The organism is Pseudomonas sp. RW407, from assembly GCF_003176655.1.
In the GTDB taxonomy this organism is placed as follows: domain Bacteria; phylum Pseudomonadota; class Gammaproteobacteria; order Pseudomonadales; family Pseudomonadaceae; genus Pseudomonas; species Pseudomonas delhiensis.
Window position 1 is genome coordinate 129,901 of record NZ_QGSL01000029.1, and the last position, 112,593, is coordinate 242,493.

The window sequence follows — 112,593 nt, forward strand, 5'->3', positions numbered from 1 at the left end:
GCCTACCGCGACGGCGTGCTGCAGGACATCGCCCGCAGTTCCGCCTACGCCCAGCGCCTGCGCGGGCCGCTGCTGGTGGTGCCCTACGTGCGCCAGGTGCTGGAGTGGGAGCGCGACGAGCGCAGCGGCACCCGCGTGCAGGTGCAGCGGGAGAAGCGCGGGCGCCTGTACTTCCTGCCGGAGACCTTCCTGGTCGACGGCCAGATGAGCACCGAGCTGCGCCACCGCGGCATCTACGAGGCGCGCCTGTACCACCTGGAAAGCCGCGTCAGCGGCAGTTTCGTGGTGCCGGCGCGCTACGGCGTGCGCGACGACCTGGGCAGCTACCGCTTCGAGCAGCCGTTCCTGGCGGTGGGCATCAGCGACGTGCGCGGCATCCAGAACGCGCTCAAGCTGAGCCTCGACGGCCGCACCCTGGACTTCGCTCCCGGTAGCCGCTCGCAGCGCCTGGGCGAGGGCGTGCACGCGCCCCTGCCGTTGGACGCCAGCGCCGCCGAACAGCGCTTCGACTACGCCTTCGAACTGGCCCTGCTGGGCAGCTCGCGGCTGGACATCACCCCGGTGGGCCGCGACAGCCAGGTCAACCTCAAGGCCGACTGGCCGCACCCCAGCTTCGGCGGCGAGTTCCTGCCGGTGGAGCGCAGCATCGGCGCCGACGGCTTCAGCGCGCGCTGGCGTACCAGCTTCTTCGCCAGCAGCATGGAGGAGGCGCTGCAGAACTGCTTCGCCGGCAAGGGCTGCGACACCTTCGACTCGCGCGGTTTCGGCGTCAGCCTGGTGGACCCGGTCGACCAGTACCTCAAGGCCGACCGCGCGCTGAAGTACGCGCTGCTGTTCATCGGCCTGACCTTCGCTGGTTTCTTCCTCTTCGAGGTGCTCAAGGGCCTGGCCCTGCACCCGGTGCAGTACGCCCTGGTGGGCCTGGCCCTGGCGCTGTTCTACCTGCTGTTGCTGTCGCTGGCCGAGCACGTCGGCTTCGAGCGTGCCTACCTGGCCTCCGCCGGCGCCTGCGTGGCATTGATCGGCTTCTACCTGTGCACGGTGCTGCGCAGCGTGGTGCGCGGCTGCGCCTTCGGCGCCGGCCTGGGGCTGCTCTACGCCATGCTCTATGGCCTGCTGCGGGCCGAGGACTATGCGCTGCTGATGGGCTCGCTGCTGTTGTTCGCGGTGCTCGCCGGGGTGATGGCGCTGACCCGCCGGCTGGACTGGTACGGCGTCGGCCGGCGCGCGGAGCCACAGTTCTCCCTGGACGAAGTGAGCCACGAAGGCTGAAGGAGGCCGCCATGCAGCTGCTGATCGCTGTACTGCCGGGAGCGCGCCGGTGAGCGCCTGGGGCGGGGTGCGCGAGGAGCGCCGGGCCGGCCGGCGCCTGGCCCGGCGGATCGCCGGCCTGGTGTTGCGGGTGCGCGGGGAAGGGTTCGCGAGCAAGCTCGCTCCTGCGAAGAGCGGGGGGCGCGCCCAGCCTGGCCCTGCTGCCCGCGGCGAATAACGCGTCAGCGTTATCCGCCGTGCCGATCCGTCAGGCCGGCTGGGTGGCCTGCAGGGAGGGGCGCCTGGCGGCCTCGGCGTACCAGGCCGCCAGCTTCGGGTAGCGTTCGCGCCAGGCCCAGTCGGGGCGGCGGAAGTCGAAGTAGCCCAGGGCGCAGGCCAGGCCGATGGCGACGATGTCGAAGCGCTCGTTCAGCGTCGCGAAGGCCTCGTTCTCGAAGTGCTCCAGGGCACGCTCGATCTTCTGCTGCTGGCCCTGCAGCCAGTCGTCCCAGCGCTTCTGCTCGGGGCGCACGAAGGTTTCGTAGCGGCTCAGCACGGCGGCGTCCATGACGGCGTCGGCCAGCGCGGCGAGGGTCAGGCGCTGCCAGCGCTGCGGGCCTTCGCGGGGGACCAGCGGTTCGCCGGTGTGCTGCTGGTCGAGGTATTCGGCTATCACCCGGCTGTCGTACAGGGCCTGGCCGTCGGCCAGGCGCAGGCAGGGGATCTTGCCCGCCGGGTTGCAGGCGTTGACGCCGGCGTCCGGGCTCACCGGGCTGAGGCTGGCGGCCTGCAGGCGCACCTTGTCGAGCTGGCCGGTCTCGTGCAGCAGCACCATGACCTTGCGCACGAAGGGCGAGGCGGGGGCGTGGAACAGGGTGAGGGTGGGGCTCATGGCATCTCCTGGTTATTCGCGGATGACCAGCAGCCTATCGCTGCCGGCGTCGGCGCCCCAGACCTCGCCGGGGCGGCCGCTGAGCTGGCTGACCCGGGCCTCGGCCTGGTCGCTGGGGTAGGCGGTGAATTTCTCGCTCTGCGGGTCGAAGCGCAGCACGGCGTCGCCGCCCGGGTCGCTGAGCCACACGCGGTCCATGGCATCGACGTAGAGCGCGCCGGGCTGTGGGTGGTCGCCGGGCAGGCGCCAGCTCTTCCACTTGCCGTCGCTGGGGTCGAAGCGGCCGAGCCGGCCGCTGCCGGCCTCGCTGACCCACAGCCGGCCGATGGAGTCGGCGCCCAGTTGCTGCGGTCGCCCGCCCGCTTCGGGCAGCGGGAAGCGGGTGACGGCCTGGCCGAGGGGGTCGATGCGGTTGATGCTGTCGTCGTCGGCGGAGGCGTACCAGACCTGGCCGTCGGGCGTCACCGCCAGGCCCTGGGCGCTCTTGCCGCCGGGCGTGGCCCAGACCTCGAGCTTGCGCGTGGCGGGGTCGATGCGGCCGTAGAAACCCTTCCCGCCGGTGAACCAGATGTCGTGGTCGTCATCGTAGGCCAGGCTGTCCAGGCCGGCGTCGGCGGCCTCCTTGGGCAGCGGCACCACCTCGCTGCCGAGGCGCTCCGGGTCGACGCGCACCAGGGCGTTGAGGCCGCTGTCGGCGATCCAGGCCTCGCCGTCCGGGCCGGCCAGCACGGCGCGCGGCTGCGAGCCCTTGCCCAGGCTGACCTGCTCGTCCTGGCCGCTCTGCGGGTCGAAGCGGCCCAGCGAGCCATTGCCCCCGGCGACGTACCACAGCCGGCCGTCGTCGAGCATGGCCACGGCCTGGGGCGCGCTGCCTTTGCTCAGGGGGTAGTACTGCGGATCGGCGGCGTGGGCGGTGCAGCTCAGCAGGAGGCCGAGCAGGGCGGGCAGGAGTCGCGGGCTTTGCGGCATGGGGGTGCTCCCGGGCGTGGCCGTTGGAAGGCGCACTGTAGCGCGCCACGCGCCGGGAGGCGAACGGCGCGCGGGGAACGCGCCGTGGGGAGGGCGGCCGCCATGGCGGCCGGAGGTCAGAACTTGTAGTCGAGGCTGGCGACCACGTTGCGACGGTCACCGTAGTAGCAGTAGAAGCCGTCGCAGGTGGAGATGTATTCCTTGTCGAAGACGTTGTTGGCGTTCACCGCCACGCTCAGGCCCTTGAGGTTGCTGTCCAGGCGACCGAGGTCGTAGCGCACCGCGGCGTCGTACAGGGTGTAGGAGCCGGTGTGGCCGTCCGACTTGTCGCGCACGTAGCCCATGCTGCCGATGGCGATGTTGTCGGTCTCGCCCACGTAGCGGGTGCCGAAGCCGACGCCGAAGCCGTCGAGCAGCCCCTGGTGCCAGGTGTAGTCGGCCCACAGCGAGGCCTGGTTCTCCGGGGTCAGCGGCAGCGGGCGGTTCTTGTCCAGCGGGTTGGCGACCTTGGTCATCTTGCTGTTGGAGTAGGTGTAGGCGGCGGTGATCTTGAGGTTCTCGGTGACGTCGCCGACCGCCTCCAGCTCGAAGCCGCGGACCTGCGCCTCACCCACCGGGCTGCTGCGGCCCAGGGAATCGGAGAGCACGATGTTCTGGCGGGTCAGGTCGTAGACGGCGGCGCTGAGCAGCAGGTTGCTGCCGGTCGGCTGGTATTTCACGCCCACTTCGTACTGCTTGCCGGTGCTCGGCTCGAAGGCGGCGCCGTTGTTGCCGCCGGCCTCGGTCTGGAACGACTCGGCGTAGGACACGTAGGGCGCCAGGCCGTTCTCGAACACGTAGCTGAGCGCCGCGTTGCCGCTGAACTGGCTGTCGCGGCGGGTGTCGGTGGCGCCGCCGGCGTTGTAGAACTTCGAGCCGGTATGGGCCCAGTCCTGGCGGCCGCCGAGGGTCAGGCGCCAGTTGTCCAGGGCCATCTGGTCCTGGGCGTAGAGGCCGGTGTCGCGCATCTTCTGGTCGTAGTCGTTGTACGCGGTGTAGCTGACGTTGCTGAAGTCCTGGCCGTAGACCGGGTGGATGATGTTGCTGCTCGGCGCGCTGCCGTACAGCCACTGGTAGTTGGTGTTGGCGCGCTGGTGGTCCAGGCCCAGCAGCAGGGTGTGCTTGACCGGGCCGGTGGCGAAGTCGGCCTGGAAGTTGTTGTCGATGGCGAACTGGCTGATGTCTTCGTTGACCACGTTGGCGCCGCGCGCCAGGGTGCCGTCGTCGCTCACCGCGGTGGCCCAGCCGCCGGCGGTGATGCCCTGGAACGACAGGTCGCTCTTGGTGTAGCGCAGGTTCTGGCGGAACTGCCAGACGTCGTTGATGCGGTGCTCGAAGGCATAGCCCAGGGCGTAGTAGGTCTTGTCGTAGAATTCCCAGTCCGGGTCGCCCAGGTTCTCGTGGAATTTCACCTTGCCCGCCGGGGTCGACAGCTTGGTGCCCTGCAGCGGCAGGAACTGGCTGGTGATGCCGGTATCGTCGCGGTTGAACTGCGAGAGGAAGGTCAGGCGGGTGTCGTCGCTGAAGTTCCAGGTGACGCTCGGCGCGATGTTGTAGCGCTTGCTGTCGACATGCTCGACCTGGGTGTTGCTGTCGCGGACCACGCCGCTGACGCGGTAGAGCATCTGGCCCTGGTCGTCGATCTTGCCGGTGCTGTCGAAGGCAATCTGCTTGTGCTCGTAGCTGCCGACCTGCAGCTGTACTTCATGGCTGCTTTCCTCCTGCGGGCGGCGGCTGACCATGTCCAGCAGGCCGCCGGGCGGGGTCTGGCCGTACAGCGAGGAAGCCGGGCCGCGCAGCAGGGCGACGCGCTCCAGGTCCCAGGTCTCCAGCTTGGGCATGGTGTAGGAGCCCTTGGGCAGGGGCAGGCCGTCGAGGAACTGGGTGGGCTCGAAGCCGCGCACCTTCAGCCATTCGGCGCGGGTGTCGCTGCCGTAGCTGCTGGCGATCACGCCGGGCATGTAGCGCACCGCGTCGTCGAGGTTCTGCACGTTGCGGTCCTGCATCTGTTCGCGGGTGGCCACGGAGATCGACTTGGGCGTCTCGAGGATCGAACTGTCGGTCTTGGTGCCGGCGCGGGTGCGGGTGGCGAGGTAGCCGACGGCCGGGCCGTCCGGGTCTTCCTGCACGGCGCTCACGGTGGTGGCGCCCATGGCCAGGGTGTCCTTGGGCAGCGGGCGCACGCTGTAGCTGCCGGAGGCGTTCTCCACCAGTTCCAGGCCGGTGCCTTCCAGCGCCTGGCGCAGGGCGCCGAGGCCGTCGTAGCGGCCTTGCACGGCATGGGCGTTGCGGCCGCTGGCCAGGGCCGGGTCGAGGCTCAGGCTGATCCCGGCTTCCGCGGCGATGCGGTTGAGGGTGCTGGCCAGCGGAGCGGCGGGCAGCTGGTAGTCGCGTACGGCGTCGGCGGCGACGGAAGCCAGCGGGCTGGCGAGGAGGATGGCGGCGGCCAGCAGGTGCGGGCGGAAGGCCATGGTGGGGGACGGCATCGGGGATTCACTCCTGGGTGTGAATATGTTTCGTTCGCCTGATTGCCGGACGACAATCGGAAAGTGATAGGGCTGTGCGAAAAAAATTTCGTGGGGCCTATTTCCAGTCCGATACAGCGTGATCAAGGGGCGTTCGGCTATCGCGGACAAGGTCGTCTCAGGTTTGCGCCGAACTTCCCGTTCATGCCGGACAGCCCCCTCTCCCTTCAGGGAGAGGGTTGGGGAGAGGGAGCGGAGTAAATCCGAAGCACCGTTGTCCCCGGTAAATGCCATTCGCGAGCAAGCTCGCTCCTACGAAGAGCGTTTTTACGAAGAGCATTTCGCGCGGCCGGCAGGCTCAGCCGCGCGGCACCACCTTCACCCACCAGTCGCCGTGCCGCTCGACGCGCACCGGCAGGCTCGGCGGCAGCGAATCCAGGGCCAGGTCGGTGTCGCGCAGGGAGAAGCTGCCGCTGATGCGCATGTCGGCCAGCGCCGGGTCCAGGCCGAGGTAGCCGCTGCGGTACTGGCCGAGTTTCTCCAGCAGGTCGGCCAGGCGCAGGTTGTCGGCCACCAGCATGCCGTGGGTCCAGGCGTCGGCGGTGGCGCTGTTGGCTTCCAGCGGCCCCAGGCCGTCGGCGCGCACCAGCACGTGGCGCCCCTGGGGGATGACGGTCTCGTCGCGGCCCCGTTCGGGTCTGGCCGCCACCGCGGACTGCAGCACGCTGAGCAGGGTACCGTCGGCCCGGCGCTCCACCAGGAAGCGGGTGCCCAGGGCGCGCAGGCGGCCGTCGCGGGTCTCGACGATGAACGGGCGGCTGTCGCCGTGGGCGGTCTGCACCATGATTTCGCCGTCGAGCAGGACGATGCGCCGCTCGCTGGCGTCGAAGCGGATGTCCAGGGCGGTGCGGCTGTCCAGTTGCACCAGGGTGTCGTCGGGCAGGCGCAGTTCGCGCAGCTCGCCGGTGCCGGTGACCACGTCGGCCAGGGCGTAGCGCAGCGGCAGGTAGCGGTTGCCCACGCCCAGGGCCAGCACCCCGGCCAGCAGCAGCGACAGGCCGGTGCCGGCCAGCCGCCGCAGCTTGCGCCGCGACTCGCCCGGCGCCCGCAGCAGGGCGCTGCGCGCCGCGGGGGCGGCGGCCGCGCCCAGGTTGTGGTCGAGCATGCCCAACTGGTGCCAGGCGCGGGCGTGTTCGCTGTGGGCGGCGTGCCAGTGGGCGAAGGCGGCTTCGTCTTCGGCACGGGCCTCGCCGGAGCCCAGGCGCAGCTGCCAGGCGATGGCCTCGTCGAGGATGCGGACGGAGACCGGGCCCTTCATGTCGGCTCGCCGTACAGGGCGATGTAGCACTGGCGCAGGCCCTGGGCGATGTACTGGCGCACCCTGGGTACCGACACGCCCAGGCGCTCGGCGATCTCGGCGTGGCCCAGGCCATCCAGGCGGTTGAGCAGGAAGGCGCTGCGCGCGCGGCTGGACAGCTTGCCCAGCAGGCGGTCGATCTCGCGCAGGTCGGCGAGGATGAGGAACTGGGTTTCCACCGAGGGCTGCTCGGCCTCGGGCAGCTGCAGCAGTTCGTCGAGGTAGGCCTGCTCCAGCGCCTGGCGGCGCCAGTGGTCCACCAGCAGGCCCTTGGCCACGGTCACCAGGAAGGCCCGCGGCTCACGCAGACTGGGCAGCTCGCGGCGGCCGAGGATGCGCACGAAGGTGTCCTGGCCGAGGTCCTCGGCGCGCTGCGGACAGCCGACGCTGCGATTGAGCCAGGCGAGCAGCCAGTCGCGATGGTCGCGGTAGAGCGCGCCTACGAATTCGCCATTGCCAGTCTGGACTGCCGACACCTTTGCTCCCCCACCCCGATTCGGAATGAACGACAAAACGATAACTATTCGCAAATGATCGCAAAGTGCAACCAGCCTGCGCAATCGGCGCCTGTCGGTTTTCGGGAAAAAGGCGGGCCAGAAATGAAAAAACCGCCCCGAAGGGCGGTTTTTCAGCTCACGCTGGCGCGAATCAGAGGCCGTTTTTCGCCTTGCTCTTCACCTTGAACTCGCGACGACGGCGGTGCAGCACCGGCTCGGTGTAGCCGTTGGGCTGCTTGGTGCCTTCGACCACCAGTTCCAGCGCGGCCTGGAAGGCCACGTTGTCGTCGAAGTTCGGCGCCATCGGGCGGTACAGCGGGTCGTTGGCGTTCTGCCGGTCGACCACCGCAGCCATGCGCTTCAGGCTCTCGACCACCTGCTCCTCGGTGATCACGCCGTGGCGCAGCCAGTTGGCCAGCAGCTGGCTGGAGATGCGCAGGGTGGCGCGGTCTTCCATCAGGCCGACGTCATTGATGTCCGGCACCTTGGAGCAGCCGACGCCCTGGTCGATCCAGCGCACCACGTAGCCGAGGATGCCCTGGGCGTTGTTGTCGATCTCGTTCTTGATCTCCTCCGCGCTCCAGTTGGTGTTCGGCGCCAGCGGAATGCTCAGGATGTCGTCGACCGAGGCCGGTGCGCGCTTGGCCAGTTCGGCCTGGCGGGCGAACACGTCGACCTTGTGGTAGTGCAGCGCGTGCAGGGTGGCCGCGGTGGGCGAGGGCACCCAGGCGGTGTTGGCGCCGGCCAGCGGGTGGGCGATCTTCTGCTCGAGCATGGCGGCCATCAGGTCCGGCATGGCCCACATGCCCTTGCCGATCTGCGCCTTGCCCTGCAGGCCGGTGGCCAGGCCGACGTCGACGTTGTTGTTCTCGTAGGCGCCGATCCACTTCTCGGTCTTCATGGCGCCCTTGCGCACCACGGCGCCGGCTTCCATGGAGGTGTGGATCTCGTCACCGGTCCGGTCGAGGAAGCCGGTGTTGATGAACACCACGCGCTCGCGGGCTTCCTTGATGCAGGCCTTGAGGTTGATGGTGGTGCGGCGCTCCTCGTCCATGATGCCGACCTTCAGGGTGTTGCGCGGCAGGCCGAGGACGTCCTCGACGCGGCTGAACAGCTCGCTGGTGAAGGCGACTTCTTCCGGGCCGTGCATCTTCGGCTTGACGATGTATACCGAGCCGGTGCGGGTGTTCTTGCGGCTGGTGTTGCCGTTGAGGTTGTGGATGGCGATCAGGCTGGTGAACAGGCCGTCCTGGATGCCTTCGGGAACCTCGTTGCCGTTCTTGTCGAGGATGGCATCGTTGGTCATCAGGTGACCGACGTTGCGCACGAACAGCAGGGAGCGGCCGTGCAGGGTCAGCGCCGAGCCGTCGGCCTTGGTGTACACGCGGTCCGGGTTCATGGTGCGGGTGAAGGTGCTGCCGCCCTTGCTGACTTCTTCTGCCAGGTCGCCCTTCATCAGGCCCAGCCAGTTGCGGTAGATGATCACCTTGTCGTCGGCGTCGACCGCGGCGACCGAGTCTTCGCAGTCCATGATGGTGGTCAGCGCGGACTCCATCAGCACGTCTTTCACGCCGGCTGCGTCGGTCTGGCCGATCGGGCTGGTGGGGTCGATCTGGATTTCGAAGTGCAGGCCGTTGTGCTTGAGCAGCACGGCTTGCGGCTTGGCCGCTTCGCCCTGGAAGGCGATGAACTGGGCGGCGTTCTTCAGGCCGGTCTGGCTGCCGTTCTTCAGGGTGACCACCAGGGCGCCGTTGTTCACGGTGTAGGCGGTGGCGTCGACGTGGCTACCGCCTTCCAGCGGCGCGGCCTCGTCGAGGAAGGCGCGGGCGAAGGCGATGACCTTGTCGCCGCGGACCTTGTTGTAGCCCTTGCCCTTCTCGGCGCCGTTCTCTTCGCTGATGGCGTCGGTGCCGTAGAGCGCGTCGTACAGCGAGCCCCAGCGGGCGTTGGAGGCATTCAGGGCGAAGCGTGCGTTCATCACCGGCACCACCAGCTGCGGGCCGGCCATGTGGGCGATTTCTTCGTCGACGTTCTGGGTGCTGGCCTGGAAGTCTTCGGCTTCGGGCAGCAGGTAGCCGATTTCCTGCAGGAAGGCCTTGTAGGCCGCGGCGTCATGGGCCTGGCCGGCGCGAGCCTGGTGCCAGCCATCGATCTTGGCCTGCAGCTCGTCGCGCTTGGCGAGCAGGGCCTTGTTCTTCGGGGCCAGGTCGTTGACCACGGCCTCCACGCCTGCCCAGAACTTGCCGGCGTCTACGCCGGTACCGGGGATGGCTTCGTCGTTGACGAAGTCGAACAGGACTTTGGCGACCTGCAGGCCACCGACTTGAACGCGTTCAGTCATTGCTTGCCTCACTCTGCTCAGGACCAGCTCGGAACCCAGGCAAGACGCCTTGTAGTCCGAGCCGCGGAATACTACATGATGCCGTGGGAAAAATCAGTGGGCTTGCGTCGCGGTTAGACCAAAGAACGCATCTCAGTCACGTAGCAGCAACAATGTTCGCAAAAAACTGGTGAATTGTTCCAGATAAATCTGAAAACAGTACACGATTTATTCGGCGAGGAACCTGCGACGCCCCGTCGCAGCTGGCTCCGCGCCGCGGCCTATACTCAGGCTTCACCCTCGGAGGATCACCATGCCCATCGCCCGCGCCACCCTTGCCGACCTCGACGAGCTGGTCCCGCTGTTCGCCGGCTACCTGGATTTCTACGAAGTGCCGGCGCCCCCGGCGGACGTCCGCGGGTTCCTCGCCCAGCGCCTGGAGCGCGGCGAATCGGTGATCTACCTGGCGCGCAGCATCGACGGCGTGGGCCTGGGCTTCGTCCAGTTGTACCCCTTCTTCGCCTCCCTTGCACTCCGCCCGGCCTGGCTGCTCAGCGACCTCTACGTACTGCCGGCGGCCCGCCGCGACGGCCATGGCGAGGCGCTGATGAACGCCGCCCGCGCCCACGCCGAGGCCAGCGGCGCCTGCGGCCTGCAGCTGGAAACGGCGAAGGACAACCGCAATGCCCAGGGCCTCTACGAGCGCCTGGGCTACCAGCGTGACGAACGTTTCTACACCTACTGGCTGGACCTGGGCGAGGCCCGGGGCTGACGCATCGACGCAGGAGGCTGCCATGAACCATCTCGTGCTCACCATCATCGCCCAGGACCAGCCGGGGCTGGTGGAACGCATCGCCCAATGCATCGCCGGCCACGGCGGCAACTGGCTGGAAAGCCGCATGTCGCGCATGGCCGGGCAGTTCGCCGGCATCCTGCGGGTGGCGGTGCCGGCCGAAGGCTACGACGAACTGGTGGAAGGCCTGCAGGAGTTGGGCGACCACGGCATCCGCGTGCTGCTGGCCGACAGCGGCATCGAGCCTTCCTGCAACTGGAAGCCGATCCACCTCGACCTGGTGGGCAACGACCGCCCGGGCATCGTCCGCGACATCACCCGCCTGCTGGCCGAACACGGCGTCAACCTGGAGCGGCTGACCACCGAGGTGCTGCCGGCGCCCATGAGCGGCGAGCCGCTGTTCCACGCCGACGCGGTGCTGGCGGTGCCGCTGACGCTGCCGCTGGAGCAGTTGCAGCAGCACCTGGAGGCCCTGGCCGACGACCTCATGGTGGACCTGAATTTCCACAAGGAGGACTGAGGTGCGGAAAAACACCGGCGGCCTGTGTATAAGTCTGTTGAGGAAATGTGCGTTGAACGCTGGAAGGCCCGCATGGCGGCGTTTCAGGCGCAGTGCTTCGCTGTGAACAGGTCGCCACGGGTTGCCCACAATCACCGTGGGTTGTCCTGTTGGTTGGCTGTGGATGGATGGCTGTACGTCAGGCTGTGCGTGACCTCTGGCGGTTCGCTCAGAAAATGATCCGTGCCCGGGGCGGCCGCCGGGGTGGGCGGCTTATCCACGTCTTTGCACAAAAACCGTGGGTCGCGCTGTGGGCAACTGCTGTATGCCTGGCTACAGGCTGCGTGGATGCTGGTTTCGCGAGGAGTGCTCAAAAAAGCGCCAGGCCCGTCGTGGTCCTGCACAGAAACCCGGGAAAGCCCTGTGGAAAACCCTTGGGTAGATCGTCGGCGGCCTTTGGCCACGTGCCCTGCAGGCATTTGTACGCGTTCTGAGCAGCCATCGCTGTCGTTGCCACGGCGCTTCGGTCCGGCTGCGGCATTGCGGGGTTATCCCCGCCAGCGCTGGATGAAACTGTGGAAAAGTTCCGGATGCCTGGCTGCAGGCCCCGCCGGACGGGGCCTGCAAGCTATCGCTCAGGAAATGATCAGGCGCGCCGCAGGCGGTACCAGATGTCCACGCTGTACACCACCAGCGCCGCCCAGATGCAGCCGAAGGCGACCAGGCGCGTCGGGTTGAGGTGCTCGCCGAACAGCAGGACGGCCTGCAGCAGCACCAGGGTCGGCGCGATGTACTGCAGGAAGCCCAGGGTCGCGTAGGGCAGGTGGCGGGCGGCGGCGTTGAAGCACACCAGCGGCACCAGGGTGACGGGGCCGGCGGCGGCCAGCCAGAGCGCCTGCGGGCTGCTCCAGAAGTCCAGGTGGGCGCTGGGGCCGTCGGCGAACAGCAGCAGCCAGACCAGGGCCAGCGGCAGCAGCATCCAGGTTTCCACCACCAGGCCGGGCAGGGCGTCCACCGGCGCCTGCTTGCGGATCAGCCCGTAGAAGCCGAAGGTCAGCGCCAGCGCCAGCGACACCCAGGGCAGGCTGCCCAGTTGCCAGACCTGCTGGGCCACGCCGAGGGCGGCCAGGCCCACGGCCACCCATTGCAGCGGGCGCAGGCGCTCGCGCAGCACCACCAGGCCGAGCAGCACGTTGATCAGCGGGTTGATGTAGTAGCCCAGGCTGGCCTCGAGCATGTGCCCGTTGTTCACCGCCCAGACGTAGACCAGCCAGTTGCTGGCGATCAGCACCCCGCTGGCGCCGAGCACGGCCAGGCGCCGCGGGTTGTCGCGCAGCTCGCGCCACCAGCCGGGGTGCTTCCACACCAGCAGCAGCGCGGCGCCGAACAGCGCCGACCAGATGGCCCGGTGGGTGATGATTTCCAGGGCGGGAATGCGTTCCAGCAGCTTGAAGTAGACCGGGAAGAGTCCCCAGATGACATAGGCGGTCAGGCCCAGGGCATAGCCCCGGCGGGGATTGGCGGTGGCCATCGGACGTCCTTGCGGCAGTAGAGAAGAGTGGCCGCGCCATTCTAGGTGGCGCGGCCGATGTTGTCTGTGTGTTCAGTTTCCGTTGCCGGACGGCGCGGAAAAAGCTGTGGTTTTATAGGAGCCAGCAGGCATTCCCCTGTAGGAGCGCGCCCTGCGCGCGAATCGCGGGCAGGGTCCGCTCCTACAGGTTGACGCCGTCAGAACAACCGCAACGGCTCCTCGTCCAGCGCCGCCATCTGCTCGCGCAGCACCAGCACCTGCTCGCCCCAGTAGCGCTCGCTGCCGAACCAGGGGAAGCTCGGCGGGAACGCCGGGTCGTCCCAGCGCCGTGCCAGCCAGGCGCTGTAGTGCATCAGGCGCAGGGTGCGCAGGCCCTCGATCAGCGGCAGCTGGCGCGGGTCGAAGTCGTGGAACTCCTGGTAGCCGTCGATCAGCTCCGAGAGTTGCAGCAGGCGCTCCTGGCGCTCGCCGGCGAGCATCATCCACAGGTCCTGAACCGCCGGGCCCATGCGGCAATCGTCCAGGTCGACCATGTGGTAGGCCTCGTCGCGGCACAGCAGGTTGCCCGGGTGCAGGTCGCCGTGCAGGCGGATGGAGGTATAGCGGTTGTCGACGAACAGGGCGTCCAGGCGCTTGAGCAGGTCGCGGGCCACCGACTCGTAGGCCGGCAGCAGGCTCTTGGGTACGAAGTTGCCTTCCAGCAGGGTGGCCAGGGACTGGTGGCCGAAGTTATCCACGGTCAGCTGCTCGCGGTGCTCGAAGGGGCGCGTGGCGCCTACCGCGTGCAGGCGGCCGAGCAACTGGCCCAGGCGGTACAGCTCGTCGAGGTTGCCCGGCTCCGGGGCGCGGCCGCCACGGCGGGGGAACAGGGCGAAGCGGAAGCCGGCGAACTCGAACAGGCTTTCGCCGTCGCGCACCAGCGGCGCCACCACCGGCACCTCGCATTCGGCCAGCTCGGCGGAGAAGGCGTGCTCCTCGCGGATAGCCGCATCGCTCCAGCGCCCGGGGCGGTAGAACTTGGCGATCAGCGGCTGCTCGTCCTCGATGCCCACCTGGTAGACGCGGTTCTCGTAGCTGTTGAGCGCCAGCACCCGCGCGTCGCTGAGGTAGCCCAGGCTTTCCACCGCGTCGAGGACCAGGTCGGGCGTGAGGGCGGAGAAGGGATGGGACATGGCGGCGATCCAGGACTGTGAACAGGCCCCTAGTCTACGCACACCGCCGTGGGATTGCTGGCTCCTGCGCCATTACGCCTGGGGGACTCTTCGCAGGATGGGTCGAGCTTGCGAAAACGATGGGTATCGCTTCGCTCAACGCCATCCTACGTGGGTGTCGTCAGTTGCTGCAGGCGCCGAAGTGGAAGCCGGCCTTGGCCAGCGCCTCGGGGTGCGCCTTCAGGTAGCTGAAGAAGCGTTCCGCCAGCACGTGCCGCGGGCCTTCCACCAGCACCAGGTAATACTGCGCCTGCGGGGCGCAGGCATAGGGTCGCGGCGCTTCGCCGCGGCCCTGGGCATGCAGCGCCTGCACGCCGTGGGCGCCGTCGTCGGCGAAGAACAGGTCGAAGGGCATGCCCTGGCCGATGTCGCGGGCCAGCTCGGCGCTGTCGCCCTCGATCAGCAGGACCTTGTTGCCGGTCTGCAACTGGTACTGGTCGGCCAGCGCCTCCAGGGCCGCCATCGGCTGGTGGCCGCTGGCCACGCGCAGGACGTCGGGGGTGGCCTGGCCGATCGATGGCAACAGGGCGCTGCACATCAGCAGCAGGGGGATCAGGAAGCGGCGCATGGGCGGGGGCTCAGGGCAGTGGGATGGCCTATTGGAACCCCACCGCCGGCGCCGGCCGTTGACTCAAGGCAGGCTTCGTTCAGACCGGCGTGCCGAGGATCACCTGCGCCGGGGAGAACTGCGTGCGCACCCGGCTGCCGGGGGCCAGGCGGAGGATGTCGATGCGTTCCTGGTCCACCAGGGCGCAGAGCATCTGCCCGCCGGGCAGCTGGATGCGCACCTCGCTGGGGCCGTCGCCGGCCTCGCGGATGTCCTCGACCCGCCCCTCCAGGGCGTTGAGCCCGGCCGGGCACTCGATCTGCGGCAGGTCGACGTAGAGCCAGCCGGCCTTCATCAGCGCGATCACCGGCAGGCCTTCGCGCAGTTCCAGCTTCTCGGTGCTTTCGCGGGTGATGCGCGCGTGGATGCGCGCGCCGCCGGGCAGGTCGATGCCGACCAGGTCGTTCAGCCCCGCCGGCTCGATGCTGCAGACGCGCCCGTGCAACTGGTTGCGCGCGCTGGTGCGCAGCATCAGGCGGCCGATCAGCTCCAGGTCCTCGCCGTCTTCCTCGATGGTTTCGAGCATGCGCTCGCGCAGCTCCTCCAGGCGCTGGTACAGCGCCAGCAGGCGCTCGCCGGCCGGCGTCAGGCGCGCGCCGCCGCCGCCCTTGCCGCCGACGCTGCGTTCCACCAGCGGGCGTTCGGCCAGGTTGTTCAGCTCGTCCACCGCATCCCAGGCGGTCTTGTAGCTCATGCCGGCGGCCTTGGCGGCCTGGGTGATGGAGCCCAGCGCGGCGATCTGCGCGAGCAGGGCGATGCGTTGCGGGCGGCGGGTGACGTGCTGGGTGAGGAGGCTGAGGCTGGTCATCGTTTTCGTTGTTGTGTTCGCGATAGGGCGAGGCTGGTAGCTGCGCCGGCAAAAGGCAAGGGGAATCCGTCGGATGCCCGCCGCGGGTTCAGCCCGGCTTCGGCGTGCGGGCCAGGCAGTAGACGTCCACCCGCTCTGCGCCGGCACGTCGCAGCAGCTGCGCCAGGGCCGTGGCGGTGGCGCCGGTGGTCAGCACGTCGTCCACCAGCGCCAGGTGCAGGCCGCGCAGGGCCGTAGCGTCGTCCAGGGCGAAGGCCTGGCGCAGGTTGCGCCGTCGCTCGGCCTTGTCCAGGCCCTGCTGCGCCGGAGTGTCGCGCACCCGGCGCAGCGGCTGGCGCCAGGGCAGGCCGAGCTCCGCGGCCAGGTTGCGGGCCAGCAGCTCGGCCTGGTTGAAGCCGCGCCGGCGCTGCCGGCGCGGGGCCAGGGGCACCGGCAGGAGCAGGTCGGGCAGCGGCAGGCCCTCGGCGAAGGCATGCCGCAGGTGGCGCCCCAGCAACTGGCCCAGCAGCCGCCCCAGGGGCCGGTCGGCCTGGTGCTTGAAGCGGGTGATGGCGCCGTCCACCGGGAAGGCGTAGCGCCAGGGCGCCAGCACCTGTTCGAAGGGCGGCGGCCGGCGCAGGCATTCGCCGCAGGTCAGGCCGTGTTCCGGCAGCGGCAGGGCGCAGGTGCCGCAGTGGCCGCCCAGCCAGGGCAGGTCGGCATCGCAGCCGGCGCACAGCGGCAGGCCGGTATCGGCAGGGCCGCCGCAGAACAGGCAGTCCAGGGGTGGCGCGAGGAGGGCGCGCAGGCGGGCGAACGTGAGCAGGGTGGCGTCCTCCGGGTGATGCCCCGGCGGACGCTCAGTGGATCAGCCAGCTCATCACGATGAGGCCGAGCACGGTGAGCAGGATGCCGCCGAAGAACGAGCGCCGGACGAAGGCGCGGATGCCACTGTAGAGCAGCAACAGGCCGAGGAAGAGTAGGACGAAGCTGAAGATCGACACGTCCATTCCGATGGCCCGGGCCAGGCCGTGGAGGAACTGGTCCATGGCCGCCCAGATGCTGCCCAGCAGGCCGGAGAGGAGGTCGACGACGAAGCGGATCGCCTTGCCGAGTGTCTGGCCGAGCCAGTCGAAAACGCCTTCTGTTTCCATGTCCGTATCGTTTTCCCAGTGTTCCGCCCATTGGAGTGGCGCGAGGGCCGCCGGGTTCAGCGCCGTGTGCTGCTCAGTTGCGGCGCCAGGAAGGACTGCCGGAAGTATTCGCGGAACGCCTTCATCGCCGGGGTGAACTCGCGGTCGCGGTGCCAGGCCAGGCCGACGCTCATCGAGGGCACCGCGTCGACCAGCGTGAGCGTCTCGATGCGTTTGCCCTCCAGTGACCAGGGACGGTAGACGAGGTCGGAAAGGATGGCCACGCCGGAACCGTTGGCGACCATGCTGCGCACCGCCTCCACCGAGCTTGTGCGCAGGATCACCCGCGGCTGCTGGCCGCTGTGCTGCCAGTAGCGCATGGAGGATTCGCCCGCCTCGTCGACGGTCAGCATGATGTACGGCTCGCCGGCCACCTCGGCCAGGCCCACGGCCGTGCGTTCGGCCAGCGGGTGGCGTATCGGCAGCCAGAGGCGGCGGGTGGAGCTGAACAGCGTCTCCGCGGTGATCTGCGGCTCGGTGAGGTTGCCGGTGAGCACCACGGCCATGTCGTAGCGTCCTTCGATCAGGCCGCGCTCGATGTCCACCCGTTCCTGCTCGTGCAGGTGCAGCCTCAGGTCCGGGTACCACTGCGACAGGCGCTGCAGGTGGTGCGGCAGGAAGTAGCCCATCACGGTGTAGCTGGCCGCCACGTTCAGGCTGCCGCTGAGGTGGGTGTCCGGCAGCGGGCTGTTCAGCGCGTCCTCGACGCTGCGCAGGATGGAATAGGCGTGGTTGAGGAAATGCCGGCCGTTGTCGGTGAGGGTCATGCCCTGGGCCGTGCGGGTGAACAGCGCGGCGCCCAGCAGGCCCTCCAGTTCCTGGATGGCGCTGGTCACGGCCGATTGCGAGATGTGCAGGTTCAGCGCCGCCTGGGAGATCTGCCCGACCTCGGCGGTGGCCACGAAGTAGCGTACCTGGCGCAGGGTGAAAGCCATGGGGCGGTGCTCCGGTAGGTATCTGTTTTTCAGAATCTACTGTATCGGATAATAAATCTACCCAATGACACCCCTGCGACTTAAGGTCACCCCAACGACCTTCACAACAACGCATACAGGGGCCGGGCGGCGATGCAGACAGTCGATCTCAATTCCGACATGGGCGAGGGCTTCGGCCCCTGGACCATCGGCGATGGCGTGGACGCGGCGATCATGCCGCTGATCAGCAGCGCCAACATCGCCACCGGTTTCCACGCCGGCGACCCGAGCATCATGCGCCGCACCGTCGAGCTGGCCCTGGAACATGGCGTGGGCATAGGCGCGCACCCCGGGTTTCGCGACCTGGTCGGGTTCGGCCGGCGGCACATCAACGCGCCGGCCGCCGAACTGGTCAACGACATGCTCTACCAGCTCGGCGCGCTGCGTGAGTTCGCCCGCCTGCAGGGGGCGAGCCTGCAGCACATCAAGCCCCATGGCGCGCTCTACATGCACCTGGCCCGCGACGAGGCGGCGGCCCGCGAGTTCGTCGCCACCCTGCAGCGCCTCGACCCGCAGCTGGCGCTGTTCTGCATGGACGGCTCGGCCACCTGGCGCGCCGCGCAGGAACTGGGCCAGCCGGTGGTGCGCGAGTTCTACGCCGACCGCGACTACGACCGCAGCGGCTCCATCGTCTTCATCCGCCGGGTGCGCGCACTTGATCCCCAGGAGGTGGCCGCCAAGGTGCTGCGCGCCTGCCAGGAGGGCCGGGTGCGCACGGTGGAGGGCGAGGACATCGCCATCGCCTTCGACTCCATCTGCATCCACAGCGACACCCCCGGCGCCCTGGCGCTGGTCGAGGCGACACGCGCCGCCCTGCTGGGCGCCGGCATCCGCATCGAGGCGCCGCGCTGAGCGCCGCCCCGCCTGGCGGGGCCTTCCATCACTGCATCTGCCATCCATACATTCGAACAATGAGGAACAGTCATGGCCGAACATACCGTGCAGTCGCCCTTGCCGGGCACCTTCTACCGCAAGCCGAGCCCGGATGCGCCCAACTACGCCGAAGCCGGCCAGCGCGTCGAGCCGGGCAGCGTGATCGGCCTGGTGGAAGTGATGAAGCAGTTCTCCGAGGTGCAGGCCGAATGCGCCGGCACCCTGCGCGCCTTCCTGGTGGAGGATGGCGAGCCGATCGAGCCGGGCCAGGCCCTGGCGACCATCGACGGCGACGCGTGAGGGCCCGGCCATGCTGAAGAAACTGCTGGTGGCCAACCGCGGCGAGATCGCCGTGCGCATCATCCGCGCGGCGCGGGCCCTGGGCATCCCCACGGTCGCGGCGTGCAGCGAGGCGGACGCCGACTCGCTGGCCGCGCGCCAGGCCGACGAGGTGCGCATCATCGGCCCGGCCCGCGCCGACCGCAGCTACCTGAACGCCGAGGCGCTGTTGCAGGCCGCGCGCGACAGCGGGGCGGACTCGATCCACCCCGGCTACGGCTTCCTTTCCGAGAACGCCGACTTCGCCGAGGCGGTCAACGCCGCCGGGCTGGTCTTCGTCGGCCCCGATGCGCGGACCATCCGCCGCATGGGCGACAAGGCCGAGGCGCGGCGCACGGCCATGGCCGCCGGGGTGCCGGTGGTACCGGGCTCGCCGGGCGAACTGGAGGACGTCGAGGCCGCGCTGCGCTGTGCCGAAACGGTCGGCTACCCGCTGTTGGTCAAGGCTTCGGCCGGTGGCGGCGGGCGCGGCATCCGCATCGCCCACGACGCCGAGGAGCTGCGCCGCGAATTCCCCATCGCCCAGCGCGAGGCCCAGGCGGCCTTCGGTTCCGGCGCGGTGTACCTGGAGCGTTTCATCCGCCAGGCGCGGCACATCGAGGTGCAGATCCTCGGCGACGGCCAGCGCGCGGTGCACCTGTTCGAGCGTGAGTGCTCGCTGCAGCGGCGCCGGCAGAAGGTCTTCGAGGAGGCGCCCTCGGCGGCATTGAGCGAGGCCCAGCGCGAGGCGCTCTGCGCCAGCGCCGTGCGCCTGGCGCAGAGCCTCGGCTACCGCGGCGCCGGCACCCTGGAATACCTGTTCGATTCGCACAGCGGCGAGTTCTTCTTCATCGAGATGAACACCCGCATCCAGGTCGAGCACCCGGTCAGCGAGATGGTCACCGGCATCGACCTGGTCCAGGCCATGCTGCGCATCGCCGGCGGCGAGCCGCTGGCGCTGCGCCAGGAAGACATCCGCCTGCGCGGCGCGGCGCTGGAAATGCGCATCAACGCCGAGGATCCGGCGCGCAACTTCTTCCCCTGCCCGGGCACGGTCGAGGGCCTCGGCTGGCCCCAGGGCGACGGCGTGCGGGTGGACAGCCACCTGTATCCCGGGTACCGCGTACCGCCTTACTACGACTCGCTGCTGGCGAAGATCATCGTCCACGGCAAGGACCGCGAGGAAGCCTTCGCCCGTGCGCAAAAGGCCCTGGACGAGACCGAGCTGAGCGGCATGGCCACCACCCTGTCGCTGCACCGCTGGCTGCTGGCGGAGCCGCGCGTGCGCGCCGCGCAGTTCGACACCGGCACCCTGGAAACCTGGCTGGCCGAGCGCGCCGCCGCCCTGGAGGTGTGACATGCACGAGCAGATCCGCTACAGCTTCGGCGGCGACGAGCACCTGTTCGCCGAGGTCGCCGAATCCATGTCGCTGGAGGCCTTCTTCCGCGGCATGGCCATCACCCGGGCGATCGAGCGCCAGGCCATCCCCGGCGTGCTCGACGTGTGCCTGGCCAACGCCTCCTTCCAGGTCCGCTTCGACCCCGACCAGGTGGCCCCGCAGGCGCTGCTGGAGCAGGTGCGCGAGCTGGAGGCCCATGCCACCACCGAGCGCAGCATCCGCACGCGGATCATCGAGATCCCGGTGCTGTACAACGACCCCTGGACCCATGAGACGCTGATGCGCTTCCGCGACCGCCACCAGGACCCGGACTCCACCGACCTGGAATACGCGGCGCGGATCAACGGCTACCAGGACGCCCAGGCGTTCATCGAGGCGCACAGCGGCACGCCCTGGTTCGTCTCCATGGTCGGCTTCGTCGCCGGCCTGCCGTTCATGTACCAGATGGTCGAGCGCGAGCGGCAGCTGCAGGTGCCCAAGTACCTGCGCCCGCGTACCGATACGCCGAGGCTGACCCTCGGCCACGGCGGCTGCTTTGGCTGCATCTACTCGGTGCGCGGCGCCGGCGGCTACCAGATGTTCGGCGTCACCCCGGCGCCGATCTACGACCCGCAGCAGCGCCTGGGCTACCTGCAGGATTCCATGGTGTTCTTCCGCGCCGGCGACATCGTCCAGTTCCGCCCCATCGACCGCGAGGCGTACGACCGCGCCCTGGCCGAGGTGGAGGCGGGCAGCTTCGCGCTGCGCATCCGCCCGGTCGAGTTCGACCTCGACGCTTTCCTCGCCGACCCGCAAGGCTGCAAGCAACGACTGCAGGAGGTGCTCCATGTCGCTTAAGGTGCTCAAGCCCGGCCTCGCCACCTCGGTGCAGGACGCCGGCCGCGAAGGCTACTACCACCTGGGCATCCCGCCCTCCGGCGCGCTCGACCAATACGCCCTGCGCGCGGCCAACCTGCTGGTGGGCAACCCGGCCACCGCCGCGGCGCTGGAGTGCACGCTGCTCGGGCCGCAGCTGGAATTCCAGCGCGATGCCCTGGTGGCGGTCTGCGGCGCGGCCATGACGCCACGCCTGGACGGCGCCCAGATGCCACTGGACTGCGCCTTCCGCGTGCGCGCCGGGCAGGTGCTGGGCTTCGACTTCATCAAGGCCGGCGCCCGTGGCTACATCGCCATCGACGGCGGCATCGAGGTGCCCGAGGTGCTGGGCAGCCGCTCCACCTATGGCCTGGGCAGCATCGGCGGCTTCTCCGGGCGGCGCCTGCAGGCCGGCGACGAGCTGCCCCTGGGCGCCCCCGCTGGTGCCGGTCGCGAGGGCCTGGCGCTGCCGCGCTCGCTGCAGATCGAGGTCGGCGGCGAGATCAGCCTGCGGGTGGTGCCGGGGCTCTACCACCATCGCCTGACGGCACAGGCCGCCGAGCAGTTCTTCGCCGATACCTGGACCGTCGGCTCCGAGGCCGACCGTACCGGCTTCCGCTTCAAGGGCGGCACGCCGCTGGCCTTCGAGCCACGCGAGCAGCCGTTCGGCGCCGGTTCCGACCCGTCGAACATCGTCGACGCCTGCTACCCGATCGGCTCCATCCAGGTGCCCGGCGGCCTGGAGCCCATCGTCCTGCACCGCGACGCGGTATCCGGCGGCGGCTACGCGATGATCGGCACGGTGATCAGCGCCGACCTCGACCGCATGGCCCAGCTGCAGCCCAACCAGAAGGCCCGTTTCGTCGCCATCTCCCTGGAGGAAGCACTGGTGGCGCGGCGTCGCTACAAGCAGCAGGTCGAAAACCTGTACCGCTTCTTCCTGGCCTAGCTGACCGCCACGGTGGCGTACCCCGCGGCTTCCGCGCCGGGCGCCGCCGTGGCTCAGGGTTGATCAATTAGTAGTCACTTGTCGACTTGTGACTTCATCTTGGTTGACAGCGACCAAGGCTTACATATCATGCCTCCAAAGCCTGAACCGCCGCGCCAGCCGTGGTGGTCGAGAACAACGAGGCGTCAGCCCGCGTCCGAAGGAATTCCCCATGAGTGCATCCGCATCCGTCGTCACCCGCCACGACTGGACCCTCGCCGAAGTGAAGGCGCTCTTCGAGCAGCCCTTCAACGACCTCCTGTTCCAGGCGCAGACGGTGCACCGCGCGCACTTCGACCCGAACCGCGTGCAGGTCTCGACCCTGCTGTCGATCAAGACCGGCGCCTGCCCGGAAGACTGCAAGTACTGCCCGCAGTCCGGCCACTACAACACCGGCCTGGACAAGCAGAAGCTGATGGAAGTGCAGAAGGTGCTGGAAGCGGCCGCCGAGGCCAAGGCCATCGGCTCCACCCGCTTCTGCATGGGCGCGGCCTGGAAGCACCCCTCGGCCAAGGACATGCCCTACGTGCTGGAAATGGTGAAGGGCGTGAAGCGCCTCGGCCTGGAAACCTGCATGACCCTCGGCAAGCTGACCCAGGAGCAGACCCAGGCCCTGGCCGAGGCCGGGCTGGACTACTACAACCACAACCTCGACACCTCGCCGGAGTTCTACGGCAACATCATCACCACCCGCACCTACGGCGAGCGCCTGCAGACCCTGGCCTACGTGCGCGAGGCGGGGATGAAGATCTGCTCCGGCGGCATCCTCGGCATGGGCGAGTCGGTGGCCGACCGCGCCGGCCTGCTGATCCAACTGGCCAACCTGCCCGAGCACCCGGAGTCGGTGCCGATCAACATGCTGGTGAAAGTGAAGGGCACCCCGCTGGCGGAAGAGAAGGACGTCGACCCCTTCGACTTCATCCGCACCCTGGCCGTGGCCCGGATCATGATGCCCAAGTCCCACGTGCGCCTGTCCGCCGGCCGCGAGCAGATGAACGAGCAGATGCAGGCCCTGGCCTTCATGGCCGGCGCCAACTCGATCTTCTACGGCGAGAAGCTGCTGACCACCACCAACCCGCAGGCCGACAAGGACATGCAGCTGTTCGCCCGCCTGGGCATCAAGCCCGAGGCGCGCGAGGAGCACGCCGACGAGGTGCACCAGGCCGCCATCGAGCAGGCCCTGGTCGAGCAGCGCGATTCGCAGCTGTTCTACGACGCGGCAGTCTGAGAGCGGCTGCAGGCTACAGGCGGCAGGCCACAGCGAGAGCGTCATGGCCGGCTGTGGTTTAGCCTGAAGCCTATAGCCTGCCGCCTGGAGCCTGCTTTATGTCCTTCGATCTCACCGCCCGCCTGGCCCAGCGCCAGGCGGACGATCTCTACCGCCAGCGGCCGTTGCTGGAGTCGCCGCAGGGCCCGCTGGTGCGGGTCGACGGCCGGCCGATGCTGGCCTTCTGTTCCAATGACTACCTGGGCCTGGCCAACCACCCCGAGGTGATCGCCGCGCTGCGTGCCGGCGCCGAGCGCTGGGGGGTGGGCGGTGGCGCCTCGCACCTGGTCAACGGCCACTGCGGGCCGCACCACGAGCTGGAGCTGGCCCTGGCCGAATTCACCGGGCGGCCGCGGGCGCTGCTGTTCTCCACCGGCTACATGGCCAACCTGGGCGCGGTGACCGCGCTGCTGGGCAAGGGCGACACCGTGCTGGAAGACCGCCTCAACCACGCATCGCTGCTGGACGCCGGGCTGCTCAGCGGCGCGCGCTTCTCGCGCTACCTGCACAACGACGCAGCCAGCCTGGCCACGCGCCTGGGCAAGGCCGAGGGCAACACCCTGGTGGTCACCGATGGCGTGTTCAGCATGGACGGCGACCTCGCCGAGCTGCCGGCCCTGTGCGCCGAGGCCAGGCGCCACGGCGCCTGGGTGATGGTCGACGACGCCCATGGCTTCGGCCCGCTGGGCGCCGGCGGTGGCGGCATCGTCGAGCACTTCGGCCTGGGCCTGGATGACGTGCCGGTTCTGGTCGGCACCCTGGGCAAGGCCTTCGGCACCGCCGGCGCCTTCGTCGCCGGCAGCGAGGAGCTGGTGGAGACGCTGATCCAGTTCGCCCGCCCGTACATCTACACCACCAGCCAGCCGCCGGCGCTGGCCTGCGCCACGCTGAAGAGCCTGGAGCTGCTGCGCAGCGAGAACTGGCGCCGCGAGCACCTGGGCCAGCTGGTCGCACGCTTCCGCCGCGGCGCCGAGGCCATCGGCCTGACGCTGATGGACAGCTTCACGCCGATCCAGCCGATCCTCATCGGCGGCAGCCGCCAGGCCATGGCGCTGTCGGCGGCGCTGCGCGACCACGGCATCCTGGTCGGCGCCATCCGCCCGCCGACCGTGCCGGCCGGCAGTGCGCGGCTGCGAGTGACCTTCAGCGCCAGCCACAGCGAGGAGCAGGTCGACCGCCTGCTCGAAGCCCTGGAGCAGAGCTGGCGCCAGGTCTCCAGCAGCCTGCTGGCGGAACTCGACGCCGAGGAGGGCGAGGATGCGTGACCAACTGATTCTGCTGCCCGGCTGGGGCCTGGGCTGCGCGCCCCTGGAGCCGCTGCGCGACGCCCTGCTGGAGCAGGCGCCGCACCTGCACGTGGCCATCGAGCCGCTGCCGCGCGAAGCCGACCCGGCGCTATGGCTGGACGAGCTGGACGACGAACTGCCCGAAGGCAGCTGGCTGGCCGGCTGGTCGCTGGGCGGCATGCTCGCCGCCGAGCTGGCCGCGCGCCGCGGCCAGGCCTGCCGGGGCCTGATCACCCTGGCCGCCAACGCCAGCTTCCGCCAACTGGACGACTGGCCGCAGGCCATGCCCAACAGCGTCTTCGAGGATTTCTTCGAGGCCTTCCTGCTGGAGCCGGAACTGACGCGCAAGCGCTTCACCCTGCTGGCCAGCCAGGGCGCCCGCGACGCCCGCACCCTGGCGCGGCAGCTGCAGGTGGCGCTGCCGGCGCTGGAGGCCGGGGCGCTGAGCGCCGGCCTGCAACTGCTGGGGCGCCTGGACACCCGCGCGGCGCTGGAGCGCTACGACGGCCCGCAACTGCACCTGTTCGCCGGCAACGACGCCCTGGTCCCGGCCGGCGCCGCCGACGCCCTGCTGGCGTGGTTGCCGGACGTGGAAGTGAACACCATAGCCGGCGCCAGCCACGGCCTGCCGCTGGAGCGCCCGGACGAGGTGGCCGCGGCCATCCTGACTTTCATCCACGAGGGCGACGATGTCTGATCCCCTGGGCGGCGCGCTGCCGGACAAGCGCCAGGTCGCCGCTTCCTTCTCCCGCGCGGCCGCCACCTACGACGCCGTGGCCGAACTGCAGCGCGGCGTCGGCGAAGGCCTGCTGGCGCGGCTGCCGGCCGACCTGGCGGTGCGCCGCTGGCTCGACCTGGGCTGCGGCACCGGCCACTTCAGCCGGGCCCTGGCCCGGCGCTTCGGCGAGGCCGAAGGGCTGGCCGTGGACATCGCCGAAGGCATGCTGCGCCACGCCCGCGAGCACGGCGGCGCGCAGCAGTTCATCGGTGGCGACGCCGAGCGCCTGCCGCTGCGCGGCGAGTGCTGCGACCTGCTGTTCTCCAGCCTGGCCATCCAGTGGTGCGCCGACCTGCCGGCGGTGCTCGGCGAGGCGCGCCGGGTGCTGCGCGAGGGCGGCGTGTTCGCCTTCAGCAGCCTGTGCGTCGGCACCCTGGGCGAGCTGCGCGCCAGCTGGCAGGCGGTGGACGGCTTCGTTCACGTCAACCGCTTCCGCGCCTTCGCCGACTACCAGGCGCAGTGCGCGGCGAGCGGGCTGGAAGTGCTGCAGCTGGCCACCGAGGACCGCGTGCTGCACTTCCCCGACCTGCGCAGCCTGACCCACGAACTCAAGGCCCTGGGTGCCCACAACCTCAACCCCGGCCGCCCCGACGGCCTGACCGGGCGGGCCAGGGTGCGGGCGCTGATCGAGGCCTACGAACGCTTCCGCCAGCCCGGGGGGCTGCCGGCGACCTACAGGGTGGTCTACGCCATCCTGCGCAAACCGATTTCCTCGTAGGAGGGGACTCCGTCCCCGATAGCCGAATCGCGGACGGAGCCCGCTCCTACACGGACAGCCTCTTGAGGAACCCCATGCCCCACGCCTACTTCATTACCGGCACCGACACCGAAATCGGCAAGACCACCATCGCCGCCGGCCTGCTGCACGCCGCGCGCATGGCCGGCATGTCCACCGCCGCCGCCAAACCGGTGGCCTCCGGCTGCGAGCGCCGCCCCGAGGGCCTGCGCAATGGCGACGCCCTGGCCCTGCTGGGCGAGTGCAGCCTGCCGCTGGCCTACGAGGAGGTGAACCCCTTCGCCTTCGAGCCGGCCATCGCCCCGCACCTGGCGGCGCGCGAGGTCGGCGTGGCGCTGAACGTCGACACCCTGGCCGGGCCGGTGCGCCACGTGCTGGCACGCGGCGCCGACTTCACCCTGGTGGAAGGCGCCGGCGGCTGGCGCGTGCCCCTGGCCGGCGAAGAGAGCCTGTCGGACCTGGCCATCCTCCTCGACCTGCCGGTGATCCTGGTGGTGGGCGTGCGCCTGGGCTGCATCAACCACGCGGTGCTCAGCGCCGAGGCCATCCTGCGCGACGGCCTGCCGCTGGCCGGCTGGGTGGCCAACATCGTCGACCCACAGACCTCGCGCCTGGAAGAGAACCTGGCGACCCTCGCCGAACGCCTGCCGGCGCCCTGCATCGGCCGCGTGCCGCGCCTGGCCGCGCCCACGCCGTTCGCCGTGGCCGGGCACCTGGACCTGGGGATCCTCGATCTTCCGGACTGATGGCCTTTGAATATCACCGACGATCCTGTTTGAATAGGCGGCAGGTTCCACCGAGGAAGATCGACCATGGAAATCTCCGGTAACGCATTCAGTACCGGTCTGCAGGGGCTGCAGCGCGGCCTGCAGCAGGTCGACCGCGCCGCCGCCCAGGTGGCCGCGCAGCCCGTGGCCCAGGACGACATCGCCCGCCCCGTGGTGGACATGGAAATGAGCAAGTACGCCGCCCTGGCGTCCAGCCGCGTCCTGCAGACCGCCGACGAAACCCTCGGGACGCTGATCGACATCAGCGTCTGACGCCTTTCCTCCCTTCAGAATTTCCTTTCAGCATCTTCGGGCCGTCACCTGTTGGCGGCCCGTGGCTGGGCTTTACTTGTGCCTATCGATACCCGCGAACGCAGCGCTCTGGCCCGTGCCCTCGCGCGTGACCGGGCGGTCGGCTTGCGCGCTTGACAAGGGTAGGGCGTAAACGTATGTTTCAAACGCCTGTTTGAGAGTCGAGGCGCACGGCGCATCGGCTGGGCGGCCGGGAACGCTCCCGCACAGCGACCGCAAGCATCGGTCGCCCATTAACCAGAACCCTTCGTAGAGGTTTACCGCTATGCCTGATTACAAGGCCCCCTTGCGTGATATCCGTTTCGTTCGCGACGAGCTGCTGGGCTACGAAGCGCACTACCAGAACCTGCCGGGCGCCCAGGACGCCACGCCGGACATGGTCAATGCCATCCTCGAAGAGGGTGCCAAGTTCTGCGAACAGGTGATCGCCCCGCTGAACCGCGTCGGCGACCAGGAAGGCTGCACCTGGAGCCCCGAGGGCGTGAAGACCCCCACCGGCTTCAAGGAGGCCTACCAGCAATTCGTCGAGGGCGGCTGGCCGAGCCTGGCCCATGACGTCGAGCACGGCGGCCAGGGCCTGCCGGAATCCCTGGGCATGGCCATCAGCGAGATGGTCGGCCAGGCCAACTGGTCCTGGGGCATGTACCCGGGCCTGTCCCACGGCGCCATGAACACCCTGCACGCCCACGGCACCCCGGAACAGCAGGCCACCTACCTGACCAAGCTGGTGTCCGGCGAGTGGACCGGCACCATGTGCCTGACCGAGCCGCACTGCGGCACCGACCTGGGCATGCTGCGCACCAAGGCCGAGCCCCAGGCCGACGGCACCTACAAGGTCACCGGCACCAAGATCTTCATCTCCGCCGGCGAACACGACATGGCCGACAACATCGTCCACATCGTGCTGGCCCGCCTGCCCGACGCCCCCCAGGGCACCAAGGGCATCTCGCTGTTCATCGTGCCGAAGTTCCTGCCCAACGCCGAAGGCGGCGTAGGCGAGCGCAATGCCGTGTCCTGTGGCTCCATCGAGCACAAGATGGGCATCCACGGCAACGCCACTTGCGTGATGAACTTCGACGCCGCCACCGGCTTCCTGATCGGCCCGCCGAACAAGGGCCTGAACTGCATGTTCACCTTCATGAACACCGCCCGCCTGGGTACCGCGCTGCAAGGCCTGGCCCACGCCGAGATCGGTTTCCAGGGTGGCATCGCCTACGCTCGCGAGCGTCTGCAGATGCGTTCGCTGACCGGCCCGAAAGCCCCGGAAAAGGCCGCCGACCCGATCATCGTGCACCCGGACGTGCGCCGCATGCTGCTGACCGCCAAGGCTTTCGCCGAAGGCAACCGCGCCATGCTGTACTTCGCCGCCAAGCAGGTGGACATCGTCCAGCGCAGCCAGGACGAAGAAGAGAAGAAAGCCGCTGACGCGATGCTGGCCTTCCTCACCCCGATCGCCAAGGCGTTCATGACCGAAGTCGGCTTCGAGTCGGCCAACCACGGCGTGCAGATCTATGGCGGCCACGGCTTCATCGCCGAGCACGGCATGGAACAGAACGTCCGCGACAGCCGCATCTCCATGCTGTACGAAGGCACCACCGGCGTTCAGGCGCTGGACCTGCTGGGCCGCAAGGTACTGATGACCCAGGGCGAGGCGCTCAAGGGCTTCACCAAGATCGTGCACAAGTTCTGCCAGGCCAACGAAGGCAACGACGCCGTCAAGGAATTCGTCGCGCCGCTGGCCGCGCTGAACAAGGAGTGGGGCGAACTGACCATGAAGGTCGGCATGGCCGCCATGAAGGACCGCGAGGAAGTCGGCGCCGCTTCGGTGGACTACCTGATGTTCTCCGGCTACGCCTGCCTGGCCTACTTCTGGGCCGACATGGCGCGCCTGGCCGCCGAGAAACTGGCCGCCGGCACCGGCGAGGAGGCCTTCTACAAGGCCAAGCTGCAAACCGCGCGCTTCTACTTCCAGCGCATCCTGCCGCGTACCCGCACCCACGTCGCCACCATGCTGTCCGGCGCCGGCAACCTGATGGACATGGCCGAGGAAGACTTCTCCCTCGGTTACTGATAGCGCCGCTGGCACCAGCCCGCCCCTTGGCGGGCTGTCCACGGAGGCACCCGACACCCTGCGAGCCAAGCGCCCGCAGGGTGTTTTCATTTCCGAGCCTGCTCCACTCGCGATCGTGGCCCGGCTTGATCGCTATACCAATATGGGTATAGATTCGTTCGGCCGTTCATGGGAAAGCCGAGCCATCAGTGAAGTCGTTGATCTGGATGGGCAGCAGCAAGAAGGACCTTCTGGACATGCCCGAGGATGTCCAGGATGTATTCGGCTTCGCCCTGCACCAGGCCCAGGAGGGCGGCAAGCATCCCCAGGCCAAGCCGATGAAGGGCTTCTCGGGCGTTGGAGTGCTGGAAGTCGTCGAGGATTACGACGGCGACACCTATCGAGCGGTCTACACGGTGAAACTTGCAGCAGCGGTCTATGCTCTGCACTGCTTCCAGAAGAAATCGACCAGAGGCATAGAGACTCCGCAGCACGACATAGCGCTGATCAAGAAAAGGCTGAAAGACGCGGAAGCCCATGCGAAGAGCGTAGAAAATGATTGAGTTCGAAGAAGGTAGCGGCAACGTCTATGCCGACCTCGGCAGGGACGATGCCGGCGAGATGCAGGTCAAGGCCAGGCTGGCATCCAAGATCGGCAGCATCATCAAGGCTCGCCACCTGACACAGACCCAGGCCGCGGAAATCCTCGGGCTTCCCCAGCCCAAGGTTTCCGACATGTTGCGTGGGAAGTTCAGAGGCATCAGCGAGGCCAAGATGATCGACTGCCTGGCCCGGCTCGGACGTGACGTCCAGATCGTGGTCAAGGCCGCGCCCCGTTCACGCCGTGAGGGGCGCGTGGAAGTGGTCTTCGCCTGATCGGCTCTCCCGTGCAGGAAGCCCGCCCTGATGGCGGGCTTTTTTGTGCCCGTGCAGGCCGCGAGTACCGCGTTGCAGCGTATGGCCGGGGCCGTCGCGGGGTGGTGCGGCCGGCCCGAGGCCGGGCCCGGTTATGGCCGCGCATTCATCGCGCGCAGAGTGATTGCCGCCGCTTTCCGGCGCACAGTAGGTTCAGGGTCTATCCGCGCCGTTCCGGCGCCGAACCGACTGGAGAACTGCCATGCCCGAGTACAAGGCACCCCTGCGCGACGTGCGTTTCCTGATCGACGAAGTCTTCGACTTCGCCGGCCGCTACCAGGCCCTGGGCGCGACCGATGCCAGCCCGGACATGGTCGCCGCGATCCTCGAGGAAGGGGCCAGGTTCTGCGAGCAGGTGCTGGCGCCGCTGAACCGTTCCGGCGACGAGGAGGGCTGCCACTTCGACAACGGCGTGGTGACCACGCCCAAGGGTTTCAAGGAAGCCTTCGCGCAGTACGTCGAGGGTGGCTGGAACGGCGTGTCGTCCGACCCCGAGTACGGCGGCCAGGGCCTGCCGCCGTCCCTCGGCCTGCTGGTCAGCGAGATGATCGGCGCGGCCAACTGCTCCTGGGGCATGTACCCGGGCCTGACCAAGGGCGCCATGGCCGCCATCCAGGCCCACGGCAGCGCCGAGCAGAAGCAGGCCTACCTGCCGCGCATGACCGCCGGCACCTGGACCGGCACCATGTGCCTGACCGAGCCGCACTGCGGCACGGACCTCGGCATCATCAAGACCCGCGCCGTGCCCAACGCCGATGGCAGCTACGCCATCAGCGGCACCAAGATCTTCATCTCCGCCGGCGAGCACGACATGAGCGAGAACATCATCCACCTGGTGCTGGCCAAGCTGCCCGACGCCCCGGCCGGCACCAAGGGCATCTCGCTGTTCATCGTGCCCAAGTTCAGCCTCGACGCCAACGGCGAGGCCGGCGCGCGCAACGCGGTGAGCTGCGGCTCCATCGAGCACAAGATGGGCATCAAGGCCTCGGCCACCTGCGTGATGAACTTCGACGGCGCCACCGGCTACCTGATCGGCGAGGCCAACAAGGGCCTGGCCTGCATGTTCACCATGATGAACCACGCGCGCCTGGGCACCGGGATGCAGGGCCTGTGCCTCGGCGAGACCAGCTACCAGGGCGCCGTGAAGTACGCCAGCGAGCGCCTGCAGATGCGCGCCCTGACCGGGCCCAAGGCGCCGGACAAGCCGGCCGACCCGATCATCGTGCACCCGGACGTGCGGCGCATGCTGCTGACCATGAAGGCCTTCAACGAGGGCAACCGCTCCCTGGCCTACTTCACCGCGCAACTGCTGGACATCGAGCACCTTTCCGAAAGCGCCGAGGAACGCGAGCAGGCGGCCAACCTGCTGGCCTTCCTCACCCCGATCTGCAAGGCCTTCATGACCGAAACCGGACTGGAGGTCACCAACCACGGCATGCAGGTGTTCGGCGGCCACGGCTTCATCCGCGAGTGGGGCATGGAGCAGCTTGTCCGGGATTGTCGCATCGCCCCGATCTACGAAGGCACCAACGGCATCCAGGCGCTGGACCTGCTTGGGCGCAAGGTGCTCGGCAGCCAGGGCAAGCTGCTGCTGGGCTTCACCAGGCTGGTCCACCAGCTGTGCCAGGCCAATGCCGAGCACCCGCAGCTGAAGGCCCAGGTAGCGCAGCTGGCGGCGCTGAACAAGCAGTGGGGCGAACTGACGCAGAAGGTCGGCATGGCCGCCATGAAGAACCCCGACGAAGTCGGCGCGGCGGCGGTGGACTACCTGATGTTCTCCGGCTACGTCACCCTCGGCTACTTCTGGCTGCAAATGGCCCTGGTGGCCCGGAGCAAGCTGGAGCAAGGCAGCAGCGAAGCCGGTTTCTACCAGGCCAAGCTGGCCACCGCGGACTTCTACTTCGCCCGCCTGCTGCCGCGCGCGGCCGCGCACAAGGCGGCGGTGGAGGCCGGCGGCGAAAGCCTGATGCGCCTGTCCGCCGAGCAGTTCGCCCTCTGATGCGCCAACCGCGGCCCCGGTCGCCCCTCGTGGCGGCCGGGGCCGCTGGCTGTCCGGTGGGCGCATATGGTGTGACCGATGATTAACAATTCGTTCACAATATGACGCTATGGCTCTGGAGAGTTGTCGGGGTAAACTCCGCCGGCGTACCCTTGCGTACGTCCTATCCTGAATACCGCTGGCTGCTTGTTCAGCCGTTGTTTCGCTCGAGGATTCCTACATGGCTGACTACAAAGCACCGCTGCGCGACATGCAATTCGTCCTCCACGAAGTCTTCGAGGTGGGCAAGCTCTGGGCCGAGCTGCCGGGTCTGGCCGAGACGGTGGACGTCGACACCGCCAACGCCATCCTCGAGGAAGCCGGCAAGGTCACCGCGGGCGTGATCGCCCCGCTGAACCGCAGCGGCGACGAAGAAGGCTGCAGCTGGAGCGCCGAGGGCGTGAAGACCCCGGCCGGCTTCCCCGAGGCCTACCGCACCTACGCCGAAGGCGGCTGGGTGGGCGTGGGCGGCGCGCCGGAATTCGGCGGCATGGGCATGCCCAAGGTCATCGGTGCGCAGGTCGAGGAGATGGTCAATGCGGCCAACCTGTCCTTCGGCCTCTATCCGATGCTGACCGCCGGCGCCTGCCTGTCGCTGCTCAACCACGCCAGCGAAGAACTCAAGGGCAAGTACCTGCCGAACATGTACGCCGGTACCTGGGCCGGTTCCATGTGCCTGACCGAGCCCCACGCCGGCACCGACCTGGGCATCATCCGCACCAAGGCCGAGCCCCAGGCCGACGGCAGCTACAAGGTCAGCGGCACCAAGATCTTCATCACCGGCGGCGAGCACGACCTGGCCGAGAACATCATCCACCTGGTGCTGGCCAAGTTGCCCGACGCGCCGGCCGGCTCCAAGGGCATCTCGCTGTTCCTGGTGCCCAAGGTGCTGGTCAACGAGGACGGCTCGCTCGGTGAGCGCAACGCCGTGAGCTGCGGCTCCATCGAGCACAAGATGGGCATCAAGGCCTCGGCCACCTGCGTGATGAACTTCGACGGCGCCACCGGCTGGATCGTCGATGCGCCGAACAAGGGCCTGGCGGCCATGTTCACCATGATGAACTACGAGCGCCTGGGCGTCGGCATCCAGGGCCTGGCGACCGGCGAGCGCTCCTACCAGAGCGCCGTGGAATACGCCCGCGAGCGCATCCAGAGCCGCGCGCCCACCGGCCCGGTGGCCAAGGACAAGGCGGCCGACCCGATCATCGTGCACCCGGACGTGCGCCGCATGCTGCTGACCATGAAGGCGCTGAACGAGGGCGGCCGCGCCTTCTCCAGCTACGTCGCCATGCAGCTGGACACCGCCAAGTACAGCGAAGAGCCCACCGTGCGCAAGCGCGCCGAGGACCTGGTCGCCCTGCTGACCCCGGTGGCCAAGGCCTTCCTCACCGACATGGGCCTGGAAACCACCGTCCACGGCCAGCAGGTGTTCGGCGGCCATGGCTTCATCCGCGAGTGGGGCCAGGAGCAGCTTGTCCGGGATTGTCGCATCACCCAGATCTACGAAGGCACCAACGGCATCCAGGCGCTGGACCTGATGGGCCGCAAGATCGTCGGTAGCGGTGGCGCCTTCGCCAAGCACTTCACCGACGAGATCAAAGCCTTCACCGCCTCGGCCGGCGCCGAGCTGGCCGAGTTCACCGGCCCGCTGAACGCTGCCGTGCAGAACCTCGAAGAGCTGACCGCCTGGGTGCTGGACCGCGCCAAGGCCAGCCCCAACGAGATCGGTGCCGCCTCGGTGGAATACCTCCAGGTGTTCGGCTACACCGCCTACGCCTACATGTGGGCGCTGATGGCTCGCGCCGCGCAGGGCAAGGAAGGGCAGGACGACTTCTACGCCAGCAAGCTGGGCACCGCGCGTTTCTACTTCGCCCGTCTGCTGCCGCGCATCCACTCGCTGAGCGCCTCGGTGAAGGCCGGCAGCGAGTCGCTGTACCTGCTCGACGCCGCGCAGTTCTAAGCCGCGCAGGCAGGCAGGGCCCCGCTTCGGCGGGGCCTTGTCGTTTCAGCGGGGCAACGCTTTGTAAGCCTAGGCTTACACGTCGTGGTGTCATTTGGCGTCTATCGACGACGAGGGCTGGCGAGTAATCTTGTTTCCAGTCAGGACACTGCGCAGGAAGCGCCGACGACAAAACGGAAAGATAGGGATTCCACCATGGACGGTGGCCAGCATGGACGTCAGGATATCGGTCTGCAAAACCCCGCTCGCAAGGCGGGGTTTTTCTTTGCCTGCGGTTTTTCCCCGCCTAGCCGACTGTAGGAGCGGGCCCTGCCCGCGATTCGCGCGCAGGGCCCGCTCCTACAAGGGGAATGGCGTGGGTGGGGCGGCGTAGGAGCGGATCTCATCCGCGATCCGCGCCGGGACGCCCGGCTATCGCGGAGAAGCTCCGCTCCTACGAAGAGCATCTTGGCGCGGGGCCCTACGAAAAACCCTGCACCGCGCCTTCCAGCAGCGAGCGCAGCAGCTCCACCGTGCTGTGCTGGCGCTGCGCGTCGCGGTACACCAGGCCTACGCTCAGCGGGATGCGCGGCTCGCTCAACGGCTTCCACAGCAGGTCGCGGTTGCTGTGCAGCTGTCGCGCGCGGCCCGGCAGCACCGTGGCGAAGCGGCTGTGGGGCAGGCTGTCGAGGATGCCGCTCATGTGGTTCAGCTCGGCCTGCACCCGTGGCCGGCGGCCGATGGCGGCCAGTTGCTCCTGCCAGATCTGCCGGGCGCGGAATTCCTCGCCCAGCAGCAGCATCGGCAGTTCCGCGGCCTGGGCCAGGGACACCTTCTTGAACTCGCGCAACGGGTGGTCGGCGGGGATCACCAACTGCAGCTCGTCCGGGTACAGCTCCACGCCATGCAGCGCCGGCTGGCGCGGCGGCAGGAAGCCGATGCCGATGTCCAGCTGCCCGGCCAGCAGCCGGCGCTCGATCTCCACCCCGGACAGCTCGTAGATGCGCACCTGCAGGTGCGGCTGCGCGGCGTGCAGGCGTTCCACCAGGTAGGGCACCAGGCTGGCGTTCACCGTCTGCAGCACGCCGATGGCCAGGCTGCGCGCGGCCTGCCCGCGGAAGCCGCGCAGGGCCTCGTGGGCGCGCTCCAGGCCTTCGAGCAGGGGCACGGCATGGTTGTACAGGGTGTGCGCCGCCGCCGTCGGCACCAGGCGCTTGCCGATGCGCTGGAACAGGGCCACGTCCAGGCTCCGCTCCAGCTGGCGGATCTGCTGTGACAGCGCCGGTTGCGACAGGGCCAGGCGCTCGGCGGCACGGCCGACGTGGCCTTCCTCGTAGAGCGCGACGAAATAGCGGAGCTGGCGGAAATCCATAAGCGCGGCTTATCAACGAAACTGGAAAATCGAAATGGATAGGTACCTATCCGAGGCTCTAGTCTAGTGCCTGTCCGCTGCTGCAGACGGGTAGACAAAGGTGGAAGGCATCGTCATCCAGGGTGTTTTCATAGGCAAAGTCGAAGAGTGCTGGGGCGGCCTGGTCAGCGCCATCGACAAGCTGGAAACCCGCGAGGAAGTCTGGCTCGGCAGCGAAGGCCTGCCCGGCGACGAACAGGCCGACCTGCGCCACCACGGCGGCCTCGACCGTGCGCTGCACCACTACCCGGCCGAGCACTACCGCCACTGGCGCAAGCAGCATCCGCAGCAGCGCTGGCAGCAACCGGCCTTTGGCGAGAACCTGTCGACCTTCGGTGTGAACGAGGCCGACGTGTGCATCGGCGACCTGTTCCGCTGGGGCGATGCGCTGATCGAGGTCAGCCAGCCGCGCTCGCCATGCTACCGCCTGGGGCGCCGCTGGAACCTCCCGGAACTGCCGCTGGAGCTGCAGCAGCAGGGCCGCTGCGGCTGGTTCTACCGGGTGCGTCGCGCCGGCATGGTCAGCGCCGCCGCGCCGCTGGAGCTGGTGCAGCGGCACTACCCGCAGCTGAGCGTGGCCAGCCTGTTGCGCTGGTACTTCGGCGAACCGCTGGAGCCGTGCGGCCTGCGCCAGATGATGGCGTGCGACGCGCTCTCGCTGCGCTGGCGTAAGACCGCCGCGCAACGCCTGGCCAGTGGCGTGGTGGAAGACTGGACGGCCCGCCTGCAGGGCCCCGAATGCCTGGGCAGCGGCCCCGCCTGACGCGGCGGCTGCCCACAACCTGCCTCGCGCCCGCCCCCGGACGTCGTTTTGGTCCATCGGGGCGGCTTTTATTCCCGGCCGGGGCGTTGCGCCCCGAGGCCGAAGGCGGCCTGTCGGCCGCATCGCGGATGAATCCGCTCCTACGCTGCATCAGCCATGGCGTACCCCATGTAGGAGCGCGCCCTGCGCGCGAATCGCGGGCAGGGCTCCTACATCCTCAGGCGAACACACACCGTAGGATGGGTTGAGCGAAGGCTCAACCCATCCTACGAAAGAAACCTGGCGCGGCCGTATGCTATCAGCATGCTCCCGTAGGAGCGGACTCCGTCCGCGATAAAGGCGTTACAGTTCGATCTCGCCCCCCGCCAGTGCGCACAGCTCGGTGAAGTCGACGATCTCCGTCTCCCGCCCGTTGACCCGCAGCAGGCCGTTCTTCTGCAGGCGGGTGAAGCTGCGCGACACGGTTTCCACCGCCAGCCCCAGGTAGTCGCCGATTTCGTGGCGCGACATGCTCAGGCGAAAACGCAGGGCCGAGAAGCCGCGCTCGCGGAAGTGCGCCGAGATGTTCAGCAGGAAGGCGGCGATCCGCGAGTCGGCGTTGAGCCGCGAGAGCAGCAGCTTCATCTGCTGGTCCTCGCGGATCTTGCGGCTCATCATCAGCAGCAACTGGTGCGACAGCCCGGGAATCTGCTGCGACAGCTCCTCCAACTGGTCGAAGGGAATCTCGCTGCACAGGGTGCTTTCCAGGGCGATGGCCGACACCGGGTAGCGGCCCTCGTCCATGCCGGAGAAACCGAAGATCTCGTTGGCGTAGTAGAAGCCGGTGATCTTCTCCAGGCCCTGCTCGTTGGTGGTCACCGTCTTCAGCGAGCCCGAACGCACCAGGTAGACGTTGTGGAAGGTGTCGCCCTGGCGGAACAGGTGGTCGCCCTTGTGCAGCAGGTGGCCGGGCTTGATGATGGCCTCCAGCTCGAGAATCTTGTCGTCGCTGAGCGTGGGCGGCGCCAGACGGCAGTTCTTGCAGTACGGTTGCGGCTTCAGCATCTGATTCATCCGGTTATCCCCTGTACACCAGCGCTAACCGCGTCCGGCGGCCTTCTAAGAACATAGCAACAGATGGGCATCTGTCATCCGCGTGGACGGATCGGCCCCGCTGTGGATGGGCTTGTGAGGCAGATGGGCACGGGGCGGGCCGATGCCAAGGCGCCGGCGGTTTTTCCCGGGATTGCATTGCCGCAGGTCAGGTCGAATTCGCGCCGGGCTGGCTTCGTGAAATTCGTTGTGTTAGTTTTCATGAAAAACAAGCATGACAATTTCACGAGGTCGCCATGTTCCTGCAATCCAGCCAGCCCGTCGGCACCTACTACGCCGCCGCCAACCCGGAGTTGCTGCAGCCCCGCGCGCAGCTGACGGATGCGCTGGAGGTCGAGGTGCTGGTGATCGGCGCCGGCTTCAGCGGCCTGCATACCGCGCTGCAGCTGGCCGAGGGCGGCCGCCAGGTCTGCGTGATCGAGGCCAGCCGCATCGCCTGGGCGGCTTCCGGGCGCAACGGCGGCCAGGCGCTGCCGGGCTGGTCCAGCGACCTCAGGCCGATCGAGGCCGACCTCGGCCATGAAGGCGCCCTGCGCCTGTGGCAGGGCATGCTCTGGGCCGCGCGCGAGATGCGCGACCTGCCGCAGCGCCACGGCTTCGACTGCGACTACCGCGTCGGCCACCTGTGGACCGCCGTGCTGCCGCGCCGCGTCGGCATGCTCGAGGAATGGCAGGGCGAGGCCGCGCGCCGCTGGGGCTACGAGGGCCTGCAGATGGTTCCCCGCGCCGAGCTGCCGCAGTGGATCGCCAGCGAACGCTACCTGGCCGGCCTGTATGACCCGAATTCCGCGCACCTCAACCCGCTGAAGCTGGCCTACGGCCTGGCCGGCGCGCTGGAGAGGGCCGGCGGGCGCATCTTCGAGCAGACCCGCGCGCTGCGCTACAGCGAGCAGGGCAACGGCTACGTCGTCGAGACGGAGCACGGCAGCATCCGCTGCGCCGCCCTGGTGCTGGCCTGCAACGCCTACATCGACGGCCTGGACAAGGAAGTCTCCGCGCGCATCCTGCCGGTGGGCACCTTCCAGGTCGCCACCGCGCCGCTGGGCGCGGAGCTGGCGCATTCGCTGCTGCCGCAGAACTGCTGTGTCACCGACAACCAGTTCGTCCTCGACTACTTCCGCCTGACCCCCGACCACCGCCTGCTGTTCGGCGGCGGCTGCACCTACCTGGGCGGCATGCCCGCGGACATCCGCGCGGCCACCCGGCCCTACGTCGAGCGGGTGTTCCCGCAACTGCGCGGGGTGGAGCTGGAATACGCCTGGGGCGGGCACATCGACTGCAGCATGCGGCGCACCCCGGACGTCGGCCGCCGCGGCGACCTCTACTGGCTGCAGGGCTATTCCGGGCACGGCGTGCTGCCCAGCCTGGCCGCCGCCCGCGCGGTCAGCCAGGCCATGCTGGGGTATGGCGAGGAGCTCGACCTGTACCAGCGCCTGAGCAATCCCGGCTTCCCCGGCGGCCAACGCTTCGCCGCGCCACTGGAAGCCGTCGGCAAAGCCTGGTATCGCTTGCGGGACTTCTTCTGAACAGAGCCGGGCAGCGCCTATGCAAGAACACCAGAACGAACACCTCGCGACCCTGATCCGCGACCTGCGCAAGCACAAGAACCTGACCCTCGGCGCCCTGGCCGAGCGCATCGGCCGCTCGGTGGGCTTCCTCTCCCAGGTCGAGCGTGGCCTGTCGCGCCCGACCGTGGCCGACCTCACCGCCATCAGCGAAGCCCTCGGCGTGCCGACCACCTACTTCTACGCCGAGGGGCCTGCCCGCGAGCTGGCCTGGGTGACGCGCCCGGCCGACCGCCGCACGCTGTACTACGCCGGCGGCATCACCGACATCCTCGCCTCGCCGAACATGTCCGGCGGCTTCTCCATGCTCGACAGCATCCTCGCCCCCGGCGCCACCAGCGGCGAGGACCACCTCAACGACAGCTCCGAGCAGGGCGGCTTCGTGCTGGAGGGCGAACTGACCCTCTGGTACCAGGACGAGACCGTCACCCTTTACCCCAACGACAGCTTCCAGCTGCCGCCGCACGCGAAATTCCGCTACGGCAACCTGACAGACAAACCAACGAGGGTGCTCTGGATCTTCACCTGAAGGCATCCGGCTGCGCCTGACACACAGGCACCAAGAAGATGAACCGCCAAACCTTCCCCGACCTGCTCAGCGAAGTACGCGCCTTCCGCGCCCAGAACCCGGACGTGCGCTACGTCGACCTGATCTGCCTGGACATCCCCGGGCACTTCTACGGCAAGCGCTACCCGGTGGACATGCTGGAGAAAGTCGCTGCCGGCTCGCCCCTGAAGCTGCCGCAGAACTGCGTGCTGCTGGGCGTGCAGGGCGGCCTGCACCCGATCGGCGACTACTGCTTCAACGACGGCGACCCGGACGCGCCGCGCCGGCTGATCCCCGGCAGCCTCAAGCCGGTGCGCTGGGAGAACCAGCCGCTGGGGCAGATGATCATCAGCTCCGACGGCACCGAGGCGCCCATCGAGTTCGAGCCGCGGGAAGTGCTGGCGCGCGTGCTCAAGCGCCTGGAAGGCAAGGGCATCCGCCCGGTGGTGGCCTTCGAGCTGGAGTTCTACCTGTTCGACAAGAAGCTCAGGGACGGCCTGCCGCAGTACCCGCGCGACCCGCTGTGCGAGGACGAGGACGACCAGCCGAACATGCACATCGAGCGCCTGTCGCGCTTCTCCGACGTGCTCCACGAGATAGTCGAAGCCTCGCGCGAGCAGGGCGTGGACGCCAACGTGATCACCGCCGAGATCGGCCCCGGCCAGTTCGAGATCAACTTCGCCCACTGCGAGGACGGCCTGCACGCCGCCGACCAGGCCGCGCTCTTCACCCGCGCCACCCGCGGCGTGGCGCTCAAGCATGGGCACCGCGCCAGCTTCATGAGCAAGCCCTACCTGCACGCGCCGGGCAGCGGCATGCACGTGCACGTCAGCCTGTACGACCGTGACGGCCGCAACCTGCTCGACGGCGACGAACAGCGCCCGCTGCGCCACGCCGTGGCCGGCTGCCTGGAGCTGCTGCCGCATTGCATGCCGATCTTCGCCGCCAACCACAACGCCTACCGCCGCTACGGCTCGCGGGTGAACGCTGCCAGCAAGGCCAGCTGGGGCTTCGAGGACCGCGATGCGTGCATCCGCATCCCCGAGTCCGATGGCAGGAACCTGCGCATCGAGCATCGCCTCGCCGGGGCCGACGCCAACCCCTACCTGGTGCTGGCGGCCATCCTCACCGGCATGGAGTACGGTCTGGAAGCGGGCAAGGAGCCCATCGCCCCGCTGAACGAAGACCGCGACAGCGGCATCGACTTCCCCCGCGACATGCTCGGCGCGGTGGCGGCCATGGAGAACCATCCGGCGGTGAAGGAAGGGCTCGGCAGCGAGTTCGTCTTCGTCTACTGCGAGAACAAGCGCCACGATCACCTGGAGTTCATGGACGAGGTGAGTGCGCGGGAGTACCGCTGGTTCCTGTGAAGGGAAAGCGGCGGCGCGGGTAGCGCTGCCGCGGCGTCCACCGTTTGGGTGGACGCGTGGCCTGCAGGGCCGCAGTGGGAAGCCGCGCTACCGGGCGGGTAGCCCCCTCGGCGAGGGCGGTAGCGCGGTTCGCGCCGCAAGGGCGCGGGTATCGCAGGCGGCGCCCGGGTAGGGCGCCGCTTTCCCGTCAGCCGATGGTCATCAGGCTGGCGTTGCCGCCGGCGGCCGCGGTGTTCACGCTCAGGGCGTGCTCCACCAGCAGGCGTTCCAGCGGTACATCGGTTTCACCCTTGCCCAGGCCGTGCACGCCGACGATCGCGCCCTTGCGCTTGGCGGCCTGCTCGCACACCTCGCGCAACTGGTCGGAATCGCCGTGGTGCAGGATGGCGTCGAAGGCGGTTTCGGCGGCGGTCCAGTCGTTGACCAGCTCGATGCGCTTCTGCACTTCCTTGGGCAGGCTGTCACGCAGCTCGCGCTGGGTCGCCGGCCATACCGCCAGGCTGCCCACCGCCAGGGTGGCGGCCAACTGCACCAGCAGGTCGGCGCGTTCCTCGGCGAGGTTCAGCACGCGCTCGCGGGGCAGCAGGGTGTAGGTGTTGCGCTCGCCGGTGGGGCCGGTCAGCACGTGGCAGGCGTAGCTCTGCGCCAGGCTGGCGAACTCGTCCGCCACCTTCGCCAGTTCCGGCTCCTGCCTGGCCGCCCAGTCGCGCAGCGCCTGCAGGGCCTTCTCGCGGTCGGCCGGGCGGGCCAGGGCCTGCACGTTGTCGCCGGCCAGTTGGTTGGCCACCGCGTCGCGCGGGCGGGTCGACAGCAGGCGGTACAGGTACAGCGGGCCGCCGGCCTTCGGGCCGGTGCCGGACAGGCCTTCGCCGCCGAAGGGCTGCACGCCGACCACCGCGCCGACGATGTTGCGGTTCACGTACAGGTTGCCGACGTGGGCGCTGCCCACCACCTGGGTGATGGTCTCGTCGATGCGGGTGTGCACGCCGAGGGTCAGGCCGTAGCCGGAGGCGTTGATCTGCGCCAGCAACTGGTCCAGGTCGGAGCGCTCGTAGCGCACCAGGTGCAGCACCGGGCCGAAGATCTCGCGCTTGAGCTCGTCGAAGCTGTCCAGTTCGATCAGCGTCGGCACCACGAAGGTGCCGCGCTTGAGCACGTCGCCATTCACCCGGGCGGCCTGGAAGACCTTGCGGCCCTTGTCGCGCATGGCCTGGATGTGGCGGTCGATGTTGCCCTTGGCCTCGGCGTCGATCACCGGGCCGATGTCCACGTTCAGGTGTTCCGGCGAGCCGAGGGTGTATTCGGCCATGGCGCCCTTGAGCATCTGCACCACGCGGTCGGCCACGTCGGCCTGCACGCACAGCACACGCAGGGCCGAGCAGCGCTGGCCGGCGCTGTCGAAGGCGGAGTTGATCACGTCCACCACCACCTGCTCGGCCAGGGCCGAGGAGTCGACGATCATCGCGTTCATCCCGCCGGTCTCGGCGATCAGCGGAATGGCGCGGCCCTGGGCGTCCAGGCGGCCGGCGATGTTGCGCTGGAGGATGCCGGCCACCTCGGTGGAACCGGTGAACATCACGCCGCGCACGCGCTCGTCGCCCACCAGGCGGGCACCCACGGTCTCGCCGCGGCCCGGCAGCAGCTGCAGCACGCCGGCCGGCACGCCTGCTTCGAGCAGGATGCGCACGGCCTGGGCGGCGATCAGCGGGGTCTGCTCGGCCGGCTTGGCCAGCACGGTGTTGCCGGCGGCCAGGGCGGCGGCCACCTGGCCGCTGAAGATCGCCAGCGGGAAGTTCCACGGGCTGATGCACACCACCGGGCCCAGCGGGCGGTGGCTGTCGTTGGCGAAGGCGCGGGCCTGGGCCGCGTAGTAGCGCAGGAAGTCCACCGCCTCGCGCACCTCGGCGATGGCGTTGGCGAAGGTCTTGCCGGACTCGCGCACCAGCAGGCCCATCAACTGCTGCATCTCGCCTTCCATCTGGTCGGCGGCGCGCTCCAGCACGGCGGCGCGTTCTTCCGGCAGGGTCGATTGCCAGATCGGGCCGCTGGCCTGGGCGCAGAGCAGGGCGTTGTTGACATCGGCCTCGCTGGCTTCGTGCACCTGGCCAACCAGGTCGCGGTGGTCGGCGGGGTTGCGCAGCGCCTCGGCAGCGGCCGGGGCCGGGGCGTCGCCGCCGAGCACCGGCTGGGCGACGTAGGCCTGGTTGGTGCTGGTCAGCAGCGCCGAGGACAGCGAGCCCAGGCGGTGTTCGTTGGCCAGGTCCAGGCCGGCGGAGTTGGCCCGGCCTTCGCCGTAGAGGTCACGCGGCAGCGGGATGCGCGGGTGCGGCAGGCCGAGGGTGCCTTCCTGGGCGGCCATCTGCTCGACTTGCTGCACCGGGTCCAGCACCAGGTCCTGCAGCGAGATGCTGTGGTCGGCGATGCGGTTCACGAAGCTGGTGTTGGCGCCGTTCTCCAGCAGGCGGCGCACCAGGTAGGCCAGCAGCGTCTCGTGGCTGCCGACCGGGGCGTAGATGCGGCACGGGCGGTTGAACTTGCCGTCGGCGACCTTGCCCACCACCTGCTCGTACAGCGGCTCGCCCATGCCGTGCAGGCACTGGAACTCGTACTGGCCGGGGTAGTAGTTCTGCCCGGCGATCTGGTAGATGGCCGACAGCGAGTGGGCGTTGTGGGTGGCGAACTGCGGGTAGATGGCTTCCGGCACCGCCAGCAGCTTGCGCGCGCAGGCGATGTAGGAAACGTCGGTGTAGGGCTTGCGGGTGTAGACCGGGTAGCCCTCCAGGCCGTTGACCTGGGCCAGCTTGATCTCGCTGTCCCAGTAGGCGCCCTTCACCAGGCGGATCATCAGGCGGTGGCGGCTGCGCTTGGCCAGGTCGATGACGTAGTCGATCACGTACGGGCAGCGCTTCTGGTAGGCCTGGATGACGAAGCCAATGCCGTTCCAGCCGCTCAGCGATGGCTCGAAGCACAAGCGCTCGAGCAGGTCGAGGGAGATTTCCAGGCGGTCGGCTTCCTCGGCGTCGATGTTGATGCCGATGTCGTACTGCTTGGCCATCTGCGTCAGGCCCAGCAGGGTCGGGTACAGCTCTTCCATCACCCGCTCGTACTGCGCGCGGCTGTAGCGCGGGTGCAGCGCCGACAGCTTGATGGAGATGCCCGGGCCTTCGTAGATGCCGCGGCCGTGGGAGGCCTTGCCGATGGCGTGGATGGCCTGCTCGTAGGAGGCCAGGTAGCGCTTGGCGTCCTCATCGGTGAGTGCGGCTTCGCCGAGCATGTCGTAGGAATAGCGGAAGCCGCGGCTTTCCATGTTCGCGGCGTTGGCCAGGGCTTCGCCGATGGTCTCGCCGGTGACGAACTGCTCGCCCATCAGGCGCATGGCCATGTCCACGCCCTTGCGGATCAGCGGCTCGCCGCTCTTGCCGATGATGCGGTTGAGCGAGGAGGTCATGCCCGCCTCGGTGTGGGTGGACACCAGCTTGCCGGTGATCAGCAGGCCCCAGGAGGCCGCGTTGACGAACATCGACGGGCTCTGGCCCAGGTGCTGGCTCCAGTTGCCGTTGCTGATCTTGTCGCGGATCAGCGCGTCACGGGTGGCCTTGTCCGGGATGCGCAGCAGCGCCTCGGCCAGGCACATCAGCGCCACGCCTTCCTGGGACGACAGCGAGAACTCCTGCAGCAGGCCCTGCACCAGGCCCTGGCGGCCACCGGCGCTCTTCTGGTTGCGGAGCTTCTCGGCGATGCCCAGGGCCATCTTGTTGGCGGCCTCGGCCTTGTCCTGGGGCAGGCGGGCCTGCTCCAGCAGCATCGGCAGCGCCTCGGTCTCGGGGCGGCGGTAGGCGGAGGTGATGGCGGCGCGCAGCACCGACTGCGGCAGGATGCTCTCGGCGAAGTCCAGGAACACCTGCAGGCCTTGCTCGTTCAGCGCCTCCAGCGATTCCCCGCCGGCCGCGGCGGCCAGGCCGGAATGCTGGGCGGGGGAGAGACCACCCTCGATCTGCTCCAGGTAGTTGAAGATCGCCTGCTTGATGATCCAGTGCGGTGTGCGCTCGATGGCCTGGGCGGCTTGCTTGAGGCGTTCACGGGTGGCGTCGTCGAGCTTCACGCCAAGGGTGGTGGTGGCCATGGTTGTACCTGTTATTGAAAGTGGGCACGGCGGAAATGTGGCGAGAATTTAAACGTCGGACGAAAAAGGTGCAACCGGGTGCAACCTATCATTGGTCGAAGCCGACGGACTGTGTAGAAAGGTGACCATGCCGACGGGTGCGGCGTATACCCGGCGATCGCTGCAAGAAGCGGACCTTGCCGGCCATCGGGTGAGTGGAGGGGCGCCCGAGGGGCGCTTGAGCGGGGTTGCACCTTTTCGGCACGCACTGGCCGAAGCCTGCACACAACTATGGCCCGCCGGGGGCACCCGGTCCAGCCGATGGCGCAAAAGGATGGAACGCCAGCCAGGCCGCCGTGGTCGATGCAGGTGTCAGTGAATACCGCTACAAGGAGCAATAGCCATGGACCTGATCCGCATCCTCATCGCCATCATCCTCCCGCCCCTGGGCGTGTTCCTCCAGGTCGGTTTCGGCGGGGCGTTCTGGCTGAACATCCTGCTGACGCTGCTGGGCTACATCCCGGGCATCGTGCATGCGGTTTACATCATCGCGAAGCGGTGAAGGCGGGGGCTCGGTCAAGGCTTAGGCGCTAGAGTGAGGCCCGGCAGCCCTCTCCCTAACCCTCTCCCTGAAGGGAGAGGGGACCGTTGGGCAGATGCGGGCGTTTTGGAGTTAGCCGGTTAGCCAGGTAGGTTCCGGCTGAAGCTATCATTTCTCTCGGCACGGACAAGCCCCCTCTCCCTTCAGGGAGAGGGCTGGGGAGAGGGAACCCAAGTTAAAAACCGCACCTGACCCAACCTTGACCCCCGTAGGATGGCGTTGAGCGCAGCGATACCCATCACCATGAATACCGCCCCCAACCCTACGACTCCCGCCGCACCTCCCGCTCCATCAACTCCACCGCATCCCCAAACCGCACCCACAACATCCCCTGCCAATCCAGCACGCTCAGTTGCTGCCCCTGCATCCGCTTCACCCGCCGCCGCGGCAAATCCGGATCACCCTGCCGCGCATCCCGCAGCGCCGGCACCACCTCATTGCTCAACCATTGCCGCAAGCCCCGGTTCTCCGGGTGATAGAAATGCACCATCAGCAGCGCATAAACGCCGCTCTCGCTGACCAGCCACTCACGCGTCACCTCTCCGCCAGCCGCCTGCAGGCACTCGAACCGCTGCTGGTCGGCATCCAGTTTGTGGATAACCCGCGTGGACACATGGCTGTTGGTCAGCCGCGCCAGGTCCCGCCCGACGAACCACGCCTGGTTCTCGATCAGTACCGCCCTCAGGGGCCGGCGATGGCGCAGGAAAACGGAAGGGACGAGAACGGAATCGGAAGTAGAAGAAAGGGTCATGCTGTCGCTCCTTGCTGCATCGAAGAAGCCGCCACCCAGGCAATCCGGAGAAGGGAGGCGGACCGTGCAAGGGTGGAAAACCGGATAACGAGTAAGCCGGCCGGGCAAACGCCCGCCTCGCACGGTCCGCCACAGCGTACAGGGCACTACCGGCACGTCGTGCCTACTTCGCCCTGAGAGAGTGGACCGCTCGTTAATCAGGTTTCCACACCTGGCCACGTCTGATCCGTGGCAGAGCGAAAGCTACGCAGCCGTCTTGTAGGACGGCAACGCCAATTCCGAGTAGGGAATTTCCCTGTTTCCGGCGATCGCCAACCTACACACATATCCGCAAAGCCGCGCGTCCTTGAATTGCCGGGCGGCATCAGGCCGGCAATTCGAAACTCATGATGTGTATGGTGTGTAGATAGTTCAGCGCTTGGTGTGTAGGCTACACACCAAGGCTGTGCGGAGGGACGATGCGCAGTCGAGAAATAATGGAGTTGATTCGTACGGATGGCTGGTACCTGGTCGAGGTGAAAGGCAGTCACCACCAATTCAGGCACTTCACCAAGAAGGGCCGGGTAACGGTTCCCCACCCCAGGAGCAACCTGCCGATAGGAACCGTGAACAGCATCCTGCGACAGGCTGGCCTTCGATGATCCACCCGCCTGCGAAAGAGGAGAGCATCGCCATGAAATTCCCCGTGGTCCTGCACAAGGACGCCGATTCGGATTACGGCGTGACCGTACCCGACGTACCCGGCTGCTTCTCCGCCGGCACCACCGTCAGCCAGGCATTGGAAAACGTCCAGGAAGCCCTGGCCCTGCACTTCGAGGGCCTGGTAGCCGATGGCGAGGAACTGCCGCAAGCGCAGGAAGTGGACGTCCACATGGCCAACCCCGACTATGCCGGCGGTGTCTGGGCGGTGGTCGACTTCGACGTCACCCCCTACCTGGGCAAGGCCGTGCGATTCAACGCCACCCTGCCGGAAAACCTGCTGCAACGCATCGACGAGCGGGTGAAGCGCGACCACCGCTACGCCTCCCGCTCCGGCTTCCTGGCTACCGCCGCGCTGCGGGAACTGTCGTCGAGCTGAGCCGGCGCTGCTCAATCACGCGACTTCTGCGGGGAGCGGGGCGCATGGCAGGTCTTCCTGGGCGGTGAGCCGAATAAATCGATTATTCGGCTCATTTCATGAGCCGATTGCGCGAGCTATTCGGCTCGGCGTCCAACTGGGGCGATGAGTCTTGAAGTCATAGGTATCCGAGTCTATAGTTTTAATACGCCAATGGCGTACATGAGGGCAAGGGACGGCATGATCTTCATCGAAACGCCGATCTTCACCGAAGACCTTCGGGAGTTGCTCGGCGACGACGAATACAAGGACTTTCAGCAGTACCTGGCAGAGAATCCCCAGGCTGGTGATGTGATCCAGCACACCGGCGGGCTCCGGAAGGTACGCTGGAAGGCGAATGGGAAAGGGCAGCGCGGTGGTGTTCGGGTGATCTACTACCACATGATGGCGGCCCATCAGATTCGGCTGCTATTGATCTATAGGAAAGGTGTGAAGGACGACCTGTCCGAGGATGAAAAGAAAGTGCTCCGCGATCTCAACAAAGGGTGGCAGTGATGGAAAAGAATCTCTTCAGCCGGCTCGTTCAAAGCATGGAGCAGATGAACGAGATCGACCGCGGCGAGCGTCAACCTTCGCGCGAGTTCCATGTGGATGCGCTGCAGGTCAAAAGCATCCGCCAGGCCACGGGGCTGTCGCAGGCGGCGTTTGCCAAGGCGATCGACGTCGCCCTGGGCACACTGCGGAATTGGGAGCAGGGAAGGCGGGAGCCGGAAGGTCCGGCCAAGGCCTTGTTGAGGGCGATACACAACGATCCCGAGCATGTTATCGCCGCCCTGAAACGCTGATCTCGTTCCAGGAAACCCGGGCTCGAAAACGTGAAAGCCGCGCAGTGCGCGGCTTTCAGGCTATTTAAGAGTGGTGGGCCCACACGGACTCGAACCGTGGACCAAAGGATTATGAGTCCTCTGCTCTAACCGACTGAGCTATAGGCCCCCAGAAGGCCGGCGGATTATACCGGCGTCCCTTGCGCAGTGCCAATCGGCTGCAGCGGGGTGAGGAAACGGGCTGCGAATTGTTCGGCAGGCAGGGGTGGGCTGAGGGCGTAGCCCTGGACCTGGTCGCAGCCTTCTTCGGCGAGGAAGCGCTCCTGCTCCTCGCGTTCCACGCCTTCGGCGATGATGGTGAGGTTCATGCTGCGGCCCAGGGCGATCACGGCGCGGGCGATGGCGGCGTCGTGGGGGTCGTCGGGCAGGCCGTGGACGAAGGACTGGTCGATCTTGAGGATGTCCAGCGGCAGTTGCTTGAGGTAGCTGAGCGAGGAGTAGCCGGTGCCGAAGTCGTCGATGGCCAGTTGCACGCCCAGGCCCTTGAGGGCATGCAGGGTGTCCAGGGCCTCGTCGGTCTGGTGCATCAGGAAGTTCTCGGTGATTTCCAGTTGCAGCCGGGGGGCGTGCAGGTTGTAGCGCTGCAGCAGCTCGCGCACCTGGTCGACCACGTCGTGCTGGTACAGCTGGGCGCCGGCCAGGTTCACCGACAGCGGGCCGAAGGCGGCGTGGCTCTGTTGCCAGCGGCTCATCTGCCGGCAGGCTTCTTCCAGCACCCAGGTGCCCAACGGCAGGATCAGCCCGGTTTCCTCGGCCAGGGGGATGAAGCGGTCCGGCGGGATGGCGCCGTACTTGGGGTGGCTCCAGCGGATCAGCGCTTCGGCGCCCACCAGCGCACCGCTGTCCAGGGCCTGCTTGGGCTGGTAGTAGAGCTGCAGCTGGTGGGTTTCCAGGGCGCGGCGCAGTTCGTGCTCCAGGGCCACGCGTTCGTTGGCCTGGAAGGTCAGCTCGCGGGTGTAGAACTCGACGCGGTTGCGGCCCTGGGCCTTGGCCCGGTACATGGCGGCGTCGGCGTTCTTCACCAGGGTGGCGACGTCCTTGCCGTCCACCGGGAACAGGCTGATGCCGATGCTGGCGCTGACGAAGAATTCCTTGTCGTCGGCGACGAAGGCGTGGCTGAAGCAGTTCAGCAGCTTCTTCGCCACGTGCTCGGCATCGCTGGCCTGGTGCAGGCCGGGCAGCAGGATGATGAATTCGTCGCCGCCCTGGCGCGCCACTGTGTCGATGTCGCGCAGCTGTTCGCGCAGGCGCCGGGCGATGGATTTCAGCAACTGGTCGCCGACCGGGTGGCCGAGGCTGTCGTTGATGTGCTTGAAGCGGTCCAGGTCGAGGAACAGCACGGCGCCCAGCTGCTGTTCTTCCTGGCTTTCCTTCAGCGCGGTGGTCAGCCGGGTCTCGAACAGCAGGCGGTTGGGCAGGCCGGTGAGCGGGTCGTGGTGGGCCTGGTAGTCGAGGCGGGCCTGGGCGTACTTGAGCGTGGAGATGTCGGCGAAAACGCCGACGAAGTGGCTGGTTTCGCCGTTGTTGCCCCGCACCGCGCTGATGGTCAGCCATTCCGGGTAGAGCTCGCCGCTCTTGCGCCGGTTCCAGATCTCGCCCTGCCAGTGGCCTTCGGCGTTGAGGTGGTGCCACATGGCGACGTAGAAGCTGCTGTCGTGCTGTCCCGAAGCGAGCAGGCGCGGCGACTGGCCGAGCACTTCGTCCTCGCCGTAGCCGGTGATTTCGCTGAAGGCGCGGTTGACCGCGATCATGCGCTGGCTGGCGTCGGTGATCATCACGCCTTCGGCGGTGCTTTCGAACACGGTGGCGGCCAGGGTGAGCTTTTCCTGCATCTGTTGGCGTTCGGTGATGTCGCGGGCGATGGTCAGCAGGCAGTCTTCGCCGCTGATGACGATGTGGTGCGCCGAGAGTTCGCAGAGCCGGGCGGCGCCTTCGCGGGTGCGGATGAAGGCGGTGAAGTCCTGCACCGTCGAGCGTTCGCGGATCATCTGCAGCAGGCGCTCGCGGTCCTGCGGGTCGGCCCACAGGCCTAGCTCCAGGGTCGAGCGCTCGCTGGCGCTGTCGCGGCCATAGCCGGTGATGCGGGTGAAGCCTTCGTTGGCCTCCAGCAGCAGGCCGTCGCGGATGCGGGTGATGAGCATGCCGTCGGGGGAGGCATGGAAGGCCTTGGCGAATTTTTCCTCGGAGGCGCGCAGTTGCTCCTGGGTCTGCTTGAGCTGGGAGATGTTGCGCGCCACCACCACCAGGGCGGGCGTGTCGTCCAGGGCCACGCGCTGGGCCGAGAGCAGGGCGGTGAAGCGGCCGCCGTCGCGGCGATGCAGGCTGATCTCGATGTTGTTGAGGTTCTCGCCCTGCAGGCGTTCGAGCATGCGCGGGCCCATGCCCGGTTCGCTCCAGATGTTCAGCTCGGTGGCGGTCTTGCCCAAGGCTTCGCTGGCGGGGATGCCGACCTGTTGTTCGAAGGTGCTGTTCACCGCCAGCAGGCGCCCGTCGATGCGTCGGGCCAGGACGATGATGTCCGGGCAATGGTGGAACACCGAGGCGAATTTCTGTTCGGACAGGCGCAGCGCCTGTTCGGTGCGCTTGGCCTCGGTGATGTCGATCATCAGGCCGCGCAGGATGAGTTCGTCGCCGTGGCGGATGAGGGTGACGATGTCGCGGATCCACACCACGCGGCCGTCGGCGGCGAGCATCCGGTAGTCCAGGCTGTGGTTGCGCCCGGCGCGGCTCTCGGAGAAGCAGTAGCTCATCGCCTGTTCGGCGTCGGCCGGGTGCAGGGTGCGTTGCCAGAAGCCCGGCGTCAGCCACTCGTGCTGCGGGTAGCCCAGCAGCTCCTGGGCGTGGGGCGAGACGTAGGTGAAGCGGTTTTCCGACAGGCGCATCTCCCAGGCGATGGCGGCCATGCTCTCGACCAGGCCGCGGAAGTGCTGCTCGCTGTCGCGCAGTGCCTGTTCGAGTTTCACCCGTCGCGCCATTTCGCCGCGCAGGCGGCGGTTCATCGCCACCAGGGCGGCGACTATCGCCAGGCTCGCCAGCAGCACCGGCAGGCCGATGGTCAGCAGGTGCCGCGACCAGGCCGGCCGGTTATCCAGCAGGCCGCCGACCCAGGGCGCCTGCAGGGCTTCGACCTCGTCGCCGGTGAGTTCGGCGAAGAGTTTGTCGAGGATGCCGGCGAGCATCGCGTCGTTGCGCGGCACGGCCATGGCCAGTTGGTAGCGGTAGGGCGTCTCGCCGCTGATCTGGATGCCTTCGAGGCGGAGCTGGCGCAGGCTCCAGACGCTGGAGGCGAAGTCGCCGACGAAGGCGTCGACCTGCCCGGTGGCTAGTGCCTGCAGGGCTGCCGCGACGCTGGGCAGGGGCAGCAGGTTGAGGTCCGGGTGCTTGGCGATCAGCAGTTCATGGGGCGCGTAGTGGTCGACCACGCCGACCTTCAGGCCGTACAGCGCCCTCAGGTTTTCCGGGTTGGGGCCATCCCTGCGGGCGAGGATGACGATGGGGAAGTCCAGGTAGGGGCGGGTGAAGGTCAGGTATTCGCTGCGTTCCGGCGTCGCCATGATGCCCGGCAGCAGGTCGACCTGGCCGTCGCGCGCCTGCTGCAGGACCTCGCTCCAGCTGCTCGGCTCGCTGGGCTGCATGCCGACCTGCAGGCGTTCGCTGATCAGTTGCACGTAGCTGGCGGCGAGCCCCTGGTAGTGGCCCTGGTCGTCGCGGAACTCGAAGGGTGGCCAGGAGGCATCCACGCCCAGGCGCAGCTGCGGGTGCTGGCGCAGCCAGGTCTGCTCCTCGGGGGTTAGGGTGAGCGCGCTCGCCTGGGAAGCCCAGAATGCCAGGCACAACAGAACAACCTGCAGACGCGGCATGGAGGGCCTCGATCCGGGGGAGGGATACGCCGAAGTGTAGTCGGGCCCTCGCCGCTCCAGTAGCCCCCTGCCAGTATCCCTGAAAGAAAAACCCCCGGGCTGTGCCGGGGGGTTCTTCGATCACTCGTCGAGGAAGGAGCGCAGGTGCTCGCTTCGCGACGGGTGGCGCAGCTTGCGCAGCGCCTTGGCTTCGATCTGGCGGATACGTTCGCGGGTCACATCGAACTGCTTGCCGACTTCCTCGAGGGTGTGGTCGGTGTTCATGTCGATGCCGAAGCGCATGCGCAGCACCTTGGCTTCCCGGGCGGTGAGGCCGGCGAGGACTTCGCGGGTGGCTTCCTTGAGGCTCTCGCTGGTCGCCACTTCGATGGGCGACTGCATGGTGGAGTCCTCGATGAAGTCGCCCAGGTGCGAGTCTTCGTCGTCACCGATCGGGGTTTCCATGGAGATCGGTTCCTTGGCGATCTTCAGGACCTTGCGGATCTTGTCTTCCGGCATGTCCATGCGTTCGCCCAGCTCTTCCGGGGTCGGTTCGCGGCCCATTTCCTGGAGCATCTGCCGGGAAATGCGGTTGAGCTTGTTGATCGTCTCGATCATGTGCACCGGAATACGGATGGTGCGGGCCTGGTCGGCGATCGAACGGGTGATCGCCTGGCGGATCCACCAGGTGGCGTAGGTCGAGAACTTGTAGCCGCGGCGGTATTCGAACTTGTCCACCGCCTTCATCAGGCCGATGTTGCCTTCCTGGATCAGGTCGAGGAACTGCAGGCCACGGTTGGTGTACTTCTTGGCGATGGAGATCACCAGGCGCAGGTTGGCCTCGACCATTTCCTTCTTGGCGCGGCGGGCCTTGGCCTCGCCGATGGACATGGCGCGGTTGACGTCCTTGATCTCGGAGACCTTGAGGTCGACGTTGTTTTCCAGCGCGGAGAGCTTCTGCTGGTTGCGGATGACGTCGTCCTTCACGCGCTCCAGGGCTTCGGCGTATTTCGGCTTGGCCTTGAGCACGCCGTTGATCCAGGATTCGTCGGTTTCCTGGCCGGGGAACAGGCGCAGGAAGTCGGCGCGCGGCATGCGCGCGTCACGCACGCACAGCTGCATGATGGCGCGTTCCTGGCGGCGCACCTGGTCCAAGGCATCGCGGACGCGGGCGACCAGGACGTCGAACTGCTTGGGCACCAGCTTGATCGGCATGAACAGCTCGGCCAGGGCGAGCATTTCCGCGTCGGCCTGCTTGCTGCCACGACCGTGCTTCTTCAGTGCCTTCTTGGTCTTGTCCAGCTGATCGGCGACTAGGCCGAAGCGGCGCGCGGCCTCTTCCGGGTCCGGACCGCCGTCGCCTTCGTCTTCGCTGTCGTCTTCGGACTCCTCGTCCTCTTCCTCGTCATCCTTGGCCTTGGCGCCAGCGCTGTCCTTGAGGTCGAGTTCCACTTCCTCGGCGGGCACCGAACCGTCGTCCGGGTCGATGTAGCCGCTGAGGATGTCGGACAGGCGGCCGCCTTCGCTGACCACCCGCTGGTATTCGGCGAGGATGCCGTCCACCGCGCCAGGGAACTGGGCGATGGCGCTCATGACCTCGCGGATGCCTTCCTCGATGCGTTTGGCGATCTCGATCTCGCCTTCGCGGGTCAGCAGCTCCACGGTACCCATCTCGCGCATGTACATGCGCACCGGGTCGGTGGTGCGGCCGACGTCGCTCTCCACCGCGGCCAGCGCGGCGGCGGCTTCCTCGGCGGCGGCTTCGTCGGTATCGGTTTCGGCCAGCAACAGGGCATCCGCATCCGGGGCTGTCTCGAATACGTTGATCCCCATGTCGTTGATCATGCGGATGATGTCTTCCACCTGTTCCGGATCGGAAATATCCTCCGGCAGGTGGTCGTTGACCTCCGCGTAAGTCAGGTAGCCCTGCTCACGACCACGGCTGATCAACTCTTTGAGACGAGATTGCTGTTGCGCTTTTCCGGACATAACACCCTATCCACTGAAGGTCTTGGCGGGCTGAAATAAGCCGAGGATTATACCAGATTCGAGGCTTCAGGCGCCAGTTCAGCTCTGGGGGCCTGGTGAAGAGGCGTTGCTGAAGTGTTCCCTCAATAGAGCTTTCTCTTCGTCAGTCAGTTCACTGGGGCTCTTCTGCATCACGCTGCGCAGCCGCGCCTCGCGGCTGTTGTGCAGCTGACTGTGTGCAAGTGTAGTAATGGTGTCGCAGAACTGCTTTTCAAGATTGCCCTGGTCGATCAGCCATTCCTTTTCCGCCAGGGCCTGCAGCAGGCGCCCTTGCGGGGTACCGTGCCAGCGCGCGATCAACTGCATCGAGCGCTGCTTCGGGTTCTTCTGCAGCGCTTCGACGAGCGCCGCCAGCAGTTGCGAGTAGGTCTGCCCTTCGTTGGCGAAATGGCTGGCGTCCTCGACCTTCTGCGCCAGTTGCGGGTGGTGCAGCAGGGTGCGCAGCGCGGTCAGGGTGGGGGATTCGACGCTGATCTCGGTGCGCGGCTGGCGCGGGGCGAAGTCGCCGCGCTTGCCGCTCTTGCCTCCTTTGCCATCCCATTTGCGCTCGCCTTTCCAGGGCTTCTTGCCCGGTTTGCCACCGGCGAAATCCGACGGCGCCTCGAAATAGCTGGCGCTGTCCTGGTAGCTGGGCTCGCCGTGATCGGCGAAGTGGCCTACATCGTAGTCGCTGTATTCGTGCGCGTGGCTGTCCGCAGCGGCGTTCGGCGTGGCCTGGCCGTGCCCCTGGCCGCCGCTGGCGCGCGGCGCGTTCAACTGGTTCAGCGCCTCGCCGCTCAGGCCGGTGATCTGGCCCAGGCGCTGGCGCATCAGCAGGCGCAGGGTGTTGCCGGGTATCTTCTCCAGCAGCGGGCCGGCCAGGGTCGCCAGGTGCGCCTTGCCTTCCAGGGTGCTGGGGTCGGCTTCCTGCGTCAGCTGCTGGAAGAAGTAGTCGGCCAGCGGCTGGGCCTGGTGGGTCAGGCGCGCGCGGAAGGCGTCGGGGCCTTCGGCGCGGACCAGGCTGTCCGGGTCCTCGCCCTCGGGCAGGAACAGGAAGCGGATCTTGCGGCCGTCCTGCAGGTTCGGCAGGGCCGATTCCAGGGCGCGCCAGGCGGCCTTGCGCCCGGCCTGGTCGCCATCGAAGCAGAACAGGATGTTCGGCACCAGGCGGAACAGGCGCTTGATGTGTTCCTCGCTGGTGGCGGTGCCGAGGGTGGCCACGGCGTTGCGGATGCCCTGTTGCGCCAGGGCGATCACGTCCATGTAGCCTTCCACCACCATGATCTCGTCGAGATCGCGGTTGTTCTTGCGCGCCTCGAACAGCCCGTAGAGCTCCTGGCCCTTGTGGAACACCGGGGTTTCCGGGGAGTTCAGGTACTTGGGCTTGTCGTCGCCCAGCACCCGGCCGCCGAAGGCGATCACCCGCCCGCGGCTGTCGCGGATGGGGAAGATCACCCGGTCGCGGAAGCGGTCGTAGCGCTTGCCGCTGTCGGGGTTCTCCACCAGCAGGCCGGCGTCGAGCATGGCCTTGAGCTGCAGGTTGTCGCCGCCCAGGTGCTTGAACAGGTTGTCCCAGCCCGGCGGGGCGAAGCCCAGGCCGAAGTCGCGGGCGATCTCGCCGGTCAGGCCGCGGCCCTTGAGGTATTCCACCGCGGCCTTGCGCGCCGGGTGGCTCTTCAGCGCCTGGCGGTAGTAGTCGGCGGCGGCGCTCAGCAGCGGGTACAGCGGCGAGTCGGTCGGCTGCCGCGGCTTGCCGCGCCGGCCTTCCTCGCGGGGCACGTCCATGCCGGCGCGCTTGGCCAGGTCCTCGACGGCCTGGATGAAATCCAGGTTGTCGTGGTCCATGATGAAGCCCAGCGCATTGCCGCCGGCGCCGCAGCCGAAGCAGTAGTAGAACTGCTTGTCGGGGCTGACCGTGAAGGAGGGTGTCTTCTCCTTGTGGAACGGGCAGCAGGCGCTGTAGTTCTTACCGGTCTTCTTCAGCTGGATGCGCGAACTCACCACATCGAGGATGTCGGTGCGGTTGAGCAGGTCATCGATGAAGGATTGCGGAATCAGGCCGGCCATAGACTCGTCGGGACGCAGGATGGACCCAGGCATACACCCAAGGCTGGCTTGGAGTATGGCATTTCATGGGGCGTGAAAAGCAAAAAACTCCGAGCTTCGCCAGGCGCGAATCGGAGTGCGGTGTAGCCTTTCAGGCACTCGCCCGGCGAGTGGGCCGGGCGATGTGCAGAGCGTGCGGCTGAGTCGAACTCAGTACAGGCGCTCGCGGCGGCGCTGTTCGCGCTGCACTTTCTTGGCGTGACGCTTGACAGCGGCAGCGGCCTTGCGCTTGCGCTCGGCGGTGGGCTTTTCGTAGAACTCGCGGCTACGGACTTCAGCCAGTACACCGGCTTTTTCGCAGGAGCGCTTGAAACGACGCAGGGCTACGTCGAAGGGTTCGTTCTCTTTAACTTTGACGGCGGGCATCCAGGTCGTACCTTCAATGATTACCGGGGATTTATCGCGCTCCTGGCAGTAGGCACTGGAGACGGCGGTTTTCAAGGGTTGCGGATATTAACGGTTCGGGCTCAGGAATGCAAAGCCTCCGATCGAAAAACGCTGGTCGGCGTCCGCAGCGGGCGATTATCATCCGCCGCTTCTCATTTGCCCAGAACTGAAGGCTCGAACCCATGCGTGTGCTGGGGTTGGAAACCTCTTGCGACGAAACCGGCGTCGCCCTCTACGACAGCGAACGCGGCCTGCTGGCCGACGCGCTGTTCAGTCAGATCGACCTGCATCGCGTCTACGGCGGCGTCGTGCCCGAGCTGGCCTCGCGCGATCACGTCAAGCGCATGCTGCCGCTGATCCGCCAGGTGCTCGACGAGGCCGGCTGCCCGCCGAGCGGGATCGACGCCATCGCCTACACCGCCGGCCCCGGCCTGGTGGGCGCGCTGCTGGTCGGCGCCTCCTGCGCCCAGGCCCTGGCGTTCGCCTGGGGCATACCGGCCGTCGGCGTGCACCACATGGAAGGCCACCTGCTGGCGCCCATGCTGGAAGAGCAGCCGCCGCAATTCCCGTTCGTCGCCTTGCTGGTTTCCGGCGGCCACACCCAACTGGTGCGGGTGGATGGTATCGGCCGCTACCAGCTGCTGGGCGAATCCCTGGACGACGCCGCCGGCGAGGCCTTCGACAAGACCGCCAAGCTGCTCGGCCTGGGCTACCCCGGTGGCCCGGAGATCGCCCGGCTGGCGGAGAAAGGCACCCCGGGGCGCTTCGTCTTCCCGCGGCCGATGACCGACCGCCCCGGCCTGGATTTCAGTTTCAGCGGCCTCAAGACCTTCGCCCTGAACTCCTGGCAGCGTTGCCGCGAGGCGGGCGACGACGGCGAGCAGACGCGCTGCGACATCGCCCTGGCCTTCCAGCAGGCGGTGGTCGAGACGCTGACCATCAAGTGCCGCCGCGCCCTCAAGCAGACCGGCCTGAAGAACCTGGTGATCGCCGGTGGGGTCAGCGCCAACCGCGCCCTGCGCGAGCACCTGCAGAAGATGCTCGGCGAACTCCGTGGCCAGGTGTTCTACGCCCGTCCACGGTTCTGCACCGACAACGGCGCGATGATCGCCTACGCCGGTTGCCAGCGCCTGCTGGCCGGCCAGCACGACGGCCCGGCCATCGACGTGCGCGCGCGCTGGCCGATGGAGTCGTTGCCGGCGGTATAAAAAAGATGGCTGCAAGCGACAGGCTGCAAGCTACAAGCGGCGTTTTGCCAGATTTTGCTTGCAGCCTGGAGCCTGCCGCCTGAAGCTCCCGGCTCTAGAAATGTCTCTCGCGCCCGGCCAGCAGGTCGCGCAGGTTGCCGCGGTGGCGCCAGACGATGAGCCCGGTGAGGAAGGTCATCGGCAGCAGCGCCGCCGGCAGTTGCCAGGCCAGTAGTGGCAGGGTGAGCGGGGTGGCGACCAGCGAGGCCAGCGAGCTGGTGCGGGAGAGCTTGAAGGTGAGCAGCCAGGCCACTGCAGCGAGCAGCGCGGCCGGCGGGTAGAGCGCCAGGAGCATGCCGGCGGCGGTGGCCACGCCCTTGCCGCCACGGAAGTTGAAGTACAGCGGGTAGAGGTGGCCGATCACCGCCGCCACGCCGACCCAGGCCTCCTGCATCGCGCCCAGGCCGAACAGACGGGCGACGAGCACCGGCACCAGGCCCTTGGCCAGGTCGCCGACGAGGGTGAGGATGGCGGCCTTTTTCCCGGCCAGGCGCAGCATGTTGGTGGCGCCGGGGTTGCCGGAGCCGCCGGCGCGCGGGTCGGCGGTGCCGAACAGGCGACTGAGGAGTACCGCGAAGGACAGCGAGCCGAGCAGGTAGGCGAGGATCGCCAAGAGCCAGACCATGGTTTCCACCGGGGACGAGACTGTCCCCGATTCTAGCGGGGTGGCGTACGCTTGTCGTGCACTGGCCTTGGAGCAGCAGTAAGTGGACAGAGTTTTTATCGAGGGCCTGGAAGTCGACACCGTGATCGGCGTCTACGACTGGGAGCGGGGGATACGCCAGTGCCTGCGTCTGGACCTGGACCTGGGCTGGGACATCCGCCCGGCGGCGGCCGATGACGACATCGCCAAGGCGCTGGACTACGCCGTGCTTTCCGAGCGCATCGGCGAGTTCGCCCGCGATGCGCATTTCCAGCTGGTGGAAACCTTCGCCGAGCGCCTGGCCGCGCTGCTGATGGCCGAATTCGGCATCCAGTGGCTGCGCCTGCGGGTGACCAAGCCGGGAGCGGTCGCCGCTGCCGCCGGCGTTGGCGTGGAGATCGAACGCGGATGCCGCTGACCACCGTCTTCCTCGGCCTGGGGAGCAACATCGAGCGCGAGCGCCATCTGCACGCCGGGCTCGAGGCGCTCACCGGCTTCGTCCACGACCTGCGCTGCTCGCCGGTGTTCGAAAGCGAGCCGGTGGGCATCCGCAGCGGTCCCTTCATCAACCTGGTGGTGAGCGGCGAGACCGAGCTGCCGCTGGCCGAGCTGAGCCTGCGGCTGAAGCACATCGAGGCCGACAACGGCCGCTATGCGCCGGAACGCAAGGGCCTGCCGCTGGACATCGACGTGCTGCTCTACGGCGACCTGCACGGCGAGTTCGACGGCCTGGTGCTGCCGCGCGCCGAGGTGCTGAAGAACGCCTTCGTGCTCTGGCCCCTGGCATTGCTGGCGCCTCAGGTGCTGCACCCGGGGGCCGGCCGTGACTTCGCCAGCCTCTGGGCCGAGGCGGACATCGACCAGCGCCTGTGGCCGGTGCCTTTCCAGTGGCGCGGTACCGAGTTGACGCCGGCGGCGCTGATCTCGGCGCATCCGGCGGCCTGATCCGCCGATTGCCCCTGCGCCGACGGCTGGTGGCGGATAACGCTTCGCGTTATTCGCCCTACGGGATCGCGGCTATCCGCCGGGCTAGAGCCGCCTGCTTTTCGTAGGAGCGAGCTTGCTCGCGAACCCTGGGCATATCTGTTCTACAGGTCTGCCTGAGGGGCGTGTGCGGTCTTGTAGGCCTTGAGGGCCTTCAGACGCTCGCGCTTGAGCGCTTCGCCCAGTTCCGCGCCTTTGAAACCTTTCTCCAGCAGCGGTTGCACCGCCACTTCGCGGGCCGCCTTGGCTGCTCCGCGCAGGTGGTAGGCCTGTGGATAAGCGCGCTTTTCCAGGCCGTGGCGGCCGCGGGCGTCCATTTCGCTGGCGGCGATGAATTCCTCGAAGCGCTGTGGCCGGCGGTAGACGTCGAAGGCCTGCAGCAGCTCCAGCAGGGTGTTCGGCCGCAGTTCCAGGGCGCGGTGGGCGTGGGTGTGGTACTCGCCGACCAGGCGCGCCAGTTCCTGGCAGTCGCGCGGCACCTTGAAGCGGGCATTGACCGCGTCGATCAGCGGCAGGCCCAGATGTTCGTGGGCGATGTGCCGCGGCCAGTCCTCCTGGCGGGTTCGCGCCTTGCCCAGGTCGTGGAGCAGGCAGGCCCAGCGCACCGTCAGTGGCTGGCGGTGCTCGGCGCACTGGCGCAGCACGGCCAGCAGGTGCTCGCCGGTATCGATTTCCGGGTGGTGCTGCGCGGGCTGCGGCACGCCGAACAGGGCGTCGACCTCGGGCATCAGCACGGCCAGGGCGCCGCAGTCGCGCAGCACCTGGATGAACACGTCGGGCCGTGCTTCCATCAGGGCGCGGGAGATTTCCTTCCAACTGCGTTCGGGCGTCAGCGCTTGCAGTTCGCCGGATTCGGACAGCTCGCGCATCAGCGCCAGGGTCTCGTCGGCGACCCTGAAGCCCAGCGGCGCGAAGCGCGCGGCGAAGCGGGCCACGCGCAGCACCCGCAGCGGGTCCTCGACGAAGGCCGGGGAGACGTGGCGCAGCAGGCGGGCCTCGAGGTCGCGCTGGCCGCCGTAGGGGTCGACCAGCCGGCCGTTATCGTCCTCGGCCATGGCGTTTATGGTGAGGTCGCGGCGTACCAGGTCTTCTTCCAGGCTCACGTCGGGGCTGGCGTAGAAGGTGAAGCCACCGTAGCCGCGGCCGCTCTTGCGCTCGGTGCGGGCCAGGGCGTATTCCTCGCCGGTCTGCGGGTGGAGGAACACCGGGAAGTCCGCGCCCACCGGGCGGTAGCCCTTCTCGAGCATGTCTTCGGCGCTGGCGCCGACCACGACCCAGTCGGTATCGCTGACCGGCTGGCCGAGCAGACGGTCACGCACGGCGCCGCCTACCTTGTAGATCTGCATGAAGCTTTCTCCTGTCAGGGGGATAGCTTCGGGCTTCGGGGCGTGGGGGGCAAGCCTGTAGGAGCGCGCCCTGCGCGCGAATCGCGGGCAGGGCCCGCTCCTACAGGGAATTGCGTGGGTGGGGCGGCCGCGCGGATCTCATCCGCGAATCGCGCCGGAACCTCCGGCTATCGCGGACAAGGTCCGCTCCTACGGGGTGGCTTGGGGAATCTGCTCGACCAACGCCTCCACCGCGTGGCGCAGCAGTTCGCTGCTGGCATGCGCCGGGCTCAGGCCGGTGCTGACGGTGCCTTCCCAGAGCACCTGGCCGCGCAGGTCGGTCAGGCGCACGCGCAGGGTGCCGGTCTCGTCGCGCAGGCGGTGGATGGCGAGGTAGGGCCCCAGGGCCTGGGGCGGCGGCACGTCGACCTTGAATTCCAGCGGCGCGTCGCGCAGGGCCAGCCAGTAGTAGACGCGCAGTTGCGGGGTGCCGGCCTCGCGGTAGCCGCGCTGCTCCAGGCCCTGGCGCAGCCAGGCATTGATCAGCGGGTAGCGGCTGGCGTAGGGCAGGGCGTCGACGGCGTTTTCCGGGGGCATCAGCTGGAAGGCCTGCAGGCCGGCCAGGCGGCTGTCCGCCGCCTGGGTCACCCGGGCCTGGGGGATCTGCGTGGTGCAGGTCGCGAGAGCGAGGCAGAGCAGGAGGATGGCGAAGAGACGCATGGCGACCTCGGCTGGGCTTGGCGCCATGCTCGGTCCTGCCCCGGGGGCGGTCAACCGATCAAATGGGCGGGATGATCAGGTCCAGCCGCGGGTAGCCGTCCTCGTTCTCGCGTTCACCCTTTGGGGGCATGTGGTGGGTCTGCACGACCTGCTCGCCGTTGAGGGTTTCCAGGTGGATGTCGAAGCCCCACAGGCGGTGCAGGTGCTTCATCACGTCCTCGGTGGACTCGCCCAGCGGCTGGCGGTCGTGCTGCTGGTGGCGCAGGGTCAGGGAGCGGTCGCCGCGGCGGTCGACGTTCCAGATCTGCACGTTGGGCTCGCGGTTGCCCAGGTTGTACTGCGCCGCGAGTGTCTCGCGGATCTTGCGGTAGCCGTCGTCGTCGTGGATGGCGTCGACCAGCAGGTCGTCCTTCTGGTCGTCGTCGAGGATGCTGAACAGCTTGAACTCGCGGATTACCTTGGGCGAGAGGAACTGCAGCACGAAGCTCTCGTCCTTGAAGCTCTTCATGGCGAACTTCAGGGTGGCCAGCCAGTCGCTGCCGGCGATGTCCGGGAACCAGCGGCGGTCTTCCTCGGTGGGTTCCTCGCAGATGCGGCGGATGTCGCGGTACATGGCGAAGCCCAGGGCATAGGGGTTGATGCCGCTGTAGTAGGGGCTGTCGAAGCCGGGCTGGTAGACCACGCTGGTGTGGTACTGGAGGAACTCCATCATGAAGCCGTCGGTGACCAGGCCCTCGTCGTAGAGGTCGTTGATCAGGGTGTAGTGCCAGAAGGTCGCCCAGCCCTCGTTCATCACCTGGGTCTGGCGCTGCGGGTAGAAGTACTGCGCCACCTTGCGCACGATGCGCACCACCTCGCGCTGCCAGGGCTCCAGCAGCGGGGCGTTCTTCTCGATGAAGTAGAGGATGTTCTCCTGCGGCTCGCTGGGGTAGCGCGCCAGTTCCTGTTCCTTGTCCTTGCCGGCGGCGCGCGGGATGGTCCGCCACAGGTCGTTGACCTGGCGCTGGATGAGTTCCTCGCGTTCCTTCTGGCGCTGCCGCTCTTCCTCGGCGGAGATGGGGTAGGGCCGCTTGTAGCGGTCGACGCCATAGTTCATCAGGGCGTGGCAGGAGTCCAGCAGGTCTTCCACCGCGTCGATGCCGTAGCGCTCCTCGCACTGCATGATGTACTGCTTGGCGAACACCAGGTAGTCGATGATGGAGCTGGCGTCGGTCCAGGTGCGGAACAGGTAGTTGCCCTTGAAGAAGCTGTTGTGCCCGTAGCAGGCGTGGGCGATCACCAGCGCCTGCATGCACTGGGTGTTCTCCTCCATCAGGTAGGCGATGCAGGGGTCGGAGTTGATGACGATCTCGTAGGCCAGGCCCATCTGCCCGCGCTTGTAGTTCTTTTCCGTGCTGAGGAAATGCTTGCCATAGGACCAGTGGTTATAGCCGATGGGCATGCCGACCGAGGCGTAGGCGTCCATCATCTGCTCGGCGGTGATGACCTCGATCTGGTTGGGGTAGGTGTCCAGCGCGTAGCGCTCGGCGATACGGCTGATCTCCCGGTCGTACTGGCGGATCAGGTCGAAGGTCCATTCCGACCCGGTGGCGATGGGCTGGCGCTTGCTCATGCGACTAGCCTCCTCTGGAACAGTTCGCGGAACACCGGGTAGATGTCCGCGGCGGAGACGATCTGCTGCTGGGCGAAGCTGTCTTCGAAGGCTTCGCGCACCCGTTCGTACTCGAACCACAGCGCCTGGTGCTCGCGCGGGGTGATCTCGACGTAGGTGTAGTACTGCACGAACGGCATGATCTGCTTCATCAGGATATCGCGGCAGACGGGCGAGTCGTCGTTCCAGTTGTCGCCGTCCGAGGCCTGGGCCGCGTAGATGTTCCACTCGTGGGTGGGGTAACGCTCGGCCATGATCTCCTGCATCATCTTCAGCGCGCTGGAGACGATGGTGCCGCCGGTTTCCCGGGAATAGAAGAACTCTTCCTCGTCCACTTCGCGGGCGCTGGTGTGGTGGCGGATGAACACCACCTCGATCTTCTCGTAGTTCCGCTTGAGGAACAGGTACAGGAGGATGAAGAAGCGCTTGGCGATGTCCTTGGTCGCCTGGGTCATGGAGCCGGAGACGTCCATCAGGCAGAACATCACTGCCTGGGAGGTGGGGTTGGGCTGCTTGATCAGCAGGTTGTACTTGAGGTCGAAGGTGTCCAGGAAGGGCACGCGGTCGATGCGCGCGCGCAGCCGGGTGATTTCCTGCTCCAGCGCCTGGATGTCGCCGAGGTTGTCCGGCTCCTCGCGCTTGAGCCGTTCCAGCTCGGCCACGGCGGCGCGCAGCTTGCCGCGGGTGGAGCCGGTCAGGGCGATGCGCCGGGCGTGGGCCGAGCGCAGGGTGCGGACGATGTTGATGCGCGAGGGGTTGCCGTCGTTGCTGATGCCGGCGCGCACGGTCTTGAAGGTGTCGCTGCCGGTGATGTGGCGCTTGACCAGGTTGGGCAGCTCCAGGTCCTCGAACATGAAGTCGAGGAATTCCTCCTGGGTGATCTGGAAGACGAAGTCGTCCATCCCCTCGCCCTGGTTGCTGGCCTTGCCGCCGCCACGGCCACCTCCGCCGCCCTGGGGCCGGGCGATGTGCTCGCCGGTGGTGAATTCCTTGTTGCCCGGGTGGACGATGGTCTGCCGCCCGCCACGGCCATGGTGCAGGATGGGTTCGTCGATGTCGCGGCCGGGGATGCTGATCTGCTCGCCGTGCTCCATGTCGGTGATGGAACGCCGGCTGACGGCCTCCTCGACCGCCTTCTTGATGTGCTCACGGTAACGCCGCAGGAAGCGCTGGCGGTTCACCGTGCTCTTGTTCTTGCCGTTCAGACGCCGGTCGATGACATAGCTCATAGGCCCTCCGGGCGCTTCAGGCTGCAGGCGACAGGCTGCAGGCGGGTCGCTGTCCAGCTTGCCGCCTGCGGCCTGTAGCTTGTAGCTGTTTTACTGCGACTTGCGTACCCGCAGATACCATTCCGACAGCAGGCGTACCTGTTTCTCGGTGTAGCCGCGCTCGACCATGCGCCGGACGAAGTCGTTGTGTTTCTGCTGGTCCTCCTTGCTGGCCTTGGCGTTGAAGCTGATGACCGGCAGCAGGTCCTCGGTGTTGGAGAACATTTTCTTCTCGATCACCACGCGCAGCTTCTCGTAGGACAGCCAGCTGGGGTTCTTGCCGTTGTTGCCGGCACGGGCGCGCAGCACGAAGTTGACGATTTCGTTGCGGAAATCCTTCGGGTTGCTGATGCCGGCCGGTTTCTCGATCTTCTCCAGCTCCTCGTTGAGGGCGGCGCGGTTGAGGATTTCGCCGGTTTCCGGGTCGCGGTATTCCTGGTCCTGGATCCAGAAGTCGGCGTAGAGCACGTAGCGGTCGAAGATGTTCTGGCCGTATTCGCTGTAGGACTCAAGGTACGCGGTCTGGATTTCCTTGCCGATGAACTCCACGTAGCGCGGCGCCAGGTATTCCTTGATGAAGCGCAGGTAGCGCTCGCGGGTTTCCGGCGGGAACTGTTCCTGCTCGATCTGCTGTTCCAGCACGTAGAGCAGGTGCACCGGGTTGGCCGCCACTTCGTGGGGGTCGAAGTTGAACACCTTGGAGAGGATCTTGAAGGCGAAGCGGGTGGAAAGCCCGGCCATGCCCTCGTCGACCCCGGCGGCGTCGCGGTATTCCTGGATCGACTTGGCCTTGGGATCGGTGTCCTTGAGGTTCTCGCCGTCGTAGACTCGCATCTTCGAGTAGATGTTGGAGTTGTCCGGCTCCTTCAGGCGCGACAGCACGGAGAACTGCGAGAGCATCTTCAGGGTGTCCGGGGCGCAGTGCGCGTGGGCCAGCGAGCTGTTGATCAGCAGCTTGTCGTAGATCTTGATCTCGTCGGTGACGCGCAGGCAGTACGGGACCTTGACGATGTAGATACGGTCGATGAAGGCCTCGTTGTTCTTGTTGTTGCGGAAGCTGTGCCACTCCGATTCGTTGGAGTGGGCGAGGATGATGCCGCTGTAGGGCAGCCCGCCCAGGCCCTCGGTGCTGTTGTAGTTGCCCTCCTGGGTGGCGGTCAGCAGCGGGTGCAGGACCTTGATCGGCGCCTTGAACATCTCGACGAATTCCATCAGGCCCTGGTTGGCCCGGCACAGCGCGCCCGAGTAGCTGTAGGCGTCGGCGTCGTTCTGCGGGAATTCCTCCAGCTTGCGGATATCCACCTTGCCCACCAGGGCGGAGATGTCCTGGTTGTTCTCGTCCCCGGGTTCGGTCTTGGCGATGGCGATCTGGTTGAGGATCGAGGGGTACAGCTTGACCACGCGGAACTGGCTGATGTCGCCGCCGAACTCGTTGAGCCGCTTGGTCGCCCACGGCGACATGATCGAGCGCAGGTAGCGCCGCGGGATGCCGTAGTCTTCCTCGAGGATGGCGCCGTCCTCATCGGGGTTGAACAGCCCCAGGGGCGATTCGAACACCGGCGAGCCCTTGATGGCGTAGAAGGGCACCTTCTCCATCAGTTGCTTGAGCTTTTCCGCCAGGGACGACTTGCCGCCGCCCACCGGGCCCAGCAGGTAGATGATCTGTTTCTTCTCTTCCAGGCCCTGGGCCGCATGACGGAAGAAGGCGACGATCTGGTCGATGCATTCTTCCATGCCGTGGAAGTCGGCGAACGCCGGGTAGCGGCGGATCACCTTGTTGGAAAAGATGCGCGACAGCCGTGGGTCGGTGGAGGTATCCAGCAGTTCCGGCTCGCCGATGGCCATCAGCATGCGCTCGGCCGCGGTGGCATAGGCGGTCTTGTCCTGCTTGCAGATATCCAGGTACTCCTGGAGGGAGTATTCCTCCTGGCGGGTCGCTTCGAAGCGTTCCTGGAAGTGACTGAAAATACTCATGACGTCTCCTCGCTCGATGCATGGAGCCGGCACGGGATCGGTGTGAGTGGGTGCGGACGGGCTGCCAGCGTGGCCGGCGAATTTCCCCCAGAACTCCAACGGTACCTGGCTTGCGCCCTGAACCGCCCCGAATGGTCACTGCCGATTCCCGGAAGCCGGTGGGCCGGCTCTCCCCTTTTGGATGGCCTGAGGAAAAGGATAGTTCGTTATCCGGCCTGTAAAGGGGAATCGAGTGAGAAGTTACAGATTTATTTGTGGAACCTCGGCCAGGCCCCTCAGTCCGCCTGGCCGCTGCTGGTATCCGCGGGATAGACGCTGCGCCACAGCTCGAAGCCGCCGTCGACGCTGTACACGTCGGTGAAGCCTTGCTGGACGAAGTAGGCTGCCGCACTCTGGCTGGAATTGCCGTGGTAGCAGAACACCAGCAGCGGGGCGTCGAGGTCGGCCTGGCGGATGAAATCGGCCACCGAGTAGTTGTCGATGTGGTGGGAGCCGCTCACGTGGCCCATGGCGTAGCTCTGCGGGTCGCGGATGTCCACCACCTGGGCGCCGGCTTGGCGCAACTGCTGGGCCTGTTCGGCGGCTATACGCTTGAATTCGCTCATGTTCTCTACTCTCTCACGCGGCGTTGCCGGCGCAATTGCAGGTGATGCGTTCGCCACTGTCGACGTTCAGCAGGGTCATGCTACCGCCCCACACGCAGCCGGTGTCCAGTGCGTAGAGGCCGGGCACGTCGCACTGGCCTTCCAGCGCCGCCCAGTGGCCGAAGATGATCTTGCGCCCGGCGGCCTTGCGTTCGGGGTAGCTGAACCAGGGGGCGTAGCCTTCCGGCGCGGTGCCCAGGCCTTCCTTGCTCTTCAGGTCGAGCTTGCCGTCGGGGGTGCAGAAGCGCATGCGGGTGAAGTAGTTGGTGATCACCCGCAGGCGGTCGATGCCGTGCAGCTTCTTGTCCCACTTGGCCGGCTCGTTGCCGTACATGCCTTCGAGGAACAGCGGCAGGCGCTGGTCGTCGCGCAGGGCTTCCTCCACCTCGGCGGCGCGCTGCAGGGACTTCTCGATGCTCCACTGCGGCGGGATGCCGGCGTGCACCAGGGTGATGTCGCGCTCGGCGTCGTGGTGCACCAGGGGCATGTTGCGCAGCCAGTCGAGCAGGTCGTCGCGCTCCGGCGCCTCGAGGATCTCGCGCAGGGTGTCGGCCTTCTTCAGGCGCTCGGCGTTGCAGGCCACCGCCAGCAGGTGCAGGTCGTGGTTGCCCAGCACGCAGACCACGGCGTCGCGCATGGCGTAGAGGAAGCGCAGGGTCTCCAGCGACTGCGGGCCGCGGTTGACCAGGTCGCCGACCAGCCACAGCTTGTCGCGGGCGGGGTCGAAGGCCACGCGCTGCAGCAGTTGCTTGAGCGGTTCCAGGCAACCCTGCAGGTCGCCCACGGCGTAGGTGGCCATCAGTGCAGCGCCCCCGGGACGGCGAGGCGGAACACGGGGATATCGGCGTCGAAATGATGGCCATCTGCCGCGACCATCTGGTAACTGCCGGACATGCTGCCCACCTTGGTGGCCAGCACGGTACCGCTGGTGTAGGTATGGCTGGCGCCCGGCTCGATCAGCGGCTTCTCGCCCACCACGCCGGCACCGCGCACTTCCTGCACGTGGCCGTCACCGTCGGTGATGATCCAGTGGCGGCTGAGCAGCTTGGCCGCCTGCTCGCCCTGGTTGTGGATGGTCACCGTGTAGGCGAAGACGTAGCGCTGCTGCTCCGGCTGCGATTGCTCGGGCAGGTGGCGGGTGGTGACGCTGACGCAAATCTGGTATCGGGGATCGCTCATGCTCGGCTCGGGCGTCTCGTCGAGGGTTTCACTGCTCGGGGGCCAGTTCCGCCAGGCGGTTGGCCAGGCGCACGAAGTCAGCCACGTCCAGCTGCTCCGGGCGCAGGCTGGGGTCGACGCCGGCGGCTTCGATGTCTTCGATGGACATCAGGCTGCGCAGGGTGTTGCGCAGGGTCTTGCGGCGCTGGTTGAAGGCTTCGCGGACGATGCGTTCGAGCAGGCGGTGGTCCTTGGCCGGGTGCGGCAGCTCGGCGTACGGCGCCAGGCGGACGATGGCCGATTCCACCTTGGGCGGCGGGTTGAAGGCGCCCGGGCCGACGGTGAACAGGTAGTCCACCTTGCAGAAGTACTGGACCATGATCGACAGCCGGCCCCAGTCGCCGCCGCCGGGCTCGGCCGCCAGGCGCTCGACCACTTCCTTCTGCAGCATGAAGTGCATGTCCTGGATGATCCCGGCGTGCTCCAGCAGGTGGAAGATCAGCGGCGTGGAGATGTTGTAGGGCAGGTTGCCCACCACCCGCAGCTTCTCGCCGGCCTGGGGCAGGGTGGCGAAGTCGAACTTCAGGGCGTCGCCCTGGTGCAGGCGGAAGTTCGGCTTGAGGCCGAAGCGCCACTTCAGCTGCGGGATCAGGTCGAGGTCGAGCTCGATCACGTCGAGCTGCGCGCCGCTGTCCACCAGGCCCTCGGTGAGGGCGCCCTGGCCCGGGCCGATCTCCAGCAGGTGCTGGCCTTCCTTGGGCGCGATGGCGCGCAGGATGCGGTGGATCACCCCGGCGTCATGCAGGAAGTTCTGGCCGAAGCGCTTGCGCGCGCGATGTTGGAAAAGCTCGGACATAAAGGCGGCTCCAGGCTTCAAGCTGCAAGCGACAGGCTAGAGCCAAAGCGGGTCAAAGGGGGAAATTTTACCAGTTGTACCGTCCGCGGGCATCCTTGCCTGCCGCCTGCCGCCTGCCGCCTGCCGCCTGCCGCCTGCCGCCTGCCGCCTGCCGCCTGCCGCCTAGCGGCGGGCTCCGCCCGCCTCGGCCATCTGGTAGGCCGTCTCCAGCGCCACCTGCAGGCTGCCGCCGTCGATGCGGGCGGTGCCGGCCAGGTCCAGGGCGGTGCCGTGGTCCACCGAGGTGCGGATGATCGGCAGGCCCAGGGTGACGTTCACCGCCGCGCCGAAGCCCTTGTACTTGAGCACCGGCAGGCCCTGGTCGTGGTACATGGCCAGCACGGCGTCGCAGTGTTCCAGGTGCTTGGGGGTGAACAGGGTGTCGGCCGGCAGCGGGCCGACCAGTTGCATGCCCTCGGCGCGCAGGCGCTCCAGGGTGGGCTCGATGACGTCGATTTCCTCGTGGCCCAGGTGGCCGCCCTCGCCGGCGTGGGGGTTGAGGCCGCAGACCAGGATGCGCGGCTCGGCCAGGCCGAACTTGTCGCGCAGGTCGGCGTGGAGGATGCGGGCGACGCGCTCCAGGCGTTCCGGGGTGATGGCGTCCGCCACCTCGCGCAGCGGCAAGTGGGTGGTCACCAGCGCCACGCGCAGGCCACGGGTGGCGAGCATCATCACCACCTGCGGGGTGTGGGTCAGCTCGGCAAGGAACTCGGTGTGTCCGGAGAAGGCCACGCCGCCTTCATTGATCACGCCCTTGTGCACCGGGGCGGTGATCATCCCGGCGAAGGTGCCGTCCAGGCAGCCCTGGCCGGCGCGGGTCAGGGTTTGCAGCACATAGCCGGCGTTGGCCGGGTCGAGTTGGCCGGCCTGCACCGGCGCCCCCAGCGGGGTGTCCCAGACGTAGAGCGCGCCGGCCGGGGCGGGCGCCTGTGGCCACTGGCCGGGGCCGGTGTCCAGCAACTGGATGTCCAGGCCCATCAGGGCGGCGCGCTCGGCCAGCATCTGCCGGCTGGCGATGGCCACCAGCGGGTGCGGCTGGGCCTCGCGGGACAGCAGCAGGCACAGGTCCGGGCCGATGCCGGCCGGCTCTCCGGGGGTCAGGGCGAATGGCTTGGGGGCTTGCATGGCGGTGTCTCTGGGGCATCGGCCGCACCGGGCAGCCGGGGTTGTTCGGTATGAGCCCACTCTACGCCGAAGCGTGGCGCGGGCAAAAAGAAACCCGGCCTTGGGGCCGGGTTCCTGTGTCGCTTGCGGGGCTTACAGCTTGATCTCGACGTAGGCTTCGTCGCGGATCTGCCGCAGCCAGGCCTGCAGTTCCTCGTCGTACTTGCGGTTGCGCAGGACCTGGGCGGCCTGCTGCTCGCGGAACTTGTCGCTGCTGTCGGTGGCGCGGCGACCGAGGACTTCCAGGATGTGCCAGCCGAACGGCGAGCGGAACGGCTTGGACAGCTGGTTCTGCGGGATGCTGTTCATCACGTCGCGGAATTCCGGAACCAGGGATTCCGGGTCGATCCAGTTGAGGTCGCCGCCGTGCAGTGCCGAGCCGGGGTCTTCGGAGAACTGCTTGGCCAGCTTGCCGAAGTCCTCGCCACCCTGGATGCGTTCGTAGAGCTTCTGCGCCAGCTTCTGGGTTTCTTCGTCGCTGCGGATTTCGCTGGGCTTGAGCAGGATATGGCGGACATGCACCTCGTCACGCACCATCTTGCTGCCGCCGCGCTTCTCTTCCAGCTTGAGGATGATGAAGCCGCCAGGGGTGCGCACCGGCTCGGTGACGTCGCCCACGGCCAGGCTGCCGACCATGCCGTCGAACGGCGAGGGCAGTTGGGCGGCCTTGCGCCAGCCGATCTCGCCGCCTTCCAGGGCGTTGTCGCCGGCCGAGCGGGAAATCGCCAACTGGTTGAAGTCGGCGCCCTGCTTGAGCTGCTGGTAGATCTCCTGGGCCTGCCTGCCGGCGGCCTGGAGGGTTTCCGGCGAAGCGCCGTCCGGCACCGGGATGAGGATGTTGGCCAGGCGGTACTCTTCGGAGAGCTGGATCTTGCCCAGGTCCGAGGCCAGGAAGTTCTGCACTTCCTGGTCGCTGACCTGGATGCGCTCGGCCACGCGGCGCTGGCGCACGCGGCTGATGATCATCTCGCGGCGCACCTGCTCGCGGGCGTCGTCGTAGGACAGGCCGTCGCGGGAGAGGGCGGCGCGGAACTGGTCCAGGCTCAGGTTGTTGCGCTGGGCGATGGTGCCCATGGCCTGGTTCAGCTCCTCGTCGGTGATGCGGATGCCGGAGCGCTCGCCGATCTGCAGCTGGATGTCCTCGATGATCAGGCGCTCGAGCACCTGCTGGGTCAGCACATGCTCGGGCGGCAGCGGCGCGCCGCGTTTCTCGATGGTCTGGCGGACTTCGCGCAGGCGCTGGTCGAGCTGGCTCTGCATGACCACGTCGTTGTCGACGATGGCCACGACGCGGTCCAGCGGGGTGACTTCGGCGTGGGCTGCGGAGCAGGCCAGCAGGGCGCCCAGCATCAGCGGGCGCAGGGCATTACATAGAGCTGTCTTCACGTTGACGATAACCTTGGATGCCTTGGTCGAGGAAGCCTTCGACTTGGTTGCCTACAACGCCGCCAAGGCCCTTCAGGATGATTTGCAGGAAGATGCCACGGTCGGCTTTCGATTCGGCGGTGACGAACTCGTTGTCGTCGTACTTCAGCCAGTAGCGGTTGACCAGTCGCAGCTTCCAGCAGCAGCTGTCGTATTCGAAGCCGCCGAGGGCCTCGAGGGTGCGGCTCTGGTTGTAGTCGTACTGCCAGCGGGCGATGGCGCTCCACTGCGGAACGATCGGCCAGATGACCGAGAAGTCGTGCTGCTCGATCTTGTACTCGTCGCTGTTGTAGCTGAAACGGCCGAGGTTCGGGTCGAACGACTTGCTGTCCGCGCGGTAGCGATAGCCGGCGTTGAACACCTTCTGCGGCTCGGCTTCGGGCTGGTAGTGGAACATCACGCTGCCGTTGTCGGTGTGGTGGGTGTTCGGGTTCCAGTTGAAGTCGGAGCTGACGCGCCAGTCGTGGTCGAAGCGGTAGACGCCTTGCAGCGCGTACGGCGAGCGCCAGGTGTCTGCATCGGGGTTGTCAATCTGCCGGTTTATGTTCGCTGGATCCGCATTGTAGTTGCGAATGTACTTCTCGGTCAGGCCCGGCAGTTGCACGCGGCGGTCGGAGAAGTAGTAGATCTGGCCGGCGCTGACCGAGGCGCGCTCGAAACCGTTGTCCTCGATGAAGCGCGAGGTGGCGCCCAGGGACAGCTGGTTGGCGTCGCCGATGCGGTCCTTGCCGGTGAAGCGGTTCTCGCGCCACAGCGAGTCGTAGCTGAAGTTGAACTCGCCGGTGTCGAAGGTCGGCAGGTTGTCCTGGTTGCGGTACGGCACGTACAGGTACATGGCGCGCGGCTCCAGGGTCTGGCGGAACTTGGTGCCGCCGAAGCTGGTGTCGCGGTCGAAGTACAGGCCGCCGTCGAGCTTGGCCAGCGGCAGCGAGCGGTCGGGGCTGCTGTCGTAGCTGACTTCGCCATAGTTGCCGCGATGGTAGATTTGCTGGGTGCTGAGTACCGATTTGCCGGTGCCGTCCAGATCCAGGTCGTACTTGGTGTACATCGCCTTCAACGTCGGGGTCAGGAACCCCCAACTGCTCGCCATGGGCAGGCTGACGCCCGGTTCGAAGTGCGCACGGTCGCCAGTGGCCCGGGCCAGGCCGGAGATGTTCACGTCCGGGCGTTGACCGAGCTTGTTGCCGTCGGCGTCGAAGTAGACGTCTTCGTCCAGGTCGCGGTCGAAGCGCACCAGCTCGCTGCCGTAGGTGAAGTCCAGGCCACCCGGGTTGAATGGCAGGCGGCCGTCGAGGGTCAGCTGCGGCAGGCGGTCGTAGGGGGTGACGTCGGTCACGGTGGCCAACTGGTAGGCCTGGGCGTTGAGGCGCGCGGTGAAGTCGTCGCCGCGGTAGGTTAGGGCGCCCTGCTGGTTCACGTAGGTCGGCGAGCCCAGGCCCAGGGAGGTGTCCAGGTCCTGGAAGTAGTACGGGTCGCTGATCTTGGTGTAGTCGACCTGCGCCAGCCAGCGCGAGTCCAGGCCGCTGGTGTTCTTCCAGCCGTACATCCAGCGCTGGTCGGTGAAGTGCGGTTGGCCCTCGCGGTCGTCGTCCTTGTCGTTCAGGTAGGCGGCGGTGACCTGGCCCTCGCTGCTGTGGGTCAGGTAGCGAAACTCGCCTTCCATCATCAGGCCGCGCTTGGCCATGTAGCGCGGGAACAGCGTGGCGTCGTAGTTCGGCGCCAGGTTGAAGTAGTACGGGGTGACCACGAACATGCCGGTGTCGCTGGTGCTGCCCAGGGTGGGCGGCAGGAAGCCGGACTGGCGGCGGTCGTCGATCGGGAAATAGATGTAGGGGGTGTAGAACACCGGAATGTCCTTCACCCGCAGGGTCGCGTTGGTCGCGGTGCCGAAGCCGGTGGCCGGGTTCAGCTTGATGTTGTTGCCCTTGACGTACCAGGAGTTGCTGCCCGGCTCGCAACGGGTGTAGGTACCGTCCTTGAGCTGGATGATCGCGTCTTCCTGGCGCTTGGCGTAGAGCGCGCTGCCGCGGACCTGGGCCTGGTGCATGACGTACTCGGCGTTGTCGATCTTCGCCTCGCCGTTGTCCAGCTGCAGGTCGGCGTGGTCGCCGACGATGAGCGCGCCGTTGTCGCGCAGGCGCACGTTGCCGGCCAGCTCGCCGCGGTTCTCCGCCTGGTGCAGGTTGGCCTCGTCGGCCTCCACCTGCATGCTGCCCTGGCGCAGGACCACGTTGCCGGCCAGGGTGGCGACCTGGCTTTCCTGCTCGTAGCGCGAGACCTTCGCCGAGACGTAGGTCGGGGCCTCGTCACGCGGGGTCTTGTCGTTCATGCCCGGGCGGGTGGGTTCGATGTAGGCGCCGCTGCAGTACGGGCCGACCTCCGCCAGCTGGGCGGCGGTGAGCTTCTCCCGCGGGACCCAGTCGAGGTGGCTGTAGTCGGCGCTGCGCGACTTGAGGCCCTTGCCGCCGCTCTCGGTGACCAGCTTCTGCTTGGGCTCTTCGGCGCCGGCAGCCGCACCGGCGGCGACGGCAGCACCTTCGCCGCTGGCGCTGGAAGGGGTGCTGACCGAGCTTTCGGTATGCTCCGGGCGCGGCGGCAGGGCACTGGCCGGCTGCTGCGAGGAGCAGTCCCAGCTACCGCCGGAGGGGGTGCAGTTGAACTGTTCGGCCGCCGTGGCGGTCGAGGAAGCGAGCGGCTGCATAGCCAGCAGGCCACCGGTCACCAGTAAGGGGAACTTTCTACGGAACACGGGGAGAATCACTGCCATCTTGTTAATCCGGGCTTCCTGCGAGCCATCGGCCAGATCGGCCATAGCCACTCGATGGGCTCAAAGTCGGGTGGGAACCAGCCATTACTGGCTGATCCCCCCCTAAGAACCGTACGTGCACCTTTCAGCGCTTACGGCTCAGGCCTATCCAAAACCCCCAAGGGGGCCGGTTTGCTCACGTGCAGACCACGTGCGTGGAGCTGTTGGTGACAAATGGGGTGCAATAGTACCCGGTTCTCCAGGGAGTCTCCACCGCCTTGTGAGCGGTAGATAATGTGGTGATCGTGCCACCCGGTTTCCCTGGATATCGGCTGTTTGCATAGCGCGCATAACCCACTTTGGCTGGTGAATAGACTGGCGATTTGCTTCCGGTACTTCAGCTTGTTCAGCATCCGTTCCATGCGCAGTTTTTCGCCTGCCGCCTCCATGGTCGGGTCGTAGGGGTTGTATTCCCCACTCACCTTTTTGTGCCGCTCGATCGGTGTCCCTGCAAGCTGGTACAACTCGACCTCCCGTTTTGTTCCGTTCGCTTCCAGAACCGTGGTGGCGAACACCCATCCTCGTTCCCCTTGCGGTCGGAAATACTTCTTCCGTATCCAGTCCAGGGACTTGTTTGGATGCCGCCTTTTTGCCCAGCGCCAGAGCTTAACAAACGCCCTGTTATCCATCCGGCTGTACGCCTGTTTGGCCACCACTGGCTGATGGTAAAGCGCCCACCCCCGCAGGATCGGATTTAGCAGTCGGATCAAATCCTCTTGCTTACTCGTCTTGTGGGTGTCGATCACTTCCCTGATCTTGCCGTAGAACGCCTTGACGTTCTTCTTGCTCGGTTTGATCAGCAACGTTCCGTCGTACTTCCGGAAGTTCCATCCAAGGAAGTCGAAGCCTTCGTCGATGTGGACGATGCGGGTTTTCTTGGGAGAAAGCCGCAGCCCGCGTACCGCCAGGAACTGCTCTACCCAGGGTTTGACCTCGTTTTCCAGTACCTCCGGGGAGGCTCCAGTGATTACGAAATCATCCGCGTAACGCACCACGTTGATCTTCAGCTTCTTCGCCCTCGTCACCCCCAGATGTTGCTTGAGGAGTGATTCCAGCCCATCCAGCGCGAGGTTTGCCAGGGTTGGGGAGATGATCCCCCCTTGTGGCGTACCTGCATCCGTTGCGTGCAACTGCCCTCGGTGTACAACGCCGGCCTTTAACCATTGCCGGAGTACTCGTGTATCCGTGAGGACATTCCTTATCAGCCAATCATGGTTGATGTTGTCGAAGAATCCTTCGATGTCCGCGTCCAGCACCCATTGAGCGGAAGCTCGCTTGGATAGGCATACGAACAACTGCGCCATCGCGTCCGCCGTGGAGCGTTCGATCCTGAAGCCGTAGCTATTCGGATCGCCCCGGGTTTCAGCGACAGGAGACAGCGCCAGCAGATACAACGCCTGCATGGCTCTATCCGTCATGGTCGGGATACCCAGAGGGCGTTCCCGGCCATCCGACTTCGGAATAAAGACTCGCCGTAGAGGCCGGGCCTTGTATCCCCGCGTCTTCAACTGACCAACCGCTTCCCATTTCGCGTTGGGTGTATCCCAGAGTTGCTTATCGACTCCCGTCGTGCGGCTTCCCTGATTTTCCGTGACTCTCCGTACGGCCAAGTATCTGGCCGACTTCGAGCGGGTCAGCATCCGTTGCAAGGCTTTCACCTTGCGCCATTTGCCTTCCCGACAAGCCTTCGCAATCCGCACCTGCATTCCCCGGACATTCCGCTGGACACGACTCCAATCGACGTCGTGCCATTGCTGCGGTTTGCCGGAAAGCGCAGGCCCGGCCTGATGGCTGAGCTCTTTCATGCTGCTTTCCTCTCAAGTGAATCCACCCGAGCGGAAGACGCACGCCGCCCCTGACGGGGTGAGTGCACCCGCCAGGGTAGGTTTGTTAAGGGCCGATGGAAGCTGGCCCTGGGTTGATTGAGACGGTCTCAGTCAGAGCTGTTGCGACGGAAGACCACGCAGAAGTCTGCCCGGTTTCCCGTGGGGTGATGTTTCAACCCCTATCCGGATCGTTACAACCCGGCATTCGCTTTCTCTGCGATCCCATACCCGCACCGCCAACAGTTCGCCTTGCGGCTCCCCTGCCCGGAGGGCGGCGATACGGGCTTACCACGTTCCCTATCTGTCACACGACTGGGTTAGGACTCGCCTTTTCACCGGTGGTCTTGAAGGCGACGTATCCCCACATCCCACGGAGATAACCGACCACATACCTTTTGGTTCATGCCTGACAGCAGTTTTGGCATGGCTATCCTTACGGTGTTTATCAGCGATTCACATATGTTGCCCATGCCAGCCAGCCTGGCGCCTCAACCCGGTACTGCTCCGAGTATCTGCAGTCTGCCTCGCGGAAGGACTGCACCCTGGATAGGGGGCTACGTTGTCGGACGAGCTTCGCACACCGCCGTTGCCAGTGATGCACGTCGTCGTAGGCTACCGTTGGTCGCACAACGAGTCCGCTACCGCACCCTGATGGGTGTGGTTGGACAATGACAGACAGAGCTTCCGCCCATGTCTCCAGTTTGATGTGAGCAGGTACTGCGGGCGCAGCGTGCTCTCGGGGGAAGGTTTCCTCCTGTTTTGAGGCAGGAGGAACCCCAGCGGGGATTCTCTCCCGCAAGGGTTGGGCCGCGAGGGCCGGGGTTAGTGCTTGGAATGTGGTCGTTTGAAGCGGCTTTTGATCCTTGGCCAATCAGCCCAGGCTGCCATCCCTAAACAGTAGAGAAGCAGGCCGGTGAGCATGATTATGCCGAAGGTATCTTGGCTCATCTCATTCATACCACCCTCCATTGGGCATGCACTCCAGAACCGAAAAGAGCTGGTTCGCAGTCGCGCTTCCGAGTGCTAGGCGACCTTGGGGTTGCCACCGCCGCTGCGGCAAGTCCTTGAAGGCAATGGACTTCTGGGCGGGTTTTGGTTCCTGGGGATGGATACCCAAGCGTGCGATTTCCTCTCGGAAATCCCCCAAGCTGACCCTACAGCTTGGAGCCGGAGACACGCTACGCGTGTCGCACAAGATGCTGGATAATAAAGCATGACCCGCGCAACGGCTAGGGCCGTGGAGAACCCCAAAAGATGTCTGAGGATGCCCGTTACCAGCTTCTGAATCGCTGGTTGGACTCTTGTTTACCCGTAGTGTTCAGTGCCGAGGGATGGGGGGCGGTGCCGCCCGCCGAGCTCACCCCGGCCAGCAGCGACGCCAGCTTCCGCCGCTATTTCCGCTGGCAGGGCGGGGGCCGCATGCTGATCGTCATGGACGCGCCGCCGCCCCAGGAGGACTGCCGTCCCTTCGTCAAGGTGGCCGGCATGCTCGCCGAGGCAGGGGTGCACGTGCCGCGGATTCTCGCCCAGGACCTGGAGCAGGGCCTGCTGCTGCTCGACGACCTGGGCCGCCAGACCTACCTGGACGTGCTCAACCCGCAGAATGCCGAGGAACTCTTCGAGGACGCCCTGGACGCCCTGGTGGCCTTCCAGCGGGTGCCGGCCGAAGGCCGCCTGCCGGCCTACGACGAGGCGCTGCTGCGCCGCGAGCTGGGCCTGTTCCCCGAGTGGTACCTGGGCCGTCACCTGGGCATCGAGCTGGAGGGCGAGCAACTGGCGCGCTGGCAGCGCACCTGCGACCGCCTGGTGGCCAGCGCGCTGGAGCAGCCGCGGGTGCTGGTGCACCGTGACTACATGCCGCGCAACCTGATGCTCAGCGAGCCGAACCCCGGCATCCTGGATTTTCAGGATGCCGTCTACGGGCCGGTGACCTATGACGTCACCTGCCTGTACAAGGACGCCTTCCTCAGCTGGCCCGAGCCGCGCGTGCACGACGGCCTCAGCCGCTACTGGCGCAAGGCCCAGGCCGCAGGCATTCCGCTGCCGCCGACCTTCGAGGAATTCTTCCGCGCCAGCGACCTGATGGGCGTACAGCGCCACCTGAAGGTGATCGGCATCTTCGCGCGCATCTGCCACCGCGACGGCAAGCCGCGCTACCTGGGCGACGTGCCGCGCTTCTTCCGCTACCTCGACAGCGTCGTCGCCCGCCGGCCCGAGCTGGCCGACCTGGGTGCGCTGCTCGCCGAGCTGCCGCAACCGGTGGCGCCATGAAGGCGATGCTCCTCGCCGCCGGCAAGGGCGAGCGCCTGCGCCCGCTGACCCTGCACACGCCCAAGCCGCTGGTGCCGGCCGGCGGCCGGCCGCTGATCGAGCACCAACTGCTGGCCCTGCGCCGCGCCGGTTTCCACGACCTGGTGATCAACCATGCCTGGCTGGGGCAGCAGATCGAGGACTACCTCGGCGATGGCTCGGGCTTCGGCGTCGGCATCCGCTATTCCGCCGAGGGCGAGCCGCTGGAGACCGGCGGCGGCATCTTCCGTGCCCTGCCGCTGCTCGGCGAGGCGCCTTTCGCCCTGGTCAACGGCGACATCTGGACCGACTTCGACTACGCGCGCCTGCAGGGCGCGCTGGCCGAGGGCGACCTGGCGCACCTGGTGCTGGTGGACAACCCGGGGCACAACGCCCGGGGTGACTTCCGCCTGGAGGGCGGGCGCGCCAGCGACTACCGCGAGGGCGAGCCCAGCTACACCTACAGCGGCATCGCCGTGCTGCACCCGGCGCTGTTCGACGGTTGCACGGGCGGCGCCTTCAAGCTGGCGCCGCTGCTGCGCGAGGCCATGGCGGCCGGGCGTGTCAGTGGCGAGCTGCACCGCGGGCGCTGGGTGGACGTCGGCACCCACGAGCGCCTGGCCGAAGTCGAACGTCTGCTGGCGGCCGGCTGAATGTTCTGGCCGGGCACCCTGATAGGCATAGTCGCCGGCTGGGCGCTGGCGAGCATCCCCGGGGCCATGCTCGGCGGCCTGCTCGGGCAGGTGCTCGACCGTCGCCTGCGCCGGCGCGGCTGGCGCGAGTTCCTCGACGAGCTGCGCGGCGGCGCACGGGTGTCGGAGGAGGAGCTGCTGTTCCTCCTGCTCGGCCGCCTGGCCAAGAGCCGTGGCCGCGTGCTGGATGCGCACATCCAGCAGGCCCGCTCGGAGATGCTGCGCATGGGCCTGGACGAGCCCGGGCGGCTGCGTGCCATCGACGCCTTCGGGCGCGGCAAGCAGGGCGGGCCGCGCCTGGAGGAGGGCATCAGCCAGTACCGTGGCCAGCGGCCGAGCGTCGACGGCCTGCTGCAGGCCTGCTGGCGCATGGCCTGGGCGGCCGGCGCGCCGAGCGCGGCGGAGAAGGCACTGATCCTGCGCTGGGGCGAGGGCTTCGGCCTGCCGCGCGCCACTGTGCTGTCCCTGGCCGCCGGCGTCGAGGCCCTGCGCGCGTCGCCGAGCCGGGCGGAAAGCTATCGCCAGGCTCTGCGCCTGCTGGGGGTGGAGGACGACAGTCCGGTGGAGGAGATCAAGCGCGCCTACCGCCGCCTGATCAGCCAGCACCACCCGGACAAGCTGGCCGGCGCCGGCGAGGCGCGCATCGCCGCCGCCACCGAGAAGACCCGCGAGATCCAGCAGGCCTATGCCGTGGTGCGCGAGCGTCGCGGTTTCCGCTGACGCCCGTTGCCGTTTCGTCGCGGCGGGCCCGCCTACTCGGCCGACGCCTGCTTGATGTGCAGCGACAGCCAGCCGCGGATCCGCCGGTAGAGCTGGTCCTGCTCGGTGGCGCGGTCGGCCGGCAGGGCGTTCATGCCGACCTGCACGTAGGTCTTGCCGGTTTCGCGCCGGCTCGCCTGCAGGCGGGCCCTGGCGGCGTCGCGGTCGGTGCGCCTGTCCTTGTAATAGAAGTCGCCGGTGGCCAGTTGCAGGCGCGGCACCATGTCCTCCAGCGGCGGGCGGAAGTCCCGCGGCACCTCGGCGTCGACGATCAGCAGGTTGTGTACCTCGCCGGGCTCGCGCTCGGCCAGGTAGCGCGCCACCCAGTAGGCGCCGGTGCCGTGGCCGAGGAGGACGATGCTCTTGGGCTTGTCCTGCAGGGCGAAGTCGAGGCCGGCCTGGATGCGTGCCATGACCCGGTCGGCATAGGCCTTGCGCCGCTCGATGGCCGGGTCCGGCGCCGGTGGCGCCTCGCTGCTGGCCTGGGCCGGCTCACCGCTGCCGGCCTCGGCGGTGCTTTCCGGGGTGGGCGTGGCGGCGCCGGCTTCGCCCTGGACGTCCTTGCTGCTGGCACCGGCATCGCTGTCGGCGGCGGCCTTGTCCGGGCTTTCCTTGCGCGGCACCGGCTGGCTGTCCTGCGGGTCGGGCAGGCTGAGGGCGAGGGTCTGCCAGCCGGCATCGGGCAGCTTGCGCCGCAGCGGGCCCACGGCTACCGGCCAGTCGGGGTTCTCGCCATCGCCGGGGACGATGATCACCACGCCCTCGGCCTGGGGTGTGTTGGCCGGCAGCCACAGGGCGAGGAAGCTTTCCTCGCCGGCCTGCAAGGTCTGTTGCTGCTTCTGCGGCAGGCGCTGCTGCAGGGCGCTGGCTTCGTCCTGGCTGCGCTCCTCCAGGGCCGGGCGAGCGGGCGTTGCCGGCGCCACCGCCGGGCCGGGCGGGCTGGCCGGTGCGTCTTCGGCCCAGCCCGGAACCAGGGGCGCCAGGCTCAGGGCCAGGCAGAGGGCGAGGCGGGTAGGCTGTGCGGGACGGGGCATGGGGCGGGTTCCTTGCGTGGCTCGGGCAGGCCTGGCAAAACGGCCAGACTAATCCCTTGTTCCTGGTTTGTCAGGCGCCGGCCTTACCGGGTTCCCCTCGCCATGGGGTAATGTAGCTGCGCTTTTTTCTCGGGGAGCGGGCATGGGACGACTGTGGTGGAGCGCCGTGGCGGCGTTCCTGTTGTGCATTCCATTGTGCGGCGCGGCGCAGGAGGTGCCGGCCGGCGTGCCCCTGGATGCCGCCCAGCGCGCCTGGCTGCAGGCGCACCCGCAGCTGCGCGTCGGCGTGGTCCTGGATGCGCCCTACGCCCAGCAGGACCGGCGCCTGCAGCAGCTCTCCGGCGCCCACGTCGAGCTGCTCGACTGGATCGCCGGCGCGCTGCAGGTGAGCCTGCAGTGGCGCGTCTATGCCGACCAGGACGAACTGGAGCGTGCCGCGCGCGCCGGAGAAGTCGACCTGGCGCCGGGGCTCGGCCAGACCCCCGGCAGCCTGCGCGACTGGCTGTTCTCCGACCCCTACCTGCGGGTGCCGCGCCTGCTCATCGGCTTCCGCGACGGCCCCGGCTCCGTCGAACTGGAGCGCCTGGGCGAGCTCGAACCCGTGGCGCTGCGCGGCCCGGGGCCGGTGTCCGACTACCTGCGCGGGACCTACCCGAGCCTCGCCCTGCAACTCACCGACAGCGACCGCGAAGCCCTGCGCCGGGTGCTCGGCCAGGATGCCGGCTACGCGGTGGTCGACGAGGCGCACCTGGCCCGCCTCAGCCGCGAGGTCGAGTTCTCCGGTTTCCGCGTGGTGGCCGACATTGGTTATCCACAGCTGCTGCGCCTGGCCACCCGCCGCGACCTGCCGGAACTGGCCGGCATCCTCGACGCCAGCCTGCGCGCCCTGCCGGCCAAGCAACTGGACCAGTTGCACGAGCGCTGGCTGCAGCCGCAGTACCCGCGTCTGGGGCAGTCCCCCGGCTTCTGGCAGAACCTCTGCATCCTCCTCGGCCTGCTGCTGGTCCTGGCCCTGGCCACCGCGCTCTGGCTGCGCCGCCAGCGCAACGTGCTGGAGCAGCGCCTGCTCGCCGCGCGCCGCGACATGGAGCTGCGCCAGGCGGCCGAGGAAGCCCTGCGCCTGACCCAGTTCGCCATCGACAGCAGCACCGTGGGCATCCTCTGGGTCAACTGGGACAGCCACGTGCGCTATGCCAACCGCGCCGCCGAGGACATGCTCGGCTATGCCCCCGGCGAGGTGATCGAGCGCCCCCTGGCGGACTTCGAACCCAGCCTGGGCATGGACGCCTGGCTCGACCTCTGGCGCCGCGCGCGCAACAGCGAAGAGGGCCCGCTGAGCTTCGAAAGCCACCTGCGCCGCGCCGACGGCCAGTGGCTGCCGGCGGAGGTGTCGCTGAGTTTCCTGCGCTTCGGCGGCTCGGAATACCTGCTGGTGTTCCTCAACGATGCCACCGAGCGCCGCCGCGCCCGCGCCGCCCTGGAAGAGAGCGAAGCGCGCCTGCAGGGCATCGCCGCCAACGTCCCCGGCCTGGTGTTCCGCCTGGAACCCAGCGCCCCGGGCGGCTCCGACTTCGCCCACCTCAGCTTCATCAGCGGCGGCAGCGAGGCCTCGCTGGGCTATTCCCCCGGCTACCTGCGCGAAAGCGGCCTGGGCATCCTCGGCCTGGTGCACCCGGGGGACCGCGACGGCTACCTGGCCAGCCAGCTGGAAGCGGTGGCCGGCGGCAAGAACTGGCACTGGCAGGGGCGCATCCTCACCCGTTCCGGCGAGCCGCGCTGGGTGGACATCAAGGCCACCGCCCGGCATCTGGAGGACGGCCGGCTGGCCTGGGACGGCGTGGTCTGGGACATCAGCGAGAACAAGCAGATCGAACTGGAGCTGGCGCAATCACGGGCGCAGCTGCGCGAGCTGTCGGCGCACCTGGAGAGCGTGCGCGAGGAAGAGAAGGCGCGCATCGCCCGGGAAGTGCACGACGAGCTGGGCCAGGTGCTGACCGTGCTCAAGCTGGAAACCTCCATGTGCGAGCTGGGCTACGGCGAGCTGGACCCGGGCCTGAGCGAACGCCTGGGCAACATGAAGAAGCTCATCGCGCAACTGTTCCAGCTGGTGCGCGACGTGGCCTCGGCCCTGCGCCCGCCGATCCTCGACGCCGGCATCGGCTCTGCGCTGGAGTGGCAGGCGCGGCGCTTCGAGACGCGCACCGGCATCCCCTGCCTGGTGGAGGTGCCGGAGAACCCGCCGCGCCTCGGCGACGCCAAGGCCATCGGGCTGTTCCGCATCCTCCAGGAGGCGCTGACCAATGTCATGCGCCACGCACAGGCGCATACTGTCGAACTGGCCCTGCGGGTGGAGGGCGACGAACTCTGCCTGAGCATCAGCGACGATGGCCGCGGCTTCGATACCGCGGCGGCCTGGGGCGGCAGCTCCTTCGGCCTGGTCGGCATGCGCGAGCGCGTACTGATGCTCGGCGGCGAGCTGGAGATCGACAGCCAGCCGGGGGAGGGCAGCAGCCTGCGGGTTCGCGTGCCGCTGGATGCGGGGGAGTTGCCGGAGGCGTGAAGGGCCGGCGCGGTTTTGTCTGTTCGGGGAGGGCAGCGTGATTCGAGTACTGGTGGCCGAAGACCACACCATCGTCCGCGAGGGCATCAAGCAACTGATCGGCATGGCCAAGGACCTGCAGGTGGTGGGCGAGGCCACCAACGGCGAGCAGTTGCTCGAAACCCTGCGCCAGGTGCCCTGCGAGGTGGTCCTGCTGGATATCTCCATGCCCGGCATGAACGGCCTGGAGGCCATCCCGCGGATTCGCGCGCTGAACGAGCCGCCGGCGATCCTCATGCTGTCCATGCACGACGAGGTGCAGATGGCCGCCCGCGCGCTGAAGATCGGCGCCGCCGGCTACGCCACCAAGGACAGCGACCCGGCGCTACTGCTCACCGCCATCCGCAAGGTCGCCAGCGGCGGCCGCTACATCGACCCCGAACTGGCCGACCGCATGGTCTTCGAGGTCGGCCTGACCGACTCGCGGCCGCCCCACGCGCTGCTGTCCGAGCGCGAGTTCTCGGTGTTCGAGCGCCTGGTCAAGGGCGAGGGCGTGAACGAGATCGCCCAGCACCTGGCGGTCAGCAGCAAGACCATCAGCACCCACAAGGCGCGGCTGATGCAGAAGCTCGGCGCGCACTCGGTGGCCGACCTGGTCAAGTATGCGGTGGAGCACAAGCTGGTCTGAGCTGGTGCGCGGCGGGGTGATTCCGCCAGCGCTTATGTGAGTCCCTTCCGGTTTTTGCAACGCCCGGCTACCTCGCCGGCTGGCGAAAGGGAATCATTGCCCGCTCAGTGGGGTATCTCATCAGAACAAGGAGAAAAGGGATGTTGTTGCGAGCGGTACGGGGCGGGCTGCTGGCCGGCCTGCTGGGGACTGTCGCCACGCCGGCGCTGGCGGAATACGTGACGGTGATTTCCTTCGGTGGGGCCAACAAGGCGGCCCAGGAGAAGGCCTTCTACGAACCTTTCAAGGCGGCCACCGGCACGGCGGTGGTGCACGGCTCCTATAATGGCGACCTGGACAAGCTCAGGCAGATGGTGGAGATCAGCCATGTGTCCTGGGACGTGGTCGAGGTGGAGGCGCCGGAACTGGCCCGCGGCTGCCAGGAAGGCCTGTTCCAGAAGCTCGACCAGCGCCTGATCGGCGACCCCGCCGACTACGTGCCCGGCGCGGTGCAGCCCTGCGGCGTCGGCGTCTTCGTCTGGACCACCCTGCTGGCCTACAACCAGGACAAGCTGCAGGGCAAGCCGCAGGGCTGGGCCGACTTCTGGGACCTGAAGAAGTACCCGGGCAAGCGCGGCCTGCGCTGGGGCGCCAAGTACAGCCTGGAATTCGCCCTGATGGCCGACGGCGTGGCGCCCAAGGACGTCTACCAGGTGCTCGGCACCCAGGGCGGCGTCGACCGCGCCTTCCGCAAGCTCGACGAGATCAAGCCCTACATCCACTGGTGGAAGTCCGGGCAGGACCCGGTGCGCGACCTGTCCGACGGCACCGTGGTCATGAGCTCCGCCTACAACGGCCGCATCGCCGCGGCCCAGCCCGAGCAGAAGGGCCTGCGCATGGCCTGGGCCGGCGGCATCTACGACTTCGACTTCTGGGCGCTGCCGTCCGGGGTGTGGAAGAAGGAGCTGGCGGAGAAGTTCATCGCTTTCGCCAGCCAGCCGGCGCAGCAGAAGGTCTACGCACAGAACATCGCCTACGGCCCGACCAACCGCAAGGCGGTGGAACAGCTCGACCCGCAGGTGGCCGCCAACCTGCCCACGGCGCCGGCCAACATGGCCGACGCGCTGGGCATGAACGTGGCCTTCTGGGCCGAGCATGGCGATGCCCTGGAGAAGCGCTTCCAGGACTGGGCCAAGCGCTGAGACGCTGCGCGATCTGCTGCGCTTCGCTCCAGAGACCGTGGTTGGTCGCTATTGGATATGCCGGTGTCGCAATCAATGCGGCACCGGCTTCCTGCGACTGATAGCCACACTTTTCGTGTAGGGATCGCCCTACAGGCGATCCTCTTCTACCCTTATAACAACTTCTCTTCCCGCCCGATTTGCGCGCACCGCAGGCTTCTCTAGTCTTGCTTCACGGCAATTTCTTACAAATACAAAAGGTGCGGTTATGGCCGAGACTCAGGCGAACGATGTGCTGGTCAGCTTCCGTGGCGTCCAGAAGAGCTACGACGGCGAGACACTCATCGTCAAAGACCTCAACCTGGATATTCGCAAGGGCGAATTCCTCACCCTGCTGGGCCCGTCCGGTTCCGGCAAGACCACCAGCCTGATGATGCTGGCCGGTTTCGAAACCCCCACCTCCGGCGAGATCCAGCTGGCCGGCCGCTCCATCAACAACGTCCCCCCGCACAAGCGCGACATTGGCATGGTGTTCCAGAACTATGCCCTGTTCCCGCACATGACCGTGGCCGAGAACCTGGCCTTCCCGCTGTCGGTGCGCGGCATGAGCAAGACCGACGTGGCCGAGCGCGTCAAGCGCGCGCTGTCCATGGTCCAGCTCGACGCCTTCGGCGGGCGCTACCCGGCGCAGCTCTCCGGCGGCCAGCAGCAGCGCGTGGCCCTGGCCCGGGCGCTGGTCTTCGAGCCGCAACTGGTGCTGATGGACGAACCCCTGGGTGCGCTCGACAAGCAGCTGCGCGAGCACATGCAGATGGAGATCAAGCACATCCACCAGCGCCTGGGCGTGACCGTGGTCTACGTGACCCACGACCAGGGCGAGGCGCTGACCATGTCCGACCGCGTGGCGGTCTTCCACCAGGGCGAGATCCAGCAGATCGCACCGCCCCACGAACTCTACGAACACCCGCGCAACTCCTTCGTGGCCAACTTCATCGGCGAGAACAACCGTATCGCCGGGCAGTTGCACAGCCACGACGGTGAGCGCTGCGTGGTGACACTGGCGCGCGGCGAGAAGGTCGAGGCGCTGGCGGTCAACGTCGGCCAGCCCGGCGACGCCGTCAGCCTGTCGATCCGCCCCGAGCGGGTGCGCCTGAACGGGCACAGCGAGAGCTGCGTGAACCGCTTCTCCGGCCGTGTGGCCGAGTTCATCTACCTTGGCGACCACGTGCGCATCCGCCTGGAGGTTTGCGGCCGCACCGATTTCTTCGTCAAGCAGCCGATCGCCGAGCTCGACCCCGCGCTGGGCGTGGGTGATGTGGTACCGCTGGGCTGGGCCGTGGAGCACGTGCGTGCCCTCGACCCGCTCTCGGCGGCCTGATTCGAAGAAAAACAAACCAGCACACTGTGGAGAGAAGAATAATGTCGAAGTCCCCGTTCCACCCGTCGAAGACCGGCCTCAAGCTCGCCGCGCTGACCCTCGGCGTGGCCTGCGCCGCGCAGTCCATGGCGGCCACCGACCTGACCGTGATCTCCTTCGGCGGCGCCAACAAGGATGCCCAGGCCAAGGCCTTCTACCAGCCCTTCGAGAAAGCCACCGGCAACAAGATCGTCGCCGGCGAGTACAACGGCGAGATGGCCAAGGTGAAGGCCATGGTCGACACCAACAGCGTGACCTGGGACCTGGTCGAGGTGGAGTCGCCGGAACTGGCCCGCGGCTGTGACGAAGGCATGTTCGAGGAAATCGACCCGGCCATCCTCGGCAAGGCCGAGGACTACGTTCCGGGCGCCGTGAGCAACTGCGGCGTGGGCTTCTTCGTATGGTCCACCGTGCTGGCCTACAACGCCGACAAGCTCAAGACCGCCCCCACCGGCTGGGCCGACTTCTGGGACCTGAAGAAGTACCCGGGCAAGCGCGGCCTGCGCAAGGGCGCCAAGTACACCCTGGAATTCGCCCTGATGGCCGACGGCGTCGCGCCCAAGGACGTGTACAAGGTGCTGGCCACCAAGGAAGGCCAGGACCGCGCCTTCAAGAAGCTCGACGAGATCAAGCCGAGCATCCAGTGGTGGGAAGCCGGCGCCCAGCCGCCGCAGTACCTCGCCTCCGGTGACGTGGTGATGAGCTCGGCCTACAACGGCCGCATCGCCTCGGTGCAGAAGGAAAGCAACCTGAAGGTCGTGTGGAACGGCGGCATCTACGACTTCGACGCCTGGGCCATCCCGAAAGGCGACAAGAAGAAGGAAGAGGCCCTGAAGTTCATCGCCTTCTCGGTCAAGCCCGAGCAGCAGAAGATCTACGCCGAGAACATCGCCTACGGCCCGGTGAACAAGAACACCGTGAGCCTGCTGGACAAGGGCGTGCAGGCCAACATGCCGACCACCCCGGAAAACATCGCCAACCAGGTGGGCATGGACGTGACCTTCTGGGCCGACTACGGCGAGCAGCTGGAACAGCGCTTCAACGCCTGGGCCGCCAAGTAAGGCAGGCCCCGCCGCCCGCACGGGCGGCAACCGCGGCGATGTCGCCACGGCCCGCAGGCCCTGCGGGCCGCTCCCGCCGGGGAAAGCGCCCGGTGCGGCGGCGCTCGCCGTGACACACCCGATACACCACACCTTGGCCGCCCTCGCGGGCGGCCCGTTTTACCGGAGTTCGCTATGGCCACCGCTGTGTCCTTGAACGAGGTCGCCGGCCCCACCCTGAAGCAGCGCCTGGCGCGTGCGGAGCGGATGAACCGCCTGAAGTCCCAGGCACTGGTCCTGCCGCTGCTGCTGTTCCTCCTGCTGACCTTCCTGGTGCCGATCGCCGCGCTGCTCTACAAGAGCGTGTATAACCCCGAAGTGGTCGGCTCGCTGCCCAAGACGGTCAACGCCATCACCACCTGGGACGGCAAGTCGCTGCCGCCGGACGCGGTCTACCAGGCCCTGAGCGAAGACCTCTATGCCGCGCGCAAGAATCAGACCATCGGTGACCTCTCCAAGCGCCTGAACATGGAACTGGCCGGCTACCGCAGCCTGATGGCCAAGACCGCCCGCGCCCTGCCGTTCAAGGAGCAACCGGCTTCCTACAAGGACGCCATGGAGACCATCGACGAGCGCTGGGGCGATCCGGCCTACTGGCAGGTGATCCGCCGCAACGCCAGCAGCATCACCCCCTATTACCTGCTCGCGGCCCTCGACCACCGCATCGACGACCTCGGCGAACTGGCCCCGGCCACCCCGGACCAGTCCATCTACCTGGACATCTTCGCCCGCACCTTCTGGATGGGCGCGGTGATCACCATCATCTGCCTGCTGCTGGCCTACCCGCTGGCCTACCTGCTGGCCAACCTGCCGACGCGCAAGAGCAACCTGCTGATGATCCTGGTGCTGCTGCCGTTCTGGACCTCCATCCTGGTGCGCGTGGCGGCCTGGATCGTGCTGCTGCAGTCCGGCGGGCTGATCAACGGCGCGCTGCTCAAGCTGGGCCTGATCGACCAGCCGCTGCAACTGGTGTTCAACCGCACCGGCGTTTACATCGCCATGGTGCACATCATGCTGCCGTTCATGATCCTGCCGATCTTCAGCGTGATGAAGAGCATCTCGCCCAGCTACATGCGGGCGGCCATCTCCCTGGGCAGCCACCCGTTCGCCGCCTTCTGGAAGGTCTACTTCCCGCAGACCGTGGCCGGCGTCGGCGCCGGGTGCCTGCTGGTGTTCATCCTGTCGATCGGCTACTACATCACCCCGGCCCTGCTGGGCAGCCCGAACGACCAGATGGTCAGCTACTTCGTCGCCTTCTACACCAACACCACCATCAACTGGGGCATGGCCACGGCCCTGGGCGGCCTGCTGCTGTTCGCCACCCTGGTGCTGTACGTGATCTACGGCTGGCTGGTGGGCGCGAGCCGCCTGCGCCTGGGCTGAGGAGAAAAAGAAGATGCTGAGTCCCTACATGTCCCCGGTCGAGCGCGTGTGGTTCTACACCCTGCGCATCCTCTGCGGCCTGGTGCTGCTGTTCCTGGTGCTGCCGGTGCTGGTGATAGTGCCGCTGTCGTTCAACTCCGGCACCTTCCTGGTCTACCCGCTGCAGGGCTTCTCGCTGCGCTGGTACGCCGACTTCTTCCACAGCGCCGAATGGATGCGCTCGCTGACCAACAGCATGATCGTGGCCCCGGCGGCCACCCTGCTGGCGATGGTCTTCGGCACCCTGGCGTCGATCGGCCTGACCCGCGGCGAGTTCCGCGGCAAGGCCCTGGTGATGAGCCTGGTGATCTCGCCGATGGTGGTCCCGGTGGTGATCATCGGCGTGGCCGCCTACCTGTTCTTCGCCCCGCTGGGCCTGGGCAACAGCTACATCTCGCTGATCATCGTGCACGCGGTGCTGGGCGTGCCCTTCGTCATCATCACGGTGTCGGCGACCCTGCAGGGCTTCAACCAGAACCTGGTGCGCGCCGCCGCCAGCCTCGGCGCGCCGCCGGTGCTGACGTTCTTCAAGGTGACCTTGCCGCTGATCGCCCCGGGGGTGATCTCCGGCGCGCTCTTCGCCTTCGCCACCTCGTTCGACGAAGTGGTGGTGACGCTGTTCCTCGCCGGCCCCGAGCAGGCCACCCTGCCACGGCAGATGTTCAGCGGCATCCGCGAGAACCTCAGCCCGACCATCGCCGCCGCGGCGACACTGCTGATCGGTTTCTCGGTCCTGCTCCTGCTGACCCTGGAATGGCTGCGCGGCCGCAGCGAAAAACTGCGCACCGCGCCCACCACCTGATCCTCTGCTCTTCGTAGGAGCGAGCTTGCTCGCGAACCAATGTTCGCTAGCAGGCTCGCTCCTACAACCATCGCCTCGATCCCCCTCGCTCGCTCCGAGCGGCTACAATGCGCGCCATCCGTGATTTCGCCCACAGAGGTGCGCCATGCAACCCTACGCCATCGCCCCGTCGATCCTCTCCGCCGACTTCGCCCGCCTGGGCGAGGACGTGGACAAGGTGCTCGCCGCCGGCGCCGACATCGTCCACTTCGACGTGATGGACAACCACTACGTGCCGAACCTGACCATCGGCCCGATGGTCTGCTCGGCGCTACGCAAGTACGGTGTCACCGCGCCCATCGACGTGCACCTGATGGTATCCCCGGTGGACCGCATCATCGGCGACTTCATCGAGGCCGGCGCCACCTACATCACCTTCCACCCCGAAGCCAGCCAGCACATCGACCGCTCCCTGCAACTGATCAAGGACGGCGGCTGCAAGGCCGGCCTGGTGTTCAACCCGGCCACCTCGCTGGACGCGCTCAAGTACGTGATGGACAAGATCGACATGGTCCTGCTGATGAGCGTGAACCCCGGCTTCGGCGGGCAGAAGTTCATCCCCGGCACCCTCGACAAGCTGCGCGAGGCCCGCGCGCTGATCGACGCTTCCGGCCGCGACATCCGCCTGGAGATCGACGGCGGGGTGAACGTGAAGAACATCCGCGAGATCGCCGCGGCGGGCGCCGACACCTTCGTCGCCGGTTCGGCCATCTTCAACACTCCCGACTACGCCGAGGTCATCCGCGCCATGCATGCCGAGCTGGCACAGGTCGGCAAGTGATGAGCGCCGCCCAAGCTCTGTTCGCCGGGCGCCTGCCGCGCCTGGTGATGTTCGACCTGGACGGCACCCTGGTGGACTCGGTGCCGGACCTCGCCGCCGCGGTGGACAAGGCCCTGGTCGCCATGGGCCGGGCCCCCGCCGGGCTGGCGCAGGTGCGCCACTGGGTCGGCAACGGCGCCCGGATCCTGGTGCGCCGCGCCCTGGCCGGCAGCATCGAGCATGACGGCGTCGGCGAGGAAGACACCGAACGCGCCCTGGCGCTGTTCATGGACGCCTACGCCGGCAGCCACGCGCTCACCGAGGTCTACCCGGGCGTGGTGGACACCCTGAAGTGGCTGAAGAAACAGGGCGTGGAGCTGGCGCTGATCACCAACAAGCCCGAGCGCTTCGTCGCCCCGCTGCTGGACGAGATGGGCCTGGGCAAGTTCTTCCGCTGGATCGTCGGCGGCGACACCCTGCCGCAGCAGAAGCCCGACCCGGCCGCGCTGCTGTTCGTGATGAAGGCCGCCGGCGTCGCGCCGGGCGAAGCGCTGTTCGTCGGCGATTCGCGCAACGACGTGCTGGCCGCCAAGGCCGCCGGCGTGCGCAGCGTCGGCCTGACCTACGGCTACAACCACGGCCGGCCGATCGCCGAGGAACAGCCGAGCCTGGTGCTGGATGACCTGCGCCAACTGCTGCCTTGCTTCGACCCGGGCAAAGCGATAGTGTTGCCGGACGACGGTTCCAACCCCGCCCATCGAGACCCCAACGTGCTGGATACGGCTCCCCGCAAACTCTGGATGAAAGTCATCAAGGCCCTGGCCCGCTGGCGCTGGCGCGCCTGACATTCCTCCGGCCGGACTTCCCGGCGCCCGTTTGCACCGCCCGATCCGAATCACTGCTCGAGACCGCTCATGAACCGCGACGCATTCCAGCGGCTGGCCGCCGAAGGCTACAACCGCATTCCCCTGACCTGCGAAACCCTCGCCGACTTCGACACCCCGCTGTCGATCTACCTGAAGCTCGCCGACGGCGCCAACAGCTACCTGCTGGAATCGGTGCAGGGCGGCGAGAAGTGGGGCCGCTACTCCATCATCGGCCTGCCGTGCCGCACCGTGCTGCGGGTGTACGGCCACAGCGTGAGCGTCAGCGTCGACGGCGTGGAAAGCGAACGCTTCGACTGCGAGGACCCGCTGGCCTTCGTCGAGCAGTTCAAGGAGCGCTACCGCGTGCCGACCCTGCCGGGCCTGCCGCGCTTCAATGGCGGGCTGGTCGGCTACTTCGGCTACGACTGCGTGCGCTACGTCGAGCCGCGCCTGGCGCAGTGCCCGAACCCGGACCCGCTGGGCAACCCGGACATCCTGCTGATGGTTTCCGACGCCGTGGTCGTCTTCGACAACCTGGCCGGCAAGCTGCACGCCATCGTCCTCGCCGACCCGGCCGAGGCGGACGCCTACGACAAGGGCCTGGCGCGCCTGGAGCAATTGCTTGAGCGCCTGCGCCAGCCGATCACCCCGCGCAAGGGCCTGGACTTCGCCGCGGTCAACGCGCCCGAGCCGCAGTTCCGCGCCAGCTTCACCCGCGAGGACTACGAGCGCGCGGTGGACACCGTCAAGGAATACATCCTGGCCGGCGACTGCATGCAGGTGGTGCCGTCGCAGCGCATGTCCATCGACTTCAAGGCCGCGCCCATCGACCTGTACCGCGCGCTGCGCTGCTTCAACCCGACGCCCTACATGTACTTCTTCAACTTCGGCGACTTCCACGTGGTGGGCAGCTCGCCGGAGGTGCTGGTGCGCGTGGAGGACGGCGAGGTCACCGTGCGCCCGATCGCCGGCACCCGCCCGCGGGGCGCCACCGAGGAAGCCGACCGCGCCCTGGAGCAGGACCTGCTGTCCGACGCCAAGGAGATCGCCGAGCACCTGATGCTCATCGACCTGGGCCGCAACGATGTCGGCCGCGTGTCGCAGACCGGTTCGGTGAAGGTCACCGAGCAGATGGTCATCGAGCGCTACTCCAACGTCATGCACATCGTTTCCAACGTCAACGGCCAGCTCAAGCCCGAGCTGAGCGCGATGGACGCCCTGCGCGCGATCCTCCCGGCCGGCACCCTGTCCGGCGCGCCGAAGATCCGCGCCATGGAAATCATCGACGAGCTGGAGCCGGTCAAGCGCGGCGTCTACGGCGGCGCCGTGGGCTACCTGGCGTGGAACGGCAACATGGACACCGCCATCGCCATCCGCACCGCGGTGATCAAGAACGGCGAACTGCACGTGCAGGCCGGCGGCGGCATCGTCGCCGACTCGGTGCCGGCGCTGGAGTGGGAAGAAACCATCAACAAGCGCCGCGCCATGTTCCGCGCAGTGGCCCTGGCCGAGCACACCGCGCGTCTCGAAGACTGAGCGCTGTCGTCGTAACGCAGAACGCCGTTTCCCCGGGAGGGGAGACGGCGTTTTCGTTTGTGCTCGCAGGTTTCCCCGTAGGAGCAACTGTCTTTCACTGCTGCACGGTATCTGTTCTCCAGCAGGTACCGTCCCTGACCATGGCGTTCAGCCGCACGATGAGCACACGCATGCAGGCCACCAGGGCAACCTTGGCGCATCGACCGTTCTCACGCAGGCTCTGGTAGCGGCGAGCGAAGTCTTCCTGATAGCGAATGATCGACAAAACCGCCATGTACAGGATGCGCCGGATCATGCCTCGTCCTCCTCGGATCCGGCGCTGCCCCGACTTCTGCCCGCTATCGCTGTTGTATGGCGCCAAGCCCACCAGGGCGGCGATCTGGCGACGGTTCAATTGCCCCAGCTCCGGCAGATAGGCCAGCAGCCCGGCCACGGTCACCGGTCCCACGCCTTTGACCTGGCTGAGTAGCTGGGCCTGTTCTGCGTCCACGGCGTTCATCGCCTTGGCGATTTCCTTGTCGTAGCGGCGGATCGCTTCTTTGAGCGCCTTGATGGCTTTTTCCAGGCATTGGCGGACAAAGGGGTCGCGGGCTTGATGCAAACGACGACGCTCATCATCGCGCTGGCTGACCAGTTGCTCGCGGCGCTGCACCAGCTCCCGCAGCCGCTCGCGTTCCGGCGAAGGCACGGTGCTGGGGGCTTCCTCCAGCGTCTGAGCCAGATGCGCCAGTACCGCCGCGTCGATGGGATCGGTCTTGGCCAGTTTGCCCATGGCCGTGGCAAAGGCTCGCACCCGCGTGGGGTTCAGGCGCGAGACCGCGTGACCGGCGCGAGACAGGCCGAACATCACATCGCACTCATAACCACCGGTCGCCTCCAGCACGATACGGCCGGGCTTTTCCTCGGCGAACAGCGCCAGCAATTGCTGGTGACCTTGCTCGTCATTGGAAACGCTGAAGCTCTTGCCCTGCGGACGCAGCCATACGGCTAGCGAATCCTTGGCGACATCGATACCTACCCAACACGTCATGATCAAACCCTCGTAAACTGCACGGCGAGAGCACTCTGACTGCCCACGCTTGTGGTTCGAGGTTTAGCTCGTTCAACTGTTCGGGCTTGAGTCAGAGGGACGACGGGAGGCAGCTTGGGCTCCTACTCGTGCTCGCGACACCGCGGACCTGCAGCTTGCCTCCCGTCGCTCTCACCTTCGATCCTATCGAAAGTCGCAGACACAAGCGGACCTTGTCCGCGATAGCCGTAACCACCGGCGCGATTCGCGGATGAGATCCGCTCCACAGTTCTTGGGAGGCGGGTGTACCGAGGAGCTCGCTCCTACGAAAAAACGTGCCGTGCTTCCCTGGAGCTGTAGGAGCGGGCCCTGCCCGCGAATCGCGCGCAGGGCGCGCTCCTACGTGGAGACGGCATATTCGCTTACGCCTGCTGTCCCGCGCGGCGCCGGGCCAGGGCGGCGTCGGCCAGGCTGGCGCGCTGCTCGACGTAGGCCGCCAGGTGGTCCACCGCCACGTACTGCATGGCCTTGTGGCTGTCGTCCAGGGTGGTCACCGGCAGGGCGATGCGCCCGCAGGCCAGGGCCTTGCCGAAGTTCTCCCGGTTGAGGTTGCGGAACCAGCGCTCGCGCACCTGTTCCAGGGGCACCAGCACGTCGCCGAAGATCTGGTAGACCAGCGCCACGGTCTCCTGGCGTGGCGCCGGTTGGGTGTCGGGGGTCGACAGCAGCATGGCTTCCTCCTGCTCGCGGTTGTCGTTCGATGGAGGAAATATAGCTTTTGTTGTTTTTCCTGGCAATCGCCACGGGCCGCCTTTCATCCGGGCAGAAGAAACCCCGCCGTGGCGGGGGTTCTTCCGGGCTTCAGCGAACCAGCGTGGGCGCGCGGCGGTGGCGCACCGTCGACCACCAGAACACCCAGCCGATGATGCTCAGCTGGCTGGCCTGGATGGCCTGGGCGTCGTATTCCTCGTCGCCGTACTCGTCGCGGTTGAAGCTGCGCAGGCGGATGCCGCCGCCGGGCAGGCGGTAGAGGAACTTCACCCGCAGCATGCCCTCGTGCTCCAGGGCGTAGATCTCGCCGTCGGTGATGTGCGTGGTCGCCGTATCGATGCCGATGGTGGAGCCGTCCATGATCAGCGGCTCCATGCTGTTGCCGGTGAGCTGGGCGCAGATGGCCGCGTCCGGGTCGACCCCGGCGGCGCGCAGGGTGGCATAGGAGAAGCGCAGCTTGCGCCCCTCGATCTGGCGCACCGCGGTGCGCCCGGCGCCCGCGGACATTTCCACTTCCTTGTACAAGGGCAGTTCCACCTCGTCTTCGTCCAGCGGCGTGCTGCTGTCCCAGGGGTGCAGCGGCTCCAGGCGCAGCGGGCTGCCGTCGGCCGGTGGCGTGGTGGCCTGCGGCGAGCCTTCGCCGGTCCCCAGCCAGACCGGCGAGACGCCCAGGGCCGCGGCGATCTCGATCAGCTTGCGGGTGCTCTGCGCCTTGCCGGCGGTCAGCTTGTGGATGGTGTTCTGCGAGACCCCTGCCGCTTCGGCGAGGCTCTCCTGCTTGAGGTTGCGCGCGGCCATGGCCTGCTTGAGGCGCTCGGCGAGCGTGGAGGGGCGGGCTGTGCTGTTCATGGCGGCACTCTACCGCCCGTCCCGGGGAAGTGTAAATAGCTTTGGTGTTGACGATAAATAGCTTTGGTTGTAGTTTTCTCTTCGCCGGCCTTCTGAAGGTTGTTTCCGAGCCGGCGGCGGACGCGATCCGATACGAGGGTGACGGCGCCTCCGTCTTCCGCGGCAGGGACGCCGTGGGTTGCCTGCGGCCTGTGCGTCACGGGGCAGGTTGCCGGCGGAGGCGGGCGAGGAGCGCACCGCCTCCGCATGACGAGTGGCGCCACCTGGGCGCCACATATCGACAAACAGCACGCGAATGACCTGGCAGCGCGGCCGCGGGGCGGCACGCGCAGGGCGGGTCGTCGCCCGGAGAAAAGCATGAACGCACCAGCGCAACACCACGGGGAGGCCGCCCATGGCTGACCTCGCCGACTACGCCAACGACCTGGCCCTGGAACGCCTCGACGCCCTGCTGGCGGCGCGGCGCGGCAGCGAGCCGGAGCCCGCCGCCGCCGACTGCCAGGTCTGCGGCGAACCCATCCCCGAGGCCCGCCGCCTGGCGGTGCCCGGCTGCAACCGCTGCCTGGACTGTCAGGCCCTGGATGAACTGGGACGGCGCCGCTGAAGGCGCGGGAGGTGGACGTGATCAAGCCGATCGATGAAATGCTCAGGCTCTGGGCCGAGGAAATGCACAGCCCGGGCGTGGCCGGTGGCGGCTATGCCGGTGGTAACCTGCTGGCGCTGATGATCGCCAACAAGGGCGAGATGATCCGCGGCACCCGTGGCAGCCGGGTGCTGCTCGACCGCGTCGCCGAGCTGGACCTGGTCGTCAACGGCCTGCCCGAGCAGCAGAAGCAGGTGGTCAGCGAGCACTACCTGAACCGCGACAGCGCGCCCGAGCAGAAGTACCGCCACTGCCGCTGCAGCCGCAACACCTTCTACCTGCGCCTGCACGTGGCGCACCAGAGCATCCAGGCCCGCCTGCTGCGCCGCGTGGCCTGACCCCTACGGGCCCGGCCCTGCGCCGGGCTTTCCATGCGCCGCTGCGCTATGCTCGCGGCCATGCACAGCCCCTCCCTCACCCTGCGCCCCGCGAGCCCGGCCGATGCCGAGGCGATCCTGCGGATCCTCGGCGAAACCTACGAAATCACCTGGAAACCCCAACTGACCGCCGAGGCGCGAGCGCGCTTCGAAGCGGCGGGGAGTACCCGCGCCTACGTCCAGGAGCGCCTCGGGCATTTCCACCTGGCCTGCCTGGGCGGCGAGGTCATCGGCCTGGTCGACTGGCGCGACGATTTCATCGATGCCCTGCACGTCTCGCCCCGTGCCCAACGCGCCGGCGCCGGCAGCGCCCTGCTGCGCTTCGCCGAACGGCGGATGGCCGCGGCCGGCCACGCCCGGGCGCGCCTGGAGACCGACACCTTCAACACTCAGAGCCGCGCCTTCTACGCCAGGCACGGCTACGCGGAAATCGACTTCTACCCCGACGAGGAATGGCACAGCGGTTTCACCACGGTGCTGCTGAGCAAGCCCCTGGGCTGAATCGCAGTGCATCGCCGGTGCGTTGCCGGTGCATTGCCCACCTATTGCGGTGCCAGGGCGCAAATGCCTTGTCCGGCCGGGAATCGGGGGGTACAAAGTCATCAATCTTGCAAAGGTGCGTCCCCAGGGAGCACCGCTGAAAACCTCGTCGAGCCCGGCCTTAGCGCCGGGCTTTTTCGTTTCCGCCGTCCGCTTTCGCGGCCTGCGACCGTAATCCCCGGCTGGCTGATAGCCGCCGGTTCCGCCCGCCGGCGCGGGCGTTTGTCTTCAAGGTGAGCCCATGGGCAATGAACCCGAGATGCCGCTGTGGGTATCGATCCTGCTGGCCGCCGTGGGCGGCGTCAGCGGCGAGATGTGGCGGGCCGACAAGGCCGGCCTGGGCGGCTGGGGGCTGCTGCGGCGCCTGGCGCTGCGCTCCGGCGCCTCGATCGTCTGCGGCGTGGCGGTGATGTTCCTGGCCCTGGCCTGCGGCGCCTCGCTGCTGCTCAGCGCCGCTGTCGGCAGCCTGACCGCGGCGGCCGGTGCCGAGATCGCCGTCGGCCTCTACGAGCGCTGGGCCGCCCGCCGCCTCGGCATCTGCCGGTTGCCGGACGACGAGCGCGAACGCCGCTGAATGCATCAACACAAGGAAAGGGAGGCGCCATGCCTGACCAGGAACTGACCCTCGAAAGCCTGCTGGCCGTCATCGAGCAGCGGCTGCGCACCGCACTGCCGAGTTCGGTACAGATAAGCCGCGGCCCGCTGGGAACCGCCACTCCGGACCATGACCGGCCTTTGTGTGCGGGAGGAAGAGAGGGCGGCCGTGGTTGGTGGCGCGACACCTTCCATGGTCACCAATATTCAATTCTTGCCTGCAAGCCAGCCAAGGCCCACTGCTCACGCGCGAGCAGGGCGGGCTCTGGCAAAAGTCGATGAGGTTCTGCAGATGCTAAGAGATTTCCGTTGCGGTAATTGCAAAAAGCTTCTCGCCCGTGTGGGCGACCCCGTGAACATCCAGGTCAAGTGCCCACGTTGCCGGGTCTTGAATCATGAGAAGGCCAAGAGTCTCGATGCCCCGCCTTTGAGCGACACCATGCGGCATGTGCCGCACAACTGTTGATCATACGAGGAAAACATCATGGCTCTTACCAATGACGAGATCGCTGGACTGAAAGCGATTGTCACCCAAGTATGGGGTGCTAGCGTCGCTAACAGCATTAATTACAACTATGAAGTCGCAGAGGTAGTACGAACTGCCGTAGAGCAGATTTCCATATGTTCTGCGGCTATCAAGGGACTTTTTGAGCTACTTGCCGATGCCGCCCTGGGTAAGCTGTTTAGTCTGCCCTGGCTGCTCGGGAAGAGTGTGTCTATCGCCGCAACGCTTGCGAATGCCGCGAACAATGCGCCAAATCGTGCATGCATCAACTCTACGGCAGCGGCCTATCGCACTTCTCTGGAAATGGCCTCTTTGGGGCTGTAACCTGATACGCAGAGGGCCCAGAGCCCCGTTTTGACTCGCCATATTTATGGAGGGATGGTGGTTAAGCATGGTGCTTTTTTCATAGTCATCTTTTTGTTTTCGTTTTCCGCACGAGGGGTGGAGTATGATCCTGAGAGAGTGAAGGCCTTCGTTCTTGCTAACCTCAGCAATCCGGATACCGCGCAGTTTCGGTTGGTTTCAGGTCAGTGTGGGGAGGTCAAGTATCGAGACTTCTATGGCTTGGACTCGGGGTTTAAAAGGTTTATCGCGAAGAGTGGGAGCGAAGTTATAATAGAGCAACCTTGGGCAGGGCGCTCGTTTGAGCGTGAATGGAGAAGGGTCTGTAAGTGATGAAGCATGAGAGGAGTGTGTCAGGACCAAAGGTTAATTTTTTAATTGTCTTGCTGGTGCTTGTTGGCATCTCTTTCTTCATTTACTGCCTTGTGCTTTATCAGTCGCCAGCCGAAAGACATGATCAGTTGAGCATTGAGTCACAGCTCAAGACGCTCGTCTTGGCTCAGCTCAGCAAGCCTGAGAGTGCAGTCTTTCGTAATGTCAGAGGTGCTTGTGGAGAGGTACGCTACACAGCATTCAATGGGATTGAAGTCGGATTCAAGCGGTTTGTCATGATCTCCGAGGGGCACGTGATCATCGAACAGGCGGACTCTGAGGCGCCCTTTGGCCTCATATGGCAAGGGACGTGTGGTTCCTGATTTCTTTTCAGATCTATATCCGTAAGGCGAACGGTAAATACGTGTGGTACACGTCTGTGAAGGGCGGCTGGGCTTACGCCGGGCAGCGAGCCGCCAGCGGATCGGCTACGGACTGCTGCCGGTAGCCGCGATGCGCTCGTGCCGGTAGGTGGCGTCACACGATGCGGCGATATTGCACCGTGCATGGGTGGTGGGCTACTGTTCCGCCCATAGCGACAGAGACGGCTACAGTGATCCACCTCCGCAGCATCATCACCTCCCTGATCAAGGCTTTCGCCCGTTGGCGCTGGCGCGCCTGACATTTTCTTTCCCGGCCTTTGCCGGGCCCTTCTCGCCGTCCTGCCCCGCCTGCCCCGGCCTCGAAACTCGAAAATAGCGGGTACAAATGCGGGTATAAAGCAAGTCGGACCACAGCGAAAGTTTTAAGAATCAATAGGTTAGGGCAAAAATGCTGCTGATGATCGACAACTACGACTCCTTCACCTACAACCTGGTGCAGTACTTCGCCGAGTTGAAGGCCGACATCCACGTCATTCGCAACGACGAGCTGAGCGTCGAGCAGATCGCCGCGCTGAACCCCGAGCGCATCGTGCTCTCCCCCGGGCCCTGCACCCCCAACGAGGCGGGTGTGTCGCTGGAGGTGATCCAGCGCTTCGCCGGCAAGCTGCCTCTGCTGGGCGTTTGCCTGGGACACCAGTCCATCGGCCAGGCCTTCGGCGGCGACGTGGTGCGCGCGCGCCAGGTCATGCACGGCAAGACCAGCCCGGTGTTCCACAACGACCAGGGCGTGTTCGCCGGCCTGAACAACCCGCTGACGCAGACGCGCTACCACTCCCTGGTGGTCAAGCGCGAGACGCTCCCCGAGTGCCTGGAGATCACCGCCTGGACCGCCCAGGACGACGGCTCCGTGGACGAGATCATGGGCCTGCGCCACAAGACGCTGAACGTCGAGGGGGTGCAGTTCCACCCCGAGTCCATACTTTCCGAGCAGGGCCACGAGATGCTGGCCAACTTCCTCAAGCAACAGGGCGGGGTGCGCGCATGAACATCAGGGAAGCCCTCGACCGCGTGGTCAACCAGCTCGACCTCTCCACCGAGGAAATGCAGGCGGTCATGCGCGAGATCATGACCGGCCAGTGCACCGACGCGCAGATCGGCGCCTTCCTCATGGGCATGCGCATGAAGAGCGAGACCATCGACGAGATCGTCGGCGCGGTCTCGGTGATGCGCGAGCTGGCCGACGGCGTGAAGCTGCAGAGCCTGGACCGCGTGGTCGACGTGGTCGGCACCGGCGGCGACGGCGCCAACATCTTCAACGTGTCCTCGGCCTCGGCCTTCGTGGTCGCCGCCGCCGGGGGCAAGGTGGCCAAGCACGGCAATCGCGCCGTGTCCGGCAAGAGCGGCAGCGCCGACCTGCTGGAGGCCGCCGGCATCTACCTGGACCTGAAGTCCGAGCAGGTGGCCCGCTGCATCGAGAGCGTCGGCGTGGGCTTCATGTTCGCCCAGGTCCACCACAAGGCCATGCGCTACGCCGCGGGCCCGCGGCGTGAGCTGGGCCTGCGCACCCTGTTCAACATGCTCGGCCCGCTGACCAACCCGGCGGGCGTGCGCCACCAGGTGGTCGGCGTGTTCAACCAGGCCCTGTGCCGGCCACTGGCCGAGGTGCTCAAGCGCCTGGGCAGCGAGCACGTGCTGGTGGTGCATTCGCGCGACGGCCTGGACGAGTTCAGCCTGGCCGCCGCCACCCACGTCGCCGAACTCAAGGACGGCGAGGTGCGCGAGTACGAAGTGAAGCCGGAAGACTTCGGCATCCGCAGCCAGACGCTGATCGGCCTCACCGTCGACAGCCCGCAGCAGTCCCTGGAGCTGATCCGCGACGCCCTCGGCCGGCGCAGGACCGAGGCCGGGCAGAAGGCCGCGGAGCTGATCGTGCTCAACGCCGGCGCCGCGCTCTACGCCGCCGACCTCGCCAGCTCGCTGCACGAGGGCATGCACCTGGCCCACGATGCCCTGCACACCGGCCTGGCCCGGGAGAAAATGGACGAACTGGCCGCCTTTACCGCCGTTTACCGAGAGGAGAATGCACAGTGACTGTGCCCACGGTTCTGCAGAAGATTCTGGCCCGCAAGGCCGAGGAAGTCGCCGAGCGCCGCGCGCACGTCTCCTTCGCCGAGCTGGAGCAGCGCGCCCGCGCCGCCGACGCCCCGCGCGGTTTTGCCGCGGCGCTGCTGGCGCAGGCCCAGCGCAAGCAGCCGGCGGTGATCGCCGAGGTGAAGAAGGCCTCGCCGAGCAAGGGCGTGCTGCGCGAGAACTTCTCGCCCGCGGACATCGCACGCAGCTACCAGGAGGGCGGCGCCACCTGCCTCTCGGTACTGACCGACATCGACTACTTCATGGGCAGCGACGCCTACCTGCAGGAAGCCCGCGCCGCCTGCGCGCTGCCGGTGATCCGCAAGGACTTCATGATCGACCCCTACCAGGTGGTCGAGGCCCGCGCCATCGGCGCCGACTGCATCCTGCTGATCGTCTCCGCGCTGGACGACGCGCGCATGGCCGAACTGGCCGCGGTGGCCAGGGAGCAGCAGCTCGACGTACTGGTCGAGGTGCACGACGGCGATGAGTTGGAGCGCGCGCTGAAGACCCTGGACACCCCGCTGATCGGCATCAACAACCGCAACCTGCACACCTTCGAGGTCAGCCTGGACACCACCCTCGACCTGCTGCCGGAGATCCCCCGCGATCGCCTGGTGGTGACCGAGAGCGGCATCCTCAACCGCGCCGACATCGAGCTGATGGAGGTCAACGAGGTCTACGCCTTCCTGGTCGGCGAGGCCTTCATGCGCGCCGACGACCCGGGCGTCGAGCTCAAGCGCCTGTTCTTCCCCGAGCGCCGCAGCGTGGTGCTGGGCGCCGACCCGGACTGAGCCCGCGCGCCGCGCAATGAAAATGGCCGGCATTCCAGGCTGTGTGAAAACCTCAGGATCGGTCCTACTGGTTAAAAAACAACCTGGATTTCGCGTTTCTACGTGGATTCTGGATTGGCTGAATAGCCAAGCCTCTTCAGATTTCACGTAGGAACGCGCTCTTCGAAGAGCCGCTCGGTTTTTCACACAGCCTGCGAAGCAGGGCTTTTTCACAGCGGCGTAGCGATCAGATCGCGCCGCGCTGGCGCAGCAGGTCGAGGACCGCCTTGACGCCCTCTTCCACCGACTGGTGGTGGGTGTCGATCACCAGGTCGGCATCCAGCGGCACGTCGTAGGGGAAGGACTCGCCGGGGATGTTGTCCTGGCCGGCCGCGTACAGGCCCTGCGGGTCGCGCTCGCGGCAGACCTGCGGCGATGCCTGGACGTAGACGGTGATCAGGCGCTCGTCGCCGATCAGCGCCCTGGCCTGCTCGCGGCCTTCGGCGCTGGGCGCGACGAAGGCGCACAGGCTGATCAGCCCGGCCTCGTTGAACTGCCTGGCGACGTGGGCGGTGCGCAGCCAGTTCTCGGTGCGCCCGGCGCGGTCCTGGGGCAGGCCCTTGTTCAGGTCGTGGCGCAGGTTCTGGCCGTCCAGCACGTAGACCGCGCGGCCCATGTCGAACAGCTTGCGCTCCAGGGCGTAGGCCAGGGTGCTCTTGCCGGCGCCGGAGAGGCCGCTGAACAGCACCGTGGCCGGCTGCTGGCCGAAGCGCGCGGAGCGCTCCTCGCGGCTCACGTGGGCGCCCTGGCCGTGGTGGCCGGCATGGCTCTGGCCGGCTGGCGGCGCGGCGATGATCATGCCGGCGCCGACGGTGCCGTTGGTCAGCCGGTCGATGACGATGAAGGCGCCGGTGGTGCGGTTCTGCGCATAGCCGTCGAGGGCGATGGGCGCATCCAGGCTGACCTTCACGCGGGCGATCTCGTTGAGCTTGAGTTCGCTGGCGGCGGTCTCTTCCAGGGTGTTCACGTCCACCTTGTGGGTGATGCTCGGGATCGAGCCCGGCACGTAGCTGGTGGCGCGCTTGATGTCGTATTTCTTGCCCGGGAGCATGGGCTCCTCGGCCATCCACACGAGCATGGCGTCGAAGCCGTCGGTGACCTGCGGGCGGTTGTCCGCATGCACCAGCATGTCGCCACGGGAGACGTCGATCTCGTCCTCCAGGGTCAGGGTGATGGCCTGGCCCGGGCCAGCGTGTTCCAGCTCGCCTTCGAAGGTGACGATGGACTTGACCTTGCTGCCCTTGCCCGACGGCAGCGCCACGACCTCGTCGCCCTTGCGCACGATGCCGCTGGCCAGGGTGCCGGCGAAGCCGCGGAAGTTCAGGTTCGGGCGGTTGACGTACTGCACCGGGAAGCGCATGTCCTCCAGGTTGCGGTCGCCGGCGATCTCGACGGTCTCGAGGATCTCCATCAGCGACTGGCCGGTGTACCAGGGCGAACGCTCGGACTTGTTGACCACGTTGTCGCCCTTGAGCGCCGACATGGGGACGAAGTGCAGCGAGCTGGCCTTCAGCTCGATCTTCCCGGCGAACTGCAGGTAGTCGGCCTTGATCTGCTCGAACACGCCCTGGTCGAAGTCCTTCAGGTCCATCTTGTTGATGGCGACGACGATGTGCTTGATGCCCAGCAGGGAGGCGATGAAGCTGTGCCGGCGGGTCTGGGTCTGCACGCCGTAGCGGGCGTCGATCAGGATGATGGCCAGGTCGCAGGTGGACGCGCCGGTGGCCATGTTGCGGGTGTACTGCTCGTGGCCGGGGGTGTCGGCGATGATGAACTTGCGCTTGGCGGTGCTGAAGTAGCGGTACGCCACGTCGATGGTGATGCCCTGCTCGCGCTCGGCCTGCAGGCCGTCCACCAGCAGCGCCAGGTCGACGTCGTCGCCGGTGGTGCCGACTTTCTTCGAATCGCGGGTGATGGCCTCCAGGTGATCCTCGTAGATCATCTTGGAGTCGTGCAGCAAGCGCCCAATCAGGGTGCTCTTGCCATCATCGACGTTGCCGCAGGTGAGGAAGCGCAGCAGCTCTTTACGCTCGTGCTGGGCCAGGTAGGCGAGGATGTCCTCGCTGATCAATTCAGACTGATGCGACATTTCGTGGGCTCCAGGCTGCAAGCTGCAGGCGGCAGGCTTACAGCGCCAAAAATTACTCTGAAATCCGGCCAATCAGGCCGGTCAGCATCCGAGAGATCCGCGTCGACTCTTCAAGCCAGTGGTCGGCGACTGAGGGACTGATGTAACCGATGTCGGCACCCACCAGAATCTGCGTCCTGAGCTCTGCACAAGAACCCTTCGCGATCCAGAGGAACCGGCACTTCTCCCTCTCGCTCCCTCTCTCCATGCCCTCGGCGATATTGCTGGGAATGGACAGGGCCGAACGAGTGATCTGATCCCTGAAACCGTAATCGCGGCATCCTGCGAAGCCGCGATATACATCTACCGTAAGCGTCCTGGCCTTTTGCCAGACTGCAAGCCGTTCGAAATCCATTCGCAGCACTCCGTTCTTGCCTGGAGCCTGCAGCTTGAAGCCTGCAGCCTGTAGCCGCTTCTTAGAAATACCCCTGACGTTTCTTTTCTTCCATCGAACCTGCCTGGTCGTGGTCGATGACCCGGCCCTGGCGTTCGGAAGTGCGCGTCAGCAGCATTTCCTGGATGATTTCCGGCAGCGTGGTGGCGGTGGATTCCACCGCGCCGGTCAGCGGGTAGCAGCCCAGGGTGCGGAAGCGCACCATCTTCTTCTGGATGCTGGCCTTCTGTTCATCGCTGAGGTGCTCGAGGATGCGCTCGTCGTCGATCATGATCAGCGCGCCGTTCATCTCGATCACTTCGCGCTCGGCGGCGAAGTACAGCGGGACGATCGGGATCTGTTCCAGGTAGATGTATTGCCAGATGTCCAGCTCGGTCCAGTTGGACAGCGGGAAGACGCGGATCGACTCGCCCTTCTTCACCTTGCCGTTGTAGACGTTCCACAGCTCCGGGCGCTGGTTCTTCGGGTCCCAGCGGTGCTTGCTGTCGCGGAAGGAGTAGACGCGCTCCTTGGCGCGGGACTTCTCCTCGTCGCGGCGGGCGCCACCGAAGGCGGCGTCGAAGCCGTACTTGTCGAGGGCCTGCTTGAGGCCTTCGGTCTTCATGATGTCGGTGTGCTTGGCGCTGCCGTGGGTGAAGGGGTTGATGTCCTGGGCCACGCCATCGGGGTTGATGTGGGTGATCAGGTCCAGGCCCATCTCCTCGACCATCTTGTCGCGGAAGCGGTACATCTCCTGGAATTTCCAGCGGGTGTCGACGTGCATCACCGGGAACGGCAGCTTGCCGGGGAAGAAGGCCTTGCGCGCCAGATGCAGCATCACGGCGCTGTCCTTGCCGATCGAGTACAGCATCACCGGGTTGTCGAACTCGGCGGCCACCTCGCGGATGATGTGGATGCTTTCCGCCTCCAGCTGTTTCAGATGCGTCAGTTTGTCGACCATGGCTACTCACGGAATTGCTTATGGACGGCCTTCGGGCCGTAGACGAGGGCGCACTCTACCACAACGCCAGACTCTAACCGGGCGCCCACTTATACCGAAAGAATATACCCATATAGCCACTTGTCAGAGCGCGCCAGGGCCCAGGAGACTAAGGCCCCAGGCTTGGCCGGGCGGATGGGGCGCGCCGCGGGAAACGAGATATCCACAGGCGCCCGCCTCTCCGACGAACAGCCCTTCACCCACAAAGCCGCCACCCAGCCCGGGCCCGGAAACAGATTCAGGAGGAAGCGCATCCCGCCCTCCGCTAGAGTAGGCCCCGGTAAGCGCCCCCATCTGCGCTACCCTATTCCTCATTCCCGACGCCCCAGCAGATTTCCCATGCGCCGCATCGCCCCGCTCCTGCCCCTGTTCCTCCTGATCGCCGCCTGCAGCAGCAAGCCCACCTCGCCGCCGCCGGCAACCGCCCCGCAGAAAGGTGGCACGCCCACCACGACACGCCTGTACACCCCGGCGAACCCGGTGCAGCCGATCAGCCCGCTGACCGGCGACTTCGCCAACAACCCGAACGCGCGGCGCTTCGTCGACCGGATGGTCAGCCTGCACGGCTTCGATCGCCAGCAGCTGCAGGACGTGCTGGGCCGCACCCAGCGCCTGGACTGGGTGATCCGCCTGATGGACCGCCAGGCGCCGACCTACCAGGCGCCGAGCGGCCCCAATGGCGCCTGGCTGCGCTACCGCAGGAAGTTCATCACCCCGGACAACATCCAGAACGGCGTGGCCTTCTGGAACCAGTACGAAGACGCGCTCGAGCGCGCCTGGAAGACCTACGGCGTGCCGCCGGAGATCATCGTCGGCATCATCGGCGTGGAAACCCGCTGGGGCCGGGTGATGGGCAAGACGCGGATCATGGACGCCCTGGCCACCCTGGCCTTCGACTACCCGCGGCGCGCCGACTTCTTCACCGGCGAGCTGGAGCAGTTCCTCCTGCTGGCGCGCAAGGAGCGCGACGACCCGCTGGCCCTGCGCGGCTCCTACGCCGGCGCCATGGGCTACGGCCAGTTCATGCCGACCTCGTTCGCCCGCTACGCGGTGGACTTCGATGGCGACGGCCACGTCGACCTGTGGGACCCGCAGGACGCCATCGGCAGCGTCGCCAACTATTTCCAGCAGCACGGCTGGGTCACCCACGACAGCATCGCCGTGCCGGCCAGCGGCCAGGCGCGCGGGCTGGAGGATGGCTTCAAGACGCAGTATCCGATCCAGACGCTGAGCGCCGCCGGGCTGCGCCCGCAGGCGCCGCTGGGCAAGCACCAGAGCGCCAGCCTGCTGCGCCTGGACATGGGCCGCAACTACCAGTACTGGTACGGCCTGCCGAACTTCTACGTGATCACCCGCTACAACCACAGCACCCACTATGCGATGGCGGTGTGGCAGCTGGGCGCGGCCGTGGACCAGGCCCGGCGCCGCTACGCCTCGACGCCGTGAGCGCCCGCGGCGCTCAGGCGGGGTTCGGGCAGTCGATGAAGCGGTGCTCGATGCCGAAGCGCTCGGCCAGGTAACGGCCCAGCGCCTGTACGCCGTAGCGCTCGGTGGCATGGTGGCCGGCGGCGATGAAGGTGATGCCGTTCTCCCGGGCGCTGTGCACCGTCTGCTCGGAGACCTCGCCGGTGAGGTAGGCATCCACGCCCGTCGCGATGGCCTGGTCGATGTAGCCCTGGGCGCCGCCGGTGCACCAGGCGATGCGCCGGATCGGCCGCTCGCCTTCCACCAGCAGCGGCTCGCGGCCCAGTACCCGGGCCACGTGGGCGGCGAAATCGGCTGGCGCCGTGGGCGCCGCGGGGGCGCCCAGCAACACGATGGAGCGCGGGTTGCCCGGCTCCAGCGGGCCCTCGATGTGCAGGCCGAGCTGTTGCCCCAGCTGCACGTTGTTGCCCACCTGCGGGTGCAGGTCCAGCGGCAGGTGGTAGGCGATCAGGCTGATGTCGTGGGCCAGCAGGGTCTTCAGGCGGCGCTGCTTCATGCCCACCACGCAGGGATTCTCGCCCTTCCAGAAGTAGCCGTGGTGGACCAGCACCGCATCGGCCTGCGCGGCCACCGCCGCGTCCAGCAGCGCCTGGCTGGCGGTGACGCCGCTGACGATGCGCCGCACCTGCGGCCGGCCCTGCACCTGCAGGCCATTGGGGCAGTAGTCCTGGATGCGCGCGGCGTCCAGGTAGCGGTCGGCCTCTTCGACCAGAACGGTCAGATCGATCGCCATCGATTTTCCTCCAGGCAATAAGGGAGACGGCTATTTTCTTGCCACGCCGCCCGTATAATGGCGGCCACCCTAGCGGCCTTCCCCAGGCCGAGCAACCCCCAAGGATCGTCCTCCGATGCTGAAGGCCCTGCGTTTTCTCGGCTGGCCCGCGCTTGTCGGCGTCTTGCTGGCGCTGCTGATCATCCAGCGTAACCCCGAATGGGTCGGCCTGCCCGAACAGGAAGTCCACCTGCAGCAGGCGCCCCTGCTCAGCCGCCTGCAGCAGGGCCCCGGGACCTATGCCGACGCCGTGACCCGCGCCGCCCCGGCCGTGGCCAACCTGTACACCACCAAGATGGTCAGCCGGCCGGGCAACTCGATGCTCGACGACCCGCTGTTCCGCCGCTTCTTCGGCGACAACCTGCCGCAACAGAAGCGCATGGAGTCGAGCCTGGGCTCGGCGGTGATCATGAGCCCGGAAGGCTACCTGCTGACCAACAACCACGTCACCGCCGGCGCCGACCAGATAGTCGTGGCCCTGCGCGACGGCCGCGAGACCACCGCGCGCCTGGTCGGCAGCGACCCGGAGACGGACCTGGCGGTGCTCAAGATCGACCTCAAGGACCTGCCGGTGATGACCCTCGGCCGTTCCGACGGCATCCGCACCGGCGACGTCTGCCTGGCCATCGGCAACCCCTTCGGCGTGGGCCAGACGGTGACCATGGGCATCATCAGCGCCACCGGCCGCAACCAGCTGGGGCTAAACACCTACGAGGACTTCATCCAGACCGACGCGGCGATCAACCCGGGCAACTCCGGCGGCGCCCTGGTGGACGCCAGCGGCAACCTGGTGGGCATCAACACCGCCATCTTCTCCAAGTCCGGCGGCTCCCAGGGCATCGGCTTCGCCATCCCGGTCAAGCTGGCGCTGGAGGTGATGCAGTCGATCATCGAGCACGGCTCGGTGATCCGCGGCTGGCTGGGCGTCGAGGTGCAGCCGCTGACGCCGGAGCTGGCCGAGTCCTTCGGCCTGCAGGACCAGGGCGGCGTGGTGGTCGCCGGCGTCTACCGCGACGGCCCCGCGGCCCAGTCCGGCATGCAGCCGGGCGACATCATCCTCGACATCGACGGCAAGAAGGCCGCCGATGGCCGCACCGCGATGAACCAGGTGGCGCGCACCAAGCCGGGCGAGCAGATCAGCATCCAGGTGCTGCGCAACGGCAAGCACGTCACCCTGCAGGCCGAAGTGGGCCTGCGCCCGCCGCCGGCCCCGCCCGCGCAGCAACAGCAGCAATGACGAAGAACGGCGCCCGAGGGCGCCGTTGCTTTTCCTGCCGAGGAAGGCTCAGAGCCGCGGGCGCAGGGCGTCCAGCAGCGCCTGGTTCTGCTCCTCGGTGCCGATGCTGATGCGCAGGAACTGGGCGATGCGTTCCTGCCTGAAGTGGCGCACGATCACACCCTGCTCGCGCAGGCCGGCGGCCAGCTCGGCGGCGTCGTGCCGCGGGTGGCGGGCGAAGATGAAGTTGGCCGCCGAGGGCAGCACCTCGAAGCCCATGCCGCTCAGCTCGCCCACCAGCTTCTCGCGGCTGTCGATCACCGCCTGGCAGGTGCGCTGGAAGTACTCGCGGTCCTCGAAGGCGGCGATGGCGCCGGCCTGGGCCACGCGGTCCAGCGGGTAGGAATTGAAGCTGTTCTTGACGCGCTCCAGGGCCTCGATCAGGTCCTCGTGGCCGACCGCCAGGCCGACGCGCAGCCCGGCCAGGGAGCGCGACTTGGACAGGGTCTGCGCCACCAGCAGGTTCGGGTAGCGCTCCACCAGGGCGATCGCGGTCTCGCCGCCGAAGTCGACGTAGGCCTCGTCCACCAGCACCACGCTGTCCGGGTTGGCCAGCAGCAGGCGCTCGATGGCCTCCAGGGGCAGCAGGCAGCCGGTGGGGGCGTTGGGGTTGGGGAAGATGATGCCGGCGTTGGGCCTGGCGTAGTCCTCGACGCGGATCTGGAACCGCTCGTCCAGCGCCAGCGCCTCGAAGGGGATGCCGTAGAGACCGCAGTACACCGGGTAGAAGCTGTAGGTCACGTCGGGGAACAGCAGCGGCCGGCCGTCGTGCTGGAACAGCGCGTGGAAGGCGTGGGCCAGCACCTCGTCGGAGCCGTTGCCGACGAACACCTGGCCCGGGCGCACGCCGTAGTAGTCGGCGATGGTCTGCTTCAGGCGGTCGGCGTTGGGGTCCGGGTACAGCCGCAGGGCATCGTTCAGCTCGCCCTGCATGGCGGCCAGCGCCTTGGGCGAAGGGCCATAGGGGTTCTCGTTGGTGTTCAGCTTGACCAGCTTGGCCAGCTTGGGTTGCTCGCCCGGCACGTAGGGCACCAGGTCCTTGACGAAGGGGCTCCAGAACTTGCTCATCGCCCTTCTCTCCTCGAATGCGGTGGTGGGGCCGCCCCATCACGGGGCGGCGGCACGGGTTCAGTTCTTGATGCGGTATTCGGCGCTGCGGGCGTGGGCGGTCAGCGACTCGCCGCGGGCCAGGACCGAGGCGGTCCTGCCGAGTACCGAAGCGCCATCGGCCGAGCAGAAGATGATCGACGAACGCTTCTGGAAGTCGTACACCCCCAGCGGCGAGGAGAAGCGCGCGGTGCCGGAGGTCGGCAGCACGTGGTTCGGGCCTGCGCAGTAGTCGCCCAGGGCCTCGGCGGTGTAGCGGCCCATGAAGATGGCGCCGGCGTGGCGGATGTCCGGCAGCCAGCTCTGCGGGTCGGCCACCGACAGCTCCAGGTGCTCCGGGGCGATGCGGTTGGCCACCTGGCAGGCCTGGGCCTGGTCGGCGACCTGGATCAGCGCGCCGCGGTTGCCCAGCGAGGTGCGGATGATCTCGGCGCGCTCCATGCTCGGCAGCAGTTTCTCGATGCTGGCGGCGACCTTGTCGAGGAAGGCCGCGTCCGGGCTGACCAGGATCGACTGGGCGTCCTCGTCGTGCTCGGCCTGGGAGAACAGGTCCATGGCGATCCAGTCCGGGTCGGTGCCGCCGTCGCAGACCACGAGGATCTCCGAGGGGCCGGCGATCATGTCGATGCCCACCTGGCCGAACACGTGGCGCTTGGCGGTGGCCACGTAGATGTTGCCCGGGCCGACGATCTTGTCCACCTGGGGCACGCTCTCGGTGCCGTAGGCCAGCGCGGCCACGGCCTGGGCGCCGCCGATGGTGAAGACGCGGTCGACGCCGGCGATGCAGGCGGCGGCCAGGACGATCTCGTTGATCTCGCCACGCGGCGTCGGCACTACCATCACCACCTCGGAAACGCCGGCGACCTTGGCGGGAATCGCGTTCATCAGCACCGAGGACGGATAGGATGCCTTGCCGCCGGGCACGTACAGGCCGGCGCGGTCCAGCGGGGTGACCTGCTGGCCGAGCACGGTGCCGTCGGCCTCGGTGTAGCGCCAGGAGTCCTGCTTCTGCTTCTCGTGGTAGCTGCGCACGCGCTCGGCGGCGGTTTCCAGCGCCTCGCGCTGGGCCGGGGTGATGCGCGTCAGGGCCAGCTCCAGGCGCTCGCGCGGCAGGATCAGGTCGGCCATGGAGTTGACGGCGAGGCCGTCGAAGCGCTGGGTGAACTCGACCAGGGCGGCGTCGCCGCGGCTGCGCACGGCGGCGATGATGTCCAGCACGCGCTGGTTCACGGCGTCGTCGGATACGCTTTCCCAGGACAGCAGATGGTCCAGATGACGCGCGAAGTCCGGATCGGCGGCATTGAGTCGACGGATGGCGAAGGGTGCGGTCATAGCTGGCCTCTTTAATTGGCGTGATCTCGGGCGCCGCTAGACTAGCAAGCCTGCCGTGCGGGCACCCGAGAAAATTGGCTATGACACGGATAGGCTGCCGCGGTCATGGGACCGCGGTGGATATCAGTGACGGTGTCGCGCCTCGACGGCGTCGCGCAGGGTGTCGATCAGCGCCTGGATACGGGCGTGCTGCATCTTCATGGACGCCTTGTTGACCACCAGGCGCGAGCTGATGTGGGCGATCAGCTCCTGGGGCTCCAGGCCGTTGGCGCGCAGGGTGTTGCCGGTGTCGACCACGTCGATGATTTTGTCGGCCAGACCGATCAGCGGCGCCAGCTCCATCGAGCCGTAGAGCTTGATCACGTCGACCTGGCGGCCCTGTTCGGCGTAGTAGCGCTTGGCGACGTTGACGAACTTGGTGGCCACCCGCAGGCGGCCCTTGGGCTCCGGCGCGCCGACCGCGCCCGCGGTCATCAGCTTGCAGTTGGCGATGCGCAGGTCCAGCGGCTCGTACAGGCCCTGGCCGCCGTACTCCATGAGCACGTCCTTGCCGGCCACGCCGAGGTCGGCGGCGCCGTGTTCGACGTAGGTCGGCACGTCGGTGGCGCGG

At 67.3% G+C, this 112,593-nt stretch carries 103 protein-coding genes and 1 tRNA gene (1 of these 104 only partly in view); 57 read left to right on the plus strand and 47 right to left on the minus strand.

From position 1 onward, the window contains the following. Positions 1–1,272, plus strand: a 1,272-nt coding sequence (gene creD / locus DK254_RS01450; protein ID WP_109932913.1) for a cell envelope integrity protein CreD, incomplete at its 5' end; no start/stop codon positions are given. A gap of 247 nt (positions 1,273–1,519) precedes the next feature. On the opposite strand, the gene DK254_RS01455 is transcribed toward creD, so the two are convergent. From DK254_RS01455 to DK254_RS01480, 6 genes are all read right to left on the minus strand, one after another. After that, positions 1,520–2,143 (minus strand): glutathione S-transferase N-terminal domain-containing protein, encoded by a 624-nt coding sequence (locus DK254_RS01455; protein ID WP_109931702.1) that lies wholly within the window; start codon positions 2,141–2,143, stop codon positions 1,520–1,522. 12 nt (positions 2,144–2,155) lie between these two features. Then, complete coding sequence (locus DK254_RS01460; RefSeq protein WP_109931704.1) at positions 2,156–3,112, minus strand: lyase; 957 nt, start codon at positions 3,110–3,112, stop codon at positions 2,156–2,158. A 116-nt stretch (positions 3,113–3,228) separates the two neighbouring features. After that, positions 3,229–5,637 (minus strand): TonB-dependent siderophore receptor, encoded by a 2,409-nt coding sequence (locus DK254_RS01465; RefSeq protein WP_218281385.1) that lies wholly within the window; start codon positions 5,635–5,637, stop codon positions 3,229–3,231. A gap of 337 nt (positions 5,638–5,974) precedes the next feature. Continuing rightward, the gene (locus DK254_RS01470; protein ID WP_109931706.1) at positions 5,975–6,934 is read right to left on the minus strand and encodes a FecR family protein; all 960 of its coding nucleotides are present in this window, start codon (positions 6,932–6,934) and stop codon (positions 5,975–5,977) included. Further along, positions 6,931–7,449, minus strand: a complete 519-nt coding sequence (locus DK254_RS01475) for an RNA polymerase sigma factor (RefSeq protein ID WP_009615470.1) — start codon at positions 7,447–7,449, stop codon at positions 6,931–6,933. The genes DK254_RS01470 and DK254_RS01475 overlap by 4 nt, the downstream gene beginning before the upstream one ends. Positions 7,450–7,621: 172 nt before the next feature. Beyond that, a complete protein-coding gene (locus DK254_RS01480; protein ID WP_109931708.1) occupies positions 7,622–9,811 on the minus strand; it encodes a malate synthase G in 2,190 nt (729 codons plus the stop codon). 292 nt (positions 9,812–10,103) lie between these two features. Between DK254_RS01480 and DK254_RS01485 the strand changes: the two genes are divergently transcribed. Both DK254_RS01485 and DK254_RS01490 read left to right on the plus strand, forming a co-directional pair. After that, complete coding sequence (locus DK254_RS01485) at positions 10,104–10,562, plus strand: N-acetyltransferase (protein ID WP_109931710.1); 459 nt, start codon at positions 10,104–10,106, stop codon at positions 10,560–10,562. A gap of 22 nt (positions 10,563–10,584) precedes the next feature. Continuing rightward, positions 10,585–11,103 carry a glycine cleavage system protein R gene (locus DK254_RS01490; RefSeq protein WP_043269369.1) on the plus strand — a complete coding sequence of 173 codons (519 nt, stop codon included), beginning with the start codon at positions 10,585–10,587 and terminating at the stop codon, positions 11,101–11,103. A gap of 625 nt (positions 11,104–11,728) precedes the next feature. On the opposite strand, the gene rarD is transcribed toward DK254_RS01490, so the two are convergent. From rarD to DK254_RS01525, 7 genes are all read right to left on the minus strand, one after another. Next, on the minus strand, positions 11,729–12,613 hold the full coding sequence (rarD, locus tag DK254_RS01495; protein WP_109931712.1) for an EamA family transporter RarD: 885 nt from the start codon (positions 12,611–12,613) through the stop codon (positions 11,729–11,731). A 197-nt stretch (positions 12,614–12,810) separates the two neighbouring features. Continuing rightward, positions 12,811–13,785, minus strand: coding sequence for a serine/threonine protein kinase (locus DK254_RS01500; RefSeq protein ID WP_109931714.1), 975 nt, complete (start codon positions 13,783–13,785; stop codon positions 12,811–12,813). 160 nt (positions 13,786–13,945) lie between these two features. Then, the gene (locus DK254_RS01505; protein WP_109931716.1) at positions 13,946–14,392 is read right to left on the minus strand and encodes a substrate-binding domain-containing protein; all 447 of its coding nucleotides are present in this window, start codon (positions 14,390–14,392) and stop codon (positions 13,946–13,948) included. Between the two features lie 79 nt (positions 14,393–14,471). Further along, positions 14,472–15,239, minus strand: coding sequence for a TOBE domain-containing protein (locus DK254_RS01510; RefSeq protein ID WP_109931718.1), 768 nt, complete (start codon positions 15,237–15,239; stop codon positions 14,472–14,474). 88 nt (positions 15,240–15,327) lie between these two features. Then, positions 15,328–16,026 (minus strand): ComF family protein, encoded by a 699-nt coding sequence (locus tag DK254_RS01515; protein ID WP_256595807.1) that lies wholly within the window; start codon positions 16,024–16,026, stop codon positions 15,328–15,330. A gap of 52 nt (positions 16,027–16,078) precedes the next feature. After that, a complete protein-coding gene (locus DK254_RS01520; protein WP_109931721.1) occupies positions 16,079–16,372 on the minus strand; it encodes a hypothetical protein in 294 nt (97 codons plus the stop codon). 56 nt (positions 16,373–16,428) lie between these two features. Beyond that, positions 16,429–17,346, minus strand: coding sequence for a LysR family transcriptional regulator (locus tag DK254_RS01525; protein ID WP_109931723.1), 918 nt, complete (start codon positions 17,344–17,346; stop codon positions 16,429–16,431). Positions 17,347–17,478: 132 nt separating this feature from the next. On the opposite strand from DK254_RS01525, the gene DK254_RS01530 reads away from it, so the two are divergent. The 16 genes from DK254_RS01530 (at position 17,479) to DK254_RS01605 (ending at position 33,928) form a co-directional block, all read left to right on the plus strand. After that, positions 17,479–18,237, plus strand: a complete 759-nt coding sequence (locus DK254_RS01530; RefSeq protein ID WP_109931725.1) for a 5-oxoprolinase subunit PxpA — start codon at positions 17,479–17,481, stop codon at positions 18,235–18,237. 72 nt (positions 18,238–18,309) lie between these two features. Further along, positions 18,310–18,558, plus strand: a complete 249-nt coding sequence (locus DK254_RS01535; protein WP_089392929.1) for an acetyl-CoA carboxylase — start codon at positions 18,310–18,312, stop codon at positions 18,556–18,558. 10 nt (positions 18,559–18,568) lie between these two features. Next, positions 18,569–19,933: an acetyl-CoA carboxylase biotin carboxylase subunit gene (locus DK254_RS01540; RefSeq protein ID WP_109931727.1), complete on the plus strand. Its 1,365-nt coding sequence runs from the start codon at positions 18,569–18,571 to the stop codon at positions 19,931–19,933. Between the two features lies 1 nt (position 19,934). Beyond that, entirely contained in the window at positions 19,935–20,813 is an 879-nt protein-coding gene (locus tag DK254_RS01545) for an allophanate hydrolase subunit 1 (RefSeq protein WP_109931728.1), read from the plus strand. Continuing rightward, positions 20,803–21,780: a biotin-dependent carboxyltransferase family protein gene (locus DK254_RS01550; RefSeq protein WP_109931730.1), complete on the plus strand. Its 978-nt coding sequence runs from the start codon at positions 20,803–20,805 to the stop codon at positions 21,778–21,780. The genes DK254_RS01545 and DK254_RS01550 overlap by 11 nt, the downstream gene beginning before the upstream one ends. A gap of 211 nt (positions 21,781–21,991) precedes the next feature. Then, positions 21,992–23,047, plus strand: coding sequence for a biotin synthase BioB (gene bioB, locus DK254_RS01555; RefSeq protein ID WP_109931732.1), 1,056 nt, complete (start codon positions 21,992–21,994; stop codon positions 23,045–23,047). A 98-nt stretch (positions 23,048–23,145) separates the two neighbouring features. After that, positions 23,146–24,351 carry an 8-amino-7-oxononanoate synthase gene (gene bioF, locus DK254_RS01560; RefSeq protein WP_109931734.1) on the plus strand — a complete coding sequence of 402 codons (1,206 nt, stop codon included), beginning with the start codon at positions 23,146–23,148 and terminating at the stop codon, positions 24,349–24,351. Then, positions 24,344–25,069, plus strand: a complete 726-nt coding sequence (locus DK254_RS01565) for an alpha/beta fold hydrolase (RefSeq protein WP_109931736.1) — start codon at positions 24,344–24,346, stop codon at positions 25,067–25,069. Before bioF ends, DK254_RS01565 begins: the two co-directional genes overlap by 8 nt. Then, on the plus strand, positions 25,062–25,868 hold the full coding sequence (gene bioC / locus DK254_RS01570; protein WP_109931737.1) for a malonyl-ACP O-methyltransferase BioC: 807 nt from the start codon (positions 25,062–25,064) through the stop codon (positions 25,866–25,868). Before DK254_RS01565 ends, bioC begins: the two co-directional genes overlap by 8 nt. A 74-nt stretch (positions 25,869–25,942) precedes the next feature. Next, complete coding sequence (bioD, locus tag DK254_RS01575; protein ID WP_109931739.1) at positions 25,943–26,632, plus strand: dethiobiotin synthase; 690 nt, start codon at positions 25,943–25,945, stop codon at positions 26,630–26,632. A gap of 66 nt (positions 26,633–26,698) precedes the next feature. Next, the gene (locus DK254_RS01580; protein WP_089392938.1) at positions 26,699–26,926 is read left to right on the plus strand and encodes a hypothetical protein; all 228 of its coding nucleotides are present in this window, start codon (positions 26,699–26,701) and stop codon (positions 26,924–26,926) included. Between the two features lie 304 nt (positions 26,927–27,230). Then, on the plus strand, positions 27,231–29,036 hold the full coding sequence (locus tag DK254_RS01585; RefSeq protein WP_109931741.1) for a phenylacyl-CoA dehydrogenase: 1,806 nt from the start codon (positions 27,231–27,233) through the stop codon (positions 29,034–29,036). 206 nt (positions 29,037–29,242) lie between these two features. Continuing rightward, on the plus strand, positions 29,243–29,578 hold the full coding sequence (locus DK254_RS01590; RefSeq protein ID WP_109932917.1) for a type II toxin-antitoxin system RelE/ParE family toxin: 336 nt from the start codon (positions 29,243–29,245) through the stop codon (positions 29,576–29,578). Continuing rightward, positions 29,571–29,891 carry a helix-turn-helix domain-containing protein gene (locus DK254_RS01595; protein ID WP_089392940.1) on the plus strand — a complete coding sequence of 107 codons (321 nt, stop codon included), beginning with the start codon at positions 29,571–29,573 and terminating at the stop codon, positions 29,889–29,891. Before DK254_RS01590 ends, DK254_RS01595 begins: the two co-directional genes overlap by 8 nt. A gap of 241 nt (positions 29,892–30,132) precedes the next feature. Then, on the plus strand, positions 30,133–31,929 hold the full coding sequence (locus DK254_RS01600; RefSeq protein ID WP_109931743.1) for an acyl-CoA dehydrogenase C-terminal domain-containing protein: 1,797 nt from the start codon (positions 30,133–30,135) through the stop codon (positions 31,927–31,929). A gap of 220 nt (positions 31,930–32,149) precedes the next feature. Then, on the plus strand, positions 32,150–33,928 hold the full coding sequence (locus DK254_RS01605; protein WP_109931745.1) for an acyl-CoA dehydrogenase C-terminal domain-containing protein: 1,779 nt from the start codon (positions 32,150–32,152) through the stop codon (positions 33,926–33,928). Between the two features lie 460 nt (positions 33,929–34,388). Here DK254_RS01605 and DK254_RS01610 read toward each other — a convergent pair whose 3' ends face one another. Next, positions 34,389–35,279: a LysR family transcriptional regulator gene (locus tag DK254_RS01610; RefSeq protein ID WP_109931747.1), complete on the minus strand. Its 891-nt coding sequence runs from the start codon at positions 35,277–35,279 to the stop codon at positions 34,389–34,391. A gap of 100 nt (positions 35,280–35,379) precedes the next feature. Here DK254_RS01610 and DK254_RS01615 point away from each other — a divergent pair, with 100 nt between their 5' ends. After that, positions 35,380–36,081, plus strand: a complete 702-nt coding sequence (locus DK254_RS01615; protein WP_109931749.1) for an MOSC domain-containing protein — start codon at positions 35,380–35,382, stop codon at positions 36,079–36,081. Between the two features lie 342 nt (positions 36,082–36,423). Here DK254_RS01615 and DK254_RS01620 read toward each other — a convergent pair whose 3' ends face one another. Next, complete coding sequence (locus DK254_RS01620) at positions 36,424–37,125, minus strand: cyclic nucleotide-binding domain-containing protein (protein WP_109931751.1); 702 nt, start codon at positions 37,123–37,125, stop codon at positions 36,424–36,426. A gap of 284 nt (positions 37,126–37,409) precedes the next feature. On the opposite strand from DK254_RS01620, the gene DK254_RS01625 reads away from it, so the two are divergent. From DK254_RS01625 to DK254_RS01635, 3 genes are read left to right on the plus strand one after another with little or no spacing between them, the layout of a single operon-like run. Continuing rightward, positions 37,410–38,699 (plus strand): FAD-binding oxidoreductase, encoded by a 1,290-nt coding sequence (locus tag DK254_RS01625; protein ID WP_109931753.1) that lies wholly within the window; start codon positions 37,410–37,412, stop codon positions 38,697–38,699. Between the two features lie 19 nt (positions 38,700–38,718). Continuing rightward, a complete protein-coding gene (locus DK254_RS01630; RefSeq protein WP_043319201.1) occupies positions 38,719–39,267 on the plus strand; it encodes a helix-turn-helix domain-containing protein in 549 nt (182 codons plus the stop codon). Between the two features lie 38 nt (positions 39,268–39,305). Then, on the plus strand, positions 39,306–40,655 hold the full coding sequence (locus DK254_RS01635) for a glutamine synthetase family protein (protein ID WP_109931755.1): 1,350 nt from the start codon (positions 39,306–39,308) through the stop codon (positions 40,653–40,655). 187 nt (positions 40,656–40,842) lie between these two features. Here the strand turns inward: DK254_RS01635 and putA are convergent, their stop codons facing one another. Continuing rightward, on the minus strand, positions 40,843–44,778 hold the full coding sequence (gene putA, locus DK254_RS01640; protein ID WP_109931757.1) for a trifunctional transcriptional regulator/proline dehydrogenase/L-glutamate gamma-semialdehyde dehydrogenase: 3,936 nt from the start codon (positions 44,776–44,778) through the stop codon (positions 40,843–40,845). Between the two features lie 382 nt (positions 44,779–45,160). On the opposite strand from putA, the gene DK254_RS01645 reads away from it, so the two are divergent. Next, the gene (locus DK254_RS01645) at positions 45,161–45,319 is read left to right on the plus strand and encodes a YqaE/Pmp3 family membrane protein (protein WP_009615518.1); all 159 of its coding nucleotides are present in this window, start codon (positions 45,161–45,163) and stop codon (positions 45,317–45,319) included. 301 nt (positions 45,320–45,620) lie between these two features. Here DK254_RS01645 and DK254_RS01650 read toward each other — a convergent pair whose 3' ends face one another. Beyond that, complete coding sequence (locus DK254_RS01650) at positions 45,621–46,109, minus strand: Bro-N domain-containing protein (protein ID WP_109931759.1); 489 nt, start codon at positions 46,107–46,109, stop codon at positions 45,621–45,623. Between the two features lie 458 nt (positions 46,110–46,567). On the opposite strand from DK254_RS01650, the gene DK254_RS01655 reads away from it, so the two are divergent. The 4 genes from DK254_RS01655 (at position 46,568) to DK254_RS01670 (ending at position 48,011) form a co-directional block, all read left to right on the plus strand. After that, complete coding sequence (locus DK254_RS01655; protein ID WP_109931761.1) at positions 46,568–46,750, plus strand: type II toxin-antitoxin system HicA family toxin; 183 nt, start codon at positions 46,568–46,570, stop codon at positions 46,748–46,750. Positions 46,751–46,782: 32 nt separating this feature from the next. Next, positions 46,783–47,187, plus strand: coding sequence for a type II toxin-antitoxin system HicB family antitoxin (locus tag DK254_RS01660; protein WP_089392952.1), 405 nt, complete (start codon positions 46,783–46,785; stop codon positions 47,185–47,187). Between the two features lie 219 nt (positions 47,188–47,406). Beyond that, entirely contained in the window at positions 47,407–47,721 is a 315-nt protein-coding gene (locus tag DK254_RS01665; RefSeq protein WP_089393007.1) for a toxin HigB-2, read from the plus strand. Beyond that, positions 47,721–48,011, plus strand: coding sequence for a DNA-binding transcriptional regulator (locus tag DK254_RS01670; RefSeq protein ID WP_089392953.1), 291 nt, complete (start codon positions 47,721–47,723; stop codon positions 48,009–48,011). The genes DK254_RS01665 and DK254_RS01670 overlap by 1 nt, the downstream gene beginning before the upstream one ends. A gap of 71 nt (positions 48,012–48,082) precedes the next feature. On the opposite strand, the gene DK254_RS01675 is transcribed toward DK254_RS01670, so the two are convergent. From DK254_RS01675 to rpsU, 5 genes are all read right to left on the minus strand, one after another. Next, positions 48,083–48,159 (minus strand) — tRNA-Ile (locus DK254_RS01675). 16 nt (positions 48,160–48,175) lie between these two features. After that, a complete protein-coding gene (locus DK254_RS01680) occupies positions 48,176–51,910 on the minus strand; it encodes a bifunctional diguanylate cyclase/phosphodiesterase (protein ID WP_109931763.1) in 3,735 nt (1,244 codons plus the stop codon). Positions 51,911–52,030: 120 nt separating this feature from the next. Next, positions 52,031–53,878 carry an RNA polymerase sigma factor RpoD gene (rpoD, locus tag DK254_RS01685; RefSeq protein ID WP_109931765.1) on the minus strand — a complete coding sequence of 616 codons (1,848 nt, stop codon included), beginning with the start codon at positions 53,876–53,878 and terminating at the stop codon, positions 52,031–52,033. A gap of 78 nt (positions 53,879–53,956) precedes the next feature. Further along, a complete protein-coding gene (gene dnaG / locus DK254_RS01690) occupies positions 53,957–55,963 on the minus strand; it encodes a DNA primase (protein ID WP_109931767.1) in 2,007 nt (668 codons plus the stop codon). A gap of 189 nt (positions 55,964–56,152) precedes the next feature. After that, positions 56,153–56,368 carry a 30S ribosomal protein S21 gene (gene rpsU, locus DK254_RS01695; RefSeq protein ID WP_003085057.1) on the minus strand — a complete coding sequence of 72 codons (216 nt, stop codon included), beginning with the start codon at positions 56,366–56,368 and terminating at the stop codon, positions 56,153–56,155. A gap of 203 nt (positions 56,369–56,571) precedes the next feature. On the opposite strand from rpsU, the gene tsaD reads away from it, so the two are divergent. Continuing rightward, positions 56,572–57,597, plus strand: coding sequence for a tRNA (adenosine(37)-N6)-threonylcarbamoyltransferase complex transferase subunit TsaD (tsaD, locus tag DK254_RS01700; RefSeq protein WP_109931769.1), 1,026 nt, complete (start codon positions 56,572–56,574; stop codon positions 57,595–57,597). A gap of 94 nt (positions 57,598–57,691) precedes the next feature. Here the strand turns inward: tsaD and plsY are convergent, their stop codons facing one another. Then, the gene (gene plsY / locus DK254_RS01705) at positions 57,692–58,261 is read right to left on the minus strand and encodes a glycerol-3-phosphate 1-O-acyltransferase PlsY (RefSeq protein WP_089392958.1); all 570 of its coding nucleotides are present in this window, start codon (positions 58,259–58,261) and stop codon (positions 57,692–57,694) included. Between the two features lie 82 nt (positions 58,262–58,343). Between plsY and folB the strand changes: the two genes are divergently transcribed. Beyond that, positions 58,344–58,697, plus strand: a complete 354-nt coding sequence (folB, locus tag DK254_RS01710) for a dihydroneopterin aldolase (protein ID WP_089392959.1) — start codon at positions 58,344–58,346, stop codon at positions 58,695–58,697. Further along, positions 58,688–59,224: a 2-amino-4-hydroxy-6-hydroxymethyldihydropteridine diphosphokinase gene (gene folK, locus DK254_RS01715; RefSeq protein ID WP_109931770.1), complete on the plus strand. Its 537-nt coding sequence runs from the start codon at positions 58,688–58,690 to the stop codon at positions 59,222–59,224. Before folB ends, folK begins: the two co-directional genes overlap by 10 nt. A gap of 143 nt (positions 59,225–59,367) precedes the next feature. Here folK and DK254_RS01720 read toward each other — a convergent pair whose 3' ends face one another. From DK254_RS01720 to ltrA, 13 genes are all read right to left on the minus strand, one after another. Then, positions 59,368–60,609, minus strand: coding sequence for a multifunctional CCA addition/repair protein (locus DK254_RS01720; RefSeq protein WP_109931772.1), 1,242 nt, complete (start codon positions 60,607–60,609; stop codon positions 59,368–59,370). A 189-nt stretch (positions 60,610–60,798) separates the two neighbouring features. After that, positions 60,799–61,308: a DUF4136 domain-containing protein gene (locus DK254_RS01725; RefSeq protein ID WP_109932919.1), complete on the minus strand. Its 510-nt coding sequence runs from the start codon at positions 61,306–61,308 to the stop codon at positions 60,799–60,801. A 58-nt stretch (positions 61,309–61,366) separates the two neighbouring features. Further along, positions 61,367–62,920 carry a SpoVR family protein gene (locus tag DK254_RS01730; protein WP_009615572.1) on the minus strand — a complete coding sequence of 518 codons (1,554 nt, stop codon included), beginning with the start codon at positions 62,918–62,920 and terminating at the stop codon, positions 61,367–61,369. Continuing rightward, positions 62,917–64,188: a YeaH/YhbH family protein gene (locus tag DK254_RS01735; protein ID WP_109931774.1), complete on the minus strand. Its 1,272-nt coding sequence runs from the start codon at positions 64,186–64,188 to the stop codon at positions 62,917–62,919. The genes DK254_RS01730 and DK254_RS01735 overlap by 4 nt, the downstream gene beginning before the upstream one ends. 90 nt (positions 64,189–64,278) lie before the next feature. Further along, positions 64,279–66,201: a PrkA family serine protein kinase gene (locus tag DK254_RS01740; protein WP_109931776.1), complete on the minus strand. Its 1,923-nt coding sequence runs from the start codon at positions 66,199–66,201 to the stop codon at positions 64,279–64,281. A 275-nt stretch (positions 66,202–66,476) separates the two neighbouring features. Continuing rightward, a complete protein-coding gene (gene glpE, locus DK254_RS01745) occupies positions 66,477–66,806 on the minus strand; it encodes a thiosulfate sulfurtransferase GlpE (protein ID WP_109931778.1) in 330 nt (109 codons plus the stop codon). Between the two features lie 13 nt (positions 66,807–66,819). After that, a complete protein-coding gene (locus DK254_RS01750) occupies positions 66,820–67,644 on the minus strand; it encodes a symmetrical bis(5'-nucleosyl)-tetraphosphatase (RefSeq protein ID WP_109931780.1) in 825 nt (274 codons plus the stop codon). Further along, positions 67,644–68,024 (minus strand): Co2+/Mg2+ efflux protein ApaG, encoded by a 381-nt coding sequence (apaG, locus tag DK254_RS01755; RefSeq protein WP_089392966.1) that lies wholly within the window; start codon positions 68,022–68,024, stop codon positions 67,644–67,646. Before apaG ends, DK254_RS01750 begins: the two co-directional genes overlap by 1 nt. 28 nt (positions 68,025–68,052) lie before the next feature. Beyond that, complete coding sequence (rsmA, locus tag DK254_RS01760; protein WP_089392967.1) at positions 68,053–68,859, minus strand: 16S rRNA (adenine(1518)-N(6)/adenine(1519)-N(6))-dimethyltransferase RsmA; 807 nt, start codon at positions 68,857–68,859, stop codon at positions 68,053–68,055. A gap of 162 nt (positions 68,860–69,021) precedes the next feature. Next, positions 69,022–70,023: a 4-hydroxythreonine-4-phosphate dehydrogenase PdxA gene (gene pdxA, locus DK254_RS01770; RefSeq protein WP_109931781.1), complete on the minus strand. Its 1,002-nt coding sequence runs from the start codon at positions 70,021–70,023 to the stop codon at positions 69,022–69,024. A gap of 132 nt (positions 70,024–70,155) precedes the next feature. After that, positions 70,156–71,448, minus strand: a complete 1,293-nt coding sequence (locus DK254_RS01775) for a peptidylprolyl isomerase (protein ID WP_109931783.1) — start codon at positions 71,446–71,448, stop codon at positions 70,156–70,158. After that, the gene (locus tag DK254_RS01780) at positions 71,429–74,254 is read right to left on the minus strand and encodes an LPS-assembly protein LptD (protein WP_109932921.1); all 2,826 of its coding nucleotides are present in this window, start codon (positions 74,252–74,254) and stop codon (positions 71,429–71,431) included. The genes DK254_RS01775 and DK254_RS01780 overlap by 20 nt, the downstream gene beginning before the upstream one ends. Positions 74,255–74,385: 131 nt before the next feature. Further along, complete coding sequence (gene ltrA, locus DK254_RS01785) at positions 74,386–76,098, minus strand: group II intron reverse transcriptase/maturase (RefSeq protein WP_109931785.1); 1,713 nt, start codon at positions 76,096–76,098, stop codon at positions 74,386–74,388. Positions 76,099–77,373: 1,275 nt separating this feature from the next. Between ltrA and DK254_RS01795 the strand changes: the two genes are divergently transcribed. The 3 genes from DK254_RS01795 to DK254_RS01805 are packed head-to-tail and all read left to right on the plus strand — an operon-like array spanning position 77,374 to position 79,820. Next, complete coding sequence (locus tag DK254_RS01795; RefSeq protein WP_109931787.1) at positions 77,374–78,390, plus strand: aminoglycoside phosphotransferase family protein; 1,017 nt, start codon at positions 77,374–77,376, stop codon at positions 78,388–78,390. Next, positions 78,387–79,061 carry an N-acetylmuramate alpha-1-phosphate uridylyltransferase MurU gene (murU, locus tag DK254_RS01800; RefSeq protein ID WP_109931789.1) on the plus strand — a complete coding sequence of 225 codons (675 nt, stop codon included), beginning with the start codon at positions 78,387–78,389 and terminating at the stop codon, positions 79,059–79,061. Before DK254_RS01795 ends, murU begins: the two co-directional genes overlap by 4 nt. Then, positions 79,062–79,820, plus strand: coding sequence for a DnaJ domain-containing protein (locus tag DK254_RS01805; RefSeq protein ID WP_109931791.1), 759 nt, complete (start codon positions 79,062–79,064; stop codon positions 79,818–79,820). It abuts the gene before it with no gap. A 32-nt stretch (positions 79,821–79,852) separates the two neighbouring features. On the opposite strand, the gene DK254_RS01810 is transcribed toward DK254_RS01805, so the two are convergent. After that, positions 79,853–80,893 (minus strand): alpha/beta hydrolase family protein, encoded by a 1,041-nt coding sequence (locus DK254_RS01810; protein WP_109931793.1) that lies wholly within the window; start codon positions 80,891–80,893, stop codon positions 79,853–79,855. Positions 80,894–81,035: 142 nt separating this feature from the next. Here DK254_RS01810 and DK254_RS01815 point away from each other — a divergent pair, with 142 nt between their 5' ends. The 10 genes from DK254_RS01815 to trpE all read left to right on the plus strand — a co-directional run bounded on the left by DK254_RS01815 (position 81,036) and on the right by trpE (position 93,222). Next, positions 81,036–83,453, plus strand: a complete 2,418-nt coding sequence (locus DK254_RS01815; RefSeq protein WP_109931795.1) for a PAS domain S-box protein — start codon at positions 81,036–81,038, stop codon at positions 83,451–83,453. Between the two features lie 37 nt (positions 83,454–83,490). After that, positions 83,491–84,120, plus strand: a complete 630-nt coding sequence (locus DK254_RS01820) for a response regulator transcription factor (protein WP_109931797.1) — start codon at positions 83,491–83,493, stop codon at positions 84,118–84,120. A 143-nt stretch (positions 84,121–84,263) separates the two neighbouring features. After that, positions 84,264–85,301 (plus strand): ABC transporter substrate-binding protein, encoded by a 1,038-nt coding sequence (locus DK254_RS01825; RefSeq protein WP_109932923.1) that lies wholly within the window; start codon positions 84,264–84,266, stop codon positions 85,299–85,301. 247 nt (positions 85,302–85,548) lie between these two features. After that, positions 85,549–86,658 (plus strand): ABC transporter ATP-binding protein, encoded by a 1,110-nt coding sequence (locus tag DK254_RS01830; RefSeq protein WP_089392976.1) that lies wholly within the window; start codon positions 85,549–85,551, stop codon positions 86,656–86,658. Between the two features lie 41 nt (positions 86,659–86,699). Then, the gene (locus tag DK254_RS01835; protein ID WP_109931799.1) at positions 86,700–87,758 is read left to right on the plus strand and encodes an ABC transporter substrate-binding protein; all 1,059 of its coding nucleotides are present in this window, start codon (positions 86,700–86,702) and stop codon (positions 87,756–87,758) included. A 174-nt stretch (positions 87,759–87,932) separates the two neighbouring features. After that, positions 87,933–89,180 carry an ABC transporter permease gene (locus DK254_RS01840; RefSeq protein WP_109931801.1) on the plus strand — a complete coding sequence of 416 codons (1,248 nt, stop codon included), beginning with the start codon at positions 87,933–87,935 and terminating at the stop codon, positions 89,178–89,180. 13 nt (positions 89,181–89,193) lie between these two features. Continuing rightward, entirely contained in the window at positions 89,194–90,021 is an 828-nt protein-coding gene (locus tag DK254_RS01845; RefSeq protein ID WP_074984321.1) for an ABC transporter permease, read from the plus strand. Positions 90,022–90,166: 145 nt separating this feature from the next. Next, positions 90,167–90,841 (plus strand): ribulose-phosphate 3-epimerase, encoded by a 675-nt coding sequence (gene rpe / locus DK254_RS01850; RefSeq protein ID WP_109931803.1) that lies wholly within the window; start codon positions 90,167–90,169, stop codon positions 90,839–90,841. Continuing rightward, entirely contained in the window at positions 90,841–91,665 is an 825-nt protein-coding gene (locus DK254_RS01855) for a phosphoglycolate phosphatase (RefSeq protein WP_109931804.1), read from the plus strand. Before rpe ends, DK254_RS01855 begins: the two co-directional genes overlap by 1 nt. Positions 91,666–91,734: 69 nt before the next feature. Next, positions 91,735–93,222 (plus strand): anthranilate synthase component I, encoded by a 1,488-nt coding sequence (trpE, locus tag DK254_RS01860; protein ID WP_109931806.1) that lies wholly within the window; start codon positions 91,735–91,737, stop codon positions 93,220–93,222. A gap of 94 nt (positions 93,223–93,316) precedes the next feature. Here the strand turns inward: trpE and DK254_RS01865 are convergent, their stop codons facing one another. From DK254_RS01865 to DK254_RS01875, 3 genes are all read right to left on the minus strand, one after another. Further along, positions 93,317–94,252, minus strand: a complete 936-nt coding sequence (locus DK254_RS01865; RefSeq protein WP_109931808.1) for an IS110 family transposase — start codon at positions 94,250–94,252, stop codon at positions 93,317–93,319. Between the two features lie 401 nt (positions 94,253–94,653). After that, the gene (locus DK254_RS01870) at positions 94,654–94,962 is read right to left on the minus strand and encodes a pyocin activator PrtN family protein (protein WP_109931810.1); all 309 of its coding nucleotides are present in this window, start codon (positions 94,960–94,962) and stop codon (positions 94,654–94,656) included. 130 nt (positions 94,963–95,092) lie between these two features. Continuing rightward, a complete protein-coding gene (locus tag DK254_RS01875; RefSeq protein ID WP_109931812.1) occupies positions 95,093–95,851 on the minus strand; it encodes a helix-turn-helix transcriptional regulator in 759 nt (252 codons plus the stop codon). A 394-nt stretch (positions 95,852–96,245) separates the two neighbouring features. Between DK254_RS01875 and DK254_RS01880 the strand changes: the two genes are divergently transcribed. The 11 genes from DK254_RS01880 to trpC all read left to right on the plus strand — a co-directional run bounded on the left by DK254_RS01880 (position 96,246) and on the right by trpC (position 102,471). Next, positions 96,246–96,455: a TraR/DksA C4-type zinc finger protein gene (locus tag DK254_RS01880; RefSeq protein ID WP_109931814.1), complete on the plus strand. Its 210-nt coding sequence runs from the start codon at positions 96,246–96,248 to the stop codon at positions 96,453–96,455. Between the two features lie 17 nt (positions 96,456–96,472). Then, the gene (locus DK254_RS01885; RefSeq protein WP_109932925.1) at positions 96,473–96,832 is read left to right on the plus strand and encodes a hypothetical protein; all 360 of its coding nucleotides are present in this window, start codon (positions 96,473–96,475) and stop codon (positions 96,830–96,832) included. A 60-nt stretch (positions 96,833–96,892) separates the two neighbouring features. Then, positions 96,893–97,372, plus strand: coding sequence for a GNAT family N-acetyltransferase (locus DK254_RS01890; protein WP_256595776.1), 480 nt, complete (start codon positions 96,893–96,895; stop codon positions 97,370–97,372). 280 nt (positions 97,373–97,652) lie between these two features. Further along, positions 97,653–97,985, plus strand: coding sequence for a phage holin family protein (locus DK254_RS01895; protein WP_109931818.1), 333 nt, complete (start codon positions 97,653–97,655; stop codon positions 97,983–97,985). Between the two features lie 29 nt (positions 97,986–98,014). Beyond that, a complete protein-coding gene (locus DK254_RS01900; protein ID WP_109931820.1) occupies positions 98,015–98,287 on the plus strand; it encodes a hypothetical protein in 273 nt (90 codons plus the stop codon). 10 nt (positions 98,288–98,297) lie between these two features. Continuing rightward, the gene (locus DK254_RS01905) at positions 98,298–98,471 is read left to right on the plus strand and encodes a Com family DNA-binding transcriptional regulator (protein ID WP_089392989.1); all 174 of its coding nucleotides are present in this window, start codon (positions 98,298–98,300) and stop codon (positions 98,469–98,471) included. 18 nt (positions 98,472–98,489) lie between these two features. Further along, complete coding sequence (locus tag DK254_RS33695) at positions 98,490–98,834, plus strand: hypothetical protein (RefSeq protein WP_146219550.1); 345 nt, start codon at positions 98,490–98,492, stop codon at positions 98,832–98,834. Positions 98,835–99,181: 347 nt separating this feature from the next. Then, the gene (locus DK254_RS01910) at positions 99,182–99,547 is read left to right on the plus strand and encodes a hypothetical protein (protein WP_146219551.1); all 366 of its coding nucleotides are present in this window, start codon (positions 99,182–99,184) and stop codon (positions 99,545–99,547) included. A gap of 448 nt (positions 99,548–99,995) precedes the next feature. Next, a complete protein-coding gene (locus tag DK254_RS01915) occupies positions 99,996–100,592 on the plus strand; it encodes an aminodeoxychorismate/anthranilate synthase component II (RefSeq protein WP_109931824.1) in 597 nt (198 codons plus the stop codon). Then, positions 100,589–101,638 (plus strand): anthranilate phosphoribosyltransferase, encoded by a 1,050-nt coding sequence (trpD, locus tag DK254_RS01920; RefSeq protein ID WP_089392992.1) that lies wholly within the window; start codon positions 100,589–100,591, stop codon positions 101,636–101,638. Before DK254_RS01915 ends, trpD begins: the two co-directional genes overlap by 4 nt. Next, a complete protein-coding gene (trpC, locus tag DK254_RS01925) occupies positions 101,635–102,471 on the plus strand; it encodes an indole-3-glycerol phosphate synthase TrpC (protein ID WP_109931826.1) in 837 nt (278 codons plus the stop codon). The genes trpD and trpC overlap by 4 nt, the downstream gene beginning before the upstream one ends. 226 nt (positions 102,472–102,697) lie before the next feature. Here the strand turns inward: trpC and cysN are convergent, their stop codons facing one another. The 3 genes from cysN to cysD all read right to left on the minus strand — a co-directional run bounded on the left by cysN (position 102,698) and on the right by cysD (position 105,972). Continuing rightward, on the minus strand, positions 102,698–104,599 hold the full coding sequence (cysN, locus tag DK254_RS01930) for a sulfate adenylyltransferase subunit CysN (protein WP_109931828.1): 1,902 nt from the start codon (positions 104,597–104,599) through the stop codon (positions 102,698–102,700). Between the two features lie 52 nt (positions 104,600–104,651). Further along, on the minus strand, positions 104,652–104,993 hold the full coding sequence (locus DK254_RS01935) for a four helix bundle protein (RefSeq protein ID WP_109931830.1): 342 nt from the start codon (positions 104,991–104,993) through the stop codon (positions 104,652–104,654). A gap of 61 nt (positions 104,994–105,054) precedes the next feature. After that, complete coding sequence (gene cysD, locus DK254_RS01940; RefSeq protein WP_043272357.1) at positions 105,055–105,972, minus strand: sulfate adenylyltransferase subunit CysD; 918 nt, start codon at positions 105,970–105,972, stop codon at positions 105,055–105,057. A 378-nt stretch (positions 105,973–106,350) separates the two neighbouring features. Here cysD and mltB point away from each other — a divergent pair, with 378 nt between their 5' ends. Continuing rightward, positions 106,351–107,457: a lytic murein transglycosylase B gene (mltB, locus tag DK254_RS01950; protein ID WP_109931834.1), complete on the plus strand. Its 1,107-nt coding sequence runs from the start codon at positions 106,351–106,353 to the stop codon at positions 107,455–107,457. A 13-nt stretch (positions 107,458–107,470) separates the two neighbouring features. Here the strand turns inward: mltB and DK254_RS01955 are convergent, their stop codons facing one another. Continuing rightward, the gene (locus DK254_RS01955; protein WP_109931836.1) at positions 107,471–108,229 is read right to left on the minus strand and encodes a Nif3-like dinuclear metal center hexameric protein; all 759 of its coding nucleotides are present in this window, start codon (positions 108,227–108,229) and stop codon (positions 107,471–107,473) included. A gap of 115 nt (positions 108,230–108,344) precedes the next feature. On the opposite strand from DK254_RS01955, the gene algW reads away from it, so the two are divergent. Next, positions 108,345–109,505 (plus strand): Do family serine endopeptidase AlgW, encoded by a 1,161-nt coding sequence (gene algW / locus DK254_RS01960; RefSeq protein ID WP_089390628.1) that lies wholly within the window; start codon positions 108,345–108,347, stop codon positions 109,503–109,505. A gap of 48 nt (positions 109,506–109,553) precedes the next feature. Here the strand turns inward: algW and hisC are convergent, their stop codons facing one another. From hisC to hisG, 3 genes are all read right to left on the minus strand, one after another. Beyond that, positions 109,554–110,612: a histidinol-phosphate transaminase gene (gene hisC, locus DK254_RS01965; RefSeq protein ID WP_109931838.1), complete on the minus strand. Its 1,059-nt coding sequence runs from the start codon at positions 110,610–110,612 to the stop codon at positions 109,554–109,556. 60 nt (positions 110,613–110,672) lie between these two features. Beyond that, entirely contained in the window at positions 110,673–111,983 is a 1,311-nt protein-coding gene (gene hisD / locus DK254_RS01970; protein ID WP_109931839.1) for a histidinol dehydrogenase, read from the minus strand. A gap of 123 nt (positions 111,984–112,106) precedes the next feature. Next, a protein-coding gene (gene hisG, locus DK254_RS01975) for an ATP phosphoribosyltransferase (protein WP_109931841.1) crosses the window boundary here: on the minus strand, positions 112,107–112,593 show its 3' portion. 149 nt of this gene lie beyond the right edge of the window; only the last 487 of its 636 coding nucleotides appear in the window; its start codon lies beyond the right edge, outside the window; its stop codon occupies positions 112,107–112,109.

Bases quoted from the DNA above. Each gene is read 5' to 3' on its own strand.
- DK254_RS01665 (WP_089393007.1), top strand. From the start codon at position 47,407: ATGATCTTCATCGAAACGCCGATCTTCACCGAAGACCTTCGGGAGTTG.
- DK254_RS01460 (WP_109931704.1), bottom strand. From the start codon at position 3,112: ATGCCGCAAAGCCCGCGACTCCTGCCCGCCCTGCTCGGCCTCCTGCTG.
- tsaD (WP_109931769.1), top strand. From the start codon at position 56,572: ATGCGTGTGCTGGGGTTGGAAACCTCTTGCGACGAAACCGGCGTCGCC.
- DK254_RS01485 (WP_109931710.1), top strand. From the start codon at position 10,104: ATGCCCATCGCCCGCGCCACCCTTGCCGACCTCGACGAGCTGGTCCCG.
- DK254_RS01660 (WP_089392952.1), top strand. From the start codon at position 46,783: ATGAAATTCCCCGTGGTCCTGCACAAGGACGCCGATTCGGATTACGGC.
- DK254_RS01620 (WP_109931751.1), bottom strand. From the start codon at position 37,125: ATGCTGAAGCCGCAACCGTACTGCAAGAACTGCCGTCTGGCGCCGCCC.
- algW (WP_089390628.1), top strand. From the start codon at position 108,345: ATGCTGAAGGCCCTGCGTTTTCTCGGCTGGCCCGCGCTTGTCGGCGTC.
- DK254_RS01815 (WP_109931795.1), top strand. From the start codon at position 81,036: ATGGGACGACTGTGGTGGAGCGCCGTGGCGGCGTTCCTGTTGTGCATT.
- DK254_RS01905 (WP_089392989.1), top strand. From the start codon at position 98,298: ATGCTAAGAGATTTCCGTTGCGGTAATTGCAAAAAGCTTCTCGCCCGT.
- rpe (WP_109931803.1), top strand. From the start codon at position 90,167: ATGCAACCCTACGCCATCGCCCCGTCGATCCTCTCCGCCGACTTCGCC.
- DK254_RS01490 (WP_043269369.1), top strand. From the start codon at position 10,585: ATGAACCATCTCGTGCTCACCATCATCGCCCAGGACCAGCCGGGGCTG.
- hisC (WP_109931838.1), bottom strand. From the start codon at position 110,612: ATGAGCAAGTTCTGGAGCCCCTTCGTCAAGGACCTGGTGCCCTACGTG.
- DK254_RS01625 (WP_109931753.1), top strand. From the start codon at position 37,410: ATGTTCCTGCAATCCAGCCAGCCCGTCGGCACCTACTACGCCGCCGCC.
- DK254_RS01730 (WP_009615572.1), bottom strand. From the start codon at position 62,920: ATGAGCAAGCGCCAGCCCATCGCCACCGGGTCGGAATGGACCTTCGAC.
- DK254_RS01935 (WP_109931830.1), bottom strand. From the start codon at position 104,993: ATGGATTTCGAACGGCTTGCAGTCTGGCAAAAGGCCAGGACGCTTACG.
- DK254_RS01505 (WP_109931716.1), bottom strand. From the start codon at position 14,392: ATGCGCCGCTTCCTGATCCCCCTGCTGCTGATGTGCAGCGCCCTGTTG.
- DK254_RS01600 (WP_109931743.1), top strand. From the start codon at position 30,133: ATGCCCGAGTACAAGGCACCCCTGCGCGACGTGCGTTTCCTGATCGAC.
- DK254_RS01585 (WP_109931741.1), top strand. From the start codon at position 27,231: ATGCCTGATTACAAGGCCCCCTTGCGTGATATCCGTTTCGTTCGCGAC.
- DK254_RS01470 (WP_109931706.1), bottom strand. From the start codon at position 6,934: ATGAAGGGCCCGGTCTCCGTCCGCATCCTCGACGAGGCCATCGCCTGG.
- cysD (WP_043272357.1), bottom strand. From the start codon at position 105,972: ATGGTCGACAAACTGACGCATCTGAAACAGCTGGAGGCGGAAAGCATC.
- bioB (WP_109931732.1), top strand. From the start codon at position 21,992: ATGAGTGCATCCGCATCCGTCGTCACCCGCCACGACTGGACCCTCGCC.
- DK254_RS01855 (WP_109931804.1), top strand. From the start codon at position 90,841: ATGAGCGCCGCCCAAGCTCTGTTCGCCGGGCGCCTGCCGCGCCTGGTG.
- plsY (WP_089392958.1), bottom strand. From the start codon at position 58,261: ATGGTCTGGCTCTTGGCGATCCTCGCCTACCTGCTCGGCTCGCTGTCC.
- rarD (WP_109931712.1), bottom strand. From the start codon at position 12,613: ATGGCCACCGCCAATCCCCGCCGGGGCTATGCCCTGGGCCTGACCGCC.
- murU (WP_109931789.1), top strand. From the start codon at position 78,387: ATGAAGGCGATGCTCCTCGCCGCCGGCAAGGGCGAGCGCCTGCGCCCG.
- DK254_RS01725 (WP_109932919.1), bottom strand. From the start codon at position 61,308: ATGCGTCTCTTCGCCATCCTCCTGCTCTGCCTCGCTCTCGCGACCTGC.
- DK254_RS01830 (WP_089392976.1), top strand. From the start codon at position 85,549: ATGGCCGAGACTCAGGCGAACGATGTGCTGGTCAGCTTCCGTGGCGTC.
- DK254_RS01750 (WP_109931780.1), bottom strand. From the start codon at position 67,644: ATGGCCACCTACGCCGTGGGCGACCTGCAGGGTTGCCTGGAACCGCTC.
- DK254_RS01645 (WP_009615518.1), top strand. From the start codon at position 45,161: ATGGACCTGATCCGCATCCTCATCGCCATCATCCTCCCGCCCCTGGGC.
- rsmA (WP_089392967.1), bottom strand. From the start codon at position 68,859: ATGTCCGAGCTTTTCCAACATCGCGCGCGCAAGCGCTTCGGCCAGAAC.
- DK254_RS01630 (WP_043319201.1), top strand. From the start codon at position 38,719: ATGCAAGAACACCAGAACGAACACCTCGCGACCCTGATCCGCGACCTG.
- DK254_RS01650 (WP_109931759.1), bottom strand. From the start codon at position 46,109: ATGACCCTTTCTTCTACTTCCGATTCCGTTCTCGTCCCTTCCGTTTTC.
- DK254_RS01900 (WP_109931820.1), top strand. From the start codon at position 98,015: ATGCCTGACCAGGAACTGACCCTCGAAAGCCTGCTGGCCGTCATCGAG.
- DK254_RS01805 (WP_109931791.1), top strand. From the start codon at position 79,062: ATGTTCTGGCCGGGCACCCTGATAGGCATAGTCGCCGGCTGGGCGCTG.
- DK254_RS01880 (WP_109931814.1), top strand. From the start codon at position 96,246: ATGGCTGACCTCGCCGACTACGCCAACGACCTGGCCCTGGAACGCCTC.
- DK254_RS01565 (WP_109931736.1), top strand. From the start codon at position 24,344: ATGCGTGACCAACTGATTCTGCTGCCCGGCTGGGGCCTGGGCTGCGCG.
- DK254_RS01610 (WP_109931747.1), bottom strand. From the start codon at position 35,279: ATGGATTTCCGCCAGCTCCGCTATTTCGTCGCGCTCTACGAGGAAGGC.
- rpsU (WP_003085057.1), bottom strand. From the start codon at position 56,368: ATGCCCGCCGTCAAAGTTAAAGAGAACGAACCCTTCGACGTAGCCCTG.
- DK254_RS01590 (WP_109932917.1), top strand. From the start codon at position 29,243: ATGGGCAGCAGCAAGAAGGACCTTCTGGACATGCCCGAGGATGTCCAG.
- DK254_RS01465 (WP_218281385.1), bottom strand. From the start codon at position 5,637: ATGCCGTCCCCCACCATGGCCTTCCGCCCGCACCTGCTGGCCGCCGCC.
- DK254_RS01670 (WP_089392953.1), top strand. From the start codon at position 47,721: ATGGAAAAGAATCTCTTCAGCCGGCTCGTTCAAAGCATGGAGCAGATG.
- DK254_RS01580 (WP_089392938.1), top strand. From the start codon at position 26,699: ATGGAAATCTCCGGTAACGCATTCAGTACCGGTCTGCAGGGGCTGCAG.
- DK254_RS01480 (WP_109931708.1), bottom strand. From the start codon at position 9,811: ATGACTGAACGCGTTCAAGTCGGTGGCCTGCAGGTCGCCAAAGTCCTG.
- DK254_RS01720 (WP_109931772.1), bottom strand. From the start codon at position 60,609: ATGCAGATCTACAAGGTAGGCGGCGCCGTGCGTGACCGTCTGCTCGGC.
- DK254_RS01550 (WP_109931730.1), top strand. From the start codon at position 20,803: ATGTCGCTTAAGGTGCTCAAGCCCGGCCTCGCCACCTCGGTGCAGGAC.
- bioD (WP_109931739.1), top strand. From the start codon at position 25,943: ATGCCCCACGCCTACTTCATTACCGGCACCGACACCGAAATCGGCAAG.
- DK254_RS01525 (WP_109931723.1), bottom strand. From the start codon at position 17,346: ATGGCTTTCACCCTGCGCCAGGTACGCTACTTCGTGGCCACCGCCGAG.
- DK254_RS01895 (WP_109931818.1), top strand. From the start codon at position 97,653: ATGGGCAATGAACCCGAGATGCCGCTGTGGGTATCGATCCTGCTGGCC.
- putA (WP_109931757.1), bottom strand. From the start codon at position 44,778: ATGGCCACCACCACCCTTGGCGTGAAGCTCGACGACGCCACCCGTGAA.
- DK254_RS01655 (WP_109931761.1), top strand. From the start codon at position 46,568: ATGCGCAGTCGAGAAATAATGGAGTTGATTCGTACGGATGGCTGGTAC.
- DK254_RS01835 (WP_109931799.1), top strand. From the start codon at position 86,700: ATGTCGAAGTCCCCGTTCCACCCGTCGAAGACCGGCCTCAAGCTCGCC.
- DK254_RS01735 (WP_109931774.1), bottom strand. From the start codon at position 64,188: ATGAGCTATGTCATCGACCGGCGTCTGAACGGCAAGAACAAGAGCACG.
- DK254_RS01795 (WP_109931787.1), top strand. From the start codon at position 77,374: ATGTCTGAGGATGCCCGTTACCAGCTTCTGAATCGCTGGTTGGACTCT.
- bioC (WP_109931737.1), top strand. From the start codon at position 25,062: ATGTCTGATCCCCTGGGCGGCGCGCTGCCGGACAAGCGCCAGGTCGCC.
- DK254_RS01635 (WP_109931755.1), top strand. From the start codon at position 39,306: ATGAACCGCCAAACCTTCCCCGACCTGCTCAGCGAAGTACGCGCCTTC.
- rpoD (WP_109931765.1), bottom strand. From the start codon at position 53,878: ATGTCCGGAAAAGCGCAACAGCAATCTCGTCTCAAAGAGTTGATCAGC.
- hisD (WP_109931839.1), bottom strand. From the start codon at position 111,983: ATGACCGCACCCTTCGCCATCCGTCGACTCAATGCCGCCGATCCGGAC.
- pdxA (WP_109931781.1), bottom strand. From the start codon at position 70,023: ATGCAAGCCCCCAAGCCATTCGCCCTGACCCCCGGAGAGCCGGCCGGC.
- bioF (WP_109931734.1), top strand. From the start codon at position 23,146: ATGTCCTTCGATCTCACCGCCCGCCTGGCCCAGCGCCAGGCGGACGAT.
- DK254_RS01865 (WP_109931808.1), bottom strand. From the start codon at position 94,252: ATGACGTGTTGGGTAGGTATCGATGTCGCCAAGGATTCGCTAGCCGTA.
- glpE (WP_109931778.1), bottom strand. From the start codon at position 66,806: ATGAGCGAATTCAAGCGTATAGCCGCCGAACAGGCCCAGCAGTTGCGC.
- DK254_RS01875 (WP_109931812.1), bottom strand. From the start codon at position 95,851: ATGAACAGCACAGCCCGCCCCTCCACGCTCGCCGAGCGCCTCAAGCAG.
- DK254_RS01535 (WP_089392929.1), top strand. From the start codon at position 18,310: ATGGCCGAACATACCGTGCAGTCGCCCTTGCCGGGCACCTTCTACCGC.
- DK254_RS01840 (WP_109931801.1), top strand. From the start codon at position 87,933: ATGGCCACCGCTGTGTCCTTGAACGAGGTCGCCGGCCCCACCCTGAAG.
- trpD (WP_089392992.1), top strand. From the start codon at position 100,589: ATGAACATCAGGGAAGCCCTCGACCGCGTGGTCAACCAGCTCGACCTC.
- DK254_RS01545 (WP_109931728.1), top strand. From the start codon at position 19,935: ATGCACGAGCAGATCCGCTACAGCTTCGGCGGCGACGAGCACCTGTTC.
- cysN (WP_109931828.1), bottom strand. From the start codon at position 104,599: ATGTCGCATCAGTCTGAATTGATCAGCGAGGACATCCTCGCCTACCTG.
- DK254_RS01455 (WP_109931702.1), bottom strand. From the start codon at position 2,143: ATGAGCCCCACCCTCACCCTGTTCCACGCCCCCGCCTCGCCCTTCGTG.
- DK254_RS01520 (WP_109931721.1), bottom strand. From the start codon at position 16,372: ATGGAAACAGAAGGCGTTTTCGACTGGCTCGGCCAGACACTCGGCAAG.
- DK254_RS01870 (WP_109931810.1), bottom strand. From the start codon at position 94,962: ATGCTGCTGTCGACCCCCGACACCCAACCGGCGCCACGCCAGGAGACC.
- dnaG (WP_109931767.1), bottom strand. From the start codon at position 55,963: ATGGCCGGCCTGATTCCGCAATCCTTCATCGATGACCTGCTCAACCGC.
- DK254_RS01845 (WP_074984321.1), top strand. From the start codon at position 89,194: ATGCTGAGTCCCTACATGTCCCCGGTCGAGCGCGTGTGGTTCTACACC.
- DK254_RS01955 (WP_109931836.1), bottom strand. From the start codon at position 108,229: ATGGCGATCGATCTGACCGTTCTGGTCGAAGAGGCCGACCGCTACCTG.
- ltrA (WP_109931785.1), bottom strand. From the start codon at position 76,098: ATGAAAGAGCTCAGCCATCAGGCCGGGCCTGCGCTTTCCGGCAAACCG.
- mltB (WP_109931834.1), top strand. From the start codon at position 106,351: ATGCGCCGCATCGCCCCGCTCCTGCCCCTGTTCCTCCTGATCGCCGCC.
- DK254_RS01890 (WP_256595776.1), top strand. From the start codon at position 96,893: ATGCACAGCCCCTCCCTCACCCTGCGCCCCGCGAGCCCGGCCGATGCC.
- DK254_RS01510 (WP_109931718.1), bottom strand. From the start codon at position 15,239: ATGACCAGCCTCAGCCTCCTCACCCAGCACGTCACCCGCCGCCCGCAA.
- DK254_RS01780 (WP_109932921.1), bottom strand. From the start codon at position 74,254: ATGGCAGTGATTCTCCCCGTGTTCCGTAGAAAGTTCCCCTTACTGGTG.
- DK254_RS01500 (WP_109931714.1), bottom strand. From the start codon at position 13,785: ATGTCCCATCCCTTCTCCGCCCTCACGCCCGACCTGGTCCTCGACGCG.
- trpE (WP_109931806.1), top strand. From the start codon at position 91,735: ATGAACCGCGACGCATTCCAGCGGCTGGCCGCCGAAGGCTACAACCGC.
- DK254_RS01605 (WP_109931745.1), top strand. From the start codon at position 32,150: ATGGCTGACTACAAAGCACCGCTGCGCGACATGCAATTCGTCCTCCAC.
- DK254_RS01540 (WP_109931727.1), top strand. From the start codon at position 18,569: ATGCTGAAGAAACTGCTGGTGGCCAACCGCGGCGAGATCGCCGTGCGC.
- DK254_RS01740 (WP_109931776.1), bottom strand. From the start codon at position 66,201: ATGAGTATTTTCAGTCACTTCCAGGAACGCTTCGAAGCGACCCGCCAG.
- DK254_RS01810 (WP_109931793.1), bottom strand. From the start codon at position 80,893: ATGCCCCGTCCCGCACAGCCTACCCGCCTCGCCCTCTGCCTGGCCCTG.
- DK254_RS01915 (WP_109931824.1), top strand. From the start codon at position 99,996: ATGCTGCTGATGATCGACAACTACGACTCCTTCACCTACAACCTGGTG.
- DK254_RS33695 (WP_146219550.1), top strand. From the start codon at position 98,490: ATGGCTCTTACCAATGACGAGATCGCTGGACTGAAAGCGATTGTCACC.
- DK254_RS01595 (WP_089392940.1), top strand. From the start codon at position 29,571: ATGATTGAGTTCGAAGAAGGTAGCGGCAACGTCTATGCCGACCTCGGC.
- DK254_RS01530 (WP_109931725.1), top strand. From the start codon at position 17,479: ATGCAGACAGTCGATCTCAATTCCGACATGGGCGAGGGCTTCGGCCCC.
- apaG (WP_089392966.1), bottom strand. From the start codon at position 68,024: ATGAGCGATCCCCGATACCAGATTTGCGTCAGCGTCACCACCCGCCAC.
- folK (WP_109931770.1), top strand. From the start codon at position 58,688: ATGCCGCTGACCACCGTCTTCCTCGGCCTGGGGAGCAACATCGAGCGC.
- DK254_RS01680 (WP_109931763.1), bottom strand. From the start codon at position 51,910: ATGCCGCGTCTGCAGGTTGTTCTGTTGTGCCTGGCATTCTGGGCTTCC.